General features: G+C 65.9%; 117 protein-coding genes and 1 tRNA gene (2 of these 118 only partly in view). 85 read left to right on the top strand and 33 right to left on the bottom strand.

Translation table 11 applies throughout. The annotated features are described in order from the left end of the window. The 3 genes in view from BSY238_RS08160 to BSY238_RS08150 are tightly spaced (at most 49 nt apart) and all read right to left on the bottom strand, a layout consistent with a single transcriptional unit that may run on beyond the window. Positions 1 to 430: the 5' portion of an ABC transporter ATP-binding protein gene (locus tag BSY238_RS08160; RefSeq protein WP_223300315.1), read on the bottom strand. 1,283 nt of this gene lie to the left of the window's left edge; 430 of the gene's 1,713 nt are visible here — the first part of the coding sequence; it begins with the start codon at positions 428 to 430; the stop codon falls past the left edge of the window. 49 nt (positions 431 to 479) lie between these two features. After that, positions 480 to 1,577, bottom strand: a complete 1,098-nt coding sequence (locus BSY238_RS08155) for a transglutaminase-like domain-containing protein (protein WP_069038694.1) — start codon at positions 1,575 to 1,577, stop codon at positions 480 to 482. 25 nt (positions 1,578 to 1,602) lie between these two features. Further along, positions 1,603 to 2,127 (bottom strand): TlpA family protein disulfide reductase, encoded by a 525-nt coding sequence (locus BSY238_RS08150; protein ID WP_069038693.1) that lies wholly within the window; start codon positions 2,125 to 2,127, stop codon positions 1,603 to 1,605. Between the two features lie 126 nt (positions 2,128 to 2,253). Between BSY238_RS08150 and BSY238_RS08145 the strand changes: the two genes are divergently transcribed. From BSY238_RS08145 to BSY238_RS08130, 4 genes are all read left to right on the top strand, one after another. Further along, positions 2,254 to 3,486 (top strand): glycosyltransferase family 4 protein, encoded by a 1,233-nt coding sequence (locus BSY238_RS08145; protein ID WP_069038692.1) that lies wholly within the window; start codon positions 2,254 to 2,256, stop codon positions 3,484 to 3,486. A gap of 51 nt (positions 3,487 to 3,537) precedes the next feature. Beyond that, positions 3,538 to 4,476, top strand: coding sequence for a carbohydrate kinase family protein (locus BSY238_RS08140; RefSeq protein WP_069038691.1), 939 nt, complete (start codon positions 3,538 to 3,540; stop codon positions 4,474 to 4,476). Between the two features lie 121 nt (positions 4,477 to 4,597). Then, complete coding sequence (locus BSY238_RS08135; protein WP_069038690.1) at positions 4,598 to 5,041, top strand: glycine zipper domain-containing protein; 444 nt, start codon at positions 4,598 to 4,600, stop codon at positions 5,039 to 5,041. Further along, a complete protein-coding gene (locus BSY238_RS08130; protein ID WP_069038689.1) occupies positions 5,038 to 5,412 on the top strand; it encodes a YchJ family protein in 375 nt (124 codons plus the stop codon). The genes BSY238_RS08135 and BSY238_RS08130 overlap by 4 nt, the downstream gene beginning before the upstream one ends. Positions 5,413 to 5,448: 36 nt before the next feature. Here the strand turns inward: BSY238_RS08130 and BSY238_RS08125 are convergent, their stop codons facing one another. After that, a complete protein-coding gene (locus BSY238_RS08125; protein WP_069038688.1) occupies positions 5,449 to 5,655 on the bottom strand; it encodes a hypothetical protein in 207 nt (68 codons plus the stop codon). Positions 5,656 to 5,770: 115 nt separating this feature from the next. Beyond that, positions 5,771 to 6,514, bottom strand: coding sequence for a glutathione binding-like protein (locus tag BSY238_RS08120; protein ID WP_223300314.1), 744 nt, complete (start codon positions 6,512 to 6,514; stop codon positions 5,771 to 5,773). Positions 6,515 to 6,628: 114 nt separating this feature from the next. Here BSY238_RS08120 and BSY238_RS08115 point away from each other — a divergent pair, with 114 nt between their 5' ends. Genes BSY238_RS08115 through ruvB form a run of 3 tightly spaced genes read left to right on the top strand, consistent with a single transcriptional unit; the run spans position 6,629 to position 9,033 of the window. After that, a complete protein-coding gene (locus tag BSY238_RS08115; protein WP_069038687.1) occupies positions 6,629 to 7,267 on the top strand; it encodes an MBL fold metallo-hydrolase in 639 nt (212 codons plus the stop codon). A gap of 1 nt (position 7,268) precedes the next feature. Further along, complete coding sequence (locus BSY238_RS08110; RefSeq protein WP_069040550.1) at positions 7,269 to 7,958, top strand: pseudouridine synthase; 690 nt, start codon at positions 7,269 to 7,271, stop codon at positions 7,956 to 7,958. A gap of 4 nt (positions 7,959 to 7,962) precedes the next feature. Continuing rightward, complete coding sequence (ruvB, locus tag BSY238_RS08105; RefSeq protein WP_069038686.1) at positions 7,963 to 9,033, top strand: Holliday junction branch migration DNA helicase RuvB; 1,071 nt, start codon at positions 7,963 to 7,965, stop codon at positions 9,031 to 9,033. A 4-nt stretch (positions 9,034 to 9,037) separates the two neighbouring features. Here ruvB and BSY238_RS08100 read toward each other — a convergent pair whose 3' ends face one another. From BSY238_RS08100 to BSY238_RS08090, 3 genes are all read right to left on the bottom strand, one after another. Beyond that, positions 9,038 to 10,282 carry a multifunctional CCA addition/repair protein gene (locus tag BSY238_RS08100; RefSeq protein WP_069038685.1) on the bottom strand — a complete coding sequence of 415 codons (1,245 nt, stop codon included), beginning with the start codon at positions 10,280 to 10,282 and terminating at the stop codon, positions 9,038 to 9,040. Between the two features lies 1 nt (position 10,283). After that, positions 10,284 to 11,240 (bottom strand): complex I NDUFA9 subunit family protein, encoded by a 957-nt coding sequence (locus BSY238_RS08095; RefSeq protein WP_069038684.1) that lies wholly within the window; start codon positions 11,238 to 11,240, stop codon positions 10,284 to 10,286. Between the two features lie 118 nt (positions 11,241 to 11,358). Beyond that, a complete protein-coding gene (locus BSY238_RS08090; RefSeq protein ID WP_150123906.1) occupies positions 11,359 to 13,278 on the bottom strand; it encodes a lytic transglycosylase domain-containing protein in 1,920 nt (639 codons plus the stop codon). A 98-nt stretch (positions 13,279 to 13,376) separates the two neighbouring features. Here BSY238_RS08090 and BSY238_RS08085 point away from each other — a divergent pair, with 98 nt between their 5' ends. Beyond that, positions 13,377 to 13,961 (top strand): 5-formyltetrahydrofolate cyclo-ligase, encoded by a 585-nt coding sequence (locus tag BSY238_RS08085; protein ID WP_069038682.1) that lies wholly within the window; start codon positions 13,377 to 13,379, stop codon positions 13,959 to 13,961. 55 nt (positions 13,962 to 14,016) lie between these two features. On the opposite strand, the gene BSY238_RS08080 is transcribed toward BSY238_RS08085, so the two are convergent. The 3 genes from BSY238_RS08080 to ilvA all read right to left on the bottom strand — a co-directional run bounded on the left by BSY238_RS08080 (position 14,017) and on the right by ilvA (position 17,089). Beyond that, complete coding sequence (locus tag BSY238_RS08080; RefSeq protein WP_069038681.1) at positions 14,017 to 14,544, bottom strand: SRPBCC family protein; 528 nt, start codon at positions 14,542 to 14,544, stop codon at positions 14,017 to 14,019. A gap of 68 nt (positions 14,545 to 14,612) precedes the next feature. Then, the gene (locus tag BSY238_RS08075; RefSeq protein WP_069038680.1) at positions 14,613 to 15,581 is read right to left on the bottom strand and encodes a YVTN family beta-propeller repeat protein; all 969 of its coding nucleotides are present in this window, start codon (positions 15,579 to 15,581) and stop codon (positions 14,613 to 14,615) included. Continuing rightward, positions 15,578 to 17,089: a threonine ammonia-lyase, biosynthetic gene (gene ilvA, locus BSY238_RS08070; RefSeq protein WP_069038679.1), complete on the bottom strand. Its 1,512-nt coding sequence runs from the start codon at positions 17,087 to 17,089 to the stop codon at positions 15,578 to 15,580. The genes BSY238_RS08075 and ilvA overlap by 4 nt, the downstream gene beginning before the upstream one ends. Before the next feature lie 113 nt (positions 17,090 to 17,202). Here ilvA and BSY238_RS08065 point away from each other — a divergent pair, with 113 nt between their 5' ends. From BSY238_RS08065 to BSY238_RS07950, 24 genes are all read left to right on the top strand, one after another. Further along, positions 17,203 to 17,613: a YqaA family protein gene (locus BSY238_RS08065; protein WP_069040549.1), complete on the top strand. Its 411-nt coding sequence runs from the start codon at positions 17,203 to 17,205 to the stop codon at positions 17,611 to 17,613. After that, positions 17,610 to 18,701 (top strand): VanZ family protein, encoded by a 1,092-nt coding sequence (locus BSY238_RS08060; RefSeq protein ID WP_069038678.1) that lies wholly within the window; start codon positions 17,610 to 17,612, stop codon positions 18,699 to 18,701. The genes BSY238_RS08065 and BSY238_RS08060 overlap by 4 nt, the downstream gene beginning before the upstream one ends. Positions 18,702 to 18,755: 54 nt before the next feature. Next, positions 18,756 to 19,064, top strand: a complete 309-nt coding sequence (locus BSY238_RS08055) for a (2Fe-2S) ferredoxin domain-containing protein (RefSeq protein WP_069038677.1) — start codon at positions 18,756 to 18,758, stop codon at positions 19,062 to 19,064. Next, on the top strand, positions 19,064 to 19,729 hold the full coding sequence (locus BSY238_RS08050; RefSeq protein WP_069038676.1) for an alpha/beta hydrolase: 666 nt from the start codon (positions 19,064 to 19,066) through the stop codon (positions 19,727 to 19,729). Before BSY238_RS08055 ends, BSY238_RS08050 begins: the two co-directional genes overlap by 1 nt. Further along, complete coding sequence (gene cutA, locus BSY238_RS08045) at positions 19,726 to 20,067, top strand: divalent-cation tolerance protein CutA (RefSeq protein WP_069038675.1); 342 nt, start codon at positions 19,726 to 19,728, stop codon at positions 20,065 to 20,067. Before BSY238_RS08050 ends, cutA begins: the two co-directional genes overlap by 4 nt. A 56-nt stretch (positions 20,068 to 20,123) precedes the next feature. Beyond that, positions 20,124 to 22,004, top strand: a complete 1,881-nt coding sequence (dsbD, locus tag BSY238_RS08040; RefSeq protein WP_069040548.1) for a protein-disulfide reductase DsbD — start codon at positions 20,124 to 20,126, stop codon at positions 22,002 to 22,004. A gap of 43 nt (positions 22,005 to 22,047) precedes the next feature. Continuing rightward, positions 22,048 to 22,656: a riboflavin synthase gene (locus tag BSY238_RS08035; RefSeq protein ID WP_069038674.1), complete on the top strand. Its 609-nt coding sequence runs from the start codon at positions 22,048 to 22,050 to the stop codon at positions 22,654 to 22,656. Next, positions 22,653 to 23,741, top strand: a complete 1,089-nt coding sequence (gene ribBA, locus BSY238_RS08030; RefSeq protein WP_069038673.1) for a bifunctional 3,4-dihydroxy-2-butanone-4-phosphate synthase/GTP cyclohydrolase II — start codon at positions 22,653 to 22,655, stop codon at positions 23,739 to 23,741. The genes BSY238_RS08035 and ribBA overlap by 4 nt, the downstream gene beginning before the upstream one ends. A gap of 20 nt (positions 23,742 to 23,761) precedes the next feature. After that, positions 23,762 to 24,235, top strand: a complete 474-nt coding sequence (gene ribH, locus BSY238_RS08025; RefSeq protein ID WP_069038672.1) for a 6,7-dimethyl-8-ribityllumazine synthase — start codon at positions 23,762 to 23,764, stop codon at positions 24,233 to 24,235. A 3-nt stretch (positions 24,236 to 24,238) separates the two neighbouring features. Beyond that, entirely contained in the window at positions 24,239 to 24,730 is a 492-nt protein-coding gene (gene nusB, locus BSY238_RS08020; RefSeq protein WP_069038671.1) for a transcription antitermination factor NusB, read from the top strand. 20 nt (positions 24,731 to 24,750) lie between these two features. Continuing rightward, on the top strand, positions 24,751 to 25,713 hold the full coding sequence (gene thiL, locus BSY238_RS08015) for a thiamine-phosphate kinase (RefSeq protein WP_069038670.1): 963 nt from the start codon (positions 24,751 to 24,753) through the stop codon (positions 25,711 to 25,713). A gap of 58 nt (positions 25,714 to 25,771) precedes the next feature. Continuing rightward, positions 25,772 to 26,218 (top strand): phosphatidylglycerophosphatase A family protein, encoded by a 447-nt coding sequence (locus BSY238_RS08010; protein ID WP_083224136.1) that lies wholly within the window; start codon positions 25,772 to 25,774, stop codon positions 26,216 to 26,218. Further along, positions 26,218 to 26,712: a CinA family protein gene (locus BSY238_RS08005; protein WP_069038668.1), complete on the top strand. Its 495-nt coding sequence runs from the start codon at positions 26,218 to 26,220 to the stop codon at positions 26,710 to 26,712. The genes BSY238_RS08010 and BSY238_RS08005 overlap by 1 nt, the downstream gene beginning before the upstream one ends. A gap of 56 nt (positions 26,713 to 26,768) precedes the next feature. Beyond that, the gene (recA, locus tag BSY238_RS08000) at positions 26,769 to 27,800 is read left to right on the top strand and encodes a recombinase RecA (RefSeq protein ID WP_069038667.1); all 1,032 of its coding nucleotides are present in this window, start codon (positions 26,769 to 26,771) and stop codon (positions 27,798 to 27,800) included. After that, positions 27,797 to 28,240: a recombination regulator RecX gene (gene recX, locus BSY238_RS07995; RefSeq protein ID WP_069038666.1), complete on the top strand. Its 444-nt coding sequence runs from the start codon at positions 27,797 to 27,799 to the stop codon at positions 28,238 to 28,240. Before recA ends, recX begins: the two co-directional genes overlap by 4 nt. After that, positions 28,233 to 28,973: an LPS export ABC transporter ATP-binding protein gene (gene lptB / locus BSY238_RS07990; RefSeq protein WP_069038665.1), complete on the top strand. Its 741-nt coding sequence runs from the start codon at positions 28,233 to 28,235 to the stop codon at positions 28,971 to 28,973. The genes recX and lptB overlap by 8 nt, the downstream gene beginning before the upstream one ends. Before the next feature lie 20 nt (positions 28,974 to 28,993). Then, positions 28,994 to 30,430, top strand: coding sequence for an RNA polymerase factor sigma-54 (locus BSY238_RS07985; protein ID WP_069038664.1), 1,437 nt, complete (start codon positions 28,994 to 28,996; stop codon positions 30,428 to 30,430). 63 nt (positions 30,431 to 30,493) lie between these two features. Next, positions 30,494 to 30,814, top strand: coding sequence for a ribosome hibernation-promoting factor, HPF/YfiA family (hpf, locus tag BSY238_RS07980; RefSeq protein WP_069038663.1), 321 nt, complete (start codon positions 30,494 to 30,496; stop codon positions 30,812 to 30,814). Between the two features lie 120 nt (positions 30,815 to 30,934). Further along, positions 30,935 to 31,423 carry a PTS IIA-like nitrogen regulatory protein PtsN gene (ptsN, locus tag BSY238_RS07975; protein ID WP_069038662.1) on the top strand — a complete coding sequence of 163 codons (489 nt, stop codon included), beginning with the start codon at positions 30,935 to 30,937 and terminating at the stop codon, positions 31,421 to 31,423. Next, positions 31,392 to 32,327: an HPr(Ser) kinase/phosphatase gene (hprK, locus tag BSY238_RS07970; RefSeq protein ID WP_069038661.1), complete on the top strand. Its 936-nt coding sequence runs from the start codon at positions 31,392 to 31,394 to the stop codon at positions 32,325 to 32,327. The genes ptsN and hprK overlap by 32 nt, the downstream gene beginning before the upstream one ends. 103 nt (positions 32,328 to 32,430) lie before the next feature. Beyond that, the gene (locus tag BSY238_RS07965) at positions 32,431 to 32,757 is read left to right on the top strand and encodes a PsiF family protein (protein ID WP_069038660.1); all 327 of its coding nucleotides are present in this window, start codon (positions 32,431 to 32,433) and stop codon (positions 32,755 to 32,757) included. Between the two features lie 141 nt (positions 32,758 to 32,898). Next, positions 32,899 to 33,585 (top strand): hypothetical protein, encoded by a 687-nt coding sequence (locus tag BSY238_RS07960; protein ID WP_083223975.1) that lies wholly within the window; start codon positions 32,899 to 32,901, stop codon positions 33,583 to 33,585. Positions 33,586 to 33,683: 98 nt separating this feature from the next. Beyond that, the gene (locus BSY238_RS07955) at positions 33,684 to 34,499 is read left to right on the top strand and encodes a hypothetical protein (RefSeq protein WP_069038659.1); all 816 of its coding nucleotides are present in this window, start codon (positions 33,684 to 33,686) and stop codon (positions 34,497 to 34,499) included. Between the two features lie 25 nt (positions 34,500 to 34,524). Next, complete coding sequence (locus tag BSY238_RS07950) at positions 34,525 to 36,888, top strand: serine/threonine-protein kinase (protein WP_069038658.1); 2,364 nt, start codon at positions 34,525 to 34,527, stop codon at positions 36,886 to 36,888. Between the two features lie 21 nt (positions 36,889 to 36,909). Here the strand turns inward: BSY238_RS07950 and BSY238_RS07945 are convergent, their stop codons facing one another. Together BSY238_RS07945 and BSY238_RS07940 are read right to left on the bottom strand one after the other, a co-directional pair. After that, on the bottom strand, positions 36,910 to 37,800 hold the full coding sequence (locus tag BSY238_RS07945; protein WP_083223974.1) for an adenylate/guanylate cyclase domain-containing protein: 891 nt from the start codon (positions 37,798 to 37,800) through the stop codon (positions 36,910 to 36,912). A 100-nt stretch (positions 37,801 to 37,900) separates the two neighbouring features. Further along, positions 37,901 to 38,641: a pteridine reductase gene (locus BSY238_RS07940; protein WP_069038656.1), complete on the bottom strand. Its 741-nt coding sequence runs from the start codon at positions 38,639 to 38,641 to the stop codon at positions 37,901 to 37,903. 83 nt (positions 38,642 to 38,724) lie between these two features. Between BSY238_RS07940 and BSY238_RS07935 the strand changes: the two genes are divergently transcribed. Next, on the top strand, positions 38,725 to 39,864 hold the full coding sequence (locus BSY238_RS07935) for a class I SAM-dependent methyltransferase (protein WP_069040546.1): 1,140 nt from the start codon (positions 38,725 to 38,727) through the stop codon (positions 39,862 to 39,864). Here BSY238_RS07935 and BSY238_RS07930 read toward each other — a convergent pair whose 3' ends face one another. From BSY238_RS07930 to queE, 3 genes are all read right to left on the bottom strand, one after another. Continuing rightward, positions 39,865 to 41,877, bottom strand: coding sequence for a transglycosylase domain-containing protein (locus BSY238_RS07930; RefSeq protein ID WP_069038655.1), 2,013 nt, complete (start codon positions 41,875 to 41,877; stop codon positions 39,865 to 39,867). It lies immediately after the preceding gene. A gap of 35 nt (positions 41,878 to 41,912) precedes the next feature. Further along, entirely contained in the window at positions 41,913 to 42,278 is a 366-nt protein-coding gene (locus BSY238_RS07925; protein WP_069038654.1) for a 6-carboxytetrahydropterin synthase, read from the bottom strand. Positions 42,279 to 42,375: 97 nt separating this feature from the next. Further along, positions 42,376 to 43,008 (bottom strand): 7-carboxy-7-deazaguanine synthase, encoded by a 633-nt coding sequence (queE, locus tag BSY238_RS07920; protein WP_069038653.1) that lies wholly within the window; start codon positions 43,006 to 43,008, stop codon positions 42,376 to 42,378. A gap of 87 nt (positions 43,009 to 43,095) precedes the next feature. Here queE and BSY238_RS07915 point away from each other — a divergent pair, with 87 nt between their 5' ends. After that, positions 43,096 to 44,145, top strand: a complete 1,050-nt coding sequence (locus tag BSY238_RS07915; protein ID WP_069038652.1) for a serine/threonine protein kinase — start codon at positions 43,096 to 43,098, stop codon at positions 44,143 to 44,145. 193 nt (positions 44,146 to 44,338) lie between these two features. Here BSY238_RS07915 and BSY238_RS07910 read toward each other — a convergent pair whose 3' ends face one another. Next, entirely contained in the window at positions 44,339 to 45,547 is a 1,209-nt protein-coding gene (locus BSY238_RS07910; protein WP_069040545.1) for a hypothetical protein, read from the bottom strand. Positions 45,548 to 45,647: 100 nt separating this feature from the next. Further along, on the bottom strand, positions 45,648 to 46,379 hold the full coding sequence (locus BSY238_RS07905) for a S1 family peptidase (protein ID WP_069040544.1): 732 nt from the start codon (positions 46,377 to 46,379) through the stop codon (positions 45,648 to 45,650). A 593-nt stretch (positions 46,380 to 46,972) separates the two neighbouring features. On the opposite strand from BSY238_RS07905, the gene infA reads away from it, so the two are divergent. After that, positions 46,973 to 47,236 (top strand): translation initiation factor IF-1, encoded by a 264-nt coding sequence (gene infA / locus BSY238_RS07900; RefSeq protein WP_069038651.1) that lies wholly within the window; start codon positions 46,973 to 46,975, stop codon positions 47,234 to 47,236. A 280-nt stretch (positions 47,237 to 47,516) separates the two neighbouring features. On the opposite strand, the gene dksA is transcribed toward infA, so the two are convergent. Then, a complete protein-coding gene (gene dksA / locus BSY238_RS07895) occupies positions 47,517 to 47,963 on the bottom strand; it encodes an RNA polymerase-binding protein DksA (RefSeq protein ID WP_069038650.1) in 447 nt (148 codons plus the stop codon). A gap of 152 nt (positions 47,964 to 48,115) precedes the next feature. Between dksA and BSY238_RS07890 the strand changes: the two genes are divergently transcribed. The 5 genes from BSY238_RS07890 to BSY238_RS07870 all read left to right on the top strand — a co-directional run bounded on the left by BSY238_RS07890 (position 48,116) and on the right by BSY238_RS07870 (position 54,354). Beyond that, positions 48,116 to 48,838 carry a class I SAM-dependent methyltransferase gene (locus BSY238_RS07890; RefSeq protein WP_190295069.1) on the top strand — a complete coding sequence of 241 codons (723 nt, stop codon included), beginning with the start codon at positions 48,116 to 48,118 and terminating at the stop codon, positions 48,836 to 48,838. 241 nt (positions 48,839 to 49,079) lie between these two features. Beyond that, a complete protein-coding gene (locus BSY238_RS07885; protein WP_069038648.1) occupies positions 49,080 to 50,213 on the top strand; it encodes a metallophosphoesterase family protein in 1,134 nt (377 codons plus the stop codon). Continuing rightward, a complete protein-coding gene (locus BSY238_RS07880; RefSeq protein ID WP_069038647.1) occupies positions 50,210 to 52,861 on the top strand; it encodes an AAA family ATPase in 2,652 nt (883 codons plus the stop codon). Before BSY238_RS07885 ends, BSY238_RS07880 begins: the two co-directional genes overlap by 4 nt. 233 nt (positions 52,862 to 53,094) lie before the next feature. Next, positions 53,095 to 53,562, top strand: coding sequence for a BLUF domain-containing protein (locus BSY238_RS07875; protein WP_069038646.1), 468 nt, complete (start codon positions 53,095 to 53,097; stop codon positions 53,560 to 53,562). Between the two features lie 72 nt (positions 53,563 to 53,634). Further along, positions 53,635 to 54,354, top strand: a complete 720-nt coding sequence (locus BSY238_RS07870) for a hypothetical protein (RefSeq protein ID WP_150123905.1) — start codon at positions 53,635 to 53,637, stop codon at positions 54,352 to 54,354. An 11-nt stretch (positions 54,355 to 54,365) separates the two neighbouring features. Here the strand turns inward: BSY238_RS07870 and BSY238_RS07865 are convergent, their stop codons facing one another. After that, positions 54,366 to 54,980, bottom strand: coding sequence for a TetR/AcrR family transcriptional regulator (locus BSY238_RS07865; protein WP_069038644.1), 615 nt, complete (start codon positions 54,978 to 54,980; stop codon positions 54,366 to 54,368). 87 nt (positions 54,981 to 55,067) lie between these two features. Beyond that, positions 55,068 to 55,514, bottom strand: a complete 447-nt coding sequence (locus BSY238_RS07860) for a DUF2141 domain-containing protein (RefSeq protein WP_069038643.1) — start codon at positions 55,512 to 55,514, stop codon at positions 55,068 to 55,070. 201 nt (positions 55,515 to 55,715) lie between these two features. Between BSY238_RS07860 and BSY238_RS07855 the strand changes: the two genes are divergently transcribed. Then, a complete protein-coding gene (locus BSY238_RS07855) occupies positions 55,716 to 56,231 on the top strand; it encodes an antibiotic biosynthesis monooxygenase family protein (protein WP_190295068.1) in 516 nt (171 codons plus the stop codon). 10 nt (positions 56,232 to 56,241) lie between these two features. Here BSY238_RS07855 and BSY238_RS07850 read toward each other — a convergent pair whose 3' ends face one another. After that, complete coding sequence (locus tag BSY238_RS07850) at positions 56,242 to 58,188, bottom strand: ABC-F family ATP-binding cassette domain-containing protein (RefSeq protein ID WP_069038641.1); 1,947 nt, start codon at positions 58,186 to 58,188, stop codon at positions 56,242 to 56,244. Between the two features lie 382 nt (positions 58,189 to 58,570). Next, on the bottom strand, positions 58,571 to 58,870 hold the full coding sequence (locus tag BSY238_RS07845) for a hypothetical protein (RefSeq protein WP_069038640.1): 300 nt from the start codon (positions 58,868 to 58,870) through the stop codon (positions 58,571 to 58,573). 261 nt (positions 58,871 to 59,131) lie between these two features. On the opposite strand from BSY238_RS07845, the gene BSY238_RS18035 reads away from it, so the two are divergent. Beyond that, positions 59,132 to 59,524, top strand: a complete 393-nt coding sequence (locus BSY238_RS18035; protein ID WP_083223971.1) for a BON domain-containing protein — start codon at positions 59,132 to 59,134, stop codon at positions 59,522 to 59,524. A gap of 46 nt (positions 59,525 to 59,570) precedes the next feature. Here BSY238_RS18035 and BSY238_RS07830 read toward each other — a convergent pair whose 3' ends face one another. Further along, entirely contained in the window at positions 59,571 to 61,286 is a 1,716-nt protein-coding gene (locus BSY238_RS07830) for an ABC transporter transmembrane domain-containing protein (RefSeq protein ID WP_069038637.1), read from the bottom strand. Between the two features lie 86 nt (positions 61,287 to 61,372). Here BSY238_RS07830 and BSY238_RS07825 point away from each other — a divergent pair. From BSY238_RS07825 to BSY238_RS07765, 13 genes are all read left to right on the top strand, one after another. After that, a tRNA-Leu gene (locus BSY238_RS07825) sits at positions 61,373 to 61,457 on the top strand. Positions 61,458 to 61,690: 233 nt separating this feature from the next. Further along, positions 61,691 to 62,410, top strand: coding sequence for a hypothetical protein (locus BSY238_RS07820; protein WP_069038636.1), 720 nt, complete (start codon positions 61,691 to 61,693; stop codon positions 62,408 to 62,410). 16 nt (positions 62,411 to 62,426) lie between these two features. Then, a complete protein-coding gene (locus BSY238_RS07815; RefSeq protein ID WP_069038635.1) occupies positions 62,427 to 63,446 on the top strand; it encodes a DUF6976 family protein in 1,020 nt (339 codons plus the stop codon). 251 nt (positions 63,447 to 63,697) lie between these two features. Then, the gene (locus tag BSY238_RS07810) at positions 63,698 to 64,759 is read left to right on the top strand and encodes an NYN domain-containing protein (RefSeq protein WP_069038634.1); all 1,062 of its coding nucleotides are present in this window, start codon (positions 63,698 to 63,700) and stop codon (positions 64,757 to 64,759) included. 28 nt (positions 64,760 to 64,787) lie between these two features. Continuing rightward, positions 64,788 to 65,564 carry a TlyA family RNA methyltransferase gene (locus tag BSY238_RS07805; protein WP_069038633.1) on the top strand — a complete coding sequence of 259 codons (777 nt, stop codon included), beginning with the start codon at positions 64,788 to 64,790 and terminating at the stop codon, positions 65,562 to 65,564. Further along, complete coding sequence (gene metF, locus BSY238_RS07800) at positions 65,557 to 66,396, top strand: methylenetetrahydrofolate reductase [NAD(P)H] (protein ID WP_069038632.1); 840 nt, start codon at positions 65,557 to 65,559, stop codon at positions 66,394 to 66,396. Before BSY238_RS07805 ends, metF begins: the two co-directional genes overlap by 8 nt. Positions 66,397 to 66,412: 16 nt before the next feature. After that, on the top strand, positions 66,413 to 66,850 hold the full coding sequence (locus BSY238_RS07795; RefSeq protein WP_069038631.1) for a hypothetical protein: 438 nt from the start codon (positions 66,413 to 66,415) through the stop codon (positions 66,848 to 66,850). Further along, positions 66,847 to 68,028 (top strand): multidrug effflux MFS transporter, encoded by a 1,182-nt coding sequence (locus BSY238_RS07790; protein ID WP_069038630.1) that lies wholly within the window; start codon positions 66,847 to 66,849, stop codon positions 68,026 to 68,028. The genes BSY238_RS07795 and BSY238_RS07790 overlap by 4 nt, the downstream gene beginning before the upstream one ends. A gap of 456 nt (positions 68,029 to 68,484) precedes the next feature. Next, the gene (locus tag BSY238_RS07785; protein ID WP_083223970.1) at positions 68,485 to 70,269 is read left to right on the top strand and encodes an amidase family protein; all 1,785 of its coding nucleotides are present in this window, start codon (positions 68,485 to 68,487) and stop codon (positions 70,267 to 70,269) included. Between the two features lie 26 nt (positions 70,270 to 70,295). Further along, positions 70,296 to 70,853 carry a cohesin domain-containing protein gene (locus tag BSY238_RS07780; RefSeq protein ID WP_150123903.1) on the top strand — a complete coding sequence of 186 codons (558 nt, stop codon included), beginning with the start codon at positions 70,296 to 70,298 and terminating at the stop codon, positions 70,851 to 70,853. A 435-nt stretch (positions 70,854 to 71,288) separates the two neighbouring features. Continuing rightward, positions 71,289 to 72,254, top strand: a complete 966-nt coding sequence (locus BSY238_RS07775) for an IS110 family transposase (protein ID WP_069038627.1) — start codon at positions 71,289 to 71,291, stop codon at positions 72,252 to 72,254. Between the two features lie 408 nt (positions 72,255 to 72,662). Further along, positions 72,663 to 74,468 carry an amidase family protein gene (locus tag BSY238_RS07770; protein ID WP_083223969.1) on the top strand — a complete coding sequence of 602 codons (1,806 nt, stop codon included), beginning with the start codon at positions 72,663 to 72,665 and terminating at the stop codon, positions 74,466 to 74,468. Positions 74,469 to 74,493: 25 nt separating this feature from the next. Then, the gene (locus tag BSY238_RS07765; protein ID WP_069038625.1) at positions 74,494 to 75,051 is read left to right on the top strand and encodes a cohesin domain-containing protein; all 558 of its coding nucleotides are present in this window, start codon (positions 74,494 to 74,496) and stop codon (positions 75,049 to 75,051) included. 295 nt (positions 75,052 to 75,346) lie between these two features. On the opposite strand, the gene BSY238_RS07760 is transcribed toward BSY238_RS07765, so the two are convergent. Together BSY238_RS07760 and BSY238_RS07755 are read right to left on the bottom strand one after the other, a co-directional pair. Further along, positions 75,347 to 76,483: an EAL and HDOD domain-containing protein gene (locus tag BSY238_RS07760; protein WP_069038624.1), complete on the bottom strand. Its 1,137-nt coding sequence runs from the start codon at positions 76,481 to 76,483 to the stop codon at positions 75,347 to 75,349. Further along, complete coding sequence (locus BSY238_RS07755; RefSeq protein ID WP_069038623.1) at positions 76,480 to 77,496, bottom strand: CDP-6-deoxy-delta-3,4-glucoseen reductase; 1,017 nt, start codon at positions 77,494 to 77,496, stop codon at positions 76,480 to 76,482. Before BSY238_RS07755 ends, BSY238_RS07760 begins: the two co-directional genes overlap by 4 nt. A 22-nt stretch (positions 77,497 to 77,518) precedes the next feature. Between BSY238_RS07755 and BSY238_RS07750 the strand changes: the two genes are divergently transcribed. The 4 genes from BSY238_RS07750 to BSY238_RS07735 all read left to right on the top strand — a co-directional run bounded on the left by BSY238_RS07750 (position 77,519) and on the right by BSY238_RS07735 (position 80,573). Further along, entirely contained in the window at positions 77,519 to 78,451 is a 933-nt protein-coding gene (locus BSY238_RS07750; protein WP_083223968.1) for an SDR family oxidoreductase, read from the top strand. An 8-nt stretch (positions 78,452 to 78,459) separates the two neighbouring features. Then, positions 78,460 to 78,888 carry a CopD family protein gene (locus BSY238_RS07745; RefSeq protein ID WP_069038621.1) on the top strand — a complete coding sequence of 143 codons (429 nt, stop codon included), beginning with the start codon at positions 78,460 to 78,462 and terminating at the stop codon, positions 78,886 to 78,888. A gap of 109 nt (positions 78,889 to 78,997) precedes the next feature. Further along, on the top strand, positions 78,998 to 80,212 hold the full coding sequence (locus BSY238_RS07740; RefSeq protein WP_069040543.1) for a THUMP domain-containing class I SAM-dependent RNA methyltransferase: 1,215 nt from the start codon (positions 78,998 to 79,000) through the stop codon (positions 80,210 to 80,212). Continuing rightward, a complete protein-coding gene (locus BSY238_RS07735; RefSeq protein WP_083224135.1) occupies positions 80,205 to 80,573 on the top strand; it encodes a hypothetical protein in 369 nt (122 codons plus the stop codon). Before BSY238_RS07740 ends, BSY238_RS07735 begins: the two co-directional genes overlap by 8 nt. A 16-nt stretch (positions 80,574 to 80,589) precedes the next feature. Here the strand turns inward: BSY238_RS07735 and msrA are convergent, their stop codons facing one another. The 3 genes from msrA to BSY238_RS07720 all read right to left on the bottom strand — a co-directional run bounded on the left by msrA (position 80,590) and on the right by BSY238_RS07720 (position 82,257). Beyond that, positions 80,590 to 81,093, bottom strand: a complete 504-nt coding sequence (gene msrA, locus BSY238_RS07730) for a peptide-methionine (S)-S-oxide reductase MsrA (RefSeq protein WP_069038620.1) — start codon at positions 81,091 to 81,093, stop codon at positions 80,590 to 80,592. After that, complete coding sequence (msrB, locus tag BSY238_RS07725; RefSeq protein ID WP_069038619.1) at positions 81,090 to 81,539, bottom strand: peptide-methionine (R)-S-oxide reductase MsrB; 450 nt, start codon at positions 81,537 to 81,539, stop codon at positions 81,090 to 81,092. The genes msrA and msrB overlap by 4 nt, the downstream gene beginning before the upstream one ends. Positions 81,540 to 81,651: 112 nt before the next feature. Then, positions 81,652 to 82,257, bottom strand: a complete 606-nt coding sequence (locus BSY238_RS07720) for a helix-turn-helix domain-containing protein (protein WP_069038618.1) — start codon at positions 82,255 to 82,257, stop codon at positions 81,652 to 81,654. Positions 82,258 to 82,438: 181 nt separating this feature from the next. On the opposite strand from BSY238_RS07720, the gene BSY238_RS07715 reads away from it, so the two are divergent. From BSY238_RS07715 to BSY238_RS07680, 8 genes are read left to right on the top strand one after another with little or no spacing between them, the layout of a single operon-like run. Further along, a complete protein-coding gene (locus BSY238_RS07715) occupies positions 82,439 to 83,680 on the top strand; it encodes an FAD-dependent oxidoreductase (RefSeq protein WP_069038617.1) in 1,242 nt (413 codons plus the stop codon). A 42-nt stretch (positions 83,681 to 83,722) separates the two neighbouring features. Beyond that, complete coding sequence (locus BSY238_RS07710; protein WP_069038616.1) at positions 83,723 to 83,980, top strand: sarcosine oxidase subunit delta; 258 nt, start codon at positions 83,723 to 83,725, stop codon at positions 83,978 to 83,980. Between the two features lie 14 nt (positions 83,981 to 83,994). Further along, positions 83,995 to 86,877 (top strand): glycine cleavage T C-terminal barrel domain-containing protein, encoded by a 2,883-nt coding sequence (locus BSY238_RS07705; protein ID WP_069040541.1) that lies wholly within the window; start codon positions 83,995 to 83,997, stop codon positions 86,875 to 86,877. Beyond that, on the top strand, positions 86,874 to 87,512 hold the full coding sequence (locus BSY238_RS07700) for a methylglutamate dehydrogenase (RefSeq protein WP_069038615.1): 639 nt from the start codon (positions 86,874 to 86,876) through the stop codon (positions 87,510 to 87,512). The genes BSY238_RS07705 and BSY238_RS07700 overlap by 4 nt, the downstream gene beginning before the upstream one ends. A gap of 37 nt (positions 87,513 to 87,549) precedes the next feature. Then, positions 87,550 to 88,890 carry a type III glutamate--ammonia ligase gene (gene glnT / locus BSY238_RS07695; protein WP_069038614.1) on the top strand — a complete coding sequence of 447 codons (1,341 nt, stop codon included), beginning with the start codon at positions 87,550 to 87,552 and terminating at the stop codon, positions 88,888 to 88,890. A gap of 19 nt (positions 88,891 to 88,909) precedes the next feature. After that, entirely contained in the window at positions 88,910 to 89,818 is a 909-nt protein-coding gene (locus tag BSY238_RS07690) for a class II glutamine amidotransferase (protein ID WP_069038613.1), read from the top strand. Further along, the gene (locus tag BSY238_RS07685) at positions 89,806 to 90,495 is read left to right on the top strand and encodes a protein glxC (RefSeq protein ID WP_069038612.1); all 690 of its coding nucleotides are present in this window, start codon (positions 89,806 to 89,808) and stop codon (positions 90,493 to 90,495) included. The genes BSY238_RS07690 and BSY238_RS07685 overlap by 13 nt, the downstream gene beginning before the upstream one ends. Before the next feature lie 32 nt (positions 90,496 to 90,527). Next, complete coding sequence (locus BSY238_RS07680; protein ID WP_069038611.1) at positions 90,528 to 91,892, top strand: FMN-binding glutamate synthase family protein; 1,365 nt, start codon at positions 90,528 to 90,530, stop codon at positions 91,890 to 91,892. Between the two features lie 109 nt (positions 91,893 to 92,001). On the opposite strand, the gene BSY238_RS07675 is transcribed toward BSY238_RS07680, so the two are convergent. Together BSY238_RS07675 and BSY238_RS18030 are read right to left on the bottom strand one after the other, a co-directional pair. Then, on the bottom strand, positions 92,002 to 93,531 hold the full coding sequence (locus tag BSY238_RS07675) for an IS3 family transposase (protein ID WP_069038610.1): 1,530 nt from the start codon (positions 93,529 to 93,531) through the stop codon (positions 92,002 to 92,004). 106 nt (positions 93,532 to 93,637) lie between these two features. Next, entirely contained in the window at positions 93,638 to 94,567 is a 930-nt protein-coding gene (locus BSY238_RS18030) for an HD-GYP domain-containing protein (protein ID WP_083223965.1), read from the bottom strand. 393 nt (positions 94,568 to 94,960) lie between these two features. Between BSY238_RS18030 and BSY238_RS07660 the strand changes: the two genes are divergently transcribed. The 13 genes from BSY238_RS07660 to BSY238_RS18025 all read left to right on the top strand — a co-directional run bounded on the left by BSY238_RS07660 (position 94,961) and on the right by BSY238_RS18025 (position 102,053). Beyond that, on the top strand, positions 94,961 to 95,290 hold the full coding sequence (locus BSY238_RS07660; protein ID WP_069038607.1) for a hypothetical protein: 330 nt from the start codon (positions 94,961 to 94,963) through the stop codon (positions 95,288 to 95,290). Between the two features lie 228 nt (positions 95,291 to 95,518). Beyond that, the gene (locus BSY238_RS07655; RefSeq protein WP_150123901.1) at positions 95,519 to 96,244 is read left to right on the top strand and encodes a PAS domain-containing protein; all 726 of its coding nucleotides are present in this window, start codon (positions 95,519 to 95,521) and stop codon (positions 96,242 to 96,244) included. Beyond that, positions 96,241 to 96,681 carry a PAS domain-containing protein gene (locus BSY238_RS07650; protein ID WP_069038605.1) on the top strand — a complete coding sequence of 147 codons (441 nt, stop codon included), beginning with the start codon at positions 96,241 to 96,243 and terminating at the stop codon, positions 96,679 to 96,681. Before BSY238_RS07655 ends, BSY238_RS07650 begins: the two co-directional genes overlap by 4 nt. A 58-nt stretch (positions 96,682 to 96,739) precedes the next feature. Then, complete coding sequence (locus BSY238_RS07645; protein WP_083223964.1) at positions 96,740 to 97,327, top strand: TetR/AcrR family transcriptional regulator; 588 nt, start codon at positions 96,740 to 96,742, stop codon at positions 97,325 to 97,327. Between the two features lie 66 nt (positions 97,328 to 97,393). Next, the gene (locus BSY238_RS07640) at positions 97,394 to 97,615 is read left to right on the top strand and encodes a tautomerase family protein (RefSeq protein ID WP_069038603.1); all 222 of its coding nucleotides are present in this window, start codon (positions 97,394 to 97,396) and stop codon (positions 97,613 to 97,615) included. Between the two features lie 46 nt (positions 97,616 to 97,661). Next, positions 97,662 to 98,237 carry a carboxymuconolactone decarboxylase family protein gene (locus BSY238_RS07635; RefSeq protein ID WP_069038602.1) on the top strand — a complete coding sequence of 192 codons (576 nt, stop codon included), beginning with the start codon at positions 97,662 to 97,664 and terminating at the stop codon, positions 98,235 to 98,237. A gap of 82 nt (positions 98,238 to 98,319) precedes the next feature. After that, entirely contained in the window at positions 98,320 to 98,925 is a 606-nt protein-coding gene (locus BSY238_RS07630) for a cysteine hydrolase family protein (protein ID WP_069038601.1), read from the top strand. Positions 98,926 to 98,955: 30 nt separating this feature from the next. Next, a complete protein-coding gene (locus BSY238_RS07625) occupies positions 98,956 to 99,357 on the top strand; it encodes a carboxymuconolactone decarboxylase family protein (RefSeq protein ID WP_069038600.1) in 402 nt (133 codons plus the stop codon). Between the two features lie 82 nt (positions 99,358 to 99,439). Then, on the top strand, positions 99,440 to 99,685 hold the full coding sequence (nrtS, locus tag BSY238_RS07620) for a nitrate/nitrite transporter NrtS (RefSeq protein ID WP_083223963.1): 246 nt from the start codon (positions 99,440 to 99,442) through the stop codon (positions 99,683 to 99,685). 61 nt (positions 99,686 to 99,746) lie between these two features. Continuing rightward, complete coding sequence (locus BSY238_RS07615) at positions 99,747 to 100,277, top strand: hypothetical protein (protein WP_069038599.1); 531 nt, start codon at positions 99,747 to 99,749, stop codon at positions 100,275 to 100,277. Beyond that, entirely contained in the window at positions 100,270 to 100,623 is a 354-nt protein-coding gene (locus tag BSY238_RS07610) for a thioredoxin family protein (RefSeq protein WP_069038598.1), read from the top strand. Before BSY238_RS07615 ends, BSY238_RS07610 begins: the two co-directional genes overlap by 8 nt. Further along, complete coding sequence (locus BSY238_RS19045; RefSeq protein ID WP_069038597.1) at positions 100,610 to 101,080, top strand: transposase; 471 nt, start codon at positions 100,610 to 100,612, stop codon at positions 101,078 to 101,080. The genes BSY238_RS07610 and BSY238_RS19045 overlap by 14 nt, the downstream gene beginning before the upstream one ends. A gap of 349 nt (positions 101,081 to 101,429) precedes the next feature. Beyond that, positions 101,430 to 102,053: a lipo-like protein gene (locus tag BSY238_RS18025; RefSeq protein ID WP_236952614.1), complete on the top strand. Its 624-nt coding sequence runs from the start codon at positions 101,430 to 101,432 to the stop codon at positions 102,051 to 102,053. A 110-nt stretch (positions 102,054 to 102,163) separates the two neighbouring features. On the opposite strand, the gene BSY238_RS07600 is transcribed toward BSY238_RS18025, so the two are convergent. Then, positions 102,164 to 103,054 (bottom strand): DUF4394 domain-containing protein, encoded by an 891-nt coding sequence (locus tag BSY238_RS07600; protein ID WP_069038596.1) that lies wholly within the window; start codon positions 103,052 to 103,054, stop codon positions 102,164 to 102,166. Positions 103,055 to 103,402: 348 nt separating this feature from the next. Between BSY238_RS07600 and BSY238_RS07595 the strand changes: the two genes are divergently transcribed. The 3 genes from BSY238_RS07595 (at position 103,403) to BSY238_RS07585 (ending at position 107,349) form a co-directional block, all read left to right on the top strand. Beyond that, positions 103,403 to 104,002, top strand: a complete 600-nt coding sequence (locus tag BSY238_RS07595) for a methylamine utilization protein (protein ID WP_069038595.1) — start codon at positions 103,403 to 103,405, stop codon at positions 104,000 to 104,002. A gap of 10 nt (positions 104,003 to 104,012) precedes the next feature. Continuing rightward, entirely contained in the window at positions 104,013 to 106,424 is a 2,412-nt protein-coding gene (locus BSY238_RS07590) for a putative bifunctional diguanylate cyclase/phosphodiesterase (protein ID WP_223300312.1), read from the top strand. Positions 106,425 to 106,512: 88 nt separating this feature from the next. Beyond that, positions 106,513 to 107,349 carry an alpha/beta hydrolase gene (locus BSY238_RS07585; RefSeq protein ID WP_069038594.1) on the top strand — a complete coding sequence of 279 codons (837 nt, stop codon included), beginning with the start codon at positions 106,513 to 106,515 and terminating at the stop codon, positions 107,347 to 107,349. A gap of 18 nt (positions 107,350 to 107,367) precedes the next feature. Here BSY238_RS07585 and BSY238_RS07580 read toward each other — a convergent pair whose 3' ends face one another. Next, the gene (locus tag BSY238_RS07580) at positions 107,368 to 108,048 is read right to left on the bottom strand and encodes a hypothetical protein (RefSeq protein ID WP_069038593.1); all 681 of its coding nucleotides are present in this window, start codon (positions 108,046 to 108,048) and stop codon (positions 107,368 to 107,370) included. Positions 108,049 to 108,210: 162 nt separating this feature from the next. On the opposite strand from BSY238_RS07580, the gene BSY238_RS07575 reads away from it, so the two are divergent. Both BSY238_RS07575 and BSY238_RS07570 read left to right on the top strand, forming a co-directional pair. Next, complete coding sequence (locus BSY238_RS07575) at positions 108,211 to 108,405, top strand: hypothetical protein (protein WP_069038592.1); 195 nt, start codon at positions 108,211 to 108,213, stop codon at positions 108,403 to 108,405. Positions 108,406 to 108,552: 147 nt separating this feature from the next. Further along, positions 108,553 to 109,559: the 5' portion of a serine/threonine protein kinase gene (locus BSY238_RS07570; RefSeq protein ID WP_069038591.1), read on the top strand. It continues 850 nt past the right edge of the window; 1,007 of the gene's 1,857 nt are visible here — the first part of the coding sequence; it begins with the start codon at positions 108,553 to 108,555; the stop codon falls past the right edge of the window.

The following is a 109,559-nucleotide window of genomic DNA, read 5'->3' as shown; positions in this document are numbered from 1 at the left end:
CCGCGTCGGCGCCGGTCAGCACCCGCTGAGCCTTGTTGCCGGTGCTTTCCTTCTGGTGCCAGCCGAGCGAAAAGCCGAGCAGGCGCTCGAAGCCCCACACCTTGGCGCGCATGCGCGCATCGATCGACATGCGGCCGATCACCCGCTTGGTCGACAGCCGCACCAGCGCGACCACCGCGTGCGCCACGCCCAGCGTGGCGATCAGCGTGTACATCGGCTTCAGGCTGTCGCCGCGCTGCCAGCCGATCAGGAAGTCAGCGACCTGGCCGATCAGGAAGGGCGGCAGCATGGGGTAGAACTGCACCACGCCGAGTACGCAGATGAACAGCAGATAGCGCCGCCGGTCCGTGTCCAGAAAGAACCGGATGGCGCGCGGGACGTCGGTCAGGCGGAAGTGCGCGTCGGCGGGCAGGCGGTGGGAGTCGGTCACGTTGACGGACCGGCGCGCCGGACGGCCGCGCCGGTGGATGCGGTCAGGCTCAGGCGGTCACTTCCTTCGACGAGAGGGTGTAGACGAAGCTGGGCGCATCGAGACTGTCTGCGCGCCCGGCGGCGGTTTCCAGCTGCGGATACATCAGGAAGGGAATGGCCGGCCCGGTCGCTTCCGGCAGCTTCAGGTCGTGCGCCACGTTGTAGGCGAGCCAGTTCATTTCCCACGATCCGAACAGCGCCTTGCGTGCCGCCACCACCACGTCGTCCTTCAGCGTCAGGCCGGGGCGCTCTTCCAGAACCACCTTGCGCACGTCGGCCGGATCGACCGGCACCCAGCCGAAACCGGCCAGCCATACTTCGGCGCGACAGTGCTGCGCCTTCGTGATGTCGCCCGCCTTGCCCAGGCTCTTGTAGCCGAACTTCGAATCGGCCACGCGCACACCGTACACGTCACGCGCCGGCAGACCGGCGGCGCGGGCCAGACCGACGAACAGCGCATTCAGGTCGGCACACTTGCCGCTCAGGTTGCCGCTCTCCAGCATGCTGCGGATGTCGCCCAGACCGCAGCCGCGGGTTTTCGGGTTGCGTTCGGTGTTGTCGCAGATCCACTCGTAGATCGCCCGCGCGCGTTCCAGATCGGTGCCTGCACCCTGGGTGATCTTCAGCGCGGTGTCGCGCACGACGCCATCGGTCGGCAGCAGCTCGGTGGCCTGCGTGAAGAGCTTGTGCGACGGTGCGTCGAGTGGCGCGACGGCGCCCGGCTGGGTCAAATCGACCGCGCGGTCGCGTGTGGCGAAGCGGTTCACCAGTTCGATCACCGGTGCCTCCTGACCGGCGCGCCACTGCGCCACCAGCATCTTGGTGCCATACACGGTGTCTTCCGCGATGCCGGCGCGCGCTGCGTTGCCCTGCCAGTCACTGGCCAGCGGCCTGATCCATTCCGGATTGTCGATCGACGGCAGCGGAATCCACGCCGTGGCCGCTTCGCCGCGCGTGACAGGCGTGATGACGGTGGTCACCTCGAAAGTGCGCCAGCCGGCAGTCGGCGACGGATTGAAGGCGGGCTGCGCGGCGGAGCCGGACAGCGGCAGCATGCCGGACAGGCCGGCCAACGCGGAAGACTGGATGAAACGACGACGATCCATGATGACACTCCGATTGATTCAACAGCTATTTCAGCAGACGCCGCAGCCGATCCAGCACCGCGTCGTCCTCCCATTCGATCACGCCCTGAGCACGCGCCACGATGCGATGCTGCCGGTCGAGAATCACCGTGTAGGGCAGCAGACGCGCGCCCCACAGCCTGCTCAGGCGCTGGTCGCGGTCATGCAGCACCGGCAGCGCAAGCTGCGCGCGCTGCATGAACAGCGCCGCGTCGGCTTCGCGGTCGGCCACCGCCACGGTCAGCACGACCACACCGGTGCCAGTCAGCCTGGCCGGAAGGCGCGCCAGCGCAGGCATTTCGTCGCGGCAGGGCTCGCACCAGGAGGCCCAGAAATTGATCACCAGCGGCTGTCCGGCATGGCGGGCGAGTTGCTGCGCAAGCCGCGCATCGTCTCCTACCGGGACCGCAGCCGGCGCTTCGGTGACCAATCCGGCCACCAGACCGGCGGCAGACGCCTGGCCGCACAGGGCAAGCCAGAACAGAAAGGATGGCAGCGCGCCCTTTGCAGCGCAGTGGAGTGTCGCCCACATCGAAGTTTTCGTCTTCCCTTTTGTTCGACTGCCGGTGTTCGTTGCGCACGTGGACATCAAGTGGCTGTCATGGTTGCGTCACCGCGCCGTCATGTTGCTGCATTGGCCGGTCGCGACACTGCGCGAATGCGACCGGACGACGCCGACGACGAACTCGCCTTCACCGTGGAACGACTGCACGCGGCAGACGAGCCGCTGCGCATCGCCGTGGTGACCGAAACCTATCCGCCGGAAATCAATGGCGTCGCGATGAGCCTCAAGCGCATGCTCGACGGCCTGCTGGCGCGCGGCCACCGCATCCAGCTGATCCGGCCGCGCCAGCATGCGGACGATACCGCGATGCAGTCGGGCGCGCTGCATGAAGTGCTGGCGCGCGGCATGCCCATCCCGCGCTACGGTACGCTGCGCGTCGGCCTGCCGGCGAAGCAGAAGCTGGCCCGGCTGTGGGCGGTCGAGCGGCCGGATCTGGTGCACCTGGTCACCGAAGGCCCGCTCGGCTGGTCCGCCATGGCCGGCGCGCGCAAGTTGAAGCTGCCGGTGACCAGCGACTTCCGCACCAATTTCGACGCCTACAGCGCGCACTACGGCATCCGCTGGCTCAAGCGCCCGATTTCCGCCTACCTGCGCCGCTTTCACAACATGGGCCACGAAACCTTCGTGCCGACCCGTGCCATGCAGACGCAGCTGATCGACTGCGGCTACCGCAATGTCGAAGTGGTGGCGCGCGGCGTCGATACGCGGCTGTTTTCGCCGCAGCGGCGCAGCGCGGCACTGCGCACCGCCTGGGGTGTCGGCGAGCGCGACCCGGTGGTGGCATTCGTCAGCCGGCTGGCGCCGGAAAAGAATCTCGACCTCGTTGCGCGCGCCTTCGAGGCGCTGCGCGCGCAACGGCCGCAGGCCCGCATGCTGTGGGTGGGTGATGGCCCGGCACGTGAATCACTGGCGCGGCAGTATCCGCATCACCTGTTTGCAGGCATGCGCAGCGGCGACGATCTGGCCACCCATTACGCCAGCGCGGATCTGTTCCTGTTCGGCAGCCTGACCGAAACCTTCGGCAACGTGCTGACCGAAGCGCTGGCCAGCGGACTGCCGGTGGTGAGCTACAAGCAGGCGGCCGCGGCCGAACTGGTGGTGCCGGAGCACAACGGGCTGCTTGCCCAGCCGGGCGACGAAAACACCTTCATCGCGCAGGCGGTGCGCGCCGGGCTCGATGACGATCTGCGCGCCGGCATGGCGAAGCGCGCGCGCGCGAGCGTCGAACAGCTGGGCTGGGACAGCGTGGTTGACGCCTTCGCCGCCCGGCTGCGCGCCACCGTGCTCAATGCCGAAGCACTGCGCAGCGCACGCTCGCGACGCTGAAACGACGGCGGAAGCCCGTATACTCGCGGCTTTCGCCACCGGTCTGCCTTCATGTCCGTCCTCATCTGCGGCTCCATTGCCTACGACACGATCATGGTGTTTCCCGATCGTTTCAAGCAACACATCCTGCCCGACCAGATACACATCCTGAACGTGGCCTTCCTCGTACCGGACATGCGGCGCGAATTCGGGGGCTGTGCCGGCAATATTGCCTACAACCTGAAGCTGCTGGGCGGCGAGCCGCTCATCATGGCCACGGTCGGCCATGACGCCGGCCCCTACATGGACCGCCTCGCATCGCTCGCCATTCCGGCCACCCATGTGCGACGGATCGATACCGCCTTCACCGCGCAGGCCTTCATCACGACCGATCTCGACGACAACCAGATCACCGCCTTCCACCCGGGCGCGATGAATGTGTCGCACGAGAACAGCGTGTCCGACGCCACCGGCGTCAAGCTGGGCATCATTGCGCCGGATGGTCGGGACGGCATGATTTCGCACGCGCGCCAGTTTGCCGACGCCGGCATCCCGTTCGTGTTCGATCCGGGTCAGGGCCTGCCGATGTTCGGCGGCGACGATCTGCTGAATTTCCTGGATCTTGCGCGCTGGTGCACGGTCAATGACTATGAAGCCCGCCTGCTGTGCGAGCGCACCGGTCTGACCGAAGCGCAGATCGCGGAAAGGGTCGAGGCGCTGATCGTGACCCGCGGCGCAGAAGGCTCGCGCGTCTACACCGGCGGTTCGGTGACCGAAGTGGCCTGCGTGCCGGCCGATACGCTGGCCGACCCGACCGGTTGCGGCGACGCCTACCGCGGCGGCCTGCTGTATGGCCTGTCGCGCGGCGCCGACATCGTCGCTTCGGCGCGTCTGGCGTCGGTCATGGGATCGATCAAGATCGCCAGCCGGGGCGGGCAGAATCACCTGCCGACGCGTGAGGACATCGCCGCGCGCCATCGCGCTGCTTTCGGCACTGCGCTGGCATTCTGAGCGCCGGGCCGCGAATCGGGAGCCGAAACATGCGCTCACCATTGGTCGGCTGACGCGCCGTGCGGCGCGCGGTAAAAGGTCAGCATGGCCGCGATGTCGCGGCCGCATACGGAGAAGCATCATGAATCGCATCGCATTGCCCGCCCTGTTGCTGGCCGGCATCGTTCTCGCAGGTTGCCAGTCCAGCCTGTCGGGAGACACCTATTCGCGCGAACAGGCGCGGCGCGAAATGTCGGTCCGCCAGGGAACGGTCGAAAGCGTCCGCGCCATCACGATCGAGGGCACGAAGTCGAACATCGGCACCGCTGCAGGCGCAGCGGTGGGCGGCCTGGCCGGCGGTCAGGGATCCACTGCCGGCGCCATCGCCGGCGCCGTGGTCGGCGGTGTGGCCGGCGCATTCATCGAGGAAGGTGCGACCCGCCGCAAGGGGCAGGAAATCACGATACGGCTCGACACCGGCAATGTGATCGCGGTGGTGCAGGAGGGCGACGAGAAGTTCGCGATCGGCGAGCGCGTTCGCCTGGTCGGCGCCAGCGGCAACACCCGGGTGACGCGCGCGCAATGAGCCTGTGCCTGTGCGGCAGCGGTCGTCCAGCGGCCGACTGCTGCGCACGGCATCACGCCGGTGAACCGGCTGCTACTCCCGAAGCACTGATGCGCTCGCGCTACAGCGCCTACGTGCTCGGTCTGACCGATTACCTGCTCGCCACCTGGCACCCGACGACCCGTCCGGCTGCCTTGATGCCCGATGAGGCCGGGTTGAAGTGGCTGGGGCTGGATGTGCGTCGCTGCGCGATGCAGGACACCGATCACGGCACGGTGGAATTCGTCGCCCGCAGCAAGCTGGGCGGACGCGCGCACCGGCTGCATGAAACGAGCCGCTTCGTGCGCGAGAACGGTCGCTGGTTCTACCTGGACGGCGACTTCGTGGCCTGATTCACCTTGCCGAATGCACCACCAACGGTGGCCGGCTCAGTAGTCGTCAGCGCCAGCGCTTTCTTCTTCTTCGTCCTCGTCGTAGTCATCGACCGCCTCTTCCGCCACGCGGGCTTCAAGGAAAGCCTTGAAATCATCCGGGTCGGTGAATTCGTCGATGAACTCGGCAAGGATGCTGACGACGGTATCCGGATCCCATTCGCACTCGTCGGCGGCGTCGTGAATCAGCTTTTCGGCACTCATTGCTTTCTCCCGAAGGACTGGACAGATGCGCATGGCGCAGTGCTAGAAAGCCTAGCACAGGCCGATCCGCGCTTCATCGTGCAGCGCGTCGAACACGTTGCGCAGCGTTACGGCGTCAGGCGCCCTGAGCCTTGCCCACGGTGTCGGCGTTCTGCCCGAACAGCAGCTTGCTGGAGAGCTCGTCGACCACCGGTTTGTCGCTGACCTGCACGCCCCGCAGATACGCCCGCACGGTGGCTGCACGGTCGCGGATGCTTTCATGCCAGCGCTTCAGATGCGGAAAGTCATCCAGATTCATCTGCTGGCGCTTGTGCGGCACGGTCCAGGGGTAGCTCGCCATGTCGGCGATGCCGTACTCACCGCCGGCGATGAAGTCGCGATCGGCCAGATGCTTGTTCAGCACGCCGTACAGGCGCGAAGTTTCGTCGACGTAGCGGCGGATCGCATAGGCGATCGGCTCGGGCGCGTACTGTACGAAATGGTGGTTCTGGCCGGCCATCGGTCCGAGCCCGCCGACCTGCCAGAACAGCCACTCCAGCGTCTGGACGCGCTGACGCAGTCCGGCCGGCATGAACTGACCGGTCTTTTCCGCCAGATAGAGCAGTATGGCGCCCGACTCGAACACCGGCAGCGGCGCGCCGCCGTCCGCCGGCGCATGGTCGACGATGGCCGGCATGCGGTTGTTCGGCGAAATGGCCAGAAACTCCGGCCGGAACTGCTCCCCGGCGCCGATGTTCACCGGCACGATGCGGTGTTCGATGCCGGATTCTTCGAGGAACATCAACACTTTGTAGCCGTTCGGCGTTGGCCAGAAATGAAGGTCGATCACGATGTGCTGCCCCGCTGAGGTCACGTTCATCGACCGTAACCGCTGCCCGCAACGCGCGCCAGTCGCATCTCACGCCGCATGTGGCGGATGCCTCGCGCACCCACCACGTACAATGTATGGTCGTTGCCTTTTTCCGTTCGCCGCATGCTCCGTCACGCCATCATTCCGGTCACCCCGTTCGAACAGAACTGCACCCTGCTGTGGTGCGACGAAACCATGAAGGGCGCCGTGGTCGATCCGGGCGGCAATCTCGAACGGGTGCTGGCCGAAGTCGAACGGCAGGGCGTCACGCTGGAGAAGATACTGATCACGCATGGTCATCTCGATCACGCCGGCGCCACGCTGGATCTGGCCGAGCAGTTCGACCTGCCGATCGAAGGCCCGCACCCGGACGACAAGTTCTGGATCGACGGCTTTCCCGTACAGTCGCAGATGTTCGGCTTTCCGCCTTGCCGGCCCTTCGTGCCGACGCGCTGGCTGGCCGACGGCGACACCGTGACGGTCGGCAACGTGACACTCGACGTCGTGCACTGCCCGGGCCACACGCCGGGTCATGTGGTGTTCGTCGATCGCGTCGGCCGGCTGGCCCAGGTCGGCGACGTGCTGTTTGCCGGGTCGATCGGCCGCACCGACTTCCCGCGCGGCAACCACGCCGACCTGATCCGCTCGATCCGCGAAAAACTGTTTCCGCTGGGCGACGACATCCGTTTCATTCCGGGCCACGGCCCGATGTCGACCTTCGGCGAAGAACGCCAATACAACCCACACGTTGGACAACGCTGACATGCAGCTCGAACGCATCCTGCAGAGCCAGGGTTTCGGCACCCGCCGCGAATGTCGCGCCCTGGTGCGCCTCGAACGCGTCACCGTGCGCGGCGAAATGGTCGACGACCCCTTCGTCGACGTGGACACGGCTGACCTTGACTACACCGTCGACGGCGAAGCCTGGCGCTATCACGAGCCGTCATACGTGATGCTGCACAAGCCGGCCGGCCACGAATGTTCGCAGAAGCCCAAGCACCATCCGGCGGTGTTTTCGCTGCTGCCGTCACCGTTGGTGGTGCGCGCGATCCAGTGTGTAGGCCGGCTCGACGAAGACACCACCGGCCTGCTGCTGCTGACCGACGACGGCCAGCTGATCCACAAGCTCACGTCGCCCAAGCACGGTGTGCTCAAGCGCTATGTCGCCACCGTGAAGCATGCGGTGGATGATGCGATGCTCAAGGCGCTGGGCAGCGGTGTGGCGCTGAACGATGCGCCCGACGTGTCGGTCGCCGCGCACGCGGTCGAGCAGCTGGACGAGCACCGGATCGCCATCACCATCGGCGAGGGCAAGTACCACCAGGTCAAGCGCATGGTGGCCGCTGCCGGCAACCGGGTCGAGGCGCTGCATCGCGTGGCCGTCGGGCGGCTCGAACTGCCGGCCGATCTGGCGCCCGGCGAGTGGCGCTGGTTCGATCCGGCCGAGGTGTGACGCCATGATCCATACCGATCCGCTGCAGGCAGCCGCCGAACGTCTGGTGTCGGCCGCGCCGGCCGACGTCAGGGAAGACGCGCTGGAGCGCGCGCTGCGTCCGAAGCGGCTCGACGAATACATCGGTCAGGTCAAAATCCGGGAACAGCTCGACATTTTCGTCGCCGCGGCGCGCGCACGGCGCGAACCGCTCGATCACGTGCTGCTGTTCGGCCCGCCCGGTCTGGGCAAGACCACGCTGGCGCACATCGTCGCCGCCGAAATGGGCGTGAGCCTGCGCCAGACCTCGGGCCCGGTGCTGGAACGCGCCGGCGACCTCGCGGCCATCCTCAGCAACCTCGAACCGAACGACGTGCTGTTCATCGATGAAATTCACCGCCTGAGCCCGGTGGTGGAGGAAATCCTGTACCCGGCGCTGGAGGATTTCCAGATCGACATCATGATCGGCGAAGGCCCGGCCGCGCGCTCGATCAAGCTCGACCTGCCGCCGTTCACGCTGGTCGGCGCCACCACGCGCGCCGGCATGCTGACCAATCCGCTGCGCGACCGCTTCGGCATCGTCGCCCGGCTTGAGTTCTACACCGCCGACGAACTGGCGCTGATCGTGCGCCGCTCGGCGCGCTTGCTTGATTGCCCGATGGATGACGCCGGCAGCGTCGAAATCGCGCGCCGCTCGCGCGGCACGCCGCGCATCGCCAATCGCCTGCTGCGACGTTGCCGCGACTACGCCCAGGTGAAGGCCGACGGCGCCATTTCACGCGACGTGGCCGATGCGGCGCTGACCATGCTCGACGTGGACAGCCTCGGTCTGGACATGATGGACCGCAAACTGCTCGGCGCCATCATCGACAAGTTCGATGGTGGCCCGGTCGGCGTGGACAACCTCGCCGCCGCGGTCGGCGAGTCGCGCGACACGATAGAAGACGTGATCGAGCCGTATCTGATCCAGCAGGGGTATCTGCAGCGCACGCCGCGCGGGCGCATCGTCACCGCGGCGATCTACCGCCACTTCGGCCTGGGCGCGCCCACACCGGCGATCGCGTCGCTGTGGGACGACGCGAACCCCGCCGGCTGAGTGCTCAGTCGGCCGCGCGCAGCGCTGCCACGGCAGCGACCCGTGCTGCCTGCACTTCGCGCGCGATGGCAGGTCCGCTGTCCGGTGATCCCGTCCTGCCCTTGGTGGCCATTGATCGCGCGATCGCGCCGGCGTCGACCGCCCGGAACGCGGCCGCTGCCCTGCGTACGATATCCGCCTGTGGATAGCCAGCCGCATCGAAGCCGGGCCGGCTGCGCTGGTCGGCTTCGCAGGCGAGCAGCATGTCAGTCAGCCGCTCCGGTTTGCGCATCACGTCCAGCCGCTCCAGCAGTTTCACCAGCGTGTCGGCACGCAGTTCGGCGGCGCGGTGGATGTTGGTGTGCTCCTGCGCCACCAGCCGGCCGATGTCGGCAATGTCGGTCGGCACGCGCAGGCGCTCGGCCAGCGCGTGCGCCAGTTTCACGCTGCGCGCCTCGTGGGCGATGTGTCGTGGCCACTCTGCACGCGGTGTCGTGCCCTTGCCCAGATCGTGCGCCAGCAGCGCCCAGCGCGTCGCCAGTGACGCATGGTGGGCGGCGGCCCAGTCCAGACATTGCAGCAGATGGATGCCGGCATCGATCTCCGGATGGTGCTTTTCCGGCTGCGGCACGCCGAACAGCGCATCGACCTCGGGCAGCACGACAGCCAGTGCACCGCATTCGCGCAGCACGTCGATCATGCGTGACGGTCGTGCTTCCATCAGGCCGCGCGACAGCTCCTGCCACACGCGCTCGGCAACCAGGGCGCCCGCTTCACCCGCGTCCACCATGCCACGCATCAGCGCCCGCGTTTCCGGCGCGACGGTGAAGCCGTCGAACCGGGCGGCGAAGCGGGCCAGCCGCAGGATGCGTACCGGGTCTTCGGCAAAGGCGGGGCCGACATGACGCAGCACGCGCGCCGCGATGTCGGCCCGACCGTTGCACGGATCGATCAGCGTGCCATCGTCGGCCCGCGCGATCGCATTGATCGTCAGATCGCGCCGCTGCAGATCTTCTTCCAGCGTGACCGACGCGTCGGCGTGGAACACGAAGCCGCGGTAGCCGGGCGCGGTCTTGCGCTCGGTGCGCGCCAGTGCGTATTCCTCGTGCGTATCGGGATGCAGGAAGACCGGAAAGTCGCGGCCGACCGGCATGTAGCCGGCGGCGCGCATGTCGTCCGGTGTGGCGCCCACCACGACCCAGTCGCGGTCACCGGCCGGCAGTTGCATCAGCTCGTCGCGAACCGAGCCGCCGACGCGGTAGATGCGCATGCTATCTGCGTGCCTTCGAGCGCGCGCGCTCGAAGCGGTCGGTCGGCGTGAAGTCGGCCAGGCAGCGACCGATCTCGCTTTCCAGCAGCGCCGGCGTGAAGCCGAACGGCAGCGTGCAGCCGGCGTCGCACACGTTGTCGACGCTCATCGAACGCAGGTTGTCGCGCGACATCAGCGTCGGGCCCGGTGCCAGTTCGAGCGCCAGCGCCTGCAGCGATGCCAGCGGCCCGGGCAGGCCGATGACGCACGGATCGCGGCCGATGGTGCGGCCGGTCAGCTGCACCAGTTCGCGCATCGTGTAGACCCTGGGCCCGCACAGCGGATACACCTGACCGATGGTGTCGTCGCTGTCGAGCGCATGCACGATGCAGCGCGCCACGTCGCGCACGTCCACCGGCTGATAGCGCGTGTCGGCACCGGCAAGCGGCATCACCGGAAACAGCTTCAGCAGCCCCGCGAACAGGCGCAGGAAGCATTCACCGTCGCCGAACACCAGCGACGGCCTGAATATCGTCCATTCAAGTCCGCTCGCACGAACGGCGTCTTCACCGGCCGCCTTCGAACGCTGGTACTCCGACGGCGCGTCTGCGGCCGCGCCCAGTGCGCTGACCTGCACCATGCGCGGCACGCCAGCCGCCTTGGCTGCAGCAGCGACGGCACGGGGCAATGCGACATGCGCGCGTTCGAAGTCCGCACCCCACGGGCTGCCGCTGCGCGAATGCAGGATGCCGACCAGATTCACCACGGCATCGGCGCCCTGCATCAGGCGGTTCAGCGAGGCGGCATCGTGCACGTCGGCTTCGACCACATCGACCGTGGGCAGCAGGATGAGGGGCTTCGCGCGGTCGCGCCGGCGTGTCGGCACAATGACGCGGATATTGCGCTCGGCAAGCAGGCGGGCAACGTGGCTGCCGATGAAACCGCTGCCGCCGATCAGGAGAACTGTGGAAAGGGACATCGCGCTCACTCTGGTTGGACAACGGCGGTCATGCTACCAGCGCCGCTGCGGGGGGAAGCGTGACCGGGATCAAGGCGTGTGCCGGCCGATCCCGGCGCGATCCATCGCAGGCGCACGCTTATATCGGATCATCCGGCAGCGCGCCCGGGCCCGGCTGTATCGTACCGAGGCGCTGCTTGAGTGCGGGGCTGTTCTGCTGTCCGAACACCAGGCTGTACAGCACGGCGTTGGCCATCACCTTCTTCACATAGTCGCGCGTTTCGTTGAAAGGGATGGTTTCCGCGTAGATCGCGCCTTCCAGCGGCCTGGCAGCGCGCCACTTCTTGGCCCGTCCGGGCCCGGCGTTGTAGCCGGCGCTGGCGAGCACCGGATGGTCGTCGAGGCTGTCCAGCACCAGCCGCATATAGCTGGTGCCGAGCAGCAGGTTCGTGTCCGGGTCGGCGATCTGGGAAGGCTTGTAGCCATTCAGGCCGATCTTCTTCGCCACCCACTGGCCGGTCGCCGGCATCACCTGCATCAGGCCCTGCGCGCCAGCCGACGATTTCGCGCGCGTGATGAAGCGGCTTTCCTGCCGCATCAGCCCATACACCCAGCTCAGGTCGAGCGAGCGGGCATGCACGTGCGGTTCGACATCGCTGCGCATCGGTGCGAGGTAGCGCAGCGAGTAGTCGTGCTCCAGCGTCGTGCGGTCGGCACTGTTGATGGCGCGGTCCCACAACTTGTGGCGCAGCGCGACGTGCGCGGCGGTGAGCAGGGCGCGGTCATCGGCGTCGCGGATGGCCCAGTTCCATTCGCGTACCGCCTCGGTGCGCAGGTCGAGCTCGAACAGCTTGAGCGCGCGCGCGATCGCCGGCGTCGCCTCGGCGCGACGGATTTCATCGACGGAGGGCGCCGTGGCCTGCGGCGGCAGGCGATGCGGCTGGTCGAGCTCTTCGGCCGCCAGCAGACCGTAGAAGTGCGGTTCGCCGGCGATGCGCCGCCACGCGGCGTGTGCCTGATCGACGTGGCCGGTCGCGCTGCGCGCCCGGCCGCCCCAGTAGATCCACTCGGGCTTTTCGGCCAGCGCCTGCGGCATGCGGCCGATGGTGTCGCGCACCATTTTCCAGTTCGTCGCGCGCAGCGCGGCGCGCGCACACCAGGCCAGGGCGTCCTCGCCCTGCAGCGCGTCGTCGGCCGACCGGCACCACTGAACCGCGCGCGTATCGTGCTGCTGCGCGCCCTGCCAGCCGAGCTGTTCGAAGGCGTATCCGCGCTCCTCCGCGCTGAAACGGGCGGCGATGACTTCCAGACTTCGTTCCGCGCCGCGCACGTCGCTGCGCGCACGCCGTGCAATGGCCATCAGCGCCAGTTCGCGGCCGCGCCGGGTGATCGAGAAATTGGCGGGCTGGCGATCGAGCCAGCGCGTCGGATTGCCGACGATGTCGTCCAGCGCGCCAGCCGGCGGCTGAGCGGCGGCCGGCAGCAAGGCAAGCGTGCTGCGCGCCTGACCGGGGCGGCGCACCTCCATGTGACGGCGCGCGCGCAGCCACACTTCATCTTCCGTCAGGCGGCCGGCGTCGAACAGGGCGGCAAAGACGGGCAGGCAGGCCGAGGGTGGCTCGTCCATCGTCGCCCACAGCAGCTTGGCATCGGCGAGCGCGGCCTGTTCGGCGGCATCGAGCCGGGCGCGCAACGCGTGACAGCGCAGATCGGCTTCGGGTGTCGGCGAACTTTGCGGCAGCAGCGCGTACTCGGCGCGATAGTCGCTCCACCGTTCGGCTTTCGCGAGCTGGCGCAGCCAGTCCGAACGCAGGCGCTGTGCCACGAGCGTGCCGGCGTGCTGTTCGAGGAAGGCGGCGACGCGGTCGGGCGAGGCGCGGTCGAGATCGAGGCGCAGCCGGTAATAGTCGATATAGGACGCCAGAACGTGCGACTGCAGTCCGGCGGCGTGGCGCTCGAAAGCCTGCCGATTGCCGGCGGAAAATGCATCGCGTGCCGCGATGAAGGCGGCGTCACCATTCGCGTGCGCTGCAGGTGCGAACAGCACAAGCGCCAGCATGAGGGGTCGTAGGGCGCGCCGGATGTGCGCGCCGGGGTGGAAGTGCATGGGCATCTGCTATCGTTTTCGCTTGCTGATACTCATGATACCGCCCGCACGTGAATGTTCCCGACGATCGCGCCCGACGGCGCGCACTTCGCCTGTCGCTGGTCAGCCGGCGTGAAGCCATGCCGGCGACCGCGCTGGCTCCCTGGCATGCCGACATCGCTTGTCATCTGGAGGCGCTGCTGGCGCAGCTCGCACCCGCCTCGATCGGTTTCACCTGGCCCTACCGCGGCGAGTTCGATGCGCTGGCCGTCGTGCGCGACTGGCTGGCCGGCGATGCGGTGCGCTGGGCCGCGCTGCCGGTAGTAGGGGAAAAAGGCCAGCCTATGACCTTCCGTCGCTGGACACCCGAAAGCCTGATGGCGGCCGACCGCTACGGCATTCCTTACCCGGCGGATGGCCCATCGGTGGTGCCGGCGCTGCTGCTGATTCCGTGCAACGGTTTCGACGCACGCGGGTTCCGGCTCGGTTACGGCGCCGGCCATTTCGACCGCACGCTGGCGGCGCTCACGCCCGCGCCGCGCGCTGTCGGCATCGCCATCGAGGACGGACGACTCGACGATCTCGACCCTCAGCCGCACGACATTCCGATGGACTGGATCGTCACCGAAGCGGGCGTGTTCGGGCCCTACCGATAAGCGAAGGGCGAAAAAAAGCCGGCGCAGGCGCCGGCCTTCGCGTCATCCCGGCCGCCTACTTTTCCATCACGGCCTTCAGGTTTTCCAGACCGCTCTTGTAGACGCCGGTGATGGCGCTCAGTGCGGCTTCGTCGTCCTCGCCCTTCGGCGGATCATTGTTCATGTACTTGCGGTAGAAGGCGCCCCGCCATTCCACCACTGCAGTGCCGCCTTCACCAGCCTTCACTGTCATGTTTGAGCTGTAGTTGGTCACCGGCAGCGCGCCGCCATCCTTGGCGCGATAGGAAAACTTCTTCGCGGCCGGATCGATGGACTCCAGCGTTTCGATGACCTGACCGCCGCCCTTCAGATTCAAGGTGCGGACCGAACCGACTTCGCTGCGATTGGTGGCGCTGCTGCTTTCGACCGCCGGATGCCAGCCATGCAACTTCGTGAAGTCGCCGACCTTGTCCCACACGGCCTCCGGGCTGGCCTTGATCGTGATCGACTCGAACGCTTTCTGGCGCGTCGGGCCGTGGGCGTGTGCGAAGGTGGCTGCAAGGGATGCGGCCAACATGATGATGAACGCCGAAACTGCGCGCATGGTGTCTCCTCGGTTGTCAAAAACGGTTGTTGCAGTGGCCGCGACGATAACCGCAGGCGGTGCAGCGATCAATGCGCGGGCGGTGAGCGATGAATGAAGCGGCCGAAGCCGCGCGGGTTGCGGCCCAGATCGATGGTGCCGCGCGCCGCACCGGTGTGCGCGTCGAACACGCCGACCAGATCATCCATCCAGCTGACGACCAGCAGTGTATTGCCGGTCACAGCGACGCCCTCGGGATAAACGACCGAAGGCCAGGTCGCGATGACCTGACGTTGTGCGGTGTCGATGACCGATACGCTGTCGCCCTGCTGATTGGTCACGTAGGCGCGCGCGCCGTCATCCGAAAACGCGATGCCGTACGGCCCCTTGCCGACCGGCAGCGTCGCCACGCTTCGCTGCTGGGCGATGTCCACCACCGATACGTCATTGCTCCACACGTTCAGTGCGTAAAGCGTGCGCCCGTCGGCCGACAGTTCCAGCGCGAACGGATGGTTGCCGACCGCAATCGTCGACACCTGCTTCATGTTCGCGAGGTCGAGCACGCCGACTGCGTTGTCGTCGCGGTTGGCCACCCAGGCCGTGCGGCTGTCGGGCGAGGCGACCAGTCCGGCCGGCGCGTTGCCGACCGCGATTTCACCCAGTGCGGCATGTGTGGCGGCGTCGAACACCAGCACTCGGTGCGAAAACCAGTCCGCCACCAGCAGCCGTCGGCCGTCCGGCGTCACCGTGATGCCGACCGGGCTCTTGCCGGCCGGAATGCTGCCGGCGACCTGGCGCGTCGCCAGATCGATGACGGTGATGCTGGCGCTGTCCGGGCTGCTGATGAAGGCCTTGCCCGCCGCTTCACTGACCCACACGCCAGCGGGTGACTTGCCGGCCGGCAGCGCGGCGATCACGCGCGACGTGTCGAGGTCGACCACGCTGACGTCGTGCGAGCCCTGGTTCGTGATGTAGGCGAGCGGACCGGCCAGTGCGACGGCGCTGGTCAGTGCGCCGCACATCAGCGCCAGCAGCCCTGCGAACAGCGAGTATTTCATCCGAGGAAGAGCTTGTAGGCCGGGTTGTCGGTTTCGTCGCGGTAGGCGTAGCCGAGTGCGTCGAGGAAGGTCTGCAACGCCGCCCGATCGCCCGCCGGCACCTGCATGCCGACCAGCACGCGGCCGTAGTCGGCACCGTGGTTGCGGTAATGGAACAGGCTGATGTTCCAGTCGCGGCTCATCGCTTCGAGGAATCTCATCAGCGCGCCCGGACGTTCCGGGAATTCGAAGCGGTACACCTGTTCCTGGCCGGCTTCCGGGCTGCGCCCGCCGACCATGTAGCGCACGTGCAGCTTGGCCAGTTCATCATCGGTCAGATCGAGCGCAGGATAGCCGTTCGCCACCAGATGACGCACCAGTTCGGCGGCCTCGTCGCGCCCCGACACCTGTACGCCGACGAAGGCGTGCGCCTCTTTCGCGTCCTTGTAGCGGTAGTTCAGCTCGGTGATGTTGCGCCGCCCGAACAGTGCGACCAGTTCGCGGTAGGCGCCCGGCCGCTCCGGCAGCGTGACCGCCAGCACCGCTTCGCGCGACTCGCCGATTTCGGCGCGCTCGGCGACGAAGCGCAGGCGGTCGAAGTTCATGTTGGCACCGGAGGCGATCGCCACCAGGGTCGCGCCCTTCACGTTGTTTTTCGCGACCCAGGCCTTGGCGCCGGCCACCGCGAGCGCGCCGGCCGGTTCGAGGATCGAGCGCGTGTCTTCGAACACGTCCTTGATCGCCGCGCAGATGGCGTCGGTGTCGACCAGCACCATTTCATCCACGTACTGCTGCGCCAGGCGGAAGGTTTCCTCGCCGACCAGCTTGACCGCTGCGCCGTCGGCGAACAGCCCGACGCTGTCGAGCTGGATGCGCCGGCCGGCCGCCAGCGACTGCGCCATCGCGTCGGCGTCCGACGCTTCGACGCCGATGATGCGGGTGTTCGGCCGCAGCCGCTTTATATATGCGGCGACGCCGGCCACCAGCCCGCCGCCGCCCACGCAGCAGAACACCGCGTCGATCGGCTTCGGATGCTGGCGCAGGATTTCGACGCCTATCGTGCCCTGGCCGGCGATCACGTCCGGATCGTCGAAGGGGTGTACGAAGGTCAGGCCCTGTTCCGCTTCGAGCGTGCGCGCATGGGCGTAGGCTTCGTCGTAGGATTCGCCCGCCAGCACCACCTCGCCACCGCGCGCCGCAACCGCATCGACCTTGATGCGCGGCGTCGTGGTCGGCATGACGATGACCGCGCGGCAGCCCAGCTTTGCCGCCGACAGCGCCACGCCCTGCGCGTGGTTGCCGGCCGAGGCGCAGATGACGCCGCGCGCGCGCGCCTCGGGCGTCATGTTGGCCAGCTTGTTGTAGGCGCCACGCAGCTTGAAGGAGAACACCGGCTGCATGTCTTCGCGCTTGAACAGCACGGTGTTGCCGATGCGCCGCGACAGGTTCGGGGCGAGGTCGAGCGGCGTTTCGATCGCCACGTCGTACACTTGCGCGTTCAGGATCTTTTCGAGGTAGTCGATGTGCATGATGGGGATACAGCCTTGCGCGCGCCGACGCGGGAATGGCCGGCACACAGGGGCGCAAGCCTAGCAGCGCGCGCGCTCTGCCGGCAAATGCCGTGCGCGCGCCCGGCATCGCCATGACGGACTGGATGCCCGGCGCCGAAGTCAGCCTGGGGGGGCTGTTCATCGTCAGCTTCCTCTCAGCGACGATACTGCCGGGCGGCTCCGAGCCGCTGTTCATGGCCGTCGTCACGGCGCATCCGGAGCAGCGCGAGGCGGCCGTGCTGCTCGCCACAGTGGGCAATACGGCCGGTGGCATGGCGAGCTACTGGATGGGGCGGCTGATTCCGGGCCGGGCGCTGCCGGAGCGGCTCGAATTCGTGCGCCGGCACGGCACACCGGTGCTGCTGCTGTCGTGGACGCCGTTCATCGGCGATGCGCTGTGCGTCGCCGCAGGCTGGTTGCGTCTGCCGCCGTGGCGCAGCGCGCTGATGATGTCGCTGGGCAAGGGCGCGCGCTACGTGGCACTGGCCGCGCTGCTGGCATGAGCCGCTCCGCTCCGCACATCACTCAGCTGGCGCGCCATCTCGCCATCGCGTGGGCGCTGCTGATCGCCTATGCCAGCCTTCATCCGCTGGGCGAATTCCGCGACGCCGGCGACCGCCTGCTCGATTTCCTGACGGCGCCCTGGCCACGCTACTGGACGCGTTTCGACGTCGTCGCCAATGCGCTGGGTTACCTGCCGCTCGGCTTCCTGCTGGTACCGGCAGCAGCACCCGGGCTGCGCCGCACGCCCGCGCTGCTGCTGGCGATCGTGCTGGCGACCGGCCTGTCGATCAGCCTGGAAGTGTTGCAGCACTACCTGCCGAGCCGGGTGCCGTCGAATCTGGACGTGCTGTCGAACCTGCTCGGTGCCGCGATCGGCGCGCTGATCGGCTGGCGCTGGGGCGGTGTGCTCAATGAGGGTGGCGCGCTTGCCCGCTGGCGCACCCGGCGCATCGTGCGCGGCCACACCGGCGATATCGCGCTGGTGCTGCTGTGCCTGTGGTGGGTCGCACAGATCGATCCGGACACGCCGCTGTTCGGCCTGGGAGACCTGCGCGACCTGTTCGGCCTGCCGCCGCCGGTCGATTTCACCGAACGCCGCTACCGCGCGGTCGAGATCGGCGCCTGCGTCTGCGCCATGGTCAGCGTCGGCGTTATCGGCTGGCACAGCATGCGCGCACGCAGCAGGTGGCTGCTCGCCAGCGGCTTCGTCATCGCACTGGCGGTCAAGACGGGGTCGGGCGCAGTGCTGGTGCCCGGCGGCGGCGCCTGGCTGTGGGCCACGCCGGGCGCGCTGGCCGGCCTCGTGGCGGGAACACTGGCGCTGGGCATCGTGCTGTGGCTGCCGGCCACGCTGCGTTTCGCGCTGGCCGCGCTGGCACTGCTGGCGGGTGTCGCGCTGGTGAATCTGGCGCCGGACAACCCTTATCCGTCAGCGGTGTCGGATGCATGGCGGGCCGGCCACTTCTTCAACTTCAGCGGCCTGACGCGGCTGGCGTCGGCGCTGTGGCCGTATTTCGCGCTGCCTTATCTGATGGCGCTGCAGGCGCGCGAAGGGCGCAGCCGACACGCCGCCCACGATCATCGATAATCAGGGTCTGAAGACCTTCAATACACGACGCCTCACCTATCCGGAGACCGGCCGATGAGCCACTTCAAGCATCATGTGTTTTTCTGCTGCAACCAGCGGCCCGACGGCGAACAGTGCTGCAACAGCATGGGTGCCGCCGGCTTGCGCGACTACGCCAAGAAGCGCGTGAAGGCGCTCGGCCTGTCGGGCGAAGGCAAGGCGCGCGTCAACATGGCAGGCTGTCTCGACCGCTGCAGCGAAGGGCCGGTCATGGTGATCTATCCGGAAGCGGTCTGGTATACCTATGTCGATCAGGAAGACATCGACGAAATCATCGAAGAACATCTGGTCAATGACCGCGTGGTCGAGCGGCTGAAAGTCTGATGAACGCACGCATACAGTCCGAACGCGGCGTGATCGCCGGCCCGGTTGGCGCGATCGAAACGCTGACCGAACTGCCGGATGGCGCGCCGCGCGCGATCGCGCTGGTCGGCCATCCACACCCGCTGTACGGCGGTACGATGGACAACAAGGTTGTGCTGACGGTGGCGCGCGCCCTGCGCGAACTGGGCTGCGTCGCGCTGCGCGCACAGTTCCGCGGCGTCGGCAGGACCGAGGGCACGCACGACGAAGGTCGCGGCGAAACCGATGACCAGCTGGCGGTGATCGACCATGCACGGGCGCGCTTCGGCACTCTGCCGGTCATCGTCGCCGGCTTTTCCTTCGGCGCCTATGTGACGACCCGGGTCGCCGACGCGCTGGCCGCCCGCGGCGAGCCGGTCGCCGGCATGGTGCTGGTCGGGCTGGCCGCCGGAACCGTCGAGGGCATCCGCCATTACGCACCGGGTCCGGTGCGCGACGACGCGCTGGTGATCCACGGCGAGCGCGATCAGGTCGTGCCGCTGGCGCATGTGCTGGCCTGGGCTGCGCCGCAGAACCTGCCGGTCAGCGTGCTGGGCGAAGCGGACCACTTCTTCCACGGCCGCCTGCACGTGCTGCGCGTGCTGATCGAACGCTGGTGGCGCGCCAACGCGCCGGCCGGACAATGAGCGATGCACGCATGCTGCTGGTGCTGACCACGCTGCCTGACGAGGCGGCCGCAACGCGCATCGCGCGCGATCTGGTCGAGCGCGGGCTGGCCGCCTGTGTCAGCATCGGCGCGCCGGTCCGGTCCATCTACCGGTGGCAGGGCGCGGTCGAGGATGCGCAGGAAGTGCCGTTGACGATCAAGACGAGCGCAGCCGCCTACGATGCGCTGGCGGCTGCATTGCGCGCCGCCCATCCTTATGAACTGCCCGAAATCATTGCCGTGCCGGTCGAGCGCGGGCTGGATGAATACCTGAGCTGGGTCGATGCGTGCACGCGATCCGCTGCTCCGAGTGCCTGATGCATGTTTTCCCCACCGATGTTCCGTCCGCCCTTGAGGCGCCACCGATGATCCCGATGCTGCCCCGTCTGTTTCGCATGCTTTGCCTCGCGCTGACCTTGTCCATCAGTGCCTTCGTGCGGGCCGAACCGGCGCTGCTGCCGCTCGAGCAGGCGTTCCGGCTGTCGGCCACGGTGGTCGATGCGACGACGGTCGAAGTGCGCTTCGACATCGCCGACGGCTACTACCTGTATCGCGACAAGCTTGGCTTTGCGGCCGAGCAGGCGGCGCTCGGACCGGCCGACATCCCGCCCGGCAAGATGAAGAAGGACGAAATATTCGGCGACGTCGAGGTGCATCGCGGCGTGCTTCCCATCCGCTTGCCGCTCGGCTCCATGACCGACACGCCGATCACCCTGACCGTGCGCTCGCAGGGCTGCGCCGACGCCGGCATCTGCTACCCGCCGTCCGAACAGACGCTGGTGCTGGATCCCGCCAATCCGGGAGTGCGGGTGAGTGCGGCCGGGTTCGACGAGGCGGCCGGCGCGTCGGTGCTCGACCGACTGCGCGGGCTGGGCGGGCGCAGCGAGCCGGCGGCGGAACCGGCCGCGCCTGCGCTGGCGCCACCGCCCGTTCCGTCTGCCGCACCGGCTGGCGACGAGTCGTCGATGGTCGCCGGCCTGATGCGCAGCGGCAACCTGTGGCTGATCGCGGTCAGCTTCCTCGGCTTCGGACTGCTGCTGAGCTTCACGCCCTGCGTGCTGCCCATGGTGCCCATCCTGTCCGGCATCATCGTCGGCCATGGCGCGCACATTTCGCGCGGCCGCGCCTTCGCGCTGTCGGCAGCCTACGTGCTGGGCATGGCCGCGACCTACGCGCTGGCCGGCGTGGCGGCCGGCCTGTCCGGCACCCTGCTGTCGGCGGCGCTGCAGAACGCCTGGGTGCTGGGCGGCTTCGCACTGGTATTCGTCGCGCTGTCGCTGTCGATGTTCGGCTTCTACGAGCTGCAGTTGCCGACGGCGCTGCAGTCGCGCCTGTCCGACACGGCGAACCACCAGCGCGGCTCGATCGGCGGACTGCTGCTGATGGGCGCGGCGTCTGCGCTGATCGTCGGCCCCTGCGTGGCGGCACCGCTGGCCGGCGCGCTGCTGTACATCGCGCAGAGCGGCGACGCCGTACTCGGGGGGCTGGCGCTGTTCGCCATGGCGCTCGGCATGGGCGTGCCGCTGATCGCGGTCGGTGTGGCGTCGCGGTCGCTGCTGCCGCACACCGGGCCGTGGATGGAAGGCGTGAAGCGCTTCTTCGGCGTGCTGCTGCTGGCCACCGCCATCTGGATCGCCTCACCGGTACTGCCCGGCGTCGTGACCATGCTGGCGTGGGCGGCGCTGCTGATCGCCTCCAGCATCTATCTGCACGCGCTCGATCCACTGCCGCCGCATGCCGGCGGCTGGCACAAGCTGTGGAAGGGCGTCGGTGTGATCGCGCTGCTGGCCGGTGCCAGCCTGCTGATCGGCGCGGCGGCCGGCTCGCGCGACGTGCTGCAGCCACTGGCCGTACTGCGCGGCGGTGCCGCAGCGTCGGCCGCGCAACCCGCCTTCCAGCCGGTCGACAGCGCGGCCGAACTGGATGCCCGTCTGGCTGCCGCCACGGCGCCGGTCATGCTCGATTTCTACGCCGACTGGTGCGTCAGCTGCAAGGAAATGGAGCGTTTCACGTTCAGCGACCCGCAGGTCGCGGCGCAGATGGCGGGCATGACGCTGCTGAAGGCGGACGTGACCGCCAATTCCGCCGAACACCAGGCGTTGCTGAAGCGATTCGGGCTGTTCGGGCCGCCCGGCATCCTGTTCTTCGACCGGTCGGGACAGGAGATTGCCGGGACGCGGGTGGTCGGTTTCGTACCGGCCGGTCCCTTCTCGTCGACGCTGGGCCGCGCGATCGCCGCCAGCGGCCCGCGCTGATCGCGTAAAATCCGTTTTCCTTCGCAGCTCACGTCCTCTCCCCATGTTTTCCGGCATCGTGGCCGCCACCGGCCGCATCACCCATATCGCCCCGCTTGAGCAGGGCGTCCGTCTGACCGTCGATACCGACGGCCTCGGGCTCGACGACGTCATCGTCGGCGATTCCATCGCCAACAACGGCGTCTGCCTGACCGTCGTCGGCATCGACGGCCGTCATGCGCTGTTCGACGTGTCGAAGGAAACGCTGGCCTGCACGGTCGGACTGGACGTGCCGGGCGAAGTCAATCTGGAAAAGGCGCTGCGCCTGTCGGACCGTCTGGGCGGCCATCTGGTCAGCGGTCACGTCGATGGCGTGGGCGTCGTGCGCAGCTTCACCCGGATCGGCGAATCGCACGAACTGGTCATCGTCGCGCCGCGGCCGCTGGCGCGCTACATCGCGCGCAAAGGGTCGATCACGGTGCAGGGCGTCAGCCTGACGGTCAATCGCGTGACCGATGTCGACGATGGCTGCGAATTCTCGATCAATCTGATTCCGCACACCGTCGCGGTCACGACCTTGCGCGCGCTCGCCGCCGGCAGTCGCGTCAATCTCGAAATCGACCTGATCGCCCGCTACGCGGAGCGCATGATGGCTGCAGGAGACAACGCATGAGCGCACTGGCACCGGTGCAGGACATCATCGCCGACATCAAGGCCGGCCGCATGGTCATCCTGGTCGATGAGGAAGATCGCGAAAACGAGGGCGACGTGGTGCTGGCGGCCGAATTCGTCACTCCGGAAGCGATCAATTTCATGGTCAAGCACTGTCGCGGCCTGGTTTGCCTGACGCTGACCGAAGAGCGCTGCCGCCAGCTCGGGCTGGAACAGATGGTGCGCCACAACCGCACGCCGCACGGCACCGCGTTCACCGCGTCGATCGAGGCGGCGACCGGCGTGACCACCGGCATTTCGGCGCACGACCGCGCGCGCACCATCCAGGTCGCCGTGGCACGCAACGCGAAACCCGACGACATCGTGATGCCCGGCCACATCTTCCCGCTGACCGCACAGAAGGGTGGCGTGCTGATCCGCGCCGGCCACACCGAAGCCGGCTGCGATCTGGCCCATCTGGCCGGGCTGGAGCCGGCGGCCGTGATCTGCGAAATACTGAAGGACGACGGCACGATGGCGCGTCTGCCCGACCTGATCGAATTCGCCAAAGAGCACGGCCTGAAGATCGGCGCCATCCGCGACCTGATCGCGTGGCGCGCGGCCACCGAGGCGCTGGTGCGCGAAGTGTCTCGGCGCGAGGTCAGCGGCGCCTACGGCCGCTTCATGCTGCACGGCTTCGAAGACATGACCACCGGCGAAATCCATCTCGCCATGGTCAAGGGCGACATCGATCCCGACGTGGAAACACTGGTGCGCGTGCACGAACCGATTTCGGTGCTCGATTTCCTCGACGGCGACAGCCCGCGCCACAGTTTCAGCATCGACCGCTCGATGCAGATCATCAACGACGCCGGCCGTGGCGTCATCGTCATGTTGCGCCGGACCGAAACCGACGCCGACCTGCGCCGCCTGCTCGATGATCCGGGCGCGGCGCCGGCCGTGCGTTGGGATGCCCGCACCTTCGGCGTCGGCGCGCAGATACTGCGTTCGCTGAACGTGCGCAAGATGAGGCTGCTGGCCAACCCGCGCAAGATTCCGAGCATGGCCGGCTTCGACCTCGAACTGGCCGGCTACCTGACAGACTGACCGAACAAGCGAGAACCACCATGCCGCGCTTCAATGACATTCCCGAAATCGCCGAAAATCTCGACGGCAAGGGCCTGCGCGTCGCCATTGCGATGGCCCGCTTCAACCCGGACATCGGCAGCGGCCTGCTGTCTGCATGCTGCGCCGAACTGCGCACGCTGGGCGTGGCACCGGCCGACACGCTCATCGTGAGCGTGCCCGGCGCGCTTGAGCTGCCGCTGGTACTTCAAAGGCTTGCATTGTCCGGAAAGTACGACGCGCTGGTCGCGCTCGGTGCGGTCATCCGCGGCGAGACCTACCACTTCGAAATCGTGTCCAACGAAATGGCGCGCGGCGTGTCCGACGTGCAACTCAAGACCGGCGTGCCGATTGCCAACGGCGTGCTGACCACCGAAGACGATGACCAGGCGCTTGCCCGCATGCACGAGAAGGGCGCCGACTGCGCCCGCGCCGCGGTCGAAATGGCCCGACTGATCGCCACCCTGACAGACTGATCCATGGACAACACCTCCGACACCGGCGACATCAAGACCGCCGACGCACCGCGCAAATCCGGCCGCCGTCTGGCCCGTGAATTCGCGGTACAGGGCATTTACCAGTGGTTGCTGTCCGGCAACGACCTGCCGGCGATCGACGCGCACCTGAGCGAAGACGACGGCTTCACGAAGGTCGACCGCAAGTTGTTCCGCACCTTGCTCAATGGCGCGCACGACAAGGCCGACGCATTGCGCGTCCAGTTCGGCAGTCACCTCGACCGGCCGGTCGGCGAATTGTCGCCGGTCGAGCACGCCATCCTGCTGGTGGCGACCTTCGAGCTGGCGCACCAGATCGAAACGCCGTACCGCGTCGTGATCAACGAAGCGATCGAACTCGCAAAGGATTTCGGTGGCTCGGATGGCCACAAGTTCATCAATGGCGTACTCGACAAGCTGGCGCCGCAATTGCGCGCCGTGGAAGTCGAGGCGGCGCGCAACCGTCCGCGTCGATAGCCGCTATTCCGGTGAGTCCGGTGAGCCCGGAATTCGAGCTGATCCGCCGCCACTTCGTCCGGCCGATGCGTGGCGCGGCGCTCGGGCCGGGTGATGACTGTGCGCTGGTCAGCCCGTCTGCCGGCTGCGAACTGGCCGTCACCAGCGACATGCTGGTCAGCGGCACCCACTTCCTGCCCGATACCGATCCGCGCCGACTCGGCTGGAAGACGCTGGCAGTCAATCTGTCCGACCTCGCAGCCATGGGAGCCACTCCGCGCTGGGTCACGCTTGCCCTGTCTCTGCCGCAGGTGAACGACGACTGGCTGGCCGCTTTCGCTGACGGATTCTTCGATTGCGCATATATATATGGCGTCGACCTGATTGGCGGCGACACGACGCGCGGCCCGCTGACGCTGTGCGTGACGGCATTCGGCGAAGTGGCGACCGGCAAGGCGCTGCGCCGAAGCGGAGCGCACGTCGGCGATGATATCTGGGTGTCCGGTCAGCCGGGCCGGGCCGCGCTGGGGCTGGCCGACGCGCTCGGCCGCCTGCGCCTGAAGAATGCGTGTCGCGACGAATGCATCGCGGCGCTGGAAAAGCCGCTGCCGCAGGTGGCGCTCGGACGCGCCCTGCACGACCTTGCAGGCGCGGCGATCGACGTATCCGACGGACTGCTGGCCGATCTGGGTCATATTGCCGCGGCCAGCGGCCTGCATGCAGTGGTCGAAGACGCAGCTTTGCCCTGGCCCGCGCTGCGCGCCGCCTGCGATGACGAGGCCACCGTTCGTCGCGCCTTGCTGGCCGGCGGCGACGACTATGAATTGCTGTTCTGCGCGCCGCGCAGTGCGCACGATGCGTTGCGCCGGCTGTCAGACAGCATGTCGCTGCCGCTCACCCGCATCGGCGCGATGCGTGCCGGCGGTGCCGGTGATGTCAGCCTGGTCGATGCGCAGGGTTGCGAACTGCCGGTCGCGCACCGCGGCTACGACCACTTTTCCTGAAGCGATGATCAAGACCTCCGTTCCGCCCGGCTTCGGTTTCCTTGCCCATCCGGCCCACATGCTGGCTTGCGGCTTCGGCAGCGGTCTGGTGCCGTTCGCGTCCGGCACCTGGGGCACGCTGGCGGCCTGGCCGCTGTATCTGCTGATCAAGCCGTCGTTTTCCGACGCGGCCTTCGGCATTTTCCTGCTGATCGCCGTCATCATCGGTTCGCTGGCCTGCCAGCGCACCGGGCGCGACCTCGGCGTGCCCGACCACGGCGCCATCGTGTGGGACGAAATCGTCGCCTTCTGGCTCGTGCTGTGGGTGACGCCGCCCGATTTCTTCTGGCAGCTTGCGGCCTTCCTCGCGTTCCGCCTGTTCGACATATTCAAGCCGCCACCGGCGCGCTGGGTCGATATCCACATGAAGAACGGCTTCGGTGTCATGCTGGACGACCTGATTGCGGCCCTGTTCGCCATGGTGTCGCTGGCGCTGGGCAAGCTGCTGCTGGAGCGTTTTGCATGATGGACGAGGAATTCGCTGCGTTGTCGGCCGCGGTGGGCGCAGCGTGTGTCGCGTCAGGGCATGTCGTCGTTGCGGCTGAATCGTGCACCGGGGGCTGGGTGGCAGAAGTGCTGACCGCCACCGCCGGCAGCTCGGGCTGGTTTGACTGCGGTTTGGTGACCTACTCGAACGCCGCCAAGCAGCGCCTGCTCGATGTGCCGGTCGAATTGCTGGCCGCGCACGGCGCAGTCAGCGAGCCGGTCGCGCTGGCCATGGCGCGCGGTGCGCTGGCCCGGTCGGCCGCAACGGTCGCGCTGTCGGTCACCGGCATTGCCGGTCCGGGCGGTGCGACACCGGGCAAGCCGGTCGGCACGGTGTGCTTCGGCTGGGCCGTGAAGGGTGGCGTCGAGCGCAGCGAAACGCGTCATTTCGATGGCGACCGCGAAACCGTGCGCCGCCTATCCGTACGTCATACACTGACTGTGCTGCTGGCTTTGCTGGCAGCGCAGACCTGAAAGCACGTGGCAAGAACTGTGCCATAATCGACCGAAAGCAAACGAAAGGATTCCGCATGGACGACAGCAAGGCCAAGGCGCTCGCGGCAGCGCTGGCACAGATTGAGAAGCAGTTCGGCAAGGGCTCGATCATGCGCATGAGCGACGGCCAGCTCGAAAACGACATCCAGGCCGTATCGACCGGTTCGCTGGGACTGGACATCGCGCTCGGAATCGGCGGCCTGCCGCGCGGTCGGGTGGTCGAAATCTACGGTCCGGAATCATCCGGCAAGACCACGCTGACGCTGCAGGTCATCGCCGAAATGCAGAAGATCGGCGGCACGGCGGCCTTCATCGACGCCGAACACGCACTCGACGTGCAGTACGCCGGCAAGCTTGGCGTAAATGTCAGCGACCTGCTGATTTCCCAGCCCGACACCGGCGAGCAGGCACTGGAAATCGTCGACATGCTGGTGCGTTCCGGCGGTGTGGACGTGATCGTCATCGACTCGGTCGCCGCGCTGACGCCGAAGGCCGAAATCGAGGGCGAAATGGGCGATTCGTTGCCCGGCCTGCAGGCCCGCCTGATGAGTCAGGCGCTGCGCAAGCTGACGGCGAGCATCAAGCGCACCAACACGATGGTCATCTTCATCAACCAGATCCGCATGAAGATCGGCGTCATGTTCGGCAATCCGGAAACCACCACCGGCGGCAATGCGCTGAAGTTCTATGCCTCGGTCCGCCTCGACATCCGCCGCATCGGCGCGATCAAGAAGGGCGAAGAGGTGATCGGCTCGGAAACCCGCGTCAAGGTGGTGAAGAACAAGGTTGCGCCGCCGTTCAAGCAGACCGAATTCGACATCCTGTACGGCGAGGGCATTTCGCGCGAAGGCGAAATCATCGAGCTGGGCGTGCTGCACAAATTCGTAGAAAAGTCGGGCGCCTGGTATTCCTACGGCACCGAGCGCATCGGCCAGGGCAAGGACAACGTGCGCGAGTTCCTGCGCGCCAATCCGGTCATGGCACGCGAGATCGAGAACAAGGTGCGCGTGGCCTGCGGCATGCCTGAAATGGGCGTCGTTGTGGCAGGACGGGAAGAGGCTGCGTGAGCGCAAGCCTGCGCGAGAAGGCCCTGCGCCTGCTCGCGCGGCGTGATCACAGTCGCGCTGAACTGGTGCGAAAACTGTCGGAGGACGGCAACCATGACGATATCGCAGCGCTGCTGACGCGTTTCGAGGAATGTGGCCTCGTTTCGGATGCACGTTTTGCGGAACAATTCGTGTCGTCACGTGCAACGCGCTTCGGTGCGCGTCGCCTGCAGCACGAACTGAAACTCCGTGGTGTGCCGGAAGATGACGCGGGTGCCGCGCTGGCCGCACTGGAACAGGATGAAACCGTCCGTGCACGTGCCGTATGGGCGCGCCGGTTCGATGCCGCACCGCAGGATGCGAAGGCCTGGGCACGGCAGGCGAGATTTCTTCAATCACGCGGTTTTTCCGCCGATAGCATACGCAAGGTACTGCGCGAACAACCCGACCAAGATGACTGAAAACCGGAGTGCCAGCCGGCTCAAGGTTGAGCGGCTGCGCAAGAAATACAAATCGCGCCCGGTCGTGAAGGATGTGTCCTTCGAGGTTGGCAGCGGCGAAGTGATCGGTCTGCTGGGCCCGAACGGTGCCGGCAAGACGACCTGTTTCTACATGATCGTCGGCCTGGTCACGGCCGACGGCGGCGAGATCCACCTTGATGGCGAGCGGCTGACGCACCTGCCGATACACCGGCGGGCGCACCAGGGCTTGTCCTATCTGCCGCAGGAGAACTCGGTATTCCGCAAGCTGGACGTCGAGGAGAACATCCTCGCCATCCTGGAACTGAACGAGAAGGATGCGCGGGTGCGAGCACAGCGGCTGGAAGAATTGCTGGCCGAACTGGGCATTGCCCACCTGCGCAAGAGTGCGGCCGTGGCGCTGTCGGGCGGCGAGCGGCGGCGTGTCGAGATCGCCCGCGCACTGGCCACGTCGCCGCGCTTCATCCTGCTCGACGAACCGTTCGCCGGTGTGGACCCGATTGCGGTGATCGACATCCAGAAAACCATCCGCTTCCTGAAGGAACGCGGCATCGGCGTTCTGATCACCGACCACAATGTGCGGGAAACGCTGGGCATCTGTGACCGGGCTTACATCATCAACGAAGGCGAGGTGCTGGCGAGCGGCCGGCCGGACGAAATCGTGTATAACGAAAGTGTCAGGAAGGTCTATCTGGGCGAGCATTTCCGCCTGTAGCCCGCCGAAATTTGCACACCATGAAGCAGTCGCTGCAACTCAAACTTTCCCAGCATCTTGCGCTGACACCGCAGCTGCAACAGTCGATCCGGCTATTGCAGCTGTCGACCATCGAATTCAATCAGGAAATCGAACGTTTCCTCGATGAGAACCCGATGCTCGAGCGTGACGAGCCGGATGCCACCGCCAGCTTCCAGCCGCCGCCCGAAAGCGTTGCCGAGGTGCGCGATGCGCCGCAGGAAAGCACCCAGGCCAGCGCCGACGAACGTGCCCCCGAGGGTACGGGCAGCGCCGACATGGACGAGTGGTCGGGCGAAGGCGGCAACTACGGTACGCGCAGCGGCGGCGACGATGACGATGGCGACTACCAGGACGTGCAGGCGGCCGGTACCTCGCTGAGGGACCACCTGTGCGGCCAGCTCGCCCTGTCGCAGATGAGCGAGCGCGACCGCTATCTGATCCGCCTGCTGATCGAAGCGCTTGACGATGACGGCTACCTGAACCAGGGCCTGGACGAACTGGTCGAGCTGCTGCCGGAAGAGGCCGACATCGACCTCGACGACCTGTCGATCGCGCTGCGCCAGTTGCAGAACTTCGACCCGCCCGGCGTGGCGGCGCGCGACCCGCGCGAATGCCTGCTGATGCAGCTCAACTTCCTGGCGACCGACGAAGTATCGACGCTTGCACGCGTCATCATCGATCAGCACATCGATCTGCTGGCTGCGCGTGATTTCGCCAAGATCCGGCGTGCGGTCGGCTGCGATGAAGAACTGCTGCGCGCCGCACAGAACCTGATCCGTTCGCTCAACCCCCGTCCGGGTGCCCAGTTCGCGCCGATCGATGCGCGCTACATCGTGCCCGACGTCGTGGTGCGCAAGGTGCGCGGCCAATGGACGGCGCTGCTCAATCCGGATGCCATGCCGCGTCTGCGGATCAACCGGCTGTATGCGGAAATCCTGCAGGGCCAGCGCGGCAGCGGTCTGTCCGGCCAGCTGCAGGAGGCCAAGTGGCTGATCAAGAATGTCCAGCAGCGCTTCGACACCATCCTGCGTGTCTCTCAGGCCATCGTCGAGCGCCAGCGCCAGTTCTTCGAATTCGGTGAGGTTGCGATGCGGCCGCTGACGCTGCGCGAGATCGCGGAGACGCTGGAACTGCATGAATCCACCATTTCTCGGGTGACGTCGCAGAAGTACATGGCGACGACACGCGGCCTGTTCGAACTGAAATATTTTTTCGGCAGCCATGTGGCAACCGAAAGCGGCGGGGCCTGCTCAGCCACCGCAATCCGCGCACTCATCCGCCAGTTGGTGGGTGCCGAGGATGCCAAGCGTCCGTTGTCGGACTCGCGCATCGCGGAAATACTGGGTCAGCAGGGCATCGTGGTTGCGCGGCGCACCATCGCCAAATACCGTGAATCGCTCAACATCCCGCCGGTCAGCGTGCGCAAGGCGATCTAGCGCGTTCAATGACGAACGCCCGGACCGTCCCGCATATTCCGTCCCGCAACGACAGGAGGCAGCATGAACCTCACCATCACCGGCCATCATCTTGAAGTGACGCAGCCGATCCGCGACTACATCGAGTCCAAGCTCGAACGCGTGATCCGCCATTTCGACCACGTAACAAGCGTTTCCGTGATTCTGACTGTCGAAAAGCTGCGACAGAAGGCGGAAGTCACTCTGCACGTGCGAGGCCGCGACATCTTCGTCGAAGCGGAAAGCGAAGACATGTATGCCACCCTCGACAACCTGATGGACAAACTCGATCGTCAGGTGCTCAAACACAAGGAAAAATCGAACGAGCACACGCGCGAGTCGGTCAAGCACCAAGCGGCAGAATGACACGATTGCCATCTGTCACGAGCGTATAATCCGACGTCTTGTTGCAGTGCAATCAACTTCACGGCGCGGTTTCCGATATCCGGTAATCGCGCCCGCCGCGTGTTCGGAGTAGCCCCTGACATGACGCTCATCGCCAAGCTGTTGCCCGTTTCGAATGTCTGTATCGGCCTTGAGGCCAGCAGCAAGAAACGTGTGTTCGAACAGGCCGGCCTGCTGTTCGAGAACCATCAGGGTATTGCCCGCAGCCAGGTGTTCGACAGCCTGTTCGCACGGGAAAAGCTCGGCTCCACCGGACTCGGTCAGGGCGTGGCGATTCCGCACGGCCGCATCAAGGGTCTGAAGGAAGCCATCGGCGGGTTTGTGCGGCTGGATACGCCGGTCGCCTTCGATGCGCCGGACGGCCGACCGGTCAATCTGCTGTTCGTGCTGCTGGTGCCCGAGCAGGCAACCGAGCTGCATCTGCAGATATTGTCCGAGCTGGCACAAATGTTTGCAGACAAGGCGTTCCGCGAACAGCTGCTTCAGGCAGCAGACGCCGCTGCCATCCACGCTCTATTCACCACCTGGCAACCGGTGCATGCGGAAGCTCAGCGTCGCGCGGCTGTTTGAGGACAATCGCGACCGTCTTCGCCTGCAGTGGCAGTGCGGCGACGGCAACACACTGATCGTTGCCGATCAGATCGGCCTGTCGCCCGCCGATCTCGTCGGGCATCTCAATACCATTCACACCCGGCGCATCCAGGTCATCGGCGTGCCGGAAATCCTGTGGGTTGAAAACGTCAGTCCGCGCAAGGTCGAGGACATCGTGGGTTCGCTGCTGGAAGCCCATCCGCCGGCCTTCATCGTCGCCGACGGCGCCCAGCCGCCGGCCGCCATACGCGCCGGCTGTGCGGAGCACGGCATTCCGCTGATCACCACGCAACGCAGTGCGGCATCGGTCATCGACCAGGTGCGCGCCTACCTCGCGCGCGAACTGGCCGACCAGACCACGCTGCACGGCGTATCGATGGATGTGCTTGGCATGGGCGTGCTGATCACCGGTGATTCGGGTGTCGGCAAGAGCGAACTTGCGCTCGAACTGATTTCGCGCGGGCACGGGCTGGTTGCCGACGACTGCGTGGAAATCTCGCGCATCGCGCCGACCGTACTCGAGGGGCGCTGCCCCGAATTGCTGAAGGACTTTCTCGAAGTTCGCGGGCTGGGCGTGCTGAATATCCGGACGGTATTCGGTGAAACTGCCTGTCGGCGCAAGATGAAGCTGCAGCTCGTCGTGCATCTGCAGAAGCAGGTAACCGGTCTGCCTGAAGCCACGCGCATGCCGCTCGACAACGAGGTCATGGACATCCTCGGCGTGAAGATACGCAAGGTTGTCATACCGGTGGCGGCCGGACGCAATCTGGCCGTGCTGGTCGAGGCGGCCGTACGCGTCACGATTCTCCGTTTCCGCGGCATCGACTCCACACTCGAATTCGTAGAACGTCAGCGCCGCGCGCTTGGCGGCGACGAGGGCTGAAACAGAACTTCCCTGTTCGATGACATGCGAATATCATGCGAATCGACTGGCGCCTGTCAGTCGATTCGCATGTTCATTCATTGTTGTCGTGAGGAGGTACATCATGTCCGCATACCGCTTGTCCTCGACGCTGACTGTCCTGTCAGCAGCCTTTCTGCTCGTCTCGCCGAGCGCCGCCATCGCCGGGCCGCAGCAGGAGAAGATGAAAGCCTGCAATGCCGAAGCGAAGGAGAAGGCGCTCAAGGGCGATGAACGTCGCAGCTTCATGAGCGGCTGCCTGTCGTCGGGTTCTGCCGCAAAACAGACGCTGACGGCCGACGAAGCGGGTGCGCTGAAGGACCGCAAGAAGCAGTGCCGCACCGAAGCCACCGAAAAGGCGCTCAAGGGCGAAGAAAGAAAGTCCTTCATAGCGGAATGCGTCAAGGCCTGACCTTGATGTTGCCGGTGTCGCATCCACGGCACCGGCCGATGTGGCTTATGCAACAACCCGACATGAATCGTGCCGCAAGGCGAGCAGCGACGCGATGCCCTTTTGCTATAGTCAAGCGGTGTTCGACTGTCGGGGTACGTCGTGCTGCGCTATTGCAACAAGGGCATCCGGCTGCTGTGTGGCGTGACGCTCCTTGCAGCCGCGTCGATGGCTGCGGCATTCAGTTTTTCCGAAGAGGCGGAGAAGGACGCGCGGGCTGAAGAAGAACGCCGCGCCACCTCGCACACGGCGCTGTCCCTCCCCGCAGGCTGTCTCGCCGAGCTGAAGCGAAAGAAGATCATGATCGTCATGGGCGAGCGCACCGGCGAAGGCATCAGCGCCAGCCAGGCCCGCTACAGCCCGCATTTCAATTCGATCAACAAGCGCCTGCTCAGGCAGGGCATCCGCACCTATTCCCAGCAGGAAATCACGGCCCACATCGCTCAGGCCGAAGTTGACGCCTACTTCCGCAACGATCCGGACGCCGCACTGGCGGCTTCGAAGAAGATGGGCGCCCAGCTCGTCCTGCGTGGCACGATCGCGTCGCGCTCGATGCTGAATCCGGTAGTACGCATTCCCGAGGTCTACGTGACGATCGCCTTCGCGCTCATGAAGCCTGACGGCACGCTGCTGTCCGATGCCCAGGCGTCGGCCGAGTCGTATTCGGGCAGCGACACGCTGGCCATGGCCGGCACGCTGGTGGAAGAAAAGGCAGATGGCGTGGTGAGCACGCTGCTGGGCGGTTACTGCGCGCATGCGGCATCGACCGCCGGCAACAAACGAAGATAGGCAGTTCGCACCAGGGCAACGGCCGGCAGGCCAGGGCACTTCCAGTCGGCGCAGAACCGGCATGAAATCGATCGGGATGACCAAATGAAAGGGATGTCATGACTATCAACCACGGGATGTTGCGCCACAGGGTGGCACTTGCAGTCGCACTGGCATGCATCGGGGCGCCGGCTTTCGCACAGCCGACGTTCGAGAGCGCTTCGCCGACGGCCGGCACCAGCACTTCCGACAAGGCCAACGAAAGCGCCGACAAGGCGATGTACAAGGCTGTCGAGTACAGCAACAAGAACAAGAAGGGGCCGACCGTCATCGTCGTGCCGGGCGAGATCAAGAGCAACAATGCCACCTTCACGCAGAAGTTCGCCTCCAACAACATTGCCGACTTCGGCGAACTCGAGCTGTCGCAGGCCAATTTCAAGGTGCTGGAGCGGTCCGATCTCGGCCCGCTGCTGGGCGAGTTCCAGTTGGCATACTCGATGGGCGACCCGGACTCGGCACGCAAGATGCTGCAGAAGGGCAAGCTGAAGACGACCAAGTACGTCGTGAAATTCGACATCCTGAAAGCGGAGCAGGTCGCTGCCGCGAAGGAAGGCATCAGCGGACGGGCGATCGGCAACATCATCGGCATCCTCGGCGGCAGCCGCGGCAGCTACGCCGCCGGCGAAGCGGTCGGATCGGTCGAGACCGCCGCTGCCGCCGGCGTGTGGATCATCGGCATGCGCTACAAGATCATCGACGCAAACACCACCGAACAGCTTGCGCAGGGCTATACCGAAGAGAAGATGGAAGTCGGCGCCAAGGGCACCTCCATCCTCGGTGTGTCGAGCAGCCAGGAAGGCGGCATCACGCTGGACGGCATGGTGCAGCGACTGGTGCAGAAATCGGTCTGGGAAATCGACTCGAAGTACAAGTAAGCATCCTGCTGCCGGAGCACACGCCGTGAGCCTTCCAGCCAGACTGGGCAAGTACGACATCCTGCGCGAGCTCGGTCAGGGTGCGATGGGCATCGTCTATGAAGGGCGCGACCCGGTCATCGACCGACGGGTCGCCATCAAGACGCTCAAGCGCGAGCAGCTGGAGCGCAGCGAAGCCGACGAGGTGATCGCACGCTTCAAGCGCGAGGCGCAGGCGGCCGGACGGCTCAACCACCCGAACGTCGTCGCCATCTACGAGTATGGCGAAGCCGACGACGGCACCGCCTTCATCGCGATGGAGTTCGTGCAGGGCCGCGAACTGAAGGATCTGTTCGAAGCCGACGAGCGCATTCCGCTACCCATGGTCGGACGCCTCATGGGGCAGCTGCTCGATGCACTGGGACACGCCCACCGCCACGGCGTCACCCATCGCGACATCAAGCCGGCGAACATCATCCTGCTGGCCGACAACACGGTGAAGGTGGCTGACTTCGGTGTCGCGCGGATCGAATCGTCGAATCTGACCCAGACCGGCACGGTCATCGGCACGCCTTCCTACATGTCGCCCGAGCAGTTCATGGGGCAGACGGTCGACGGGCGCAGCGACCTGTTTTCCGCCGGTGTCGTGCTGTATCAGCTGCTGACCGGCGAAAAGCCCTTCACCGGCGCGCTGACCACCATCATGCACAAGGTGCTGAAGGAAGATCCGACCTGGCCGTCGGTGCTCAATGTGCATGTCAACGCGCGACTCGACGCCGTGGTGCGCAAGGCGCTTGCCAAACGCCCGGACGACCGCTTTCAGGATGCAGCAGCATTTCGCGCCGCGCTCGATGCCGCGCTGCTTGCGTCCGCCGACGATGACGCCACCGTCGTGACCCTGTCGGGCGACGATGACGCCACGCTCGTGACGCAGGCGGATGCGACGCTTGCTACGCCAACGCCAACGCCGGTCGATCGGGCGCCGGCCGTCGACTCGCCGCCCCGCGCCCATCCCGTCAATACGCCCGCGCGCCGCGGACCGCTGCCCTTCGCGATCGCTGCGGCAGCGCTGGTCGCCGTGAGCGCAGGGGTCTGGTTCGCATTGCAACCGACAGCCGACGCACCGGCGCCGCCCGTCGCCGTCGAAGTCGCCCCGCCAGCGGCAGCGCCCGCTGCGCTGGTGCCGGCACCGTCCGCGGTACCGGAACGTGCGCTCGACCCTGGCGTCACCGTCATCAGCGCGATCGGTCTGGCCGATCCGAGCGACCCGCGCTTCGCCAATGACCAGGCGGCACTGGCAGGTGCGCTGCGCGACGACGCGCGCCGCCAGATACTTGAAAAGGCGGTCGCCCTGTTCGTCGATCCGAAGTCGGTGAACAGCCATTACGCACTGCTGCAGGACAAGCTGCTGGGTCGCAGCGGTGATTTCATCCAAGCGGTGCTCGAAGAGGCGCCGCCCGAACTGGGCAAGGACGGTCTGATGGCGGGAGCCGTGCGCGCCGCAGTGCGCGTGCGTCAGGTGCAGAAGTCGCTGAACCAGATGTCGGAAGACGAGCGGGTCGACTTCATCCGCAACAATGGCGACCCGAAGATTTCGGTCGCCGTGGCATCGCGCTGGGCCGACGGTGACCCGTCCGCACCGGCGCAGCGTTCACCGCTGGCCGAGAACATGTTGAAGCAGCATGTGCAGGGTTTCGGCTTCCGCACCTGGAATGACGACGCTGGAAGCCAGCAGGCGGCTGACTTCAGCATCGACGGCGAAGTGCGCTTCAAGCGCCTGAGCGCCACGCTGGCAGCGTCCGGGCTGACGATAGAAAAGGTCGTGCTGACTTCCTGGACCGTCCGCTGCACCGACCGCAAGACCGGCGAAGAGGTGTATCTGAACACCGAAATTCCCGAAGGCGCGAGCTGGGGGTCGGAAGAAAAGGCGCTGGCCGACATCGGAAAGCGGGTCGGCGAGCAGTTCAGCCGCGATTTCTTCCTGAGCCACTTTCACTTCGCCGGCCGCAAGGTCAGGCTGGATATCGCCGGACTGCCGGGTCAGGACACCACACAGGCGCTGTTGCGCGAAATCGCGTCGATGCGGGCGGTGCTCGGTACCGAAGTGCTGCGCATGGATGGAGCGGGTGCTGCGCTGAATGCCGACATGTCGGGCGGGCTGGCCGATACCAGCCAGAACGTGCAGGCTGGCATCCTGCTGCCACTGTCGCGCAAGCTCGGCCGCAACTGCCTGCGCGTCGTGTCGAGCAGCCCGGAGGCGGTGGCGCTGGAATTCGAGGCGGCGTGCCGGGAGCCGTCGGTGCTCGCGCGGCTGGAAACGCTGCCTCCGGCTGCGCTGATGGACGCGGCACCGGCTCGGCGCGAGGCGGTGGTGCGCGATCCGGAGCTGCTGAAGCGGATCAGTATCTGACGGCGCCCGGCGGCACGCCGGTCAGCCCAGCACCTCGAACTGCATCAGGTCGATGCCCTGTTCCATCGCGCTGTGGCCGAAGCCGATGGTGCCGTGACCGCGCAGGATCATTTCCTCGCGCTTCAGGATGACCTCGTTTTCGCCCTCGATGCACAGGAAGGTACCGTTGGTGCTCTGGTCGATCAGCACGAACTTGTCGCGCCTGCGCTCGATGCGGGCGTGATTGCGCGAGGCGCGCTGGTCCTTGATGACCACCTCGTTGCCCATGTCCCGACCGAGCGTGAGCGGGCCTTGCGTCGGGTCCAGCGTGCGCTCCAGTTCGCGGTACTTCACAAAGAGGCGCGCCATCACGTAGAGCGGGGCGGTGCTTGACGCCTTCATCGTCAGGTCGGCGCCCTCCTGCCACAGCACTTCGCACACCCGCACGTCTTCGGCCTTGCCCTTGACGGTCAGTGCATCGATTTCGCGCACTGCCGGGGCGAGCGAAAGGGTCAGCGACGACAGGGTTTCGGCCGTGGTGATCACCTGCCCGGCCTGCGCCAGACCCGCCATGCGGGCCGCGGTGTTGACCGTGTCGCCGAACACGTCGTCGTTTTCCTCGATCGCCGGTCCGTAATGGAAGCCGACCCGGATGGCCAGCTTGACGCCCGACACCGGCGGCAGATCCGTGATGCGGTGCTGCATTTCGCAGGCGGCCTGTATGCCCTCGTCGGCACTCGGGAAAGTCGTCATGACCTCGTCACCGATGGTCTTGATGACCTTTCCGCCATGGCCGTCGATCACCCGTCGGATGCGGTTCAGGCAACGTTCGACCGCCCGCAGGGCTTCGGCATCCCCGAGCTTTTCGTACAGCCGGGTGCTGCCCGACACGTCGGCGAACAGCACGCAAAGAGATTTTTGTTGGGAGCTCATGGGTGGCCGGAGTGGCGAACGACTGTCAAAGCATTTTACAAATGCGCAGCTGATCTGTCCGGCTTTTGGATCGCAATCATCCAAACGGCTGCTGCATGCGTCACAGATGCGCGCTGCGCCCGCCGTCTACCGCGATGATCTGACCGGTGATGTAAGGCGCGTCCTCGATCAGGAAGCGTACCGTACGCGCGATGTCCTGTGGGCAGCCTTCGCGTTTGAGCAGGGTGTGTTCGACGATGCGCGAACGCTCGACAGCATCGAACAGTGGGTCGTCCGGCCACTGTATCGGTCCCGGCGCCACGCCATTCACCCTGACCTGCGGTGCCAGTTCGATCGCCAGCGCACGGGTCAGCGTGGCCAGTGCGCCTTTCGACGCGCTGTACAGCGCGTAGCCGGCGAGCGGACGTTCGGCGTGGATGTCGGCGATGTTGACGATGCAGCCGCCGCGCGCCCGCAGTTCCGGCGCGGCCGCCTGGGCCAGAAACAGCGGCGCCTTGAAGTTGCTGCCGACCAGACTGTCCCAGTCCTGGGCGGTCACGCTGCCGAGCGGCGTCGGGAAGAAGCTGGAGGCGTTGTTTACCAGTGCGTCGAGCCGGCCCCACAGCGCGGTCGCCGCCGTCACCAGTGGCGGCAGACCGTCGGTGTCGAGCAGATCGGCCGCCAGCCCGGCCGCGCTGCCGGGGCGCAGTGCATTCAGCGATTCGACCAGCGCATGCGCCTCGCCGGTCGAGCGGTGGTGGTGGATCACCACCCGCCAGCCGGCGCCGTGCAAGGTACGCGCGGTCTGCGCGCCGACCCGCCGCGCCGCGCCGGTGATCATGACTACCCGTTCGTGGTTCATGTTGCCCTGCCCGATTGTGCCGCGCCTGTGAGTTGCCGCATCATGCGCAGCCCGCCCAAACCTTTGCCCATATGTCCCTGCCCCTGCATCTGCCCTCTCCCGACGCCGATGCCCTCGACCACAGCGCCCGACTGCAGGCGCTGATCGGGGCCGAAGTCGCCGGCAGCGGCTGGATGTCGTTCAGCCGCTACATGGCGCTCGCGCTGTACGCGCCCGGCTTCGGCTATTACAGCGGTGCGCTGCAAAAGTTCGGCAGCGGTGGCGATTTCGTCACCGCGCCCGAGCTGTCGCCACTGTTCGGGCGCTGTCTGGCGATCCAGCTTGCCGAGTTGATGCAATTGTCGGCGCCGCACCTGCTGGAAGCAGGCGCCGGCAGTGGCCGGCTCGCCGCCGATCTGCTGCGCGAACTCGCGCGCATCGGCTGCGCCCCCGAAAGTTACCGCATCCTCGAGTTGTCGGCCGATCTGCGCGCGCGCCAGCGTGCGCTGATCGAGCGCGAAGTGCCGGCGCTGGCCGGGCGCGTCGAATGGCTGGATGCGCTGCCGGAGCGCTTCAGCGGCGTGGTGTTCGGCAACGAACTGCTCGATGCCCTGCCGGTCGAGCGCATCCGGGCAACGGCCGATGACATCGAAGAAGCCGGCCTCACCGTTGATGCCGATGGGCAGATTGCGCTGAGCTGGCGCGTCGCCCCGCCTGCGCTTGCCGATGCCGCGCGTGCGCTGCGCCTGCCGCCCGGCTACGAGACCGAACTGGGCCTGGCCGGGCGCGCCTGGGTGGCCGAGTGGGCGCGGCGCATCGAATGCGGCGCGTTGCTGCTGATCGACTACGGCTTTCCGCAAGCCGAGTACTACCATCCCGACCGCAGCACCGGCACGCTGATGTGCCACTACCGCCACCACGCGCATGCCGAGCCGCTGTGGATGCCCGGCCTGTGCGACATCACGGCGCATGTCGACTTCACCGCCGTGGCACAGAGCGCATTCGACGCCGGCCTGTCGCTCGCCGGCTACACCTCGCAAGCGAGCTTCCTGCTGAACTGTGGCTTGCCTGCACTGTTGTCGGATGAACCGGAACCACTGGCACGCGCGAAGCGCAATGCGGAAGTGAACCGGCTGACCTCGCCGGCCGAAATGGGCGAGCTGTTCAAGGTGATCTGCATGACGCGCGGCATCGCAGCGCCGCTGAGCGGCTTCGCGCGCGGTGACCGCAGCCATACCCTCTGATCAGGGCGCCGAAGTGGGTGGAGCGGAATCGTCGAGCCGCACCTCGAATGCCATCGATTCGACCTGCAGACCGGCGGCGTCGAGCAGCGCCAGCCGATGCCGGCCGGGGCGCGGGCTCCACAGCGCGCGCCCTTCGACCGCAGGCAGGCGTTCGCCATTGATCAGCCAGATCAGTCCGGGCAGCGGCGGGCGCGCCTCGAACAGCAGGGTCTGGCGGCCGGCCGGCAGCGCCGCGCTGACCAGCTTGACGCCGCCGGCCGGCAGAACGATGCGCGGCCGGCCGGATACATCGTGCACCGTGGCATCGACGAACGCCTGCTGGGTGCCGCGCAGGAAGTACTCGTCGCGGGCCGGTTCGATCGCCGGCTCGAACTGCACGCGTACCCGCTCCACGCCCGGCGGCGCGCCCGGGCGCTCTAACGCCGGCTCGAACGAAGGACCCTCCAGTGCGTCGATCAGCGCCAGCCAGGTGGCAGCCACCGGCCGCGGCGCGCGCAGCGCCACCGTGTAGTGGCGGGTGAAGCCGACCGACCACCAGACCGAACGGTCGGCTGAACGGCCATTCATCAGTGCCGCCCAGGGCCGTGGCGCCGGTTCGCCTTCGGTCGGGCGTACGGTCAGCAGGTCGCCGACGATCCAGGCCGCGGCCGGCGACCACAGCCTTTGCGCCGGCGATGCGGGAAGCGCGTCGGCCGCAGTGACCGGTTCGAGCCGCCAGGCGCTCCACAGGCCGGCGCTGGCAAAGGTGCGGTAGGCGTTCGCCAGTTCGATCAGGCTGGCGCGCGCGCCGCCATTCGATACGGCTGCCAGGCCATGTGCCTGCAGGGTGGCGTCCAGTGCGTCGTCACCGATCAGCGCGCGCACGCGCAGCGCGGGAATGTCTGCGGCGAGGCCCAATGCGCCGCGTACGCTGATGGCGCCGCGCGGTTCGCCATCGGGCAAGCCCGGCGGCAGGGGCAGGGTAACGAAGGCAGGGTTGTCGTCGAGTACCGAAGCCGCTGTCAGCCAGCGCTGCTCGATCGCCATGCCATACATGAAGGGCTGCAGTGCGCTGCCGGCCGGCTGACGCTGAAGTACCGTGTCGGCGCTGTCCGGTCCGCCACCCCACACACGCACTTCACCGGTCAGATTGTCGAGCACCACCACCGAGGTGTCGTCGCGCGTACTGCCGAGCGCCTGCAGGGCGCGCCGCTGCAGCGGTGCGTCCAGCGTGGTCGGGCGTTGTTCGCCGGGCTCGCGCAGCAGCCGGCGCGCCAGCGCGGTGGCGTCCTGCCAGCGCGGCTCGATGCGGTAGCGCTGCGACAGCACGGCGTCGGCGCGCGTCCGGATGTCGCGGCAATCCGGCACCGGATCGAGTCGCTTCGCCACCGCGCAGGCACGCAGCGCGACCTTGTCGGCCGCCGCGTTGGGGCCGCGCAGCAGTGCGGCCAGCAGCACCGCCTCGACCGGATCGATCGCGTCCGGATCCTTGCCGAACAGGCCACGCGAGGCGGCGCCGATGCCGCGCAGTTCACTGCGGAACGGGGCCAGATTGAAATACGCCTCGAGAATCTGCGCCTTGTTCCAGCGCCGCTCGATCTGGCGTGCCGCGGCTGCCTGATCCCACTTCTGGCCGACGCTGCGCCGCGTGCCCTGCAGGCGCAGCGCCGGATCGATCAGGCCGGCCAGTTGCATCGTCAGGGTCGAGGCGCCGCGCGGCCGGCGGCCTTCCAGCGCGCGCCACAGATTGTCCCAGGTGGCTCCGGCCAGCGCCTGCCAGTCCACGCCGTCGTGCTGCAGAAAGCGCTTGTCCTCGGCCACCAGCAGCGCGCGCACCAGCGGCTGCGACAGCGCACGTGCGCTGACCCAGTCGAGTCGTCGTTCGTCGAAGTCGACCCGCACTTCGGCCAGCGGCTCGCCGTGGCGGTCGAGCAGACGCGCTTCCGACGAGCGCCAGGCGTCGCGCACCGTGTCGAAGTCGGGCGCCAGCGCGTGCGCAGCCGTGCCGGCCAGCAGACTGATGGCACACAGCATGCACCGCAGTGCATCGCCGCACGATGTCGGCTGACTCAAGCCGCGCACAGCGCGCACTTGTCGCCCGAGGCCTGACGTTCCACAGTGACGCGCGCCAGTTGCGGCAGTTGCGGCGCCAGCGCGCGCCAGATGAACTGGCACAGGTTTTCCAGTGTGGCCGGACCGAGGCCGGCAACTTCATCCAGAAAGCGGTGGTCGAGCGCGTCGCGCACGCCGGCCAGCGCCGCACGCAGCAGCGCCAGATCGACCAGCATGCCGCTGACCGGATCGGGCTCGCCGCGCAGCATCACTTCGGCGTGATAGGTGTGGCCGTGGATGCGCAGGCTGCTGTCGGCATCGACCTTGCGGCGCAGGGTATGTGCGGCTTCGAAGTAGAAGCGCTGACTGAGTTCGACGACCATCTTTGAAAAATGAAGGAAGGCAGGATTGAAATAAGGCGCGGCGTACGGGTACTCCGCGGGACGCCGCGCACGCGGCCGGCCGTGACGACGGCAGCGATCAGCGGATGCCCAGCGCCTTGTGCGTCTGGTGGCTGAGTCGCCAGCGCGGATGGCGCATGCACCAGTCGATGGCCCAGCGGCGGTTGTCGACCGCTTGTGCATTGTCCATCGGCTGCACCAGGAAGTGCCGGAAATCCCAGCTTTCCATCGCTGCAAGATCCAGCCCGGGCTGCGGCACGACCACCTTCAGTTCGTGACCGTGGCGCTGCACCACCTCGTTGCCGGCCTTCGGGCTGACGCAGATCCAGTCGATGCCGTCGGGTGCGGCCAGCGTGCCATTGGTTTCGACGGCGATTTCGAAGTCGCGCGCGTGCAGGGCGTCGATCAGTGCGGCGTCGATCTGCAGCAGCGGCTCGCCGCCGGTCAGCACGACCAGACGCCGGCCGCCGGCGCCGGCCCAGCAGCCGGCGATCGCGTCGGCCAGTGTGTCGGCCTGCTCATGACGGCCGCCCAGCGTGCCGTCGGTGCCGACGAAATCGGTGTCGCAGAAGCGGCACTGCGCGCTGGCGCGGTCCGCCTCGCGGCCGCTCCACAGATTGCAGCCGGCGAAGCGGCAGAACACCGCGGCCCGGCCGGCATTCAGCCCCTCGCCCTGCAGCGTGTAGAAGATTTCCTTAACCTGATACGTCACGGCGAGCGCAGTTGCGGCGGTAAACGCGCTAGGGTAGGGGTTGCCGACCCCGAATTCAAGGTTGGACCCCTCATTCAACGAGATACGATGACCGATTCAGATACCGATGTGCCGCCCGAGCTTCAATCCGAGTCTCAGCCCGAGTCTCAGCCCTACTCAGGGCTCACACCGGAAGCGGTGCTCGACGCACTGGAAGCGGCCGGCTATGCGGTCGATGGCCGGCTGCTCGCCCTGAACAGCTTCGAAAACCGTGTCTATCAGGTGGGCGTCGATGACGGCCCGCCGATGATCGCCAAGTTCTACCGTCCGGCGCGCTGGAGCGACGCCGCCATCCTGGAAGAGCACGCCTTCTGCCTCGAACTGGCGGTGCGCGAGATCCCGGTCGTTGCACCGCTCGAATTGCCGTGCGGCAGCACCCTGATGACGCACGCCGGCTATCGCTTCGCGGTGTTTCCCCGCCGCGGCGGGCGGGCGCCCGAATTCGACCGCGCCGACACGCTGGAATGGATAGGCCGCTTCATGGGCCGCATCCATGCGCTCGGCGCGGTGCAGCCGTATGTGCACCGGCCGTCGCTCGACATCGCCAGCTTCGGCGAGGAACCGGCGGCCTTCGTGCTCGATCACCACTTCGTGCCGCCGGAGCTGGAAAGCGTCTACCGCGGCATCACCGCGCAGGCCCTCGACGGCGTGCGCGCCGCGTTCGAACGGTGCGGCGCCATCCGGCGCATCCGCACGCACGGCGATTGCCACATCGGCAACATGCTGTGGGTCGAGGGACAGGGACCGCATTTCGTCGATTTCGACGATAGCCGCATGGCGCCGGCCGTCCAGGATCTGTGGATGCTGCTGTCCGGCGAGCGGGCCGATCGCGCCGAACAGCTCGGCAAGGTGCTGGCCGGTTACGAGGAATTCTGCGAGTTCGACCCGCGCGAACTGCAGTTGATCGAGGCGCTGCGTACGTTACGGTTGATCCACCACAGTGGCTGGATCGCCCGCCGCTGGCAGGACCCCGCCTTCCCGACCGCCTTTCCATGGTTCGACACGCCGCGTTACTGGGAGGCGCGCATCCTCGAGTTGCGCGAACAGGTCGCCGCGATGGAAGAACCCGCGCTGTGGCTCGAGCAGGCCATGCGCTGAGCGATTTCGTGCGGAGGGTCCCGCGCGGCCTGTGGAAGTGGTGTCACCTGTGGGAGCGGCGGCCTGTGGGAGCGACGGCCTCGCCGCGATCGGCGCGTTGATCAACGATCACCGCGGCATCTATCGCGGCGAGGCCGCCGCTCCCACGGCCCCTTTCTTTCAACCACACCCGCTACGCCCGCACCCGTTCGCCTCAGCGCACCCGGAACGGCAGATTCGCGGTCGCTGCCTTGCCCAGACGGTCGCGCACGGTGATGAACAGCCGGTATGCACCGGGTGCAGCCGGAGCGGTGAAGCGGACGCTCTGCGCATCGGCCTGCTGCACCGCGACGTCGATGCGCGGCGGCACGGTTTCGAGGTCGCCGCCGGCGCGCAGGTCGGTCGCTTCGGCACGCACCTCCCACAGCGTGGTCAGCGGTGAGCCGTCGAAGGATGCGGCGTCCACGCCGGCCGACATCGTCTGCCCGGGCGAGAACTGGTCGGCCGCGATGCCGATGCCGCGGATCCGTGGAGCGGCCTGCGTCACCGGCCGGCCCCAGGCGGCGGACAGTGCGTCGGTCATCGCGGTCGGGCTGCCGTCGGCCAGCAGCAGGCCGTGCCAGGTGCCAGTCTGTTCCTGCTTCGCCCCCCACAGGAAGGGGAAGGCGCCTGCCACTTGCGGCTGTCCAGCCAGAAAGGCCAGTGCTTCGCGGAAGAAATCGGCCTTCTGGCTGCTGGTCAGCTCGACCGGCGCGCCCCAGGGCTTGCGCCCCGCCTGCCACTGGCCGAGCGGCCCCAGTTCGGTCACCACGACCGGCTTCGTGATGCCCAGCCGGCGCAGCCGTTCGGGCAGCTGGAACACCGAGCCGCCGTACAGGTTGAGTCCGAGCAGATCGACCGCGGCGCAACAGCGGGCGAGCGGAGCGAGCCAGGCGTCGCTGTTGTCCGCCACCACCATCAGCGTCGGGTGGTCGGGGTCGAGCGACTTCACGATGGCGGCCAGCCGGTTCACCTCCTGCCAGACCGGCTGCGGATCGGCGACTCCGGTTTCCACTTCGTTGCCGACGCCCCACGCCAGCAACGCCGGGTGGGTGCGATACGTCGTGACGAAACGGCGTACCGCCACTTCCTGCTTGCGCACCGCCGCCGGGTCATCGAGCCGGAAACCGTGGCGCGGGTGGCCTAGCCACAGTCCCATGACCACCTTCATGCCCAGCTGATGCGCCGCGTCCAGCACCCAGACGTCGGATTCGCGATACACCCGCACCACCTTCGCGCCGGCCTGCGCGAGCTTCTCCAGCGCGGCACGGTCGCCTTCGAAGGCGGCGCCCTGCCAGGCAGACGCTGTCGCCGCGGCCGGTGCGCCCGCGCACAACAGCAGCGGAAGCAGCAGGCAGCGGGCAAGGCGACGGAGGAAGTTCAAGGTCGTGCCGGGCACTGGAAAGTCCTGATCAGCCCGCCACGACGTGCAGCGGATAAGCGGTGAGAGGCCTTGCCGAGTGCGGCGTTCCCGGGCGGTACGGTCAGCCTTCTGTCAGCGTCATCAGGATGTCCGCGTACCAGGCGCAATTCAGGCCGAGCGCCTCATCGAGCTTGCGGTCGCGCGTACCGACGTCGAGCCGGGCGGAATGCACGCCCAGCAGTTGCCAGGGCAGGTCGCCCTTGGCGGCGCTTCCTGCCGGTGCTCGCATGACCACCGGTGCGCCGCTGGTGCCGCGATGGGTGCGTGCGTCGGTCAGAAAATAGCCTTCGCCCTGAAAGCGCAGACCGAAGGACGACGCGATGACTGCATGGCGCACCACCGGCATGTGGTGCAGCGTGTCGTGAAAGCCGAGCGGGAAGCCGACCACCAGCAGCAGGCTGCCGACCTCGATCTGTCGCGCGTCGACCTCCAGATGGGCCGGCGTGAAGGCGCGATAGACGGTCTTGGCCGGCAGCGCCGCGCGTTCGATTTCGATCACCGCCACGTCGATTTCGCCCGCCGTGTCCTGACCTTGTCGCCAGATGCTCTTGCCACCGCGGTACAGCGGAATCGAAAAGCCGGTGGATTCGGCCAGGTTGGCCGAGTCGGTGTGCAGCTCGATTTCGAGGCTGTCCGGGAAGTGCTTGCTCGGTTCATCGACCACCACGTGGCGGCTGGTGACCAGGAAAAGGCGCTTGTCGCGCTCGAAGAAGAAGCCGCTCGCATTGGTCAGTACGCGCTGTCCTTCGAGCGTGCACACGCGTGCGGCAGTCAGCAATATGGGTTCGATCATCAAGGCAAGGTCCATTCAGTGAGCCGGGCGCCAGGGGGTGGCAGGCGCGGGCAGGGTGCGATGAGACGCAGGAAACCTGAGGGACGGCGCGACATCGTCATTGGTGTTGCGCTGCCGTGAGACATCATTGTGCCCCTCATTGCGGGCGTGGCGTGTCGGCGATCCGCGAGAAAGCGCTGCAGAAGGCATCGATTCAGGGCATAGTACAGGGCGGTGTAAATCGGCCGGCGGCGAATGTCGCGCGGCCATGACACCGCCCGTTGTATCCGCATTCCGTTCCCACCGGATTTTCACCCTCTGAAACCGGCGTCCCCGCAAGGTCCGTGTGCTGCTTCGGCGCTAGCGGCAGGGCCGCCGCAGGACGCCAGCGCTCCGGGATTGCCCCGGGCTCCAGTCCGCAGAGCTCACCCGCCGGTCACCGTGCAGGCGCTGCATCCTTTCGATGCGGCAAAGCGCGGACGATCCGCCTCAACCTGTCTGTTGGGCAAGTGTGCCTGCAGACCACCGCTGATCAGCGCGCCATCGATCCGGCAGACCCCGGCACCGGCGCGCGGTCGGCGTGCCCGCACCCAATTCAACCTGGAGATTCACCCATGGCCAAAGAAGAACTGATAGACATGAATGGCGTCGTGACCGAAGTGCTGCCGGATTCGCGCTTTCGCGTGACGCTGGAGAACGGTCACCAGATCATCGCCTACACCTCGGGCAAGATGCGCAAGCACCACATCCGCATCCTCGCCGGCGACAAGGTGTCGCTCGAGCTGTCGCCCTACGACTTCAGCAAGGGCCGCATCACGTTCCGCGAAATTGAAGGTCGTGGCGGTCCCGCCGCCGCGCCGCGCCGCCGGGTGCACTGATCGGTCGGTGACGGGTTGGCACGCGGCCGGGTCCGGCTTCCCGAAAACGGGCGCCGGGGCGTCGCCCCATGTTGGAGCGGCGGCGGTTTTGTGGGAGCGGCGGCCTCGCCGCGCTCGGCGCGTTGATCAACGATCATCGCGGCATCAATCGCGGCGAGGCCGCCGCTCCCACAGGCCACAGCTCCGACCGGAAAACGTCCGTGCGGCGGCGGTGCGCTCCACAGCATCGACAGTGCGACTCCCTCTTTCCGGGGCAGATCGCGCCCTGGCAGGCGACTGCTCAGCGACCGCGCATCTTGCGCTTGCGCTCGTGCAGTTCCTGCGCTTCCAGCGACAGCGTGGCGGTCGGGCGGGCGAGCAGGCGGGCGATGCCTATCGGGTCGCCGGTGAATTCGCACCAGCCGTAGGTACCGTCGTCGATACGCACCAGCGCCTCGTCTATCGTGTGCAGATGCTTGCGTTCGCGGTCGCGCACGCGCAATTCCAGCGAATGATCTTCCTCCAGCGACGCGCGGTCCGACGGGTCGGGCGTGCGCTCGAATTCGTGCAGGTGCTGCGTCGTGTCGTGCGCCGACTGCAGCAGTGCGTCGCGCTCGGCGCGCAGACGCTGGCGGAAGAAGTCGAGCTGGCCGGCCGACATGTACTCGCTGTCTGGCGCAGCCAGCAAAGCCGCCTCCGCTTCGGACAATTCGTCCGCGGAGAGGGTAAGGATGGGGGCAATCGACATGGTCTGCCTCCTCGTTGTGGGGTCTGCATGAAAGGTGCGGCGCGCCGGTTCCGGCGGTGCCGCGGTTGAGCGCACAGGGCGACCGTCACGATACACGCCAAAGGCGAAGCTTGTGCGCTACGTGTTTGGCGCGCGATGGTATGTTCGCCACCATGTCCCGATACCTGCCCCGTGTGTGCGCCGACGCGGCGCCAGAACGCCCCGACTACCGCCCCCGCCCGCCGCGCGCGCCCGGCTACCTGATCGAGCCACCGCAGGATTTCGACCGTACCGGCAAGTTCTACATGGGGCGCGAAATCTCCGACGTGATGGGCTGGCGGGCCGCAGACTGGCTGGAACGGCCGGAGCGGCTGGACGAGGAGCGCACCGACCTGCTGGTCCAGGCGCTCAATCTGCAGCCCGGCATGGTGATTGCCGACATCGGCGCCGGTACCGGCTACCTGTCGCGGCTGATGTCGCCCGCCGTGAAGCCGCACGGGAAGATCATCGCCGTCGACGTGCAGGGCATGATGGTCAACAGGATAGGGCGGCTGGCGCGCGAGAACGGCTTCGACAACATCGAGGCCGTCCGCTGCCGGGAGCATGACGCGCAGTTGCCTCCGGCAGTGGTCGACATGGCGGTCATGCTCGACGTCTATCACGAGCTGTCCTTCCCGTTCGAAATGCTGGCCAGTATCGTACGCGCCACGAAGCCAGGCGGACAGATCGTGTTCGTCGAATTCAAGGAAGAGGATCCGGATATTCCGATCAAGCCGCTGCACAAGATGAGCGAGGCGCGCGTGCGGCGCGAGGCCGCGGTGCACCGGCTGAAATGGGAGCGCACGATCGACCATCTGCCGTGGCAGCACGTCGTCGTGTTCCGCCGGCCGGCTTGAAACGGCTGCGGGCAGAGCGGCTGCAGGAGCCGTCTTTGCGGGAGCGGCGGTTTGTGGAGGCTGCTTGTGGGAGCGGCGGCCTCGCCGCGATAGTGCCGTGACCATCGTGGTGCAGCGTGCGTATCGCAGCGAGGCCGCCGCTCCCACAACCCCGCTCCCACAACAATTCCCACAACCCCGCTGCCGCGTCACGCTCACCCGTTCTGTATAGTCCGGCCACCATCGCTTCAGAACCCGCACCTTGCTGAAACTTCTCCACACCGCCGACTGGCAGATCGGCAAGCTGTACGGCCAGTTCGAGCCTGACGACGCGGCGCTGCTCGCCGAGGCGCGCTTCGCCGCGGTGGAGCGGCTGGCGCAGCTGGCCAGCGTGCAGGGCGTGCACATGGTGCTGGTGGCGGGCGACGTATTCGACGCGCAGGGCGTGGCCGAGAGGACGATCCACCGGCTGTTCAACTGCCTGCGCGGCTACGCCGGGCCCTGGGTGATGATTCCGGGCAACCATGACGCCGCGCTGAGCGAATCGGTGTGGACGCGCGCCGCGCGATTGGGCGCGATCCCGCCCAACGTCACCGTGTGTCTCGCACCGGGCGCCGTGCAGTTCGACACCCTGCGTGTGGCCGTGCTGACCGCGCCGCTGACCCAGCGCATCACGCACAGCGACCTGACCGCCATCTTCGCGGCCATCGACACCCCGGCCGGCTTTCATCGCATCGGGCTGGCGCACGGCAGCGTGCAGGGCATCCTGGCCGAAGGCATCGATTCGTCCAATCCGATCGCCGCCGGGCGCGCTGCCGAGGCGCGGCTCGACTACCTCGCGCTCGGTGACTGGCACGGCTGCCGGCAGATCGATGCACGCACCTGGTACAGCGGCACGCCGGAAACCGACCGCTTCCGCGCCAATGACTCCGGCCGTGCGCTGATCGTCGAGATTGCGTCGCCCGGTGCCGAACCGGTCGTCACGCCGGTCGTGACCGGCCAGTACCGCTGGTTCGACGAGAGCGCGACGCTGCAGGTGGCCAGCGACCTCGATGTGCTGCTCGCCCGGCTGGCCGCTTTCGGTCATGCGGATGTCGTGCAACTCACGCTCGACGGCCAAACCGATCTGGCCGGACATGCACGCCTGCGCGATGCCCTTGCGCAGACGCAGGGACGGGTGCGCAGCTTCACGGCCGATCTGTCGGCGCTGCGCGTTGCGCCGACCGAAGACGACATCGATGCGCTGGCAGCCGACGGTTATCTCGGCGACGTGATCGCCGAGTTGCGTACCCTTCAAGGCAACAGCGATGGCGAGGCCGAAACGGCGCGCGATGCGCTGGTGCTGCTGGCCGGCCTGCTGCGTGACCGGCGCGGCGCGAGCGGAGGCGCCCGGTGAAGCTCACGCGCATCCGCATCGAACAGTTCCGGCAGTTCCGCCAGTCTGTGCAGATCGACGCGCTCGATCCCGGTCTCAACCTGTTCACCGGCCCGAATGAAGCCGGCAAGAGCACAGTCGTCGCAGCCATCCGCGCCGCCTTCTTCGAGCGTCACCGTTCGGGCAGCGTCGATGACCTGCGTCCGTGGGGCGACGCATCCGCCTCGCCGACGGTCGAGCTCGAGTTTGAAACAGGCGGTGTTGCCTACCGCCTCAGCAAGAGCTTCCTCGTGCGCAAGCGCTGCACGCTGATCAGCGGCGCCCAACAGTTCGACGGCGCCGACGCCGAAGACCGGCTGGCCGAACTGCTCGGCTTCCGCCACGCCGGTCGCGGCGCCAGCGCGGCCGAGCATTGGGGCATCCCCGGCCTGTTGTGGATACAGCAGGGCACGGCGCACGACATCCGCGACCCGGTCGCGCATGCCACCGATCACCTGCGCACCGCACTGAACACCTCGCTGGGCGAAGTGGCCAGCAGTGGGGGCGACGCGGTGACCGACGAGGTCGAGGCGCTGCGCAACGAACTGCTGACGCCGGCGAACGCCACGCCGCGCGGTCCCTACAAGGAGGCGATCGAAACCGAAGCCGCTCTGGCGCAAGACATCGCTGCGCTCGACGCCGACATCGCCGCCTACCGCAACAAGGTGGATCGGCTCGCCGCGCTGCGCCGCGAGCACGAAGTCGACGACGCGGAAAAGCCATGGCTTGCGCTGCGCGCTCAGGAGCAGGCTGCGCGCCGGAACTTCGACGAGGCACAGGCGCTGGGTGCACGACTGGGCGAAGCCCAGCAGCGCGTGCGCCGCATCGGCGACACGCTTGCGCTGCTGCACAGCCAGCTCGAGCGCCACGGCTCCGAGCAGCGCGAGGTCGAGCAGCGACATGCCGCGCTGACCGCCGCCGAAGGCAGGCTGGCCGCGGCACGGGCCACGCTGCAGCAGTGGCAGCGCCACAGCAGCGAGGCGGCGGCACGTCATGACGGTGCGCGACAGACGCTGAACCGCGCCCGCCAGCGCGACACCCGACTTGCACTGTCACGCCAGCTCGACGAACTTTCGCGTCGACGCGACGCCGCCCGCGCCACGCTGGCGCAGGCCGACATCGAAGCCGGCCTGCTGCGCGGCGCGCGCCAGCAGATGGCCGCCACCGAATTGCGCAACGCCGACCTCGCCACCCTGCGCGCCCAGCAGCAGGACATCCGCGCGCTGCGCCTGCGCCAGGAGGCGGCCGCCACCCGGTTGCGTTTCACGCTTGAGGATGGCTGCGTCATCCGGATCGGCCAGGAAAGCCTGACCGGTGAGGGCGAGCGCCTGCTGACCGACGCGACCGCGCTGACGTTGCCCGGCCTTGGCCGGCTCGACATCACGCCCGGCGGCGCTGATCTGGCGGATCTGGGTCGCCAGGAGGCAGTGTTGCTTGACCGACATGCTGCGCTGCTTGCCCGACTCGGCGTCGACTCGCTCGATGCGGCCGAAATACGCCTGCATACATACATGCAGCATCAGGCCGATGCGCAGACTGCAGAGGCCGCGCTCAAGGCGCGTGCGCCGCAGGGTGTCGATGCGCTGCGCGGCGAACTGGCGATGCTTGAAGGCCGCCTGACCGAAGCTGCGCAGTCGCTGGCGCGGTTGGCCGGGGCACCCGACGACACCGCGATCGTGCCGTCGATCAACGAAGCGGAGTCGCAGGAAGAGGCGGCGCGCGCCTCGGCGGCCGATGCAGCGAAGCAGCTGGCCGCCGCCGACATCGCTGCCGCCAACGCGCAGAGCGTGGTCGACGCCGCGCTGCGCGAGCTGCGCAGCGCGCAGGCCACCCTCGACGCGCCCGAGCGTGCCGCACGACTGGTTGCCACGCAGCGCGCGCTGAACGAAGCGCTCGCCGGGCAGGCGGCGGCGGCGGCCGACATCGATGCGCTGACCGCACAGTGCCGCGACGCGCGCCCGGACATTATCGCGCAGGACATCAAGCGCTTCGGCGACAGCGCGGAACAGCTGGAGCGTGCGGCCAGCCTGCGCCGCGACGAACTGACCCGGCTTGAAGTGGAACTGCAGACCGCCGGCGCCCAGGGTCTGGACGAGCGGCGCGCCGAGCGAGCGCGCGACCACGCGCGGGCCGTGCGCCGCACCACCGAACTGCGCCGCCGCGCGACCGCACTCGACCATCTGCTGACCTTGCTGAAAAGCCATCGCAGCGCGCTGACCCGGCGCCTGCAGGCGCCGCTGCAGAAGCATCTCGATCGCTATCTGCAGCTGCTTTTTCCGCACGCAAACCTCGACATCGACGACCAGCTGGTTCCCGGTGCGCTGACGCGCGCCGGTGCAACCGGTGCGGAAAGCGGCCGCTTTGATGATTTCAGCTTCGGCGCGCGCGAACAGATGGGGGTCATCAGCCGGCTTGCCTACGCCGATCTCCTGCGCGAAGCCGGTCGCCCTACGCTGATCATCCTCGACGATGCGCTGGTGCACAGCGACGATGAACGGCTGGCCCGCATGAAGCGCGTGCTGTTCGATGCCGCCACCCGGCACCAGATCCTGCTGTTCACCTGCCACCCGGAGAACTGGCGCGACATGGGCGTAGCGGCCCGGTCGCTCGAAGCCCTGAAGGCGTTGTGATCCGGCGGGTCAGCGTGCGGTGCCGATGACGCGCTGCAACCCTTGCCGGGCCAACATGCAGGCGCTTGCCAGAGGTTACGGGCACAATTCCGAGGGCGTTGCCCGGGGTCAATTCCCCGTCACTGCGGATGTCGGAACTTCGTTTTTTGCATCTGATCCCAAGGGCAGCTTATCCTTCGTTTTTGTGCAGTGCGATTCGCGCCTGCCTGGCCATTAACGGAAAGACCTGCCTCATGAACGCTTTCCAATCCTCGCGTGGCGATGAGCCGACGCTGGATCCGCTTCTTCCGCGGCTCTACAACGTTGTCTATTGCAGTCGTGCGGCGGAAGGTGTCGATGCAGCCGATGTCGAGCGCATCATCGCGTCAGCGCGGCGGCACAATCCCACGGCCGGCATCACCGGTCTGCTGGTGTTCGGCAGCGGCGTGTTCTTCCAGTGGCTGGAAGGCCCGCGCGACAGTGTGACCGCGCTGATGGCGACGCTGAGGTCAGACGCGCGACACGATACCGTGGTCGAGCTGAGTGCCAACGAAGAGGTGCGCGAGCGGCTGTTTCCCGATTGGGACATGGAATTCGTCGAAAGCACCGATATCCGGGAAGTGCTGCTCGATGCGCTTGACGACGCGGAAGACCCGAAGAACGTCGCGGCGCTCGGCCTGTTGCTGGAACACATCGACGGCGGTGCGCTGGATCCCGCTTGATCCAGACAGACCCGCAAACAGGCGCGGCAGGATTCATCGTCCTGTCATGTTCTTGGTAAAGTCTGCGGCGTCATGCGCCATCTGCCCCGATTGTCTTGCCTCCTGGTGCTGCCGGGACTGCTGTTCTGCCTGCCCGCCTGCGCTCAGGGGCCGGCCCCGGCAGACGTCCTGGCCGAACCGATCCGGCTGCCGGAAATCCGCAGCGTGCTGCGTTACAACGCCACGCCTGATGAATTGCCCGAGCCACCTGACACGCTCGATCCGGCCATGCTCAACGAATGTGTCGGCCAGCGCCGCATCATCGAAGCCGAGCGCAAGGTGCTGGCCGCCTACGCCGGAGAACAGACCGATCAAGCGGCCACACTGAAACCCGATATCGACGCACTGGCCCGGCAACGCGAGGCGCTGGATGCGCTTGAAGCGACATCCGTGCAAGAGGGTGCAGAGGTTACTCGCAAGGGCGATGCGATCAGCTCGCGCCAGGCGGCCCTTGAAGCGGCAATCAAGGCGCCGCCCGCGGACGCCAGGCAGGCCGCCGCGCGCAAGCAGTCAGTGGACGCCTTCAACGCCGACGTCAGGCGCCACAACGAAACGATTGATGCGCATAACCGTGGGCTGGAGGCGCTTCGGCAAGCAGTTGCGGCGTACAACGCAGCTGTTGGGGCGCTGCGCGCGCGCGTCGATGCGGTCAGCACACGCCATGCGGACTATGACCAGCGCGTCGAGACGCATAACCGGATGCTTGAGGACTACCGTAAGGATTGCGCTGGTCATCGCCGACTTCTGCGGTGAGCTTGCTGGCGTCAGGGTGCGGCCATCCCGCTGCCGATCCGTGACATGACGTGCCGCATGGCCTGCTCCAGCACGCCGGGGGCGAGGTCGAGCTGGCCGATGCAGTTGCCGGTCATGACGCCGGCGAGCCCATGCATCGATGACCAGATGTACAGCGCATCGAGATCGACCAGCGCCTGCTGTTGCGGCGTGTCGCCATGCACGCGTCGCAGCACCTGGCGCAGGATGTCGAAGGCGTGCGCGGCGTCGCGCACCAGGTCGGGATGCGCGGCAGACGCGGGCCACGGCGTGCTGAACATCAGCCGGTATTCCAGCGGATGACGGTGCGCGTAATCGAGGTATTGCCGACCCAGCGCGCTGAGATCGTCCCCGGGATCGTCGAACTGCCCGCGCGCGTCGAGGTGTGCGGCGAAGCCTTCGAAGCAGCGCCGCATGACCTCGGCCAGCAGGTGGTCGCGGCTCGGGTAGTGCTTGTACGGGGCCTGATGCGACACACCGAGCCGGCGCGCGACATCGCGCAGGCTCAGCTGTTCGATGCCGTGCTCGGCAATGGCTTCGCGCGCCGCGACGATGCAGGCATCGCGCAGGGCGATCGGCGCGTGTGCGGCGTCCTTCGTCTGGGGCATCCGGTCCGGGAGGCAAAATGATCCGGCGACAACGTTAACACGACGGGCCACCCGGGCATGCCCCGGCGAGCCGCGTGAAGCGCTGGACTATCGTCCCACGGCGACATCGAGCACCGTCTCGCCGTCGTTGTCCTTCACGATGAAGGCTGCCTCGTCGAAGCGGGGTGCGCGCAGCGTCGGACGCACGCCATTCGAGACCCCCCACGCTTCGGTCGGCAGGCCGATGAGATTGGTGTCGACCCGCCGGTTGTTGTTCAGGTCGTGCACAACCGACACCGCGTAGCGCCCGGGCACAACGTCGGCGAAGCGGCAGGTGACGCCTTCTGCGGCTGCGGCTTGCCAGCGCACGCGTGCCGACGCGTTGTCCATCGGAAAGCCCTTGTCCCGTTCGAACAGCGCGCAGCCGATCTCGCCGTTCGCTGCGGTCACGCCGCTCACGCGCACCACGATTTCGGCGGCCGCTCCGTTCAGCGGCAACGCGGACAGGGCCAGCAGCCAGGCAAGGCGGGCGAATGGAGTGATCTGGACTGACATCGGGCACCTCCGGCAGCGGATTCGTGACGGCATGGCAGCGGATCGGGCGCGCGGCTTCGCCGGGTGCATCCGATGGCTGCCGATGATCAGAGGTTGACACTGTCAACGCACGATGTCGATAATGAAGGTTGAAGTAGACGGCGTCAACCCCAAGGCGTCGATCCCGTCACCCCGATCCTGACCCTGATGCGAGGTTTCGCCATGTCACCTGCCCTGCCGCCGGGAAGCCGCCCTTTCATGCTGTCGCTGCGCACCCTGGTGATGGTGGCCGGCCTGTCCGCACTGGCGGGGGCGTGCGCGCTGTCGACGCCGTTTCCGCGCATCGACAGGGCCGTCGCCGGCGAGGCGGACGACACTGTCGTGCTGGTGCTGACGCACATCATCGTCGATGGCGCCCGGCGCGATGAATTCGACCGCCAGACGCGACGTGTCATCGACAGCATGTCGACGCAGCCCGGCCTGATCGGCTATTCGGCGCGGCGCGAACTGTTCGGCAACGAGGCGTGGACGATGAGCGTGTGGGCCAGCGACGCCGCACGTGCCCGCTTCGTCCGCTCCGCCGTGCATCAGGAGGCCATTGCGAAAAGCGAGTCGGCGATCGTGACCGTCCGGCTGAAGCGGCTGAACATGGCCCGCAAGGACGTGCCGCGCGATTGGGCAGCGGCGCTGGAGCTGCTGGCGCGGCCGGGCAATGAACGCGTCTACAAGAAGGATTGAGGTTGTGGCCTTATGACGCCGATTCGATCTGTTCCGACACCACCAGCCAGCGCTCTTCGTGGGTGTCGAGTTCGGCGTCGATCTTCTGCAGCGTCGCACCCAGTTCGCCGATTTCCTGCGGCGGCAGCGGCGTGGTGAGACGCGCTTCGATGCCGTGCTTCCGCTTCTGCAGGTCGAGGATGGACTGTTCCAGCTTGCCCAGTTCGAGCTTCAGCGCCTTGAGATTCACGGGCGTCTTCTTCATCGCCGGGGCCGGTACGGGGGTGGCTGTGGCGGCTGGCGCCGCCGAGGCTGCCGGTGCCTTCAGTGATTCCTTCAGGTCTTCGCGTGCTCGTTTCGCTTCATTGAGCAGGTAACGCTGGTAATCGTCGAGGTCGCCCTCGAACGGTTCGATGCCGCCGCGCGACACGAGCCAGAATTCGTCACAGACCGAGCGCAGCAGCGAACGGTCGTGGCTCACCAGCATGACCGTGCCATCGAATTCATTCAGCGCCATCGCCAGTGCTTCACGGGTGGCGAGGTCGAGGTGGTTGGTCGGTTCGTCCATCAGCAGCAGGTTGGGGCGTTGCCACACCAGCATGCACAATACGAGGCGCGCCTTTTCGCCGCCGCTCATCGTGCCGACCGCCTGCTTCACCATGTCGCCGCTGAAATTGAAGGTGCCGAGGAAGTTGCGCAGGTCCTGTTCGCGACCGCTCTGTCCGGCCGGCAGGCCTTCGCGCGCCATGCGCGTCATGTGTTCGAGCGGATTGTCCTGCGGCCGTAGCACATCCAGTTCCTGTTGCGCGAAGTAGCCGACCGACAGGCCCTTGCCTTCGCTCACCGCGCCGGTGGTGGCCTTGAGCGCGCGTGCGATGGTTTTCACCACGGTCGATTTGCCCTGGCCATTGGCGCCGAGGATGCCGATGCGCTGGCCGGCCATCACGGTGCGGTTCACATTGCGCACGATGGTGGTAGGCGGCGTGCCCGGCGGCGCGTCGTCCGGCGGCGGATAGCCGAAGCTGGCGTTCTCCATCACCAGCATCGGGTTGGGCAGATTGGCCGGTTCCTTGAATTCGAAAGTGAAGTCGGCGCTGGCCAGCATCGGCGCCAGCCGCTCCATGCGGTCGAGCGCCTTGACGCGGCTCTGCGCCTGCTTGGCCTTGCTCGCCTTGGCCTTGAAGCGGGCGATGAACTTCTGCAGGTGGGCGATCTTGTCCTGCTGCTTGGCATAGGCGTTCTGCTGCAGTTCCATCTGCTGCGCCCGCATGTCTTCGAAGGTGCTGTAGTTGCCGCCATAACGGGTCAGCTTCGCCGCGTCGATGTGCAACGTCACATTGGTGATCGCGTCGAGAAACTCGCGGTCGTGGCTGATGACGACCAGCGTGCCTTCATAGCGCGTCAGCCAGCTTTCCAGCCAGACCAGCGCGTCCAGATCCAGGTGATTGGTCGGCTCGTCGAGCAGCAGCAGGTCGGACGGACACATCAGCGCACGCGCCAGCTGCAGGCGCATGCGCCAGCCGCCGGAAAAGCTGTTCACCGGATTGTTCAGTTCGGTCGTCTTGAAACCCAGCCCGAGAATCAGCGATTGCGCCCGCGCCTGGGCGTCGTGTGCGCCGGCGTCATGCAGTGCCATGTAGGCATAGGCCATGCGCTCGCCGTCGTCGCCCGCCTCCGCGGCCTGCACTTCCTGCTGCGCCGCAAGCAGCGCGGTGTCGCCCTCGATGACGAAGTCGGTCGCTGGCTGGTCGGTTTCGGGCATGTCCTGCGCGACCTGGGCCATGCGCCACTGCACCGGTACGTTGAACTCGCCGGAATCTTCATGCAGCGTGCCGTTGAGCAGCGCGAACAGCGTCGACTTGCCGGCGCCGTTGCGGCCGACCAGACCGACCTTCTCGCCCGGATTGATGGTGGCGGTGGCGCCGTCGAGCAGCACCTTGGCGCTGCGGCGCAAGGTGACATTCCTGAGTGTGATCATGCGGGTGAAGCTCCAGCGGACGTCCCGCAACGACAGGCGGCAAGACCAGGGAAGGGGTGGCGGGGCGGAAAAGACGGGGCCAGCGACCGAAAGTCGTAACCGAATGGTCGCTGCAGCCCGAAGTATCTTCGCCCGCGCAGGTCGCCGTCAAATCGAACGCCAGCGCACCGCGTGCCCGGAATGATCGGGATCAGCGGCGTTCCGCCCGGAAGTGCCGGGGTGGCGCTGGAGTTTCCGTCCGGCGCCCGCGTGCCCGCACAGCCCGAGGGCCATTTCGTGTCCGCTGCCGGCTGCGACGGCAGCGTGATGGCGATCCGCGTCTTGGCGTCGCCGGCCCCGCTCCGTCCGGGGCAGCAGCAGGTACATCGGGCGACAGACGGCGTCAGCGTCCTTCGATCAGTTCGCGCCCGCGCAGGAAGCCCATTCCTTCGGCAATCGCCTGCGATGCGTAGAACAGCCCGAGGTCGGCTTTCGCCCCAAACAGTTCGACACGCTGCGCGTCTGGTCCGCGCGTGCTGACCGTGACCGTGAAGGTCCATTCGTTGCCGTGGCCCGACAGCGACGGGTTGTGGTTGATGAGGCGTTCGGTGCAGACGTGCATGTCGTGGTCGTGGTAGCACTCAGTCTTCCACACCGGCGCGTCCGTAGGTTCAGTCGGCGTGATCTCGAGCGTCGTGGTCATTGATCTCTCCTGGAATCGTCATTGTGGATTCAGACGCGCGGACCGGATGGACCACCCGATGTGCCGACACCTGAAGCGCGAAGTTGCCCGCGGGCGGGCGCGGCGGTCTGTGCGCTGGCGGACGGATCGCATCGTGCGTATCGCGCTGCGCAGGCGTGCCCGGCATAACGCCCCTGTGTTCGTTCTGGTACGGACGCGCCACATGCGGACGCCGATGATCGGGGTCACGGTCGACTTGACCGTCTGCGCGGAGACACCCTCATGACAACCCACCAACGACCACTGCGTACGGCCGCGACGCTTGCCTGCCTCGGCGTGCTCTCGCTCGCCGGCTGCGACAAGCAAGAGCCCTTGCCGGTCACCCAATGGCCCTCGACTGCGCCGGCTGCGATGCCGTCTAACGCGACGACCCAGTCGATGCCGGAATCCGAAGCGAATCTCGACGATGCCGGCGTGGCGACCCGCGTCACGACTGCCTTGCTGGCCGATCCGAACGTCAAGGCTTTCCCGATCGAAGTGATTTCGCTCAAGGGAGATGTGCGTCTGATCGGCGTCGTCGATACCCAGGTACAGCGCGAGCGGGTGCTGGAAGTGGCACGCGGTGTCGACGGCGTGCATGCGCTGCACGATGAACTGACGCTGCGCCAGCAGTGATGGTCATGCTGCGACGCGCCGGACTTCGGCGCGTCGCAGTCTTTGTCTAGGCGTCGATGAACTGCAGCCGCGCCAGTTTCGCGTAGAGGCCATCCTGCGCCAGCAGCTGGGCGTGCGTGCCGGTTTCTACGGCGTGGCCGTGCTCAAGCACGACGATGCGGTCGGCCCGCTGCACCGTGGCGAGGCGGTGAGCGACGACCAGCGTGGTGCGGCTGGCCATCAGCGGCGCCAGGGCGGCCTGCACCATGCGCTCGCTTTCGGCGTCTAGCGCCGACGTGGCTTCGTCCAGCAGCAGGATGGGGCGGTCGGCCAGGATGGCGCGCGCGATCGCAATGCGCTGGCGCTGGCCGCCGGACAGGCGCACGCCGCGCTCGCCGAGCGGACTGTCATAGCCGCCCGGCATGGCGCGGATGAAGGCGTCGGCGAAGGCCGCTTCGCAGGCGGCGCGCACCTCGGCGTCGCTGGCGTCGGGGCGCGCATAGCGCACGTTGTCGGCGACGCTGGCGGCGAAGATGACGGCCTCCTGCGGCACCAGTGCGATGCGCGCGCGCAGGTCGGCCGGGTCCGCCTCTGCCAGCGGCACGCCGTCGATGCTGACCGTGCCGGATTGCGGATCGTAGAAGCGCAGCAGCAGCTGGAACAATGTCGACTTGCCGGCGCCTGACGGCCCGACCAGCGCGACCGTTTCGCCGGCCCGCACGTCGAGGCTGAAGCCGTCGAGCGCCGGCGTGTCGGGCCGGCTCGGGTAGCAGAAGCGCACGTCGCGGAACGCGATGTCGCCGCGTGCCGGCGTGGGCAGCGCGCGCGGTGACGACGGCGCCGTGATGTCGGGCTGCGTATCCAGCAGTTCGATCAACCGCTCGGTGGCGCCCGCTGCCCGCTGCAGTTCGCCCCATACCTCCGACAGCGCACCGACTGAACTGGCCACCATGGCGGCGTAGAACACGAAGGCCGACAGTTCGCCGGCAGTCAGGCGCCCCTCCAGCACGTCATGTCCGCCGACCCACAGGATGACTGCCACCGAGCCGAACACCAGCAGGATCACCATCACCACCATCAGCGCCGAATGCCGATAACGTTTCACGCCGGTGACGAAACTGCGCTCGACCAGCGACGTGAAGTGCTCGCGGTCGGCGTCTTCGTGGCCGCAGGCCTGCACGATGCGGATGGCGTGCACGCTTTCATCGACATGGGTACCGAGGTCGGCCACACGCGCCTGGCGCTCGCGCGACAGCGCACGCACCTTGCGGCCGAACAGCACGATGGGCGCCACCACCAGCGGCACACCCGCCAGCACCAGCAAGGTGAGCCGGCCGCTGGTCAGCGCCAGCATGACCAGACCGCCGGTCAGCAGCAGCATATTGCGCAGTGCGATCGACAGCGTCGAACCCACCACATTTTCGATCTGTGCCGTGTCGTTGGTCAGTCGCGAAATGACTTCGCCGGTGCGCCCGGCCTCGAAGAACGACGGCGGCAGCGTCAGCAGATGCGCATACACCCGCGTGCGCAGATCGGCCGATACCCGCTCGCCGAGCCAGGACACGTTGTAGAAGCGCAGCCAGGTCGCGCCCGCCAGCAGCACGACCAGCAGCAGCGAACCGCCGAGCGCCCGGTCCAGCCAGGCCGCGTCACCGGCAGCGAAGCCCTGGTCGATCACGCTGCGCAGACCCTGACCGAGCGCCAGTGCAGCGCTCGCTGCCAGAACCAGGCCGAGGGTGGCCAGCAGCAACCGACCCCTGTGCGGCTTCACCATTTCGAACATCACCTGCCGCGCTCGCTGTACATCGGTCACACTGCTGACTCCTTGTTGTGGCTGTTTTGTTGTATATTCCGGCCCCTATCCGAAGTGCGCGGGTGGCGAAATTGGTAGACGCGCTGTCTTGAGGGGGCAGTGCCGCAAGGCGTAAGAGTTCGAGTCTCTTTCCGCGCACCACACATTCAGTATCACAGGCGCTTCATTGCGCTTCTGTTTCATCCTCCGGTCGGCCCGGCCGGAAAATCCTCGTCCTGGTCAAACATGCCGGGCACCGGTTGCGATGTTGCAGCGCAAACCGTGTCACGGCATCGCTTTGCTACCATCCGTCTCGCAATTCCGGGCCCGTCTCAATACAGAAAAGATTCCGGTCATGTAACCGGAACAGAATTCGGTCGGAGGAGGAGAAACCGATGGCGCTGGACAAAGTACTTTTGGGCCGCTTGTTGCAGTTGAACGAGCCGTGGACGGTACGCGATTTTCGCTTCGATCCGGACGCCCGCAAGCTGGACGCCTGGGTCGGCGTAGAGCCTCCACGCGGCTGGTTCGCGCGTGTGCGGCGTCAGCCGGCCGAAGGGCCCGAGCGCGTCTGGCGCCACGTCGACCTCGCGGGCTGGCGCTGTCATGTGCATGTGCAGGCGCCGATCGGCGCCGATCTGAGCGCGCTGCCCTGGGCTGGTGCCGTGGACATGCCGTTTTCCCAGGCCCTTTCCAAGCATGTCTTTGCGCTGTTCAACGAAGGTGTGCCGCTGAACGGCATCTGCACGATCACCGGCATTCCGCTGCAGGAGCTGTGGAAGTTCAAGTATTCGCTTGATCAGGGCAAGACCGCCATCGCGGTGCCGGCTTCGCCGCTGGTCGATCTGGCGCCCGCAGGATCCGTTGCGCCTGCCGCGCCGGCAGACGACATTCCCGACCTGACCGATCCGGTCTGGCTCAAGCTGATCGAGGGCCAGGTCGATCTCGATATCCGTGCGCTCAGCCTGAAGCTTCTGATGACGCGCCTGCGCAGTCAGCTTGAAGTGATCACCGACGAAGAAGTGCGCATGCTCAAGCTGCGCGAGCTGCATCGATATTTCGTCAAGAACGCACGAATGCTCGGGCACGAACTGTCCCAGCTGCGCGCCAGCTGACGTCCGCACCGCCTTCATGAACAGTCAGACCAAGCAGGAACTGAGCGGACGCATGATGGGGCTGTCGGAAGCGACGGCCCTGATCCGCGGTGGCGGCTACTACAGCATCGCCGGCGACGAACTGCTGCTGCGCGAGTTGCCGCGCGGCCACTGGATCGGCGGCACCATTCCTTATTTCATGGGGCAGGACGGCGGCGTCACCACGCGCGACCAGCTCTATGTCGCGCAGGTACCGGTCAGCGGCGGCGTGCCGCTGATGCGCTTCTATGACCAGATCAGCCTGGAGCGGGTGTGTGCCGACGCGCCGGAGAACGGCTTTTCCATCATCGTCATTCCCGCGTTCTCGGCCGTGCACTCCTTGTTCGCCCGCAACGCGCCGGGCTACGAGGACATGTATCTCAAGCCGTTGATCGGCTGGATATCGGGCATCCATCTCGACGATCTCGGCCGCGCCAGTCCGCTGGCGGTCAATGGCGAAACGCTGGAATTCGAACCGGATCGCGCACTGGTGATGCACGTGCCGCTGCCGGCCGACAAGTACGCGCACATCGACATCATCAATCTGTTCACGCCGGGTGATGGCGACAGCATCCGCTTCCCGACCAAGGGTTTTTCGGTGGGCGAGTGCCGCATCAATGGCGAGCCGGCCAACTTCGCGCGCTATGTCACCACGAATGCGATCGATACCCGCCTGCCGCTGGTCGCCGATTACAGCGGTGCGATGATCAACGTGAGCATCAAGGCGGTCGATCTGGGCAAGGGCGTGGTCGATTTCTACGCGCCGGTGTTCGATGACGTCGAATACCGCTTTGCCGCGCCGGTGCCCGACTACGTCAGCGCCTTCCAGCAGGCGCTGCGCGCGCGCGATGGCGGCCAGGCGGGCCCGGTCGGTTTCAGCTGCAACTGCGTGCTGAACTACCTGTACAGCGAACTCGAAGGCAAGCGCGTGCCCTCGCTGCTCGGCCCGATGACCTACGGCGAAGTGGCCTACCAGTTGCTGAACCAGACGCTGGTCTATCTGACGATAGAAGGCTGAGCCGGGGCCTCTGAAGGGCGCGACCCGCAAGCGAGCGACGCCCCCTGTGCGAGCGGCGGCTTGTGGGAGCAGCGGCCTGTGGGAGCAGCGGCCTCGCCGCGATTGATGCCGCGATTATCGTTGATCAACGCGCCGATCGCGGCGAGGCCGCCGCTCCCACAGGGACAACTCCCACAGGGACAACTCCCACAGGGACCGCGCGGCCGCGCCGACAGGGGTAGCATGCCGGTTTGTTCCTTCAACTGCTCCGCATGAACGATACCCAAACCTCGCAGCGCCGCCTGGCGCTGGTGATCGACGCCGACAATGCGCAGCCATCGCTGATCCAGCCGGTACTGCTGGCCGCCGCGTCGCGCGGTCGCGTCACGGTGCGCCGCATCTACGGCGACTGGACCTCGCCCAACATGACCAGCTGGAAGGCGCATCTGCTCGACCACTCGATCCGGCCCATCCAGCAGTTCCGCATCGTCGGCGGCAAGAACGCGACCGACAGCGCGATGATCATCGACGCCATGGACCTGCTGCATTCCGGGCTCGTGGATGGTTTCTGCATCGTGTCCAGCGACTCCGATTTCACCTCGCTGGCGCGCCGCATCCAGGAGAGCGGCCTGTTCGTCATGGGGGTCGGTCGGCGCACCACGCCGGTTGCCTTCCAGCGCGCCTGCGAGGAGTTCGTGTTCACCGATGACATGCGCGCCACGCCGTCCGCCGCGTCATCGTCATCGAAACGACGTCCGGCCGAACGGACCGCGTCGGCGAGCCCGGCCGGCGCAGCGCCGGCACGCGCCGAGGCACCGCGCAAGGCACGCAGCACGCAGCCGGATGCGCAGGTGCTCGACCTGCTGTCGCAGGGCATCCGTTCCGCCACCGACGAAGACACCGGCTGGGCCGGCATCGGGCGGGTCGGCCAGATCGTGCGCCAGTACGAACCGGGCTTCAGCAACAAGGACTATGGCCACGCCAGCCTGTCCGGCCTGCTGGAAAGCCATCCCGAGCTGTTCCGCCTGCGCAAGGGCGACAACGGCCAGGCCCAGGTACAGCTGATCGAAAGACCGGTCGAGCGTGTGGCCGAACCCGCGGCGGACGACACCCCGAAGGCCGCCGCCCGGCCGCGGCGCAGCCGTCAAACGCGCAAGGCGCCGGCCGATTCGGGTACCGCGGACAATGTGGCCGTCGCACCGGCGCCGGTGGCCGCCGACCCGGCGCCCGACGCGCCGGCCGCCAGCGACGCCAAGGCCGCAAAGCCGCGGGCACCGCGTCGCAGCCGGGCGCGCAAGCCGGCGGCTACTGCGACGCCGCAGGACGGCGAGTGAGCGCAGCTGCGGCAGCGCGCTTCGGCTGATGCGAGCGGACCAGACGCTGGTGGCGCGCGGCCTCGCGCGCTCGCGCACCGTCGCACAGGCGATGATCGCGGCCGGCCGTGTCGCGTGGCTGTCGGCCGCCGGCCGCGTGATCGTCACCCGGCCGTCGCAGGACATTGCGGCGCACACCGAACTGGTGGTCGAAGCCAGCGAAGACGATCGCTTCGTGTCGCGCGGCGGCCTGAAGCTGGCCGGCGCGCTGGCGCACACCCGGCTGGTGGTGGCCGATGCGGTCTGTCTGGATGTCGGGCAATCCACCGGCGGCTTCACCGACTGCCTGCTGCAGGCAGGCGCGGCACGCGTGGTGGGTGTCGATGTCGGTCACGGCCAACTCGACGCACGGCTGCGTGGCGATGCGCGCATGACCTGCATCGAGCACCTCAATGCCCGCACACTCGACGCTGCGGCGCTCGGTCGTCACTTGCCCGACGGCGGCTTCGATCTGGTGGTGTGCGACGCCAGCTTCATTTCGCTGACCCTGCTGCTGCCGCAGTGGCCGGCGCTGCTCAAGCCGGCCGGACAGGTGCTTGCACTGGTCAAGCCGCAGTTCGAACTGGGGCCGGAGGCGCTCGGAAAGGGCGGCATCGTTCGCGATGCGGCACAATACGCGGCCCTGGAGGTGCGCCTGCGCACGTTCGCCGAGGCGAACGGTCTCAACGCACTGGATTATTTCGACAGCCCGATCACCGGCGGCGACGGCAACCGCGAGTTTTTCATGTTCGCCATGAAGCCGCCCGGAACAGACCACGATGAATGACTCGACCCCGCGCGTGTGCAGCGTTGAATTCTTTCCGCCCGCGACCGACGAGGGCGCCGAAAAGCTGCGCGCCACGCGTCGCCAGCTGCGCCAGCTCAACCCGGCCTTCTTTTCGGTCACCTACGGCGCCGGCGGCACCACGCGCGACCGCACGCTGGAAACCGTGCTCGAGATGCAGGCCGAAGGCCTGAATGCGGCGCCGCACCTGTCGTGCATCGGTTCGACGCGCGACAACATCCGGCAACTGCTGCAGCGCTATCAGGCCGAAGGCATCCACCACATGGTGGCGCTGCGCGGCGACCTGCCGTCCGGCGTGGTCGATCCGGGTGACCTGCGCTACGCCAACGAACTGGTCGAGTTCGTGCGTGCCGAAACCGGCGACTGGTTCCACATCGAGGTGGCGGCCTACCCGGAAGTGCATCCGCAGGCGCGCAGCGCCGAGAAGGATCTGCAGGCTTTCGTCGGCAAGATGAAGGCCGGCGCCGATTCGGCCATCACGCAGTATTTCTACAACACTGACGCCTACTTCGCCTTCGTCGACGACGCGCGCGCGATGGGCGTCGATGCGCCGATCTATCCGGGCATCATGCCGATCGCCAACTTTTCGAAGATTTCGCGCTTTTCCGAAGCCTGTGGCGCGGAAATCCCGCGCTGGATGCGGCGCAAGTTCGAAGGTTTCGGTGATGACGCGGCATCGGTCCGCGCTTACGGGCTGGATGTCGTCACCACGCTGTGCGAACGCCTGCTGGCCGGCGGCGCACCGGGTCTGCATTTCTACACGCTGAACCAGGCGGGGCTCACCTCGACCATCTGGCAGCGGCTCGGTCTTTGAGGCTCGTCATCCCGTCATGCGCATCTTTTCCGTTCTCGCCCTGATCATCGCGCTGCTCGGCGGCTATACCTGGATCGTGCTGAGCTGGAGCTATTCCACCGGCGAGCGTGCCGGGTATGTGCAGAAGTTTTCCAACAAAGGCTGGTTCTGCAAGACCTGGGAAGGCGAACTGGCCATGGTGACCATGCCCGGCACACTGACCGAAAAGTTCGAATTCAGCGTGCGCGACGCCCAGGTCGCGAAGCAGTTGAACGAAAGCATGGGCCAACGCGTGTCGCTGCACTATGAACAGCACATCGGTGTGCCGACCAGCTGCTTCGGCGAAACCCAGTATTTCGTCAGTTCGGTGCGCGTGGTCGAAGTGACCGAGGTGGAACGCCGGCTGATGCAGCAGGCGCCGATCGTCACGCCTGCGCCTGCCCCGTCAGCCGCCCCGGCTGCGCCGGCGCAGTGACCCGTTCGCCACGCGGGCTGGCCTTCCTGCTGGCGGGCCTGTCCGCCATCGGTCCGTTCGCGATCGACACATATCTGCCGGCCTTCCCGGCGATCGCCGCCGATCTGGGCGCCACACCGGTCCAGGTGCAACAGACGCTGACCGTCTATCTGGGCTTCTTCGCGCTGATGACCTTGTGGCACGGGGCGCTGGCCGATGCGCTGGGCCGGCGCCGCGTGGTGCTGTGGATGATGGCCATGTTCTTCGCCACCTCGGTCGGCTGTGCCATGGCAACCAGCATCGAACAGCTGTGGCTGGCGCGCGCGCTGGCCGGCATGTGCGCCGGTGCCGGCATGGTGATCGGTCGCGCCATCGTGCGCGACCTGTTCGACGGCGCGCAGGCGCAGCGTCTGATGAGCACCATCCAGCTGCTGTTCGCGCTGGCGCCGGCCGCGGCGCCCATCATCGGCGGCTGGGTGTTCGGCCTGTTCGGCTGGCGCGCCACCTTCTGGTTTCTCGCCGCCTACGCCGGCGTGCTGTGGGTCGCCTGCTTCATATGGCTGCCGGAGACGCTGGACCCGGCGCATCGGCGCAGCATGCATCCGGTCAAGCTCGGCCGCGACTACGCGCACATGTTCGCCCACCCGGCGCTGATCGCGCTGGTGCTGGCGGTATCGATGAATTTCGCCGGCTTCTTTCTGTATGTGCTGTCGGCGCCGGCCTTCCTGATGGACCACCTCGGCGTATCGCCGCAGGGCTTCGCCTGGCTGTTCGGCCCGACCGTGGCCGGCATGATGACCGGCTCGTGGATATCCCGTCGGCTGGCCGGACGCATGGCGCCGATGGTGCAGCTCAAGCTGGCCTACAGCATCATGATCGCGGCCGCCTTCGCCAATGTCGTCCTCAATCTGGCGACCACGGCCAGTCTGCCGTGGGCGGTGCTGCCGATCGCGCTGTACAACATCGGTCAGGCGATCGCGATGCCCGTGCTGTCGCTGCTGGCGCTCGACCTGTTCCCGAAGTCGCGCGGCATGGTGTCCAGCTGTCAGGGCTTTGCCCAGTCACTGACCAATGCACTCGCGGCCGGTCTGGTCGTGCCGCTGCTGTGGGGCGAGCCGCTGCATCTGGCGGTCGGCATGGCCATCTTCATCCTCGTTGGCTGGCTGGCCTGGCTGCGCTACCGCTCGCTGCAGCCCTGACGGGCGCGGCCCCTGTGGGAGCGGCGGCCTGTGGGAGCGGCGGCCTCGCCGCGATAGTGCCGTGACCATCATTGTGCAGAGTGCGTATCGCGGCGAGGCCGCCGCTCCCACAGCCCACAGCCCACAGCCCACAGCCCACAGCCCACAGCCCACAGCCCACAGCCCACAGCCCACAGCCTCGTCCCCTGCGCCGACGACATGCGCACCCGCTTGGGTCATTGACCTTGCGCGCGCACCACCTGTGACTTATTCCCGGTGCGCACCCCTTCGGTGCAGAAGCTGTCGTGCATACAAAATGTTCTTCCAATCAGCTGGATGGAGTCAAAAACAACTCATAAATTATTGAAATAAGTGAGTTTTCATCGTGGACTGGTTTGTGCATACGGCACTCGCCCCCGCGTTCGGGGCGACAACCGGAGTCGTTCATCTTCAACCACCCTTTTGGAGAAGTCCGCGATGAAGAGAAAGATATTGGCAACTGCGATGGCGCTGGTCGGCAATGTGGCCGCTTTCAACGCCCTGGCGCAAACCGCGCCGAAGCAGTTCAGTCTGATCGAGGCAACGGTGCCGCAAATCCAGGAAGCCTTCCAGTCGAGGCTTCTGTCCGCCGAACAACTGATCAACATGTATCTGGCTCGTGTCGCGGCGTATGACGACGCCGGTCCCAAGCTCAACTCCTATATCTATGTGAATCCGCAGGCCGCCGCGACCGCGAAGGCCATGGACGAAGCGCGCTTCTCGCCCAATACGACGGTCGGTCCGCTGTACGGCGTTCCGGTCATCCTGAAGGACCTGATCGACACCTACGACATGCCGACCACCGGCGGTGCGGTGGCGCTGAAGGATTCGATTCCGCCGGTCGATGCCTTCCTGACCCGGAAGCTGCGCGAGGCCGGCGCCATCATCATCGGCAAGGCATCGCTGACCGAGTTCGCGAATGGCATGACCAGCGGCATGCCGGGCGGCTACAGCGGGCTGGGCGGTTACTGTTTCAATCCCTACAACCCGGTGCCGTTGCTGGGCGGAGACGGCCGCCCGTTGCTGAGCCCGCGTGGCTCCAGCTCCGGCTCCGGCATCGCCGCTGCGGCCAACCTGTCGGCACTCACCATCGGTACCGAAACGTCAGGGTCCATCCTCGGTCCATCCGAAGCGAACGGCATCGTCGGCATCAAGCCGACCGTCGGCCTGATCAGCCGGATCGGCATCATCCCGATCACGGCCGACCAGGACATCGCCGGCCCGATGACGCGTACGGTGACCGACGCCGCCATCATGCTGGGCGTGATCACCGGCTATGACCCTGAAGATTCATCGACCGAAGCCTGCCTCGAGCCCGGCAACTGCTTCAACGACTACACGCCCTTCCTGAAGGCGGACGGTCTGGCCGGCGCACGCATCGCCGTGCCGCCGTTCCCGAACAGCCGCGCCGACATCATGAACGACGCGATCGCCAAGATGGAGGCGCTCGGTGCCACCGTCGTGCGGATCCCGGCGCTCGGTGCAGTGACGGCGCCCGGCATCTCGCGCTACGGCCAGAAGCGGGACATCAATGCCTACCTCGACCGCCTGCCGTCGACCTTCCCGATCCAGTCGCTGGCTGACCTGATTGCGTACAACTCGGCCAACACCGATCTGAACACGCTCAAGTACGGCCAGACGAACTTCCTCTCGTCGGAGTTGCAGGATCTCAGTCCCGGCAGCGCCGACACGGCGAAGTACCTGGCGGATCGCGCACTCGGATTCACGCAGTCGCGCGGCATCATCAATGATGCGCTGAACGGCCCCGACGGCGAGCGCGGCACCGACGACGACTTCGATGCCGTCGTGTTCTCGGGTACCGGAGGTTCCGGCCTGTGGGCGCGCGCCGGCTACCCGACGGTGCTCATTCCTTACGGATTCGTCACGCAGGACGGCGCCCAGATTCCTTCCGGCGTGTCGTTTGCCGGACGACGTTTCGGCGAGCCGCGGCTGATCGAACTGGCCTACTCGCTCGAACAGGCATCAATGGGGCGCGAGCCGCCGTTCAGCACCCCCGCGCTGCCGACCGACGTCGTGCTGCGCGGCGACATCAACGGCGACGGCAAGGTCAACGGGACCGATGTGTCACTCGTCGCCCGCCGCCTGAACCAGACGGCGACTGGCCCGTACGACAAGGCCGACATCAACGGTGACGGCAAGATCACGGCGCTGGACACGCGCCTGATCACGAATCTGTGCAGCAAGCCGCGCTGCGCACCTTGATCACTTACTTACAGGACCTGAACATCATGAAATTCGTCAATGCACTGCTTGCCTCGGCACTGCTGGCCACCGGAGCCGCCCAGGCCCAGGTGGTCACCGCCGTGCCCTCCTCATCAGAAGTCGCGGTCGGCGATTTCTTCACCGTCGATCTGATCGTGTCGGGTCTGGCGGATGCCACGGTCGGCAGTTTCGACTTCGACTTCATCTACGACCCGTTCGTGATGACGTCGTACGGCGTCGTTTTCGGCGAAGGGCTGGATGTGTTCAGCCTGGGTTCGCTGTTTTCGGTGTCGTCGCAGCCGGGCCTGATCAACATTTTCCAGACCTCGTACGACACGGTGGAAGACCTGATCGCGCTGCAGCCGGACACGTTCACGCTGGCGACGCTGTCGTTCAAGGCGATCAGCCTGGGCAGCAGTCCGCTGGAAGTGTTCGTGAATGCGATCGGCGACGCCGAAGGCGTGATGCTGCCGGTCGAGCTGGGCGCCGGCATGGTGACCGCGGTGCCGGAGCCGCAGACCTACGCGTTGCTGCTGGCCGGTCTGGGCCTGATCGCGCTGTCGGCCCGCCGCCGCCGCAGCTGATCCATCGCGTCGGAAAGGTGTGAACAAGCCCTCCGTGCCGCAAGGCCGGGGGGCTTTTTCCTTGCATGTTGGCAAAGCCTCTGTGTGAGCAGCACCCTTTGTGGAAGCAACCCCTGTGTGAGCGGCGCGTGTGGGAGCGGCGGCCTCGCCGCGATAGTGCCGCGACCATCGCTGTGCGAAGTGCGCATCGCGGCGAGGCCGCCGCTTGTATGTTCTGCCTCGGCAAGTTGTAGTGAGAACTTGTCGGGGTGGAGGGACTAACGCCGCTTCTGGCTTTTGCACAGACCGTGGGAGATATCGTCCCGCCCCTCACCATCGAGCACCCATGAGGAATCCATCGACGCGGCCCTCGCCGGCCCTGATCGACCATATCCTGCAAGCGATTGCCTGGTGAGTCCCGACAAGTCCCTAAACCTTAGTCGGGAGCGCCTGTTCATGACAAGTCAGCCTTCGCCGATTCACATCGGCATCGACGTATCCAAAGCCAGCCTCGATATCGCACTGGGCGAGCACGGCCCGGTGCAGCGCATCGACAACACCCCTCTCGCCATCCGGGCCTGGCTGCGCACCTTGCCCAGCGGCCCGCTGCACATCGGCTGCGAGGCCACCGGCACCTACCACCTCGCGCTGCGCGACGCCGTGATCAAGGCCGGGCACCCGCTCTACCTGATCGACGGCTACCGCCTCTCGCGCTACCGCGGCGCCACCAGCGTGCGGGCCAAGACCGACCCGATCGACGCCCGGCTCATCGCCCGCTACGTCGCCAAAGAGGGCACGCACCTGCGCCCCTACACGCTGCCGCCCGAGGCCACGCAACGCGTGCAGCAACTGCTGCGTCGTCGCGCCACCCTGGTCCGGACCGCCGTCATCTTGCGCCAGAGCCTGTCCGATCTGCCCGGCTTCAAGCGCGAGGTGCGCGCCTTGCTGGCCCGGGCCGACCGGCTCGCCCAGCAGATTCAGGCCCAGATCGTGGAAAAGCTCAAAGCCAGCGACTGGATCGACGATCACCGCCGCTGCCAGGGCATCGAAGGCGTCGGCCCACTCACCGCCGCCGCCTTGTGCGCGACCTTCCATCGGGGCGCCTTCACCCGTGCAGACGCCTTCATCGCCTATCTCGGCCTCGATGTGTGCGTGCGCCAATCGGGCAACCAGCACGCCCGCGGCACCCTGAGCAAAAAGGGCGACCCCGAGCTACGCCGACTCCTGCACAACGCCGCCATGGCAGCCAGCCCATCCGACACCTGGAAGCCTACCTACCAAGCCTTCATCGCCCGCGGCTTCTCCCGCACCCAGGCCCTTGTCGCCCTGGCACGAAAGATCGCTCGCGTTGCCTTCTCTCTGATGAAAACCGGCACTCAATACCAACCCGGAGGGCTCAAAAACACTTGTGCTCAGACATAGAATCTCCCACAGCCCACAGCCCACAGCCCACAGCCCACAGCCCACAGCCCACAGCCCACAGCCCACAGCCCACAGCCCACAGCCCACAGCCCACAGCCCACAGCCCACAGCCCACAGCCCACAGCCTCATCTCCTGCGCCAACGATATGCGCACCGGCATGGGTCACCGATCGTGCGCGCGCACCACTCGTGAATTATTCCCGGCCCGGCACCGGTTCGGTGCATCGCCTGCGGCGCATACAAAGGGCTCTAACTTTCAATTGGATAGAGTCAAAAAAGCTTCGCAAACTGCGGAAAAAAAGCAACTTCCAGTGGTGGCCCGGTTTGTGCTCGCCGAACATGTCCTTACAAAAAGGATAAAAAAAGCGTTGCCCGTTATCAACCGTTCTATCTAGGAAGAGGTCCCTGATGAAGAGAAAGATATTGGCAACTGCGATGGCGCTGGTCGGCAATGTGGCCGCATTCAACGCCCTGGCGCAAACCGCGCCGAAGCAGTTCAATCTGATCGAGGCAACGGTGCCGCAAATCCAGGAAGCCTTCCAGTCGAGGCTTCTGTCCGCAGAACAACTGATCAACATGTATCTGGCCCGTGTCGCCGCGTATGACGATGCCGGTCCCAAGCTCAACTCCTACATCTATGTGAATCCGCAGGCCGCCGCCACCGCGAAGGCCATGGACGCAGCGCGCTTCGTACCCGGCACGCCGATCGGACCGCTGTACGGCGTGCCCATCCTGCTGAAGGACATCATCGACACCGATGACCAGCCGACCACCGGTGGGGCCGTGGCGCTGAAGGATTCGATTCCGCTGGACGATGCCTTCATCACGAAGAAGCTGCGCGACGCCGGCGCCATCATCATCGGCAAGGCGACGCTGAGCGAATTCGCCAACTTCATGACCTCGGGTGGCGTGTCCGGTTTCAGCAATCTGGGTGGCTACGGCTACAACCCGTATGACACGCGTCCGTCGCCCACCAATCCGGATGGCCGCCCGCTGCTCAATCCGAGCGGCTCCAGCTCCGGCTCCGGCATTGCGGCCGCCGCCAATCTGGTGGCGCTGACCATCGGTACCGAAACGTCCGGCTCCATCCTGAGCCCGTCCAACGCCAACGGCATCGTCGGCATCAAGCCGACCGTCGGCCTGGTCAGTCGTGACGGCATCATCCCGATCACCGCCGATCAGGATACCGCCGGCCCGATGACCCGCACGGTGACCGATGCGGCCATCGTGCTCGGCGTGATTGCCGGCTACGACCCGACCGACCCGGCGACGCTCGAATGTCTGGAACCGGGTAACTGCTTCAACGACTACACGCCCTTCCTGAAGGCGGACGGTCTGGCCGGGGCACGCATCGCGGTGCCGCCGTTCCCGAACAACCGGGCCGACATCATGAATGCCGCCATCGCGAAGATGGAGGCGCTGGGTGCCACGGTCGTCACCATTCCCGCGGTGACGTTTCCGGGTGGTTTCGGCCCGGGCGTGCTGAACTATGGCCAGAAGCGCGATGTGAACGCCTACTTCGATACGCTGCCCGACAGCTACCCGATCCAGTCACTGGCTGACCTGATCGCCTTCAACGCCGACCCGCCCGCGCCGCTGACGACGGCCGATACGATCAAGTACGGTCAGACGACGTTCATCAACTCGAATAACCTCGACATCAGCCCGGGCAGCGCCGACACGCTGACCTACCAGACCAACTTCGCCAATGGCATCAGCCGTTCGCGTACAGCGATCAACAACGCGCTGAACGGGCCGGACGGCGAAGAAGGAACGGCAGACGATTTCGATGCCATCTTCTATTCGGGCAGCGGCAGTGCCGGTACCTGGGCGCGCGCCGGCTACCCGAGCATCGTCATCCCCTACGGTTCTGTGATTTCGAACGACGTGCCGATCCCGGCCGGCGTGTCGTTTGCCGGCCGTCGTTTCGGCGAGCCGCGGCTGATCGAACTGGCCTACGCACTCGAACAGGCCACCCTGGGACGCTTCGTGCCGCCGAGCGCGCCGCCGCTGCCGACCGATGTCGTGCTGCGCGGCGACATCAACGGCGACGGCAAGGTCAACGGGACCGATGTGTCGCTCGTCGCCCGCCGGCTGAACCAGACGGCGACCGGCCCGTACGACAAGGCCGACATCAATGGCGACGGCAAGATCACGGCACTGGATACGCGCCTGATCACCACCTTGTGCAGCAAGCCGCGCTGCGCACCTTGATCACTACAAATAGGACCTGAACATCATGAAATTCGTCAATGCACTGATTGCTTCAGCACTGCTGGCCACCGGAGCCGCCCAGGCCCAGGTGGTCACCGCTGTGCCGTCCTCATCCGAAGTCGCGGTCGGCGACTTCTTCACCGTCGATCTGATCGTGTCGGGTCTGGCGGATGCCACGGTCGGGAGTTTCGACTTCGACTTCATCTACGACCCGTTCGTGATGACGTCGTACGGCGTCGTTTTCGGCGAAGGGCTGGATGTGTTCAGCCTGGGTTCGCTGTTTTCGGTGTCGTCGCAGCCGGGCCTGATCAACATTTTCCAGACCTCGTACGACACGGTGGAAGACCTGATCGCGCTGCAGCCGGACACGTTCACGCTGGCGACGCTGTCGTTCAAGGCGATCAGCCTGGGCAGCAGTCCGCTGGAAGTGTTCGTGAATGCGATCGGCGACGCCGAAGGCGTGATGCTGCCGGTTGAGCTGGGCGCCGGCATGGTGACCGCGGTGCCGGAGCCGCAGACCTACGCGTTGCTGCTGGCCGGCCTGGGCCTGATCGCGCTGTCTGCCCGCCGCCGCCGCAGCTGATCCATCGCGTCGGAAAGGGGTTAACAAGCCCTCCGTGCCGCAAGGCCGGGGGGCTTTTTCCTTGCATGTTGGCAAAGCCTCTGTGTGAGCAGCACCCTTTGTGGAAGCAACCCCTGTGTGAGCGGCGGACTGTGTGAGCGGCGCCTGTGGGAGCGGCGCCTGTGGGAGCGGCGGCCTCGCCGCGATCGTGCCGCGACCATCGCTGTGCGAAGTGCGCATCGCGGCGAGGCCGCCGCTCCCACAGCCCACAGCCCACAGCCCACAGCCCACAGCCCACAGCCCACAGCTGCGCCGGTCAGAACTCCAGTGTGTCGGCGAACTTGAGCGCCGACATCTGCGCGCGATTGACCTGATTGGCTTCCAGCCCGAGCGAGTGCGTCAGCTCGCGCAGTGCACCGGCCGATACATCCTCGCAGGCGCGCGCCAGCTTCAGGAAAGGCGTGTAGGCACCGTCGTTGCCGAGCAGCGCATCGGTGATCGGGTCCGGCAGCGTCATTTCTTCGAGCACGGTGTCCATCGGCGCGCCGAGCAGCTTGTCGAGCAGCGAGAAGGCGCCGGTGATGAACAGGTTGTCGTGCTCTTCGCGCGGGAAAAACTCTGCGCCGAGCACTTCCATCAGCCGGCCGCGCGCGATCGCCGCCTGCATCAGCGCCGGCGCCGACGGGTCCTTGCCGGCGGTGACGAGCAGCAGCGACAGCCACTTGTTCAGCTTGTCGTAGCCGAGGATGACCACTGCGTGGCGGAAGGACTGCACCTGGCACATCAGGCCGAAACCGGCCGAATTGATGTAGCGCAGCAGCTTGAACGACAGCGCCACGTCCTGTTTCAGCGCGTCTTCGATCTGTTTCGGGTCGGCGTTGCGACGCACCAGATTGAGTACGCGCACGATCTGCGCATGGGCCGGGGCCAGCTTCTTCGCCGTGGTCTGGTTGGCCTTGAAGAACCAGCCGGTTGCACCGCCGTAGCCGGCCTTGACCGCGGCATCGAACGCCAGCGGATCGGCGACGCCGGTGGCTAGCAGGATGCCGGGCACGCGGATGGTGACCGGCTGCACCCGCGCATCCGCCATCACGAATCGAAAGCCGAGGCCGGGCGGCAGTTCGGTGCCCACCTTGTAGTCGCCCAGCACCAGCGGCACGCCGGCCTGCGCGAGCTGCATCACCGCCTCTGCACAGGCCGGATCTGCCAGCTGTGCCGCGCCGACTTCCATCATGGCGCCTTCCGGCGCGATCCAGTCGGCCAGGCTGGCGTCGGGTGCGCAGCCGGCGAGGCTGACGAACACCGGGCGCGCCGGCGGCCAGTCTTCGCCGATGGCGTCCAGTGCCGCCACGGCGTCGCCGCAGGCAGGCGCATGCACACGCAGCCGGGTGGCCGTGATTGCGCGCTGCTTGTTGATGACCGGTTCGCGGGTGAAGAAGACGTCCTGGCTCATTGCGGTGAATAGGTAAATGAGTCTGCGTGAAAGTGCTCTATCGGCAGATTGCACTGTCGGGTGAAGTCCGCCTTCGCGGCGTCGATCATCGCCGGTCCGCCGCAGGCATAGACCTGATGGCCGGCGAGATCGGGCAGATCGGCCAGCACCGCCTGATGCACGAAACCGGTGCGTCCGGTCCAGTCGTCACCGGCCGCCGGTTCCGACAGCACCGGGATGTAGCGGAAGCCGGGCAGCCGGCCGACCCAGCTCGCCGCCAGTTCGTGCATGTACAGGTCCTGCTTCGTGCGCGCCCCCCAGTACAGCGTGATCGGCTTGTCGTAGCCGGTTTCGATGGCGTGCTCGATGATGGCCTTGATCGGCGCGAAACCGGTGCCGCCGGCCACCATGATCACCGGCCGGTCGACGTCCTCGCGCAGGAAGAAGCTGCCCAGCGGTCCCTCGAAACGCAGGATATCGCGCTCCTTCATCGCGCCGAATACATGGCCGGTGAAGTGGCCGCCCGGCACCTCGCGGATGTGCAGCGTCAGGAATTCGTCGTCGTGCGGTGCGTTGGCGATCGAAAAGCTGCGCCGCTTGCCGTCGCGCAGCAGGAAGTCGATGTACTGGCCGGCCAGATACTGCAGACGTTCGTTGGCCGGCAGCTTCAGGCTGACCGCCATCACGTCCGGTGCCAGCCGTTCCAGCTTCTGTACCCGGGTCGGCATGATGCGCACCGCGATGTCCTTCATGCCGCCGACCTCGCGGCATTCCAGTTCGAGGTCGGAGCGCGCGGTGGCGCAGCAGAACAGCGCAAAGCCCTGTGCCTTTTCGGCGTCCGTCAGCTTGGCCGCCTGATGCTTGCCGTAATCGACCGTGCCGGACAGGATCTTCCCCTTGCACGAACCGCAGGCGCCGTTGCGGCAGCCATAGGGCAGATTGAAGCCGGCGGCCAGCGCCGCGTCGAGCAGGCGGGTTTCAGCGTCGGTGGTGAAGGTGTGCTGGCTCGGTTTGAGGGTGACCTGATAGGACATGGGCGCGTGAGACAATCCGTGAATGAACAAGGTAAAACGATCGCAACGCACGGCCCCGGCAGGGTGGTGCGGCAAACGGTCAAGGGTACTGATTGTAGGCTGTGGCGACGTTGCACGGCGCGCGCTGCCGTGGCTGGCGCCTCGGGTCAGGGTGTGGGCCGTGGTGCGCAATCCGGAATCGGCGGTCGAATTGCGCCGGCTGGGCGTGCGCTGCGTGCGTGCCGATCTCGATGACGCGGTCAGCCTGCGCCGTGTGGCAGCCCTGGCTACCTGGGTGTGGCACTTCGCGCCGCCGCCCGCCTCGGGTGACGGCCGCGATCCGCGCACCCGTCGCCTGGTGGCCGCGCTGGCGCGGGCCGGGCGCACCGACCGGCTGTGCTACATCAGCACCAGCGGCGTCTATGGCGACTGCGCCGGCGCCCGGGTGGCTGAAACCCGGCCGGTGAATGCCGGCAGCGCGCGCGGCGCGCGGCGGGTCGATGCCGAGTCGGCAGTGCGCCGGCTGGCGCGGCGCGGCGTCGCGGTCAGCATCCTGCGCGCGCCCGGCATCTACGGCCCCGACCGCCTGCCGCTGGACCGCCTCAAGCGCGCCGATCCGGTGCTCTTTCCGGCCGAGGATGTGTACACCAATCACATCGACGCGGCTGACCTGGGCCGTCTCGCCTGGGGCGCGCTGATGCGCGCGAGAGGTGGCCGCACCTACAACGCGAGTGACGATACGAAGCTCGCGATGGGCGACTATTTTGACCGCGTGGCCGACGCCTTTGCGCTGCCGCGGCCGCCGCGCGTCACGCGCGAGGAAGCGCGTGCGCGGCTGAGCCCGATGATGCTGTCCTTCATGAACGAATCGCGCGTGCTCGACAACGGCCGCATGAAGCGCGAGTTGCGGGTGAAACTGCATCGCCCCGACATCGACGCCGTGCTCGCACACGCCCTGCAGACTTTCCAACGCTGAGCAACGCAATGACCAGTACCTATCTGTGGGCCAAGGCCCTGCACATCGTTTTCGTCACCAGCTGGTTCGCCGGCCTGTTCTATCTGCCGCGCCTGTTCGTCAATCTGGCCATGCTCGGCGCGGACGAGACCGCGGTGCGCGACCGCCTGCTGCTGATGTCGCGCAAGCTGTTGCGCTTCATGGGCCCGCTGGCCGGTCTGGCGGTCGGTTTCGGCCTGTGGCTTTGGCTGGGCGAGGGCATCGGTGGCGGCTGGATGCATGCCAAGCTGCTGCTGGTCATCTTCCTGATCGGCTATCACCATTACTGCGCGCGTCTGTTGCGCGCCTTCGAAGCCGGCCGCAACACGCGCAGCCATGTCTGGTACCGCTGGTTCAACGAAGCGCCGGTGCTGGTGCTGTTCGCCGTCGTGCTGCTGGTCGTGCTGAAACCTTTCTGATCCCATGACGAATTTCCCGCCGAAGAGAATCCCGCCAAAGATGACCGCGCCGCGCCCGGCTGCACCTGCCGTGCGTTCCATTCGCCGCGTGCCCCGCCCGGAAGGCGACATGCCGCCTGAACTGCTGGGCGAGCAGCATTATTTCTCGCCCTGTCCGCGCGGCCTCGAAGCCGTGCTGGCCGATGAACTGGTTGCGCTCGGCGCCGACACCGTGAAGGCGGTGCCCGGCGGTGTCGCCTTTGCAGGACCGTGGGCGCTGGTGTATCGCGTCAATCTGGAAAGCCGCATCGCCACCCGCGTGCTGTGGCGAGTCGGCCACGGGCCGTACCGCAAGGAAGACGACATTTTCAAGCTGGCGCTGGGCCTGGCCTGGGAAAGCTGGTTTTCGCCGCGCTGCACGCTGCGCGTCTACACCACGGCCGTGCGCTCGCCGCTGAAGTCGGTCGATTTCGTCACCCTGCGCGTGAAGGATGCGATCTGCGACCGCATGCGCGAACAGACGCGCTCGCGGCCGAGCATCGACACCGTGGCGCCGGATGTGCGCGTGCATGTGTTCCTGACCGACCGCGACGCGACGATCTATCTCGATACCTCGGGCGAGCCGCTATACAAGCGCGGCTTCAAGGTCGCCCACGTCGAGGCGCCGCTGAAGGAAAACCTGGCCGCCGGCATCATCCTGCTGTCCGGCTGGGACAAGGTCGAACCCTTTTTCGACCCGATGTGCGGCAGCGGCACCTTCCTGATCGAGGCGGCGCAGATGGCGCTCGACATCGCGCCCGGCCTGGGTCGCACGTTCGGCTTCGAGAAACTGACCGCCTACCGCGCCGCCGACTGGCACGCGGTGCGCGACGCGGCCGCGGCGCGTGCCCAGCCACCGCGCGAACTGCCGATCTACGGCTCCGACATCGCCGGCCGTGAAGTCGCGCGCTGCAAGGAAAACCTGCAGGCCGCGAAACTGCCCTGGGTGGTGCGGGTCGAAGGGGCGGACCTGATGGATCGCGAGCCACCGGCCGATCACGGCGTGCTGGTGACCAATCCGCCTTACGGCGAGCGCATCGGCGAAAAGCAGGCGCTGGCCACCTTCTATCCGAAACTGGGCGACCTGTTGAAGCAGCGCTACAGCGGCTGGCGCTGCCTGTTCATCACGGCTGACACCGACTTTCCGAAGCTGATCAAGCTGAAAGCCAGCCGCCGCACGCCGCTGTACAACGGGGCGCTGGAATGCCGACTGTTCGAATATCGAATGGTCGAAGGCAGCTTGCGTACACGGCGGGCGGAGTCGCCCCTGGCCGATGACGGAGGTCCAGAAGATGCGGGTGAATAGAACCCTGTGCGCGCTCGTTGCCGCGCTCACGCTGCACGGCGCGGCCGTCGCAGAGCCACCGGCCGCCACCGGCTGGCAGCTTGTCGGCCGACTCGGCCTGCTGCAGTTCATCGTCGTGCCGGAGGCATCGGCGCGCGACCGTGCCTACTACGACCGCATCATCGAAACGGTGTGCAATGACGACACCGAATCCTGCTTCCTGCGCTTCTTCACCAATGCGAGCGGCGTCGCGATGAGTTTTCCTCTGCCCGACGCGGTGCTGGCCGAACCGACGGTCATGTTCCAGCGCTCGGCCAAGCACCAGCGCGAACAGTTCCAGTGGAGCTGCCGGCTCGGGCTGGCGGAGAGCGCCTGCTTCTAGAACATATCGCCGGCGCTCATTGATCGCTGCGCGGCAGCACCCAGCCGGCGCGCGGAAAGTGGCAGGTGTAACCGTTCGGAATGCGCTCCAGATAGTCCTGGTGTTCCGGTTCGGCTTCCCAGAAGTCGCCCACCGGTTCGACCTCGGTCACCACCGGCCCAGGCCAAAGGCCTGACGAATTCACATCGGCGATGGTGCGCAGCGCCTCGTCGCGCTGCGCATCCGACACCCAGTAGATCGCCGACCGGTAGGCAAGGCCGCGATCGTTGCCCTGGCGGTTCTTCGTCGTCGGGTCGTGGATCTGGAAGAAGAATTCGAGCAGCTGCCGATAGCTGATCAGCGCCGGGTCGAACACGATCTCGATGCCTTCGGCGTGCGTGCCATGGCTGCGGTAGGTGGCATTCGGCACATCGCCGCCGGTGTAGCCGACGCGGGTTTTCAGCACGCCGGGCAGCTTGCGTATCAGGTCCTGCATGCCCCAGAAGCAGCCGCCGGCCAGCACTGCGCGTTCGCTGCTCATCGCGGCACCTCGACCTGATCGATCCAGTCGCCGTAGCCTTCCGCCGCCATGTCCTTCAGGTGGACGAAGCGCAGCGACGCCGAGTTGATGCAGTAGCGCAGGCCGCCACGCTCGCGCGGGCCATCGTTGAACACGTGGCCGAGGTGGCTGTCGCCGTGCGCCGAGCGCACTTCGGTGCGCACCATGCCGAGCGAGGCGTCACGCAGTTCGGTCACGTGCGCCGGCTCGATGGGTTTGGTGAAGCTGGGCCAGCCGCAGCCGGACTCGAACTTGTCGGATGAGGCGAACAGCGGCTCACCCGACACGATGTCGACATAGATGCCGGGTTCGTGATTCTTCAGGTACTCGCCGGTACCGGGATATTCGGTGCCGTTCTGCTGCGTCACGCGGTACTGCTCGGGCGTCAGGCGGGCGAGGGCTTCGGGGGTCTTGGCGTAGGTTTTCACGGGATTCTCCGGCCGGGATGAGGTGCAGGCTTTTCAGATGCTGCCGCACAGAGAGATTTAAAGCCCGCGAGTTCCGCCTGTCGAGAGACACCGGGCAGATCGCCGGCCCCCTTCACTCGTGCGCCTGCTCCGGATAGATGATGATCGACAGGAAGCGGATCGGCACTTCGGTCAGCTTTTCCGGGCCGTGCGGCACATTGCCGTCGAAGGTGAGCGCGTCGCCCGGTTCCAGCGAGTGGATGGTCTTGCCGTGGCGGTAGTCGATGCGGCCTTCCAGCATGTAGATGAATTCGGTGCCCGGGTGCTCGAACACCGGAAAGGTGGCCGAGGTCTGTTCGATGGTGATCAGGAAGGGCTCGAACAGCTTGGTCGGCCCCTGGTGGTAGGACAGCAGGTGGTAGGTGTGGCCGCTTTTCGTGCCGCGCCGCGCCACTTCCATGCTTTCGCCGGCTTTCACCAGCTGCGCACCGCCGCCTTCGGTTTCGTAGTCCTTGAACAGCGCCGACAGCGACACGCCGAGCGCGCGCGCGATGCGCGACAGCGCGTCCAGGCTGGTGGCGGTCTGGCCGTTCTCGATGCGCGACAGCATGCCGCGGCTGATGTCGGCGCGGTCCGAAATGTCGGCGATCGTCAGCCCGTGCGCGCGGCGCAGCTCGCGGATCGTGGTCCCGAGGTAGCGCTCGAGTTCGCCTTCCATCGCACTGTCTTGCGTGCTCATTGTTGTGGCCTCCCTGTTCTGGCTGTGCGCGATTTTACGTGCCAAGTTTCATCGTACGAATTTTTGTTGACTCCTGCTTCAAAAGGTTCATGATTTGAACTAAAGTTGCTTCACACGAACATTGTCGTGAAGCGAGTCGCTTCGGCGGCCCCCCCTTCTGTCTGGAACTACGGAAACTTTCATGCCCTGGCGCCTATTGCGGTTCGGTCTGTCCAAATCACATCCGGAACCGCGGATGTTCACGACCCACGACACGCTGAAACCTTCGTACGACGTGGTGATCATCGGCGGCGGCGGCCACGGGCTGGCCAGCGCCTACTATCTGGCGCGCGACCATGGCATCACCAACGTCGCGGTGCTCGAAAAGGGTTACATCGGTGGCGGCAACACCGGCCGCAACACCACCATCATCCGCTCGAACTACCTGACGCCCGAAGGCGTCAAGTTCTACGACAAGTCGGTGCAGCTGTGGCAGGACCTGTCGACCGAGTTCGACCTCAACCTGTTCTTCTCGACCCGCGGTCACTTCACGCTGGCTCACACCGATTCGGCGATGCGCACGATGCGCTGGCGCGCCGAGGTGAACAAGCACTACGGCATCGCGTCAGAAGTGGTCGGGCCGGAAGACGTGAAGCGCGCCACGCCGCAGATGGACCTGTCCTGTGGCGGCCACGCGCCGATCCAGGGCGCGCTGTACCACGCGCCCGGCGCCGTTGCGCGACATGACGCCGTCGCCTGGGGCTACGGCCGGGGCGCCGACATGCGCGGCGCGGAAATTCACCAGCAGACGGCAGTCACCGGCATCGAAGTGAAGGGCGGCAAGGTGGTCGGCGTGCACACCACGCGCGGCTTCATCGCGACCAGCAAGGTGATCTGTGCGGTGGCCGGCTTCACGCCGCGCATCACCGACATGGTCGGCATCAAGACGCCCATCTACATCCACCCGCTGCAGGCGATGGTGAGCGAGCCGATGAAGCCCTGGCTCGATTCCATCCTGGTGTCGGGCAGCCTGCACATCTACGTCAGCCAGAGTTCGCGCGGCGAACTGGTGATGGGCGCCTCGCTCGATCCGTACGAAGTGCAATCGACCCGCTCGACGCTCGACTTCCCGGAAGGCCTGTCGGCGCACCTGCTCGACATGTTCCCCTTCCTGTCGCACGTGAAGGTGGTGCGCCAGTGGGCCGGCATGGCCGACATGACGCCCGACTTCGCACCCATCATGGGCATGACGCCGGTCGAGGGCTTCTACCTCGATTCCGGCTGGGGTACCTGGGGCTTCAAGGCGACGCCGGTCTGCGGCAAGACCATGGCCTGGACGGTGGCGAACGACAAGCCGCACGAACTGATCACCGGTTTTTCGCTGGACCGCTTCCGCAACTACGCGCTGACCGGCGAGAAGGGGGCGGCAAGTGTGGGTCACTGAAGCTATGCCCGTATTCCTTCGCCAGACCGCAGGAGCGACGACATGAAATTGATGACCTGTCCGGTCAATGGCACGCGGCCGGTATCTGAATTCGTCTACTGGGGCGAAATCCGCCCGATGCCGGATCCCGACGCCTGCAGCGATGACGAGTGGGCCGCCTACGTATTCAACCGCAATGGCGCACCCGGCGTGAAGAAGGAGTGGTGGTGCCACACGCCGTCGAACACCTGGTTCATCGCCGAGCGCGATACCGAGAAGGATTTTGTGCTGCGTACCTATCTATATGGAGATGACCGGTGAAGCGCCTGCCCGCCATGCCCGACGAGTGGATTGACCGCAGTACGGTCGTCCGCTTCCGTTTCGAGGGATCCGCTTTCGAAGGTCTTGCCGGCGACAGCATTTCCAGCGCGCTGTGGGCCGCCGGCCAGCGCGCACTCGGCCGCAGCTTCAAGTACCACCGGGTGCGCGGCATCCTGTCGGCCGCCAACCATGACGTGAATGTCATGCTGCAGGACGGCCCGCGCCTGAACACCCGCGGCGATGTCGTCGCGCTGCGCGATGGCATGGACCTGACGGCCGTCAATACCTTCGGCGGCGTCGCCAACGACCGCGCCCGCGTGCTCGGCCTGTTCGCGCGTTTCCTGCCGGTCGGCTTCTATTACAAGGCCTTCCATTCGAAGCGGCTGTTCCCGAAGTGGGAACGCATGTTCCGCCGCATCACCGGTCTGGGCGTGCTCGATTTCGACACGCCGCATGTGCGCACGCCCAAGCGCTATGACTTCTGCGACGTGCTGGTGATCGGCGCCGGTCCGTCCGGCCTGTCCGCCGCGCTGGCCGCGGCAGACGCCGGCGCGAAGGTGGTCGTCGTCGACGAAAATGCGCATGCCGGCGGCAGTGGCCTGTTCCAGCTCGGTGGCGACATCGCGCGCCGCGAGCACACCCGGGAACTGCTGCAACGCGTCAAGGCACACACCCGCATCCGCCTGCTCGAAGGCACCTGTGCCGGCGCCTACTACGCCGACAACTGGGTGCCGCTGATCGACGCCGAACGCATGACCAAGATGCGTGCCGTGGCGGTGGTGGTTGCCAGCGGTGCGTTCGAGCAGCCGGCCGTATTCCGCAACAACGATCTGCCGGGCGTCATGAACGGTTCGGCCATGCAGCGCCTGATCTATCGCTATGCCGTGCTGCCGGCGCAGCGCAGCGTGGTGCTGGCGGCAAACGCCGACGGCTATCGCGTCGCGCTCGATGTGCTGACCGCAGGCGGCGCCGTCGCTGCCGTGCTGGACATGCGCGCCGAAGTACCGGCATCGCCCGAACTCGACGCGCTGCGCAGCCGCGGCGTCGAGTTGCTGACCGGCCATGCAGTGTATGAGGCGCATGCCGACAGCCGCGGTGCGCTGGCCGGCGTCACGGTGTGCCGCGTCGATGCGGCGGGCTCTGTGGTCGCCGGTTCGCAGCGGCGCATCGATTGCGACGGGCTGGCCATGAGCACCGGCTGGTCGCCGGCCGCCAACCTGCTGTACCAGGCCGGCACGAAGATGCGTTTCGACGACGGTCTGCAGCAGTTCGTGCCGAATGTGCTGCCGCAGGGCGTGTTCGCCTGTGGCCGGGTGAATGGCGCCTACCGCATCGAGTCGCGCATTGCCGACGGCCGGCGCGCGGGTGCCGCCGCCGCGGCGCACGCCGGCTTCCCGAGCGCGATCGACGCGGTCATCCAGCCGGAAACCGAATCGCCGTCGCACGCCTGGCCCATCGTCGCCCATCCGGATGGCAAGAACTTCGTCGATTTCGACGAAGACCTGCAGGTGAAGGACTTCGAGAACGCGGTGCAGGAGGGCTACGACAACATCGAGTTGATGAAGCGCTTCTCGACTGTCGGCATGGGGCCGAGCCAGGGCAAGCATTCGAACATGACGGCGCTGCGCATCCTGGCCCGCCTGACCGGCAAGTCGCCGCAGCAGGTCGGCACGACCACCGCGCGGCCATTCTTCCACCCGGTGCCGCTGTCGCATCTGGCTGGCCGCGGCTTCAGCCCGCAGCGCCAGTCGCCGCTGCATGGTCGCCATGCCGCACTGGGTGCCGTGTTCATGCAGGCGGGTGCGTGGGAGCGGCCGGCCTACTACGCGGTCGAAGGTCGTTCAGCGACCGATTGTGTGCGCGCCGAAGTGGCACGGGTGCGTTCGGCGGTCGGTCTGATCGACGTCGGCACGCTGGGCAAGCTGGAAGTGCGCGGTCCGCAGGCGGCAGAATTCCTGAACCGCGTCTACACCGGCCGTTATGACAACATGAAGGTCGGCAGCACGCGCTACGCGGTGATGTGCGACGACTCCGGCGTGCTGGCCGACGAAGGCGTCGTGGCGCGCGTGGCCGATGATGTCTTCTACTTCACGACGACCTCGTCCGGTTCCGCCACGGTGTATCGCGAACTGTCGCGCCTGAACACCGAATGGCGGCTCGATTGCGGGCTGGTCAACCTGACCGGTGCGTACTCGGCGATGAATCTCGCCGGACCGGCGTCGCGCGCCGTGCTGGCCACATTGACCGACATGGATCTGTCATCGGCCGCCTTCCCCTACCTCGCGGTGCGGTCCGGCCGGGTGGCCGGCGTACCGGTGCGCATGATGCGGGTCGGCTTCGTCGGCGAATGGGGCTACGAAATCCATGTGCCGGCCGAGTATGGTCCGGTGCTGTGGGATCTGCTGATGAAGGCCGGCGAGGCGTCCGGCATCGGCGCCTTCGGCGTCGAAGCGCAGCGCCTTCTGCGGCTGGAAAAGGGCCACCTCATCGTCAGCCAGGACACCGACGGCCTGACCCATCCGTTCGAGGTCGGCATGGACTGGGCGGTCAAGCTCGACAAACCCTTCTTCACCGGCCAGCGCTCACTGAAAATAATCAGGAAGCTGCCGCTGAAACGCAAGCTGGTCGGCTTCATGCTGCCCGCCAACCACCTCGGCCAGGCGCCACAGGAATGCCATCTGATCATCGATGGTGGTGACATCGTCGGCCGCGTGACCAGCATTTCGTGGAGCCCGAATGTGGGTCGCCACATCGGTCTCGCCTTCGTACCGCCCGAAATGACCGCACCCGGCACGGCGCTGTCGATCCGCGTCACCGATGGATCGATGGTGCCGGCCGAAGTCTGCACGACCCCGTTCTTCGACCCGACAGATGCCCGCCAGAAGGAGGCGACATGAACGCAGCACTGCGCATCAGCCCGTTGTTCGACGTGCAGGCGCCACTCGCCCGGGACTGGACCACCCGCGAACGGATGCAGGTTGTCGCGTCCTTCGGCGGTGACGAAGCAGGGAAGCGCGCGAGCGCCGGCATCGGCGATGTGAGCTTTCTTCATCGTGCCGGCGTCAAGGGCGCCGGCGCAGCGGCCTGGCTCAATGCGCAAGGCATCGACACGCCGGCGCAGCCGAACAGCTTCCTGCAACTCGCCGACGGCACGCTGGTGGCGCGCCTCGGCGTGACCGAATACCTGATCGAAGATGCGCCGGGCGGCACGCGCACGGCCGCGCTGATGGCGCAGCCGCCGGGCGAGCGCGTCTATCCGGTGCCGCGCTTCGACGCCGCACTGGTGCTCACCGGTACGCAGATACCCGAATTGCTGCGCCAGACCTGCGCCTTCGATTTTTCCACGCTGGCGGCACCGGCGCTGGTGATGACGTCCATGGTCGGCGTGGGCGTGACCGCGCTGACCCTCGACAGCGCCGATGGCCCGATCGTCCGTCTGTGGTGCGACGGCACATGGGGTGGCTATCTGTGGCTCACGCTGGTCGAGGTGGCGGGCGATCTGGGCGGCGGCGCGGTCGGCGTCAAGGCTTAACGAGACTGAACAACAGCGGGCGACAGGGAGAAATGACATGACACCGAGCGAAGCAAAGCAGTTTCTGAAAGACAACAAGGTCAGGTATCTGCTGGCACAGTTCGTCGACATCCACGGTTCGGCCAAGACCAAGTCGGTCCCGGTCGAACATTACGATACCGTGGTGAGCGATGGCGCCGGCTTTGCCGGGTTCGCGATCTGGGGCATGGGCATGACGCCCAATGTCGATGCCGACTACATGGCGGTCGGCGATGCCTCGACGCTGTCGCTGGTGCCCTGGCAGCCGGGCTATGCGCGCATCGCCTGCGACGGTCACACGCACGGCACGCCGCACGAATTCGACGCCCGCGTGGTGCTGAAGAAGCAGCTCGAACAGTTCAAGTCGCGCGGCTGGACCTTCTACACCGGCATGGAGCCGGAGTTCTCGCTGCTGCGCAAGGTCGAGGGCAAGATCCTGCCGGCCGACGCCGGCGACACGCTGGCCAAGCCCTGTTACGACTACAAGGGTCTGTCGCGTGCCCGCGTGTTTCTCGAACGGCTGTCCGAATCGCTGCGCGCGGTCGGCATCGACGTCTACCAGATCGACCACGAGGACGCGAACGGCCAGTTCGAAATCAACTACACCTTCACCGACGCGCTGACCTCTTGCGACCACTACACCTTCTTCAAGATGGGTGCCGCCGAAATCGCCGCCGACCTGGGCCTGATCTGTTCCTTCATGCCCAAGCCGTTCTCGAACCGCCCGGGCAACGGTCTGCACATGCACATGTCGATCGGTGAAACCGCGCCCGGCGGCAAGAAGAACCTGTTCGAGGACAAGTCCGACAAGCACGGTCTGGCGCTGTCGAAGCTGGCCTACCACTGGGCGGCCGGCCTGCTCAAGCACGCACCGGCGCTGGCTGCGCTGTGCTGCCCGACGGTCAATTCATACAAGCGTCTGGTGGTCGGCCGCTCGCTGACCGGCGCCACCTGGGCACCGGCCTACATCTGTTATGGCGGCAACAACCGCAGCGGCATGATCCGCAGCCCCGGCGGCCGGCTTGAACTGCGCCTGCCCGACGCGTCCTGCAACGCCTATCTGGCCACCGCCGCAGTGATCGCCGCCGGCATGGATGGCGTGAACAACGAGCTCGATCCGGGCGCGCCGAACAACGACAACCTGTACGACTACAGCCAGGCCCAGCTCGACGCGGCCGGCATCAGCGTACTGCCGCAGAACCTGCATGAAGCGCTGCTGGCGCTCGAGAAGGACGACGTGATCCGGGCTGCACTGGGTCCGGTCGTCGACGAGTTCCTGCGCCTCAAGCATATGGAGTGGGTCGAGTACATGCGCCACGTTTCCGATTGGGAAGTGCAGAGCTACCTCGAATTTTTCTGATCATCCCCGGAGAACCGATATGTGTGGAATCGTGGGTTTGCTGGTGAAGACACCGGCACTGAAGGAAAGACTGGGCGAGCTGATGGTGCCCATGCTGATCGGCATGACCGAACGCGGGCCGGATTCGGCCGGTCTGGCGGTGTTTGCCGATCCGCTGGCCGAAGGTTCGCGCAAGCTGAGCCTGTATTCGGGGCTGACCGAAGAAGGCGCGGATTTCAACTGGCACGGGCTGACGCACGCGCTGAAGGACCACCTCGATGTCGAGGCGATCATCGACGTGAAGAACAATCACGCCGTGCTGTCGTTCGCGGTGGCGCCGGACATGATCAAGCGCTGGTTGCGCGAACACCATCCGAAGCTGCACATCCTGAGCACCGGCCGCACCATCGACCTGTACAAGGACGTCGGCACGCCGGCCGAAGTGGCCGAGCGCTATGACTTCAAGTCGATGAAGGGTTCGCACCTGGTCGGTCACACACGGATGGCGACCGAATCTGCGGTGACGCCGGACCGCGCCCACCCGTTCACCGCCGGCGAGGATTTCTGCCTGGTGCACAACGGCTCGCTGTCGAACCCGAATGACATCCGACGCAAGCTGCAGCCGCACGGCATCCATTTCGACACCGACAACGACACCGAAGCGGCCTGCCGCTTTCTGGAATGGCGGCTGCGCGAAGGCGATGAGCTGGAGGCGGCGCTGCAACGCGGCTTCGACGAGATGGACGGTTTCTACACCTTCCTGATGGGGACGCCGGACAAGCTCGCGCTGATCCGCGACCCGTTCGCCTGCAAGCCCGCGGTGGTCGCCGAAACCGACGACTATGTGGCGATCGCGTCGGAATTCCGCTCGCTCGCCCACCTGCCCGGCGTCAAGCACGCCCACGTGTTCGAACCCGCGCCCGAGGAGATGTACGTATGGAACGCCTGAGCTTCGATCTTGCGGCCTCGTCGCTGAGCGACATGAACCGCTTCCTGCATCGCGATCTGGTCGACGGTGATCGTCGCCACGTGTCGGTGCTGAACCCGGATGGCGCGCACAACATCGCGGTCGGCCTGAATCACCCGGTCACGGTCGAGGTGCACGGCCATGCCGGCTACTACGCGGCCGGCATGAACAAGCACGCCACCGTGGTGATCCACGGCAGCGCCGGCACCGGTGTCGCCGAGAACATGATGAGCGGAACCGTGCATGTGAAGGGCTTCGCGTCGAATGGCGCCGGCGCCACCGCACACGGCGGCCTGCTGGTGATCGACGGCGACGCCGGCCTGCGCTGCGGCATTTCGCTCAAGGGCGGCGACATCGTCGTAGGCGGCAGCGTCGGCAGCTTTTCCGGCTTCATGGCGCAGGCCGGCCGCATGGTCATCTGCGGCAATGCCGGCGACGCGCTCGGCGATTCGCTGTACGAAGCCGTCATCTACATCCGCGGCACGCCCAAATCGCTCGGCGCCGACGCGCAGTTCGAGGACATGACCGACGCCGACTACTCGGCGCTGGCCGAACTGCTGTCGAAAGCCGGTCTCGATCACGATCCGAAGTCCTTCAAGCGCATCGCCTCGGCGCGTTCCCTGTACCACTGGAACGCCGACGCCGACCAGGAATATTGAGCCGGACGCACCGGAAACCACAAGGACACATCATGGACACCAAGCCCGTTACGTTCAAACGCCCGTCGCTCGAACAGTCGGCCAGTTTCGACCGCAGCGTCATCGACTACATCCAGAATGCGGCCGCACACGGCCTGTACGAAATCCGCGGTCTGGGTGCCAAGCGCAAGCTGCCGCACTTCGACGATCTGGTCTTTCTGGCCGGTTCGCTGTCGCGCTACCCGCTCGAAGGCTATCGCGAGAAGTGCGCCACCAAGACGGTGCTCGGCACGCGCTTCGCGAAGAAGCCGATCGAGCTCGACATCCCGATCACCATCGCCGGCATGAGCTTCGGCGCGCTGTCGGCCAACGTGAAGGAGTCGCTCGGCCGCGCCGCGACCGAAATGGGCACCTCGACCACCACCGGTGACGGCGGCATGACGCAGGAAGAGCGCGGCTCGTCCAAGACGCTGATCTATCAGTGCCTGCCGTCGCGCTACGGCTTCAATCCGGACGACGTGCGCCGCGCCGACGCCATCGAAGTGGTGATCGGCCAGGGTGCCAAGCCGGGCGGCGGCGGCATGCTGCTCGGCCAGAAGGTGAATCCGCGCGTGGCGAAGATGCGCACGCTGCCGCAGGGCGTCGACCAGCGCTCGGCCTGTCGCCATCCCGACTGGACCGGCCCGGACGATCTGGCGATCAAGATCCAGGAACTGCGCGAACTGACCGACTGGGAGAAGCCGATCTATGTGAAGGTCGGTGCGACCCGCACCTTCAACGACGTCAAGCTGGCGGTTCATGCCGGCGCTGACGTGGTGGTGGTGGACGGCATGCAGGGCGGCACCGCCGCGACGCAGACCTGCTACATCGAGCACGTCGGCATTCCGACGCTGGCCGCGGTGCGCCAGGCGGTCGATGCGCTGGAAGACCTGAACATGAAGGGCACGGTGCAGCTCATCGTGTCCGGCGGCATCCGCAGCGGCCCCGACGTCGCGAAGGCGCTGGCCATGGGTGCCGACGCCGTGGCCATCGGCCAGGGCATCCTGTTCGCGCTCGGCTGCAATTCGGAGAGCTACATCCAGAACGGCGAGCACGTGTCGGCCATCGAAGGCTACGACGCCCTGGGCACGGCACCGGGCTTCTGCCACCACTGCCACACCGGCAAGTGCCCGGTCGGCGTGACCACGCAGGACGCCATCCTGGAGCAGCGGCTGCAGCCGGACGTCGGCGCGCGCCGCGTCAAGAATTACCTGCAGACGATGAACATGGAGCTGACCACGATTGCCCGTGCCTGCGGCAAGCAGAACGTGCATCACCTGGAACGCGAGGATCTGGTCGCGCTGACGCTGGAAGCCGCCGCCATGGCGCGCATCCCGCTGGCAGGTACCAGCTGGATTCCGGGCCACAACGGCTTCTGAACCGGCAAACCGCCGCGCCCGTTCCGGGCGCGGCGCATTTTGTTTAGCAATACCCGATTCAACTACGCGCGGAGAATTCTTGGGGGGTGCGGACGAATTCTTGGACGGATTAAGCCGCGATCCCCAGGCTCCTGCGGTATCCGACGGGGCTAAGGCCGCCGAGTGAAATCTTGATCCGCGCTTCGTTGTACCAACGGATGTAGGCGTCCAAGGCCACAACGAACTCGTTGATGGTCGTCGATAACCAATCGCGCTGGAAGAACATTTCGGTCTTCATACGACCGAAGAAGCCCTCGCATGTGGCGTTGTCTGGCGAGCACCCCTTTCTCGACATAGAGCGAACCAGCTTCGCCTCAGCGATCCGGCTCAGCCAGCCTGGCCACCGATAGTGGCCGCCACGATCCGAATGCACCAGAGGGCGATCGTCGCTGGCAGCAACCTTTTCGATGGCAGCGTCCAGCATCGTGTTGACCAATTCGGCGTCCGGTCGCGTGCCGATGGACCAACTGACGACCATGTCATCGAAGCAATCGATCATTGGCGACAGATACACCTTGCCCGCCGGGATCTGGAACTCGGTGATGTCGGTCAGCCACTTCTCGTTCGGTGCACCGGCGCTGAAGTCGCGGTTGAGCAGGTTCTCGGGTGCCGGACTGATCTCGCCCATGTACGAGCCGTATCGACGACGCTTGCTCGTCGCGGGAACCAGGCACTCTTGCTTCATCAGGCGCCGCACGACCTTCTCCGAGATGTTGACGGACTGAACGCTCAAGGAGGCCTTGATACGCCGGTATCCGTAGCAGCGGTAGTTGCGCTCGAAGATGTCCGTCATGGACTGACGTACCTCGGCGTACTTGTCGGCCACCCGGAGGCGGGCCCGATGGTAGAAGTAGGAACTGCGTGGCAAGCCTACTTCGCAGAGCAGTTCAGACAGCGTGTAGGCCTGTTTCAGGGCATCAACCAGCTGCGTCTTCTCCCGATTCGTCAGGTGCTGCCGGTCGATGCCCAGTTCTTTTTTTAGGAGTTCGTTCGCCTTCTTCAGCACGTCCTTCTCGAGCTGCAGGCGCCTGATGTCTCGCTGAAGCGTCTCAAGCTGCTGTTGCAGTTCGGTGCGATCAGAATCTGCCGGGGCTTCTTGCTGGTGCTTCATGGGTGCGGATGCTTCGCGGCCGAGTAACTGATTCGCCCACTTGTACAGTGATCCCCGAGACACGCCTAGATCATCAGCCACAGCCTGTGCGCTTGCTGGTCGCATACACAAGGCGATGACAGCGGACTGCTTCGCTTCAGGCGTCAGCGCCGGGGATCGACCAACGGCGCGCGTGCGACTGTGCGGATGCATTTCTTGGAGCCATGCAGAGAGCAACGACCTCGAGGGATAGCCCAGCGCCTTAATCGTGGCCGCGATGCAGCGGCCGCGCTCCAGGTAGTGCTCGACGGCTCTCTCCTTGTGCGCCTGCGAGTATCTCGGCGGGCGAACGTAGCCGGCGCGCAAGTCGAGTCTCTGCTCGTATTCGCGATACCAGCTCTTGAGCGCGTTCTTCGTCGGGTAGCCGAGCTGACGAATGGTCAAGCCGACCCGCTTGCCCAGCTTGATGTAGAGCTGCACGGCCCGAAGCCAGTCCTCGTTTGAATACATGAACTACCCTCCAAGGTAGTCCAAGAATTCGTCCACCACCCCCTGGGTCAGTTTTACTTGGAAATCAACAGCCTGTCGAATTCACGTAGCACTGGGAGTCGGCTGGCTAAGGGGCCAGGTCGGCGTGCGCGATTAAGCCTGAGGGTAATACTTCAACGATGCTCTCCACTGTTCTTCGGATCAGATCCGGGTCTGCTCGCGCTTGCAGCTGTTGTGGGCCACCTTTACGTCCTGTTGGCTGTGCGACGAGTGCGTGGCCGGATTCGATCAACTCGAACTCACCCGCGCAGTTGCGGCAATAGACCCTATCACCGCTTTTGTCCGCACCCTGAAGTGCAAGCGTTGGCCCGCACATCGGGCAATCCTGAAGCGGTATGCCCTCATCGCTGTGGCGGATGACATGATCAAGGAATCCGGCGTCTCCCAGTTCGATGAACAAGCCTGTGAGGTACGCGTCGAACTGCGTTCCTCGCTCGGAATTCAGGATCGAAAGTGCGGTGTTGCGAGGCATGCCCGGGCGGTAGGGACGGTGGCTTGTCATGGCGTCGAATGCATCGCATATCCCGACGATGCGTGCCGCCTCCGGAATTGATGAAGCAGCCAGACCTTGCGGATAGCCTTTTCCGTCCGGGCGTTCGTGATGGCAATGAACAGCCGCCTTGACCAGAGGCGCCAAAGGGTGGCCGGCGAGGAGTCGAAGGCCGATGTCGGGGTGAGTCTTGATGTGGGCGAACTCGTCATCAGTCAGGCGACCCGGCTTGCGAAGCACCGCATCAGGCACTCCGATTTTTCCCAGGTCGTGCAGGAAGCCACCGAGCGCAATGCGCGCACTTTCGGAGGCATTGAATCCGGCTCGGTCGGCGAGAAAGTGACTGAGTCGCGATACGCGCCATAAATGGCCGCCCGTATAAGGATCTCTGGCCTCCACGAACCATGCCATCGTGAGCAGGCTGGCGAGCAGAGCGCCGGCAGGGCTTGGCGTCTCGTCTCTTGCCGATGAGCCGGGCACGGAGAGGACTTCAGTCTCTGCTTGCATGCGTTACTCCTCATTCTTTGTCCTTGTTATGGCAGGCGCATTGCATCGAGACAGCGTGAAGCAACGTCGATCAAGTGCTTGCCCACTCGCCATTGCGATACCCGACAATGAGAAGACCGATCCAACTTGCGAAAGCTCACCGCGACAAGGATCGCGAGCCCTCGCGGCGCTGTGGAGCCTCGATATTTCGCGGGACCGCGATATTCCGAGGGCTGAAGAGAGGGCTTCAGGGATGCGGGAAGGGTTTAAGTATATGAATATAAAGGAAAGTTGAATTTCACACTGATCTGGCACGGACGGTGCAATAGGGAAGACGTCGAAAGCGCATTCCGCGCCTCCCTTCTTCGGGGCGACACCGGGGAACGACCCCCATCTTCCTGAAAGGACAGTCAAATGAACAAGCTCTCCACCCTGATGCTCCTGATCGGCCTGTCGATCTCCGGCGCAACGCAAGCCGCGGGCGGCGCGGCTCACGAGTCAATGTATGAGCCGGGCTATATCGATCAGGTGGCCAACGAGGCCATCGGCTCGGGGCCTGCCGACGCCCAGCGCACGCGAGTGGTTCAAGGCGCTCTTTACGATCCGGCATACCTGCGCGCACTCTCGAGAACGCCGGCAGCCACGAGTCCGGCCGGACCCGTCATCAATCATGAGTCAGCCTACGATCCGGCGTACCTGCGTACGATCACCTGCAACATTGATCAACCGGCGATTGCGTCGTAATCATGTGTGACAACACTCCCGTGGCCGGCGTTTCCGCCAGACCACGGGAGACGTTCCGCTGTAAAACCCGCGCAGACGACACCGCTTTGTCGCCTTGCGAGACGATCTGCTTGCAGCTCGAGACGCGCGGTGGCCGCCTGTTTTGCGCAACGCCTCAGGCTTGAGCATCATTCATCGAGGCGTTGGCTCAGGTCGAACCCGTGAAAATCCTGTCGATTGGAGGAATGCGTGGACGTTTTCGCTCGCAGGCGCTTCTGGATCGAGGTGAGTCGGTTCGCCGACTGTCTGCTCAAGGACGATGAGTACGAGGTCCCCGCGCGCGGAACAAGTGCAGAGCGGCATGTGCTGCTCTCGCTGCGTGAAGGCCTGCTGCGGCTGCGTGCACGGGTGGGCATTTTCGAGGAAGCGCAGGCAGCGGACCAGGCTCTGCTCCGCAATGCCATGAATCAACTCAACGAGCTCGTCGGCATCGTGGAATCGATCAGCGCGCGTGCATCGCTTCTTGAAAGTGTCGTCAGCGCTGCAATCTGGTCGATGAACCCCGCTCAAGGCGCCTTGCTGGATACGTCGCACCCGGTTCAGTGGTCAGACGCACTTCGTCGGATGCTCGGCTTTTCCGGACGGGAGGATTTCCCCGACGTACTGGGGAGCTGGATTGCCCAAATTCACCCCGATGACCGGCGCGTTGCCCTGGAGTTGCTGACCATCCAGTGCAGCGGAGAATGGGAAGGCGTATGGCCGGACACCCGCCTGCGACTGGCTGGGAAGGATGGTGTCTATCGTGCGTATCGGAGCCGGGTCGCGCTGGCGCTCGACGCGGCCGGCAGGCCCGCCTTGCTGATGGGAGCGATCGAAGACGTCGAGCAGCTGGCAAAAAAAGGTTTCGGGTTCGAAATGCCCCGGCGCGTTTCGATGCGACAAATGTCCTCGTCACCCAAGGCAGCTGGGACATGAGAGTCCATCAGGGGGATCCACTATCTGTCCTGAACTGGGTCGAGTGGTCACCCCAATTCAGGAAACTGCTCGGATATCAAACCGAGGTCGAGTTTCCCGCCTCCGTTGAGAGCTGGGTATCTCGATTGCACCCGGAGGACAAAGCGCGTGCGCTATCGAGCATTCGAGACCTCCAGAGCGGTGAGATCACCTCGAACGTCGAATATCGATTGCGCTGCGCCGACGAGCACTTCCGGCTGTTTCGCGCCACCCATGTGGCGAAGCGCTCGACCGCCGGCGTTCTGCTGCGGGTGGTCGGAACCTTGACGGCGATGGATCGTGGGGTGTCACTGGACCAGTGCGTTTTGTACGCTCGCGCGTCCGGGGTCTTGAATCACAAGACTGCCTGGGCAGAGGCTCACAGCAAGGAAGGGAGACCGGTGCTCGGAGGGGGATGAGGCAGCACGATCCCTACGTCACCGTTGACTTATGAACCGATAGGTCCATAATTGAGTCATGAGCCAAGGACGTCCTCTCGAATTCGATCCCGAAGTAGCTTTGCAGGCAGCCATGGAGGTGTTCTGGGCCAAAGGGTATGAGGCGTCCTCACTGCAGGACCTGATCTCGGCCATGCGCATCTCCAAGAGTAGCTTCTATCAGGCTTTCGGAAGCAAGCATCAACTGTTCGAGGCTTGCCTGGTGCGGTTTCGGGAGCAGCAGGTCGAGCGGATGACCGTGGCACTGGACAGTGCTCAATCGGGCATGGCGTTCCTGCGGTTCTTTCTGGTGTCGCTTGCCGACGAGGTCCGCACGACAGAGCCCTCCAAAGGCTGCCTGATCATGAATACGGCAACCGAGTTGGCTGGCCGGGATCCGTCGGTTGCAACGCTGGTTCAGCAAGGCACGTGCGCGTTCATGGCAATACTCGAACGTGCGGTGAAGCGAGCGCAGAAGGAAGGAAGCGTTGGCAAGCAGAAGGACCCGAAGACTTTGTCGCAGTTTCTGCTGGCGCTGCTGGCAGGCATGAAGGCCATGGTCAAGGCAGGGGCAAGTGCCGGGACTGTGGAGGATGTCGCCGAGGTTGCACTGAGTGCGCTGAAGTGATTTTTTTTGCCCAATTATGGACCGATCAGTCCTTAAATTAACTCACGAATCGAAAGGAAGCAAACCATGCCACTCGTACAGATCAAGGGCGTTAGCGGCTATCTGTCGCTGGAACAGAAGCAGGAAATCATCAGCAAGGTGACCGAAGCCGTGCTGTCGGTCGAAGGCGAGGCGCTGCGCCCGGTGACTTGGGTGCTCATCGAGGACGTGCCGTCCGGCGCGTGGGGTGTGGGCGGCCAACCGGTCTACACCGAAGACCTCCGTCAGATGACCGGCCGCTCGTCCTGAGCGCCCACTCGCTATTCACTTCATCCCTCAATCGAAAGGAAACCCCATGCTCGCCGAACACAAACTGGATCTGCCCGCGCAGTCGATCGAAACGGCTGACCCGGCCCGCAAGGCAGTGCTTGAAAAGGCATTCGCGCAAGTCGGCTTCATCCCGAACATGTACGCCCTGATGGTCAATTCACCGGGCCTGCTCAATACCTATCTCGATGGCTACGCGGCATTCCGCAAGGACTCGGGCTTCACCGGTCCCGAGCAGGAGACGGTCTTCCTGGTCATCAGCCGGGAAAACGGATGCGAATACTGCATGGGCGCCCACTCCATGATCGCCGAAAAGATGTCGGGCCTCGCCGCCGACTCGCTGGCTGCGATCCGGTCTGGCGCGCCGATTCCGGACGCAAAACTTGCTGCACTGGCAGCTTTTACCAGCACGATGGTGAACAAGCGCGGCCTGCCCTCGAAGGAAGCCGTCGCAGCGTTCCATGCGGCGGGCTACACCGATCGGCACATCCTGGAAATCGTGCTCGCGCTGTCGGTGAAGACGCTCAGCAACTACGCCAATCACCTGTTCCACACCCAGCTTGATCCGATGTTCGAAGGCCACCGCTGGACCTGCGGAGCTTGACGCTTTCAGGGAGTCGCCCGGCACCGGGCCGGCGCTCCCTGCCTCTTTTGCATCACCTTATGACCAAAGCTGGAGATGACTGATGGCAACCCCGAAAACTGCGCTGGTGCTGATGGAACTGCAGAACGACTTCCTGGCACCTGAAGGCAAGGCGTATCCGCTGCTCAAGACTGTTCTGGAAGAAAACAACGTCGTGTCGAATCTCAATGCGCTCATCCGTGGCGCACGGGAACTTGGCATGCCCATCATCCATACTCCGATTGAGTTCTCGGAGGACTACCGGGAGATGGGCGCCGACCCCTACGGCATCCTCAAGGTCGTGAAAACGCTTGGCGCATTCCAGCGCGGCACGTGGGGCGCACAGATTGCCGACTCGATCGATCGCCACCCGAGCGACATCATGATCGAGAACAAATCGGGCATTGACGCCTTCTGCGGCACCCGCCTTGATCAGGTGCTGCGCGCCAAGGGCATCACGACCATCGTGCTGGCTGGCCAGCTCACCCATCTTTGCATCGAGTCGACCATGCGTTCGGCCTACGACAAGGGCTATCGGGTGCTGAGCGTGACTGATGCGACTGCGACCATCGGCATGGAGCAGTACCGCATGTCCGTCGAGCACAACTGGCCGATGTTCAGCCTGCCGGTGTCGCACAAAGCATTTCTGGGCCAGAGCGCCCTTATCTGACGCCGTATTGCTGATTTCGAAGGACACCCCATGACCACCATCCGTCTCATTGACGAGCACGGCGCCTCACCGGAAGTGGCTGAAATCTTCGCCGACATCCGGGCCACGCTTCACATGCCCTATGTGCCGGCGCTCTTTCGCGCCATTGCACACAACCCCGTCTACCTTCGAGTGAGTTGGGAGCGGGTGAAGGTGGTCATGGGTCCGGGTCTGATCGACCGAAAGACCAAGGAAATGATCGCCACTGCAGTGTCGGCCGTGAACGGCTGCGATTACTGCGTCTACGCCCACAGTGCCGCACTGCGAGCGATGGGGAGCAGCGAGGCGGAGCTGGTGGAACTGATGTCAGTGGTCGATCTGTTCAGCGGCTTCAACAAGATGCTCAAGGGCCTGCAGGTAGAGCCGGACATCGGTGTGCGATCGCATCTGTGATGACCAAAACGCAAACGGTTCGACCGAAACCCCTTAACCTGGACGATCCTTCTATACGCGTGCGGCGCGTGGATAACTTCGAATGGACACCATGTTTCTGAGTGCCCTGCGATCCGCATGCGATCGACAGCTTCTGATCACCGCCCTCAAAGTCAGCGCGGCGGTCGGAACCCTCCTGAACCTGGTGAATCACGGCCCGGCCATCTGGCATGGCGAGACCGTGGCTTTCTGGAGCGTTGTGATGAACTATCTGGTCCCGTTCTGCGTATCGAGCTACAGCGGGGCACGAGTTCGGTTGGGTGCTGGCAGTGCGGCACGAAAGAAATGACCGCTGCGACGCCGCGAGTGTCGCCTTCATCGTCGTACCCTCGCCCGGTGGGCGGCTCGACATGCAGGGTGCGCTGATGCGTCTGCCCTGCAAGGCCTGCAGCACCGAGGTCGTACTGATCGCAGACCCTGCGGACCCTCCAGGTAATCTGCACACCGCACCACCACGAATCAAGGCGAGCTACGCCATGGGCTCCACTGCGCAGCAGATGAATGCGGCAGCCGCACTGTCACGCGCGGATTTGCTGGTGTTTCTTTCGCCGGGCACCGCACTGCCGCCCTTTACGGATCAGCACCTTGTCGAGGTCATCGGTACCGAATGCCGGGCTTGGGGCGTCCTCAGTCTTCGAGCGCCACCGCAAGGACTTCTCGGTCGGCTGGCGGATCGGATCAAGCGGGGCGTCTCATCTGGCAAAAGTCCCTGTGCCAAGCCTGTCGCCGTCTTTGTCCGCCGAGACGCGTTCGACGCAGTGGGCGGGGTTCCCGCATCCGCCACCGAAGACGTGCTGGACGCCTTTCAAATGAAGCTGAAATCCCTGTGCGCACCGCTTTGCCTTGTGCATTGGCCGTCCGGGTGGCTCCCCCATGGCTAAAGAGTGGACCGTTTTTGTGCTGTGCGCCGAGTGGTGCGGTGTTTGCCGTGCCTTCCAGCCCGCCTGCCAGTCGTTCGTCCAGGCCAATCCAGAAGTAGGGCTGTACTGGATCGATATCGAGGACGAAGCGGATCGCCTTGGCAGCCTGGAAGTGGAAACGTTTCCGACCATCGCGATTGCCAGAGGCGCCGATCCGGTCTTCTTCGGACCGATGAAGCCGGATATGAGGCAGATCGAGTCCTTGATGAATGCTCGCCAGGACAAGGCCTGGTGCTCGGAAGAAGGCGGCCAATGGGTGCGTGCCTTGATGGAAGCTTTCACTCGGTCCGACGATGGAAAATGCTAAGGAGCAGACGGTGAGTACCGTCAGGAAAAGGCGCTTCAGTGATCAGTTCAAGGCTCAAGCCGTAAAGCGGGTCACCGATGACGGACAACCCGTTGCGAAGGTTGCAGGGCTGCTAGGTGTCAGCCCTGGCAGCGTGTACGCCTGGGTTTCCGATTACTTCGCGGCAGCAGCGCAGCGCGAACTCGTGGAAGGACATTCCTATGAGATACGACGCCTTGAGGCCGAACTCAGTCGCGTGACGCATGAACGGGACCTCTTAAGGAAGCTTGCGACATACCTCAGCAAGCCTTCACAGGCAGTCGAAGCGGAGCAAAGCAGGTGGAACGCTGAATTCAAGGGTGGTGACTGGCATGACGACCGGCCATACGCCCAGCGTGCAGCGCCGCGCTCTCGCATACAGCGCGGCCCGGGCCGCGGCCGTCATTGCCAACTGATCGGAGCCGTCTGCCCCTTGTAATGAATACGGAGGGGAGCCGGTCCATTACGTAGATGCCGACAATTGGCATCAATTCGAACTGGGAACCGCTTCATGCCCGAAGTCATGATCCGCCGCGCGCGTAGAGCAGAGCACCAGATACAAGCTTTTCGCCACCTACAATGCCTTGTCGATTGTCCTGCCGTGCTTGCGAATCCGGCGACAGTCGGCATCAATTCACGCGAAGAGCATTGAGATGGGAGCCGTACTTGGCTGGTTTGGAAGGCGCCTCGCTCGGTATCTTGCCCATGAAGTCCATGTGCATTGTGCTGCTCCACCGACTCGGAGCGACATACTTCTCGCAACCTTGCGACCGGGAGATGTACTGCTGGTGGAAGGTCAAAGTCGGGTTAGCACGGCCATCAAATACCTGACTCAGTCAACCTGGTCACATGCCGCGCTTTTTGTCGGGGATCATCTCTCTGATATCAGCTCCGGTTCCGGGCACTGCTTCGTCGAGGCAGATACCGTAGAAGGTGTGCGCAGTATCGGGATAGATGCGTTCGCGAAATTTCATACCCGAGTCTGCAGGCCAATCGGGCTCGACGATCAGGATTGTAGGGCAGTCACCGGATATGCGATCTCTCGCCTGGGCGATCAGTACGATCTGCGAAACATCATCGATCTTGCACGCTACCTGCTGCCCACTCCGCCAGTACCTGCGAGATTCCGCCGCAGGATGTTGTCGCTGGGAAGCGGTGATCCGACAAGAGCAATCTGCTCAACGCTGATTGCCCTCGCCTTCGAGTCAATTCGCTACCCGATATTGCCCAGCATAGATATAGGGAGCACCGGACGGCCGGATTGCCCGGGTTGTGTCGAAGAGGTGCTTCGGGTGCGTCACCACAGTTTGTATTCGCCCAGGGACTTCGATGTGTCGCCGTATTTTGAGGTCGTCAAACCCAGTCTTATTGCCGGGTTCGACTACCACGAGTTGAACTGGGTTGGAGACTGAAAGGCGCCGTGTATTGCGAACCAGCGGTTCAGCGCAGGAACAAATTGATCAGTCCCAGTTCGTGGACGGGGGTGCGGATTCGCGTGACGGCCGTGTCTGCGAGGCAACCGTCAGGGCTCGATCGCGATGCCGCGCAGCGGCTCGCCCTTGCCGACTTTGCCCAGACGCGTGGCCGCGCCGGTTTTCAGGTCGATCAGGTAGAACTGCGGCGTGGCGTCCTGCGCCGTGCTGACTGCGGCGTAGGCGTCGTTGCTGACGTCGGCGATGTCGAAGTGCGCGTCGGCCAGGCCGGCGATGCCGAGCGATCCGACCGTGAACAGCTTGCCGGTGTTCGGAGACACCACCGGCTTCACGCCTTCCACCGATCCCTGGCGCACCAGTGCGCCGGTGGCGGCGTCGATCGCGAAATTGGTCGTGAGCTTTTCGTCTTCCTGGTTGTACGTGTAGCCGGCGGCGACGACCTTCGGCGTTACGGCGGCGCTGACGTCGCCTTCGGCGTAGGTCAGCGTGCCGTCGGGCTGCAGGCCGGCGATGTCGGGTGAGGCGTCGACCAGGACGCCGGTATCGGGATGGGCACGCAGGTTCTGCCGCGTGTCCGACACGATGCGGATGCGGTCGGCGGCCGGATTGAAGTCGAAACCGAACTGCTGACCGTTCAGCGGCGCGGCGAATTTCGCACTGCCGACCGGCTTGAGCTGGCCATGTGCGACATCGACCGTGAAGATCCGGCCGCTGCTGCCGAGCGCAAACATGACGCCGCGGGCGACCCGGTAATCGATGCCCAGCAGCTGTTCGCCGCTGTCCAGCCCGCTCAGGGCGACCTCGGACAAGAGCTTGCCCGGCTGGCCGGCGTTGAAGCTGATCAGGTGGTGCGACTGGGTCACCGCAAACACGGTTTCCTTGCGTGGCGGTCCTTCGATCTCTGGTGTGCCGGCACAGGCGGCGAGCAGGCAGGCGGTCGAGGCAAGCGTCAGCAGGGGACGACGGGCGGCATTCTGCATGGGAGTGTCCTTGATTGTAGGAAGGGGGCCTGACCGCCTCGCGCCTGCGGGTTGCTCACGTCTTCTGGCGCGCGGACGCAGTCCATGAAGGGTTACGGTTGATTCGACGTTGTCTTTAGCGCACTCATCAATTGCCAGTCAGAAAATTCATGCAAGGTGTTGCAATCGCTGCGCGATGCGTCGTGGCATCCGGTTTGTCGGTTTCTGACGGTCCGACGTCACCCAGTGTGGACACCGGATGTGCAGGGGCATCCCTAAAGAGTGACGTCCTGCGGCCGTTAGCGGGAACATCGACAGTTCGTGAGTGGTGGGATCGTGCGCGTTCGAAGGGTGCGGAAGCAAGCTTGCATGGCAGCACGGATGGCGCGCGCGGCGGGGCTTGCCGCAGTGCTGCTGACGGTGTCCGCGCAGGCCGCCACCGTCACCTTCAAGACCAGTGAAACGTCGGGACGCACGCTCGACAACGTCGTGCTGACCCTGTTGCCGGTGGGCAAGGTCGCGCTGCCGCCACCGCGCACGGCCAGCATCGAACAGGTCAGGAAGACTTTCGTGCCCCTGGTCAGTGTGGTGCAGACCGGCGCCGCAGTCGATTTTCCGAACAACGACACGGTGCGCCATCACGTGTATTCCTTTTCGGCGTCCAAGGTATTCGAACTGAAGCTGTACGCCGGCACGCCGGCCAAGCCGGTCGTTTTCGACAAGCCGGGTGTCGTCGTGCTGGGCTGCAACATCCACGACAAGATGGTCGCTTACATCATGGTGGTCGACACCCCGTGGTTTGCCGTGACGGGGGACGACGGCAGCGCGAAGATCACGGACCTGCCGCCCGGTGACTACATGCTCCAGACCTGGCATCCGCGTCGCCTCGGCATGTCTGACTTGCCGCCCCGTCCGATCACGGTGAGTGCCGACCTGACCGAGTCGGTGACGGTCGATCTGAAGCCCTGACGCAATGCGAATGAACAGCCTCAAATGGCGTATCGCCGCCTGTTGCGCACTGCTCCTGCTGCTGGTGCAGGCGGGCGGTCTGCTGATGTTCGGCCAGCTCGGTCGCGCCAGCGCGCTCGATGATGTGCGTGCCGAATTGCAGACGGCCGATCGGGTGCTGTCACGTCTGCTCGAACAGCGCGCCAGCCAGCTGACCCAGGCCGCCCGTGTGCTGGCCGCCGATTACGGCTTCCGCGAGGCGCTGACCAGTCGTGACAACGACACCATCGTGTCGGCACTCGACAACCACGGCGAACGCATCGAAGCCAGCCTGATGATGCTGCTCGACCTCGACGAAAGCGTCACCGCGGTGTACCCGGACGAGGCGCAGGGTGTCGCACCGCAGCTGCACGGTCTGATCGACAATGCACGCAACGGCGGATCGGGCAGCGGTCTGGTCATCATCGACGGCACGCTGTACCAGGTCGTGGTGGTGCCGGTACTCGCGCCGCTGCCGGTCGCCTATGTCGTGACTGCATTCATTGTCGATCAGCCCTTCGTGCAGGACCTCAAGCGAGTGTCCGGCCTCGATCTGAGCTTCCTGAGCCGGGTCGAGGGCGAACAATGGGTGCTGGCGGCCAGTTCGCTCACCGATGCGCTGCAGCCGGGACTGCTGGCTGCCTTCCGCAGCCACCGCGGGGCGCTGCCTGAAATGCTGTCGCTCGGCGGCACGGACTACGCAAGCCGGCCCAAGATCATCGAAGCGGGCTCGCTGCAGCACATCACGGTCGTGCTGCAGCTGTCGCTCGATCGCGCGCTTGAACCGTGGCAGCGCCTGTACGACAACTGGCTGCAGCTGTCGCTCGCCGGCATGCTGTTTGCGCTGGTGGCCAGCGCACTGCTCGGGAGATCGATCGCGTCGCCGGTTGCCCGGCTGGCGCAGTTCGCGCGCCGCGTCGGCAAGGGCGAGTATGGCGTGCCGCCGGTGATGGACCGGCGTGATGAAATCGGCCAGCTGGCCGATGCCTTCTCGCACATGACCGAAGCCATATCTACGCGCGAGGCGCGCATCTCAGAACTGGCCTACCGTGACACGCTGACCGGCCTGCCCAACCGCGCCTACTTCGTCGAGCGGCTGACCGATGGTGTGCGCGATGCGAAGACGCACGGCGGCGCGCTGGCCGTGCTGACGCTCGACATGGATCGCTTCAAGATGGTGAATGACGCACTCGGCCACGGTCTGGGCGACCTGCTGCTGGTCGAGGTGGGCAAGCGTCTGCGCGACACGCTGCGCGATGTGCGCGATCAGGTGGCACGCCTCGGCGGCGACGAATTCGCCGTGCTGCTGCCGGGCGCCGATGCGCAGAAGGCCTACGGGGTGGCGATGCGGATCGCCGAAGCGCTTGACCAGCCGATGAGCCTTGAAGGTCAGATGGTGGACGTCAGCGCCAGCATGGGCATTTCGTCGTTTCCCGAGCACGGCGACGATGTGCAGGCGCTCATGCGCCACGCCGACGTCGCGATGTACCAGGCCAAGCGTCAGAACAGCGGCGCGGCCATCTACGACCCGCGCCACCACGAACGCAACGTCGAGCGGCTGTCGTTGCTGACCGAACTTCGGGCGGCCGTCGAGCACGATGAACTGGTGCTGTACTACCAGCCCAAGGTTGCGCTGGTGCCGGGCCGCCAGCATCACGTCGAAGCCCTGGTGCGCTGGATCCATCCGACACGCGGCTTCATTCCGCCGTTCGACTTCATCCCGTTCGCGGAACAGACCGGCTACATCAAGGCGATCACGCTGTGGGTCATGAATGCGGCGATCCGCCAGTGCGGCCTGTGGCTGCGTGCCGGCATCGAAGTGAATGTGTCGCTTAACATATCGGCGCGCGACCTGCTCAACCCCGACCTGCCGGCCAGCTTCATCGAAATGCTGCAGCGCCACGGTTGCGAATCGCGCCTGATCACGCTGGAAATCACCGAAAGCGCGGTGCTCGACGATCCGCTGCGTGCGCTGGCCAATCTGCAGGCGCTGCGTGACACCGGTTGCATGCTGTCGATCGACGACTACGGCACGGGCTATTCGTCGCTGTCCTACCTGAAGCAGATGCCGGTCAGCGAAATGAAGATCGACCGCAGCTTCGTGATGAACCTGGTCGAAAATCCGAACGACGAAATCATCGTACGTTCGACAATCGAACTGGCCCACAACATGGGTCTGAAGGTGACGGCCGAAGGTGTCGAGACCGAAGCCGTGCTGGAACGGCTGCGCGAACTCGGCTGCGATCTGGCTCAGGGCTATCTGATCAGCAAGCCGATTCCGGTGGAAGCGCTTGAGAAATGGTTCCGGGAGTCGCACTGGGCGCTCATTTCGGTCGCCGAACCGGGCACCTGCGCAGACAATGACGAGGCCGTTGCGGAACCTGAACACGCAGACGCTTTGTGATGGTCCGCGTGACGCTTTCGACAATGCGTGTCCGGGCCCGATACCTGCTTGCAGTTAAAGTGTCTCGAAACCATCGGAGCACTGAAACATGATCAAGCGCCAAGGTCCGCTGGAAGTCATCACGCGAAGACCGGCTGCGGCGACCCACGCAACACCCCTGCTGTTCGTCCACGGCGCCTACACGGCAGCCTGGTGCTGGGACGAGCATTTCCTGCCTTACTTCGCCGACGCCGGCTTCGAGGCGACCGCCTTGTCGCTGTCCGGTCACGGCGGCAGTCCGGGGCGCGAATTTCTCGATCTGCTGAGCCTCGACGACTACGTGCGCGACGTGCTCGAACTCATCGACGCCTGCGACGTGCCGCCGATCCTGATCGGGCATTCGATGGGCGGCATGGTGGTGCAGAAGTGTATGGAAGTGAGACAGGTGTCCGGCGCCGTGCTGATGGCGTCGGTGCCGCCACAGGGTTTGTGGGCATCAGCGGTCGGTCTGGCGCTGCGCAAGCCCGACCTGATGTCCGAACTGAACACCCTGCTGACCGGCGGCGGCACGTCGCCCGAGGCGCTGCGCGAAGCCCTGTTCGCCCAGCCGGTGTCGATGGAACGCCTGCAGCAGATGGCGCGTCGCGTGCAGCCGGAATCTGCGCGCGTGATCTGGGACATGACACTGTTCGACCTGCCGCAGCCGTCACGCATGCGCCGTGCGCCGCTGCTGGTGCTTGGCGCCGAGTGCGATCCCATCATTCCGCCCTCGTTGACCGAAATGACCGCCCGCGCACTCGATGTCGAGGCGCGCATCTTTCCCGGCATGGGGCACGGCATGATGCTGGAAGCTGACTGGCGCAAGGTGGCCCAGTGCGTGCGCGACTGGCTGCCGATGGCCTGCCGCAGCGCGCGCGGCCAGTCGCAGGGGGCCGGCGTCGTCTGAGCGCCTGTCGGGTGCCTGTCAGCGCCCGGCCTTGCTTTCCAGATAGCCGAGAATGTCCCGCCGCCGCAGTTGGGGTTCGCCCCGCTGCGGCGCCGAGCCGACGATCCGGTTCATCCAGGACATGTTGTCCTCCATGCGCTGCACCACTCGACGCCACTCCCGGGCCGGCCGGCTCGACGGTTCCGGCAGTACGTGGCACTGGTCGCAGGCGTCGCGGAAGCTGCGCCCGCGCGTATCGAGGTCCGGGTAGCGCGCCACATCAATCGGCTTCTGTGCATTACGTCTCAGGTAGCCGATGAGCATGTGTACTTCTTCCTCGTCCGGCGCGGCGGCGCCGCCCATCATGTGCTTCATCAGCGCGCCACGGTTTCCGCTGCCCCGCATGCGCACCACCATCCGGTCGACGATTTTCGGCCATTTGTCGGGGTGATGCATCGCCGGGCTCGGCAGGTGGTGGCACTGAACGCAGTAACGCGCCATCAGTGTCGCAGCGGGTGAATCCGGTTCGGGCAGCGCAGCGGCCGTCATCGACGGCGGCAGGATGCGCGACAGCCAGCCTGCCTGCGGACCGGTAGACCAGCGTGCAAGTGCTGCATCGACGATGCGCTGATTCGCGCCGCTGGCCGCATCCGCGGCAGCAACGGTTTGCGTGAGGGAAATGGCGCTCAGCGAAGCCAGCAGGATGCAGCAACGGAACATGGCAGCGAGATGCACCTGTGGGGAGGAGGTCAGACCTCTTCAGCGTAGTTCAACGAGACGGCGGAAAGAAGCCGCAAACAATGTGTGTCACCGGCGAACGGAACCCTCAAGTCGCCGGGGCACGAGCCGATGGCAATGGACGGTGTGTTCAGGAAGAGAGACATGGACCTGTTTGATTTCATGACCGGAAAGACGCTTGGCCGCCATCAGGACTACGGCGATGAAGTGCTCGACGCAGGCTGGTTGCCTCAGCCCGAAGCAGCGCTTGCCAGCCGTCGCCCACCGGTTGCACGCTCGCACACTGCCGTGTCCGACCCCGACGCGTTTCTGCGCGACATCTATCGTTCGCAGGAATAAGTTGTCGTAATGCCCACCCGGGCCGCTGCGCGAGGGTGTGCATCGGCAGCAGCTTGGGTAATATCGCAAACATGTGTTGCGATACTCTTTTTAACGATTTCTGCCGGCTGATTCCCCTCCCATCCTTGAACCCGCAGGGCGTGGCGCATGACTGATGCGCCGCGCAGGGTGGGGCGCTACGCGCTGGGGCGTGAAATCGGCCGTGGCGAGCGCGGCGCCGTATTCGAGGCGACCGAAGCAGGCAGCGGTCGCCTGGTTGCGCTGAAACTTTTCCGTACGGATTTCGCAGATGACGTTCCGGCTTACATCCGCGCGCTCGGCGACCGTCTCCTTCACGCGTCGCAGCTGAATCATCCATGCATCGTGCGCATCATCGAACAGGGAGTCAGCGCCGATGACGGCACGCCCTGGGTCGTCATGGACCGGGTGGATGCGCGTTCGCTGCGGCAACTGCTCGATGCGCTGCCGCGCCTGTCCTTCGAGTGGGTGTGCAGCATCGGCCTGCAGACCGCCGACGCGCTGGCGCATGCACACGCCCACGGCGTCACGCATGGCGGCCTGAAGGCCTCCAACCTGCTGGTCGACGGTGCCGGTCATGTGTCGGTGACCGACTTTGCGCTGCCCGCCCCGGCCCCGGATGCCTTGCCGGCGATGCCGCAGTATCTTTCGCCCGAGCAGGTTCAGGGGCTTGTCCCCGATGCGCGCTCCGACGTGTTTTCGCTCGGCGCGCTGCTGTTCGAAATGCTGGCCGGCCGGCCACCTTTCGGCTCGCCACTCACCGGCACCCTGGCCAGCGTACTGGAGAACATCGCCCACGTGCCCACGCCCACGCCCAGTGCGATCGACCCGGACGTGCCGCCCGAACTCGATCTGCTGGTGATGAAAGCGCTTGCGAAATCACCGGTCGACCGCTTCCAGACGGCCGCCGAGCTGGCCGACGCGCTGCGCTGGATCCGCTTCGAACCGGTGGCGGCCACGGTGCTGAAGGCGGCTGAACCGCCGCCGCGGGCGATCGAGGTGACGGAGGTGGCGGACGGCCCGGAAAGCCTGCGTCGCGGTCAGTCGCAGAAGCCCGCACAGCCGGTCGACGACGTGCTGGCGGCACTGGCGGCGGACATCGATGCCTTTTCGGCCCGCGGTACGGCACCGCCATC

The sequence above is a fragment of the Methyloversatilis sp. RAC08 genome, assembly GCF_001713355.1.
GTDB lineage: Bacteria > Pseudomonadota > Gammaproteobacteria > Burkholderiales > Rhodocyclaceae > Methyloversatilis.
Note: the sequence above shows the minus strand (reverse complement) of the source record. Positions and strands in the feature narration are given on the sequence as shown.

What these genes read in the sequence shown, in the direction of transcription:
- BSY238_RS07805 (WP_069038633.1), top strand. Translation starts at nt 64,788, where the DNA reads ATGCGAGCGGACCAGACGCTGGTGGCGCGCGGCCTCGCGCGCTCGCGC.
- BSY238_RS07945 (WP_083223974.1), bottom strand. Translation starts at nt 37,800, where the DNA reads ATGAGCTCCCAACAAAAATCTCTTTGCGTGCTGTTCGCCGACGTGTCG.
- BSY238_RS07745 (WP_069038621.1), top strand. Translation starts at nt 78,460, where the DNA reads ATGACCAGTACCTATCTGTGGGCCAAGGCCCTGCACATCGTTTTCGTC.
- BSY238_RS07820 (WP_069038636.1), top strand. Translation starts at nt 61,691, where the DNA reads ATGGCGCTGGACAAAGTACTTTTGGGCCGCTTGTTGCAGTTGAACGAG.
- BSY238_RS07845 (WP_069038640.1), bottom strand. Translation starts at nt 58,870, where the DNA reads ATGACCACGACGCTCGAGATCACGCCGACTGAACCTACGGACGCGCCG.
- BSY238_RS07940 (WP_069038656.1), bottom strand. Translation starts at nt 38,641, where the DNA reads ATGAACCACGAACGGGTAGTCATGATCACCGGCGCGGCGCGGCGGGTC.
- BSY238_RS07705 (WP_069040541.1), top strand. Translation starts at nt 83,995, where the DNA reads ATGCCCGACGAGTGGATTGACCGCAGTACGGTCGTCCGCTTCCGTTTC.
- BSY238_RS08100 (WP_069038685.1), bottom strand. Translation starts at nt 10,282, where the DNA reads ATGCGCATCTACCGCGTCGGCGGCTCGGTTCGCGACGAGCTGATGCAA.
- BSY238_RS07770 (WP_083223969.1), top strand. Translation starts at nt 72,663, where the DNA reads ATGAAGAGAAAGATATTGGCAACTGCGATGGCGCTGGTCGGCAATGTG.
- BSY238_RS07930 (WP_069038655.1), bottom strand. Translation starts at nt 41,877, where the DNA reads ATGCTGTGTGCCATCAGTCTGCTGGCCGGCACGGCTGCGCACGCGCTG.
- hpf (WP_069038663.1), top strand. Translation starts at nt 30,494, where the DNA reads ATGAACCTCACCATCACCGGCCATCATCTTGAAGTGACGCAGCCGATC.
- BSY238_RS08080 (WP_069038681.1), bottom strand. Translation starts at nt 14,544, where the DNA reads ATGCGCGCAGTTTCGGCGTTCATCATCATGTTGGCCGCATCCCTTGCA.
- BSY238_RS08095 (WP_069038684.1), bottom strand. Translation starts at nt 11,240, where the DNA reads ATGTCCCTTTCCACAGTTCTCCTGATCGGCGGCAGCGGTTTCATCGGC.
- BSY238_RS07585 (WP_069038594.1), top strand. Translation starts at nt 106,513, where the DNA reads ATGATCAAGCGCCAAGGTCCGCTGGAAGTCATCACGCGAAGACCGGCT.
- recA (WP_069038667.1), top strand. Translation starts at nt 26,769, where the DNA reads ATGGACGACAGCAAGGCCAAGGCGCTCGCGGCAGCGCTGGCACAGATT.
- BSY238_RS07600 (WP_069038596.1), bottom strand. Translation starts at nt 103,054, where the DNA reads ATGCAGAATGCCGCCCGTCGTCCCCTGCTGACGCTTGCCTCGACCGCC.
- BSY238_RS08110 (WP_069040550.1), top strand. Translation starts at nt 7,269, where the DNA reads ATGCAGCTCGAACGCATCCTGCAGAGCCAGGGTTTCGGCACCCGCCGC.
- BSY238_RS07815 (WP_069038635.1), top strand. Translation starts at nt 62,427, where the DNA reads ATGAACAGTCAGACCAAGCAGGAACTGAGCGGACGCATGATGGGGCTG.
- BSY238_RS07740 (WP_069040543.1), top strand. Translation starts at nt 78,998, where the DNA reads ATGCCGCCTGAACTGCTGGGCGAGCAGCATTATTTCTCGCCCTGTCCG.
- ribBA (WP_069038673.1), top strand. Translation starts at nt 22,653, where the DNA reads ATGAGCGCACTGGCACCGGTGCAGGACATCATCGCCGACATCAAGGCC.
- BSY238_RS07915 (WP_069038652.1), top strand. Translation starts at nt 43,096, where the DNA reads ATGACCGATTCAGATACCGATGTGCCGCCCGAGCTTCAATCCGAGTCT.
- BSY238_RS07710 (WP_069038616.1), top strand. Translation starts at nt 83,723, where the DNA reads ATGAAATTGATGACCTGTCCGGTCAATGGCACGCGGCCGGTATCTGAA.
- BSY238_RS07795 (WP_069038631.1), top strand. Translation starts at nt 66,413, where the DNA reads ATGCGCATCTTTTCCGTTCTCGCCCTGATCATCGCGCTGCTCGGCGGC.
- BSY238_RS07870 (WP_150123905.1), top strand. Translation starts at nt 53,635, where the DNA reads ATGCGCCATCTGCCCCGATTGTCTTGCCTCCTGGTGCTGCCGGGACTG.
- BSY238_RS07650 (WP_069038605.1), top strand. Translation starts at nt 96,241, where the DNA reads ATGAGAGTCCATCAGGGGGATCCACTATCTGTCCTGAACTGGGTCGAG.
- BSY238_RS18035 (WP_083223971.1), top strand. Translation starts at nt 59,132, where the DNA reads ATGACAACCCACCAACGACCACTGCGTACGGCCGCGACGCTTGCCTGC.
- BSY238_RS07660 (WP_069038607.1), top strand. Translation starts at nt 94,961, where the DNA reads ATGAACAAGCTCTCCACCCTGATGCTCCTGATCGGCCTGTCGATCTCC.
- BSY238_RS07855 (WP_190295068.1), top strand. Translation starts at nt 55,716, where the DNA reads ATGTCACCTGCCCTGCCGCCGGGAAGCCGCCCTTTCATGCTGTCGCTG.
- BSY238_RS07860 (WP_069038643.1), bottom strand. Translation starts at nt 55,514, where the DNA reads ATGTCAGTCCAGATCACTCCATTCGCCCGCCTTGCCTGGCTGCTGGCC.
- BSY238_RS07640 (WP_069038603.1), top strand. Translation starts at nt 97,394, where the DNA reads ATGCCACTCGTACAGATCAAGGGCGTTAGCGGCTATCTGTCGCTGGAA.
- BSY238_RS07905 (WP_069040544.1), bottom strand. Translation starts at nt 46,379, where the DNA reads ATGATCGAACCCATATTGCTGACTGCCGCACGCGTGTGCACGCTCGAA.
- BSY238_RS08060 (WP_069038678.1), top strand. Translation starts at nt 17,610, where the DNA reads ATGAGCCGCTCCGCTCCGCACATCACTCAGCTGGCGCGCCATCTCGCC.
- BSY238_RS07985 (WP_069038664.1), top strand. Translation starts at nt 28,994, where the DNA reads ATGAAGCAGTCGCTGCAACTCAAACTTTCCCAGCATCTTGCGCTGACA.
- BSY238_RS07635 (WP_069038602.1), top strand. Translation starts at nt 97,662, where the DNA reads ATGCTCGCCGAACACAAACTGGATCTGCCCGCGCAGTCGATCGAAACG.
- ruvB (WP_069038686.1), top strand. Translation starts at nt 7,963, where the DNA reads ATGATCCATACCGATCCGCTGCAGGCAGCCGCCGAACGTCTGGTGTCG.
- BSY238_RS08115 (WP_069038687.1), top strand. Translation starts at nt 6,629, where the DNA reads ATGCTCCGTCACGCCATCATTCCGGTCACCCCGTTCGAACAGAACTGC.
- lptB (WP_069038665.1), top strand. Translation starts at nt 28,233, where the DNA reads ATGACTGAAAACCGGAGTGCCAGCCGGCTCAAGGTTGAGCGGCTGCGC.
- BSY238_RS07755 (WP_069038623.1), bottom strand. Translation starts at nt 77,496, where the DNA reads ATGTCCTATCAGGTCACCCTCAAACCGAGCCAGCACACCTTCACCACC.
- BSY238_RS07580 (WP_069038593.1), bottom strand. Translation starts at nt 108,048, where the DNA reads ATGTTCCGTTGCTGCATCCTGCTGGCTTCGCTGAGCGCCATTTCCCTC.
- BSY238_RS07575 (WP_069038592.1), top strand. Translation starts at nt 108,211, where the DNA reads ATGGACCTGTTTGATTTCATGACCGGAAAGACGCTTGGCCGCCATCAG.
- ribH (WP_069038672.1), top strand. Translation starts at nt 23,762, where the DNA reads ATGCCGCGCTTCAATGACATTCCCGAAATCGCCGAAAATCTCGACGGC.
- dsbD (WP_069040548.1), top strand. Translation starts at nt 20,124, where the DNA reads ATGCTGCCCCGTCTGTTTCGCATGCTTTGCCTCGCGCTGACCTTGTCC.
- glnT (WP_069038614.1), top strand. Translation starts at nt 87,550, where the DNA reads ATGACACCGAGCGAAGCAAAGCAGTTTCTGAAAGACAACAAGGTCAGG.
- BSY238_RS07955 (WP_069038659.1), top strand. Translation starts at nt 33,684, where the DNA reads ATGACTATCAACCACGGGATGTTGCGCCACAGGGTGGCACTTGCAGTC.
- hprK (WP_069038661.1), top strand. Translation starts at nt 31,392, where the DNA reads ATGCGGAAGCTCAGCGTCGCGCGGCTGTTTGAGGACAATCGCGACCGT.
- BSY238_RS07675 (WP_069038610.1), bottom strand. Translation starts at nt 93,531, where the DNA reads ATGTATTCAAACGAGGACTGGCTTCGGGCCGTGCAGCTCTACATCAAG.
- BSY238_RS07625 (WP_069038600.1), top strand. Translation starts at nt 98,956, where the DNA reads ATGACCACCATCCGTCTCATTGACGAGCACGGCGCCTCACCGGAAGTG.
- BSY238_RS08005 (WP_069038668.1), top strand. Translation starts at nt 26,218, where the DNA reads ATGGACGAGGAATTCGCTGCGTTGTCGGCCGCGGTGGGCGCAGCGTGT.
- BSY238_RS07685 (WP_069038612.1), top strand. Translation starts at nt 89,806, where the DNA reads ATGGAACGCCTGAGCTTCGATCTTGCGGCCTCGTCGCTGAGCGACATG.
- dksA (WP_069038650.1), bottom strand. Translation starts at nt 47,963, where the DNA reads ATGTCGATTGCCCCCATCCTTACCCTCTCCGCGGACGAATTGTCCGAA.
- msrA (WP_069038620.1), bottom strand. Translation starts at nt 81,093, where the DNA reads ATGAGCAGCGAACGCGCAGTGCTGGCCGGCGGCTGCTTCTGGGGCATG.
- BSY238_RS07595 (WP_069038595.1), top strand. Translation starts at nt 103,403, where the DNA reads ATGGCAGCACGGATGGCGCGCGCGGCGGGGCTTGCCGCAGTGCTGCTG.
- BSY238_RS07865 (WP_069038644.1), bottom strand. Translation starts at nt 54,980, where the DNA reads ATGCCCCAGACGAAGGACGCCGCACACGCGCCGATCGCCCTGCGCGAT.
- BSY238_RS07765 (WP_069038625.1), top strand. Translation starts at nt 74,494, where the DNA reads ATGAAATTCGTCAATGCACTGATTGCTTCAGCACTGCTGGCCACCGGA.
- BSY238_RS08075 (WP_069038680.1), bottom strand. Translation starts at nt 15,581, where the DNA reads ATGAAATACTCGCTGTTCGCAGGGCTGCTGGCGCTGATGTGCGGCGCA.
- BSY238_RS08150 (WP_069038693.1), bottom strand. Translation starts at nt 2,127, where the DNA reads ATGTGGGCGACACTCCACTGCGCTGCAAAGGGCGCGCTGCCATCCTTT.
- BSY238_RS07875 (WP_069038646.1), top strand. Translation starts at nt 53,095, where the DNA reads ATGAACGCTTTCCAATCCTCGCGTGGCGATGAGCCGACGCTGGATCCG.
- BSY238_RS07715 (WP_069038617.1), top strand. Translation starts at nt 82,439, where the DNA reads ATGCCCTGGCGCCTATTGCGGTTCGGTCTGTCCAAATCACATCCGGAA.
- BSY238_RS07850 (WP_069038641.1), bottom strand. Translation starts at nt 58,188, where the DNA reads ATGATCACACTCAGGAATGTCACCTTGCGCCGCAGCGCCAAGGTGCTG.
- BSY238_RS08055 (WP_069038677.1), top strand. Translation starts at nt 18,756, where the DNA reads ATGAGCCACTTCAAGCATCATGTGTTTTTCTGCTGCAACCAGCGGCCC.
- cutA (WP_069038675.1), top strand. Translation starts at nt 19,726, where the DNA reads ATGAGCGATGCACGCATGCTGCTGGTGCTGACCACGCTGCCTGACGAG.
- BSY238_RS08090 (WP_150123906.1), bottom strand. Translation starts at nt 13,278, where the DNA reads ATGCTGGCGCTTGTGCTGTTCGCACCTGCAGCGCACGCGAATGGTGAC.
- BSY238_RS07760 (WP_069038624.1), bottom strand. Translation starts at nt 76,483, where the DNA reads ATGAGCCAGGACGTCTTCTTCACCCGCGAACCGGTCATCAACAAGCAG.
- BSY238_RS07615 (WP_069038599.1), top strand. Translation starts at nt 99,747, where the DNA reads ATGCAGGGTGCGCTGATGCGTCTGCCCTGCAAGGCCTGCAGCACCGAG.
- BSY238_RS08120 (WP_223300314.1), bottom strand. Translation starts at nt 6,514, where the DNA reads ATGAACGTGACCTCAGCGGGGCAGCACATCGTGATCGACCTTCATTTC.
- BSY238_RS08155 (WP_069038694.1), bottom strand. Translation starts at nt 1,577, where the DNA reads ATGGATCGTCGTCGTTTCATCCAGTCTTCCGCGTTGGCCGGCCTGTCC.
- metF (WP_069038632.1), top strand. Translation starts at nt 65,557, where the DNA reads ATGAATGACTCGACCCCGCGCGTGTGCAGCGTTGAATTCTTTCCGCCC.
- BSY238_RS07775 (WP_069038627.1), top strand. Translation starts at nt 71,289, where the DNA reads ATGACAAGTCAGCCTTCGCCGATTCACATCGGCATCGACGTATCCAAA.
- BSY238_RS08050 (WP_069038676.1), top strand. Translation starts at nt 19,064, where the DNA reads ATGAACGCACGCATACAGTCCGAACGCGGCGTGATCGCCGGCCCGGTT.
- BSY238_RS08065 (WP_069040549.1), top strand. Translation starts at nt 17,203, where the DNA reads ATGACGGACTGGATGCCCGGCGCCGAAGTCAGCCTGGGGGGGCTGTTC.
- BSY238_RS07810 (WP_069038634.1), top strand. Translation starts at nt 63,698, where the DNA reads ATGAACGATACCCAAACCTCGCAGCGCCGCCTGGCGCTGGTGATCGAC.
- BSY238_RS08140 (WP_069038691.1), top strand. Translation starts at nt 3,538, where the DNA reads ATGTCCGTCCTCATCTGCGGCTCCATTGCCTACGACACGATCATGGTG.
- BSY238_RS08130 (WP_069038689.1), top strand. Translation starts at nt 5,038, where the DNA reads ATGAGCCTGTGCCTGTGCGGCAGCGGTCGTCCAGCGGCCGACTGCTGC.
- BSY238_RS18030 (WP_083223965.1), bottom strand. Translation starts at nt 94,567, where the DNA reads ATGCAAGCAGAGACTGAAGTCCTCTCCGTGCCCGGCTCATCGGCAAGA.
- BSY238_RS07610 (WP_069038598.1), top strand. Translation starts at nt 100,270, where the DNA reads ATGGCTAAAGAGTGGACCGTTTTTGTGCTGTGCGCCGAGTGGTGCGGT.
- ilvA (WP_069038679.1), bottom strand. Translation starts at nt 17,089, where the DNA reads ATGCACATCGACTACCTCGAAAAGATCCTGAACGCGCAAGTGTACGAC.
- BSY238_RS07645 (WP_083223964.1), top strand. Translation starts at nt 96,740, where the DNA reads ATGAGCCAAGGACGTCCTCTCGAATTCGATCCCGAAGTAGCTTTGCAG.
- BSY238_RS07720 (WP_069038618.1), bottom strand. Translation starts at nt 82,257, where the DNA reads ATGAGCACGCAAGACAGTGCGATGGAAGGCGAACTCGAGCGCTACCTC.
- BSY238_RS07890 (WP_190295069.1), top strand. Translation starts at nt 48,116, where the DNA reads ATGTCCCGATACCTGCCCCGTGTGTGCGCCGACGCGGCGCCAGAACGC.
- BSY238_RS08125 (WP_069038688.1), bottom strand. Translation starts at nt 5,655, where the DNA reads ATGAGTGCCGAAAAGCTGATTCACGACGCCGCCGACGAGTGCGAATGG.
- infA (WP_069038651.1), top strand. Translation starts at nt 46,973, where the DNA reads ATGGCCAAAGAAGAACTGATAGACATGAATGGCGTCGTGACCGAAGTG.
- BSY238_RS07750 (WP_083223968.1), top strand. Translation starts at nt 77,519, where the DNA reads ATGAACAAGGTAAAACGATCGCAACGCACGGCCCCGGCAGGGTGGTGC.
- BSY238_RS07590 (WP_223300312.1), top strand. Translation starts at nt 104,013, where the DNA reads ATGAACAGCCTCAAATGGCGTATCGCCGCCTGTTGCGCACTGCTCCTG.
- BSY238_RS19045 (WP_069038597.1), top strand. Translation starts at nt 100,610, where the DNA reads ATGGAAAATGCTAAGGAGCAGACGGTGAGTACCGTCAGGAAAAGGCGC.
- nusB (WP_069038671.1), top strand. Translation starts at nt 24,239, where the DNA reads ATGGACAACACCTCCGACACCGGCGACATCAAGACCGCCGACGCACCG.
- BSY238_RS07965 (WP_069038660.1), top strand. Translation starts at nt 32,431, where the DNA reads ATGTCCGCATACCGCTTGTCCTCGACGCTGACTGTCCTGTCAGCAGCC.
- nrtS (WP_083223963.1), top strand. Translation starts at nt 99,440, where the DNA reads ATGGACACCATGTTTCTGAGTGCCCTGCGATCCGCATGCGATCGACAG.
- BSY238_RS07680 (WP_069038611.1), top strand. Translation starts at nt 90,528, where the DNA reads ATGGACACCAAGCCCGTTACGTTCAAACGCCCGTCGCTCGAACAGTCG.
- BSY238_RS07785 (WP_083223970.1), top strand. Translation starts at nt 68,485, where the DNA reads ATGAAGAGAAAGATATTGGCAACTGCGATGGCGCTGGTCGGCAATGTG.
- BSY238_RS07830 (WP_069038637.1), bottom strand. Translation starts at nt 61,286, where the DNA reads ATGTTCGAAATGGTGAAGCCGCACAGGGGTCGGTTGCTGCTGGCCACC.
- BSY238_RS07925 (WP_069038654.1), bottom strand. Translation starts at nt 42,278, where the DNA reads ATGGTCGTCGAACTCAGTCAGCGCTTCTACTTCGAAGCCGCACATACC.
- BSY238_RS08010 (WP_083224136.1), top strand. Translation starts at nt 25,772, where the DNA reads ATGCTGGCTTGCGGCTTCGGCAGCGGTCTGGTGCCGTTCGCGTCCGGC.
- BSY238_RS08135 (WP_069038690.1), top strand. Translation starts at nt 4,598, where the DNA reads ATGAATCGCATCGCATTGCCCGCCCTGTTGCTGGCCGGCATCGTTCTC.
- BSY238_RS07690 (WP_069038613.1), top strand. Translation starts at nt 88,910, where the DNA reads ATGTGTGGAATCGTGGGTTTGCTGGTGAAGACACCGGCACTGAAGGAA.
- ptsN (WP_069038662.1), top strand. Translation starts at nt 30,935, where the DNA reads ATGACGCTCATCGCCAAGCTGTTGCCCGTTTCGAATGTCTGTATCGGC.
- BSY238_RS07700 (WP_069038615.1), top strand. Translation starts at nt 86,874, where the DNA reads ATGAACGCAGCACTGCGCATCAGCCCGTTGTTCGACGTGCAGGCGCCA.
- BSY238_RS08035 (WP_069038674.1), top strand. Translation starts at nt 22,048, where the DNA reads ATGTTTTCCGGCATCGTGGCCGCCACCGGCCGCATCACCCATATCGCC.
- BSY238_RS07780 (WP_150123903.1), top strand. Translation starts at nt 70,296, where the DNA reads ATGAAATTCGTCAATGCACTGCTTGCCTCGGCACTGCTGGCCACCGGA.
- BSY238_RS08145 (WP_069038692.1), top strand. Translation starts at nt 2,254, where the DNA reads ATGCGACCGGACGACGCCGACGACGAACTCGCCTTCACCGTGGAACGA.
- BSY238_RS07630 (WP_069038601.1), top strand. Translation starts at nt 98,320, where the DNA reads ATGGCAACCCCGAAAACTGCGCTGGTGCTGATGGAACTGCAGAACGAC.